This is a genomic window from Natranaeroarchaeum aerophilus, from assembly GCF_023638055.1.
GTDB lineage: Archaea > Halobacteriota > Halobacteria > Halobacteriales > Natronoarchaeaceae > Natranaeroarchaeum > Natranaeroarchaeum aerophilum.
Window position 1 is genome coordinate 1 of sequence record NZ_JAKRVY010000010.1, and the last position, 86,711, is coordinate 86,711.

Sequence of the window (86,711 nt, forward strand, 5' to 3'; positions counted from 1 at the left end):
GTAGGTTCCCTCGTGAAAAACATCCTGCACTCATGCCACCAACTACTGGTGCAATAAGTATCGTTAAAATTACTGATGAGTAAACAGTTACTACGATAGCACCGACCGTGAGTGAAACGAGAAAACCGAGTAGTATCCCAAAAATTGAAGAAAGCACCGTTAGAGTGGGTTCACCTGGTTTAATACCTTCCCAGCCATATGCCATAATATACAATAAAACTCAGAATTAATGTAATTTGTGCAGTGATGTGCATATATTGTCATGCCCCTAGAATAAAGCGAGCCGTTGTGTTGCAGTGATGCTCTATATTGACCGACTTCAGTCCTGTACCGATTGATCGATGATTGCCTCCATAGACAGTCGGAGAATCCGTGAGATTGCTGTCCCGGGCTAGCGTGTATCGAATGAATCGATTACGTCGCTCGTCGAATAGACGTCAACCAGCTCCTGCTCGTCGAAATCGGAATCGTCACTCCAGATGGCCGAATCACAGCCGATCGCACACGTCAGATAAAGTGCGTCGTCAGGGTCGGTATCGCCGATTGCTTCGTCTGCTCTCTCGATAGCCGGATAGAACTCGCTGGCGGGCACAACATCGATGTACTGGAACAGAAGGTCGATGAACTGTGAGACTCGATCTGGTTCCATTCCGGACTTCTCGACGATCAGCTCCTGGTAGTTTTCGATCTCGTCGTGGACGAACGCGGGAGTCAGCAGGTCAGGTTCAAGCGTAACGATGAGCTCCCGCGTTTTCGAATCAGCGATGAGCGCGGAGATGACGACATTGGCGTCGATGACCAGCTTCATTCGTCGTCTCTACGCTGATTCCTCGTCAACGCGCTTGCGCCCACTTTCGTTGATCTTTTGAGCGATTTCTTGCACATCGCTCTCGGTGAGGTCGCTCTCGCTGGTGAGTTCGTCCATCACTTCCAGCGTGTCGACTTTCTCCTGGATAGCCTGCCGGGTGACCTCACTCCAGTTGATTTCCGGGTGGTTTTCCATGCGCTCTTTGAGGTCGTCGTCAACGTTGACGGTGATACTGGGCATATAGACTCCTATGGGAACACAGATTACTGTGTCTTTCGGTGTATCTCAGACCCGCCGGTTTTCGGGGTTGTAATCACCATACAGCGGCGTGTCGGGATGCTGCCCGAACGAAATTCCGGTGCGTTCGTTCGATGGTCGCTCGGGCGTGTGGGTATCACGAGTGTCCGCGTCCGTCCAGGCGTGCCGACCCAGTTCGAGTACCTTTTGCGGTCGTTCTCGGCCGATCGATGACTGATCCCAGCGGAACTGTGACATCCTACAGTGGATCCGAGAGGTACGCCTTCGGAATCGCGTTCCGGGCGGTGACCAGTGGATCGACGACTTGACTGATTTCGAGTCCACCAACGAGGCTGGAGAGCATGTACGCCTCGGTCGTCGAAAGGTCGTGTTCAGTGGCGAGTAGTTCGATCACGTCCCTGTTTGCGAGTTCGCAGGCGGTTTCAATCGTCTCCGCGCTCGCGATCGTCTTCCACGCCTCCGGCGTCTCGACAAGCGGGCGCTCCAGTTGGACATCGGTTTCGACCACGTCGACAGTCAGGTCGATCTCGGTGGCGACCTCGCTACCGGTGCCACACATCTCGCCGTCGGCCATCGCAGCCTTGCAGTCGCCCATCGCAAAGAGTGCACCCTCCTGAAAGACGGGAAAGTACGCAGTGTGTCCGGCTGTCATGTCGGTCGTATCGAGGTTCCCGCCGTGGTCGTGGGGAACGAGTGTGGTGTAGGACTCCTCTGCCGGGGCAACGCCGATCGTCCCGATCACCGGGTCGATCGGGACGTCAATACCCTCGAAGGACAGTCGCCCGTCCTCGATCGGCGTCATCCGGCTTTCGGGCGCTTCGATCCGCGGCTGTCCGTCGAGAAGGCCAAAGCCGTCGATCGTGATGACCCGCCCCGCGGGTTCGACGACGCGAATCTCCTCGATCTCGATTTCGAGCACATCACCTGGGCTTGCACCGTCGACCGCGATCGGTCCCGTAGCGGCGTTGACCTCCTCGGGGATCTCCTCAATAACGTCGGAATCCGCCTGTACGGCACCATCGAGGCTATCCCGTGTTTCGATTGTCAGCTCTGTCCCCGGTTCGACGGTCGCGGTCGGGTCCATCTCCGGTGCAAACTCATAGATCGCACCCTGTTCGTGTGTTACTGACTCGCGTGACATGGTCGATACTGCGGAGCGCAATTACCTAAAACGTATGCCATATCACGGACGGATACCGATCACCGGCCGAGCTCTATCACATCCGCCGCCCGAGCGTCGCGCTGGGCGCGTTCCAGGAGGTCGTCCGGCTCCAGTCGCTGAATCGCGTCGAGAGATCCGTGTGTTTCGGCCTGCTCTGGGGCAAAACGGTTACAACCAGCCGAAATTGTCGCGGTATCAAACGTGTCGATCGCCCGGGCGCGCTCGACGATCTCCTCTTTGTCCACAGTCAGCAGGGGACGGTGAACCGGAAGGTCGACAGACTGGCTCGTCACGCCCATATTTGCGGTCGTCTGGCTCGACTTCTGGCCGATCGCTTCGCCGGTGACGATGCCCACTGCCCCGCCGTCTTTTGCGACGGTTTCCCCGACCTGATACATGTAGCGGCGAAAGGCGAGCATCCGCCCTTCCTCGATAGTCTCGGCGAGGTGAGCGACCGTCTCTCCAGCGTCGACGATTCGGAGGTCAAACGAGTGGTCCGGCGCGTACTTCGCCAGGGTTCGTACCGATTCGATCGCTCGCTCCCGGTGATCGACGCCGCCGTAGTCACCGAGATCGAGATAGACAGGGATGGTCGGAGCCCCACGGCGCATGACCTCGTAGGCGGCGACAGGTGAGTCGATGCCGCCGCTGACCAGCGTAATGAGTGGGTCCTGAGTGCCAATCGGGAGCCCACCCGGACCCTGGCGCTTTTCGATAAATACGAACGCCTCCGCTTTGCGACACTCGACGTAGAACGTCAGGTCGGGGTCGTCGAGGTCGACTTCGGGATCGAACCGCTCGGAGACGGCGTCCCAGATAGCGTTGCCGCCAAACTTGCCGATATCTTCGCTATCGAATGGCGTTGTATTCCCGGCGCGACGAGCCTCGATAGCGAAGCTGCCACCGGTGTAACACGCCGTTGCCGTCCGTACGAGCGCGGATTCGATCGCTGCCCGATCGGCGTCGACGACGAGCGCAGGGCTGGCAGAGACGACACCGAATACGTCGCTTGCAGCCGTTGTCGCCGCTTCGACGTCCTCCTCGGCGACATGGATCAGCGGACGGGTCCATCGGCGCTCGACATCGCCATCGACTCCACGGTCGGCCAGTACAGCCCGGACGTTCTCGACGAGCCGTCGCTCCATGGCGAGTTGCACCTGCCGACTCTTGGTGTTTACCTCGCCGTGACGGAGCAGTACGGTGTCCGCGCCCGGGGGATGCATGCTCCGGAATAGACTACAGCCGAATATACACCCTTTGAAGTCATCCAAACGTGACGGTTCTCGGATTCTTAGGCTCACCAAAACCTTTTTAGATTTAGGCCCGCCTAACAACACTCAATGAGCGCCACGGTCAATCCCGACGAGAGCGAGTCGACGGATAACGAGGTTCCAACTGTCGCAGTCTGTGAGACTACTCCTGGACGCGTTGTCTTTACCGAAGATGGTAACAGCGACGGCTGGATCGCAACTGATCTGACGGTTTCCCTTTCTCGGTAGGACAGCACCACTTCGCCGCTTGCGTGATGTATAGCCAGTGGTGCGACCGCTTCGGAGGCAAGCCGGCCCATCTACCAGTGGATTGACTGTGAGCGAACATTATTTTATGAATCTATAAAACTCTTTTAGAGAGTATGAATCTTTAAGTGTGTAGCCGTCCAACGTGAAGATGTAATGAGCTCACAGAAACACGCCCGTCAGCCCTTCGGAGACATCCACGAGAGCGAAGCCCTTCGGATTCCCGAAGACAAGGCCGAACAACTCGTCGAGGCGCTCAACACCGACCTCGCCGCGACATACGTCCTGTATCACCAGGTCAAAAAGCACCACTGGATCGTCGAAGGTGCGGAGTTCCGCGACCTCCACGTCTACCTCGGCGAAGTCGCGGCCGACCTCGAAGAGGGTGCTGACATCCTCGCAGAACGAGCGCAGGCGCTCGGCGGCGTCCCACTCTCCGGTGGTGCAAACTACGAGGAGCGCGCCCCAGTAACGCCTGAAGACAAGGACGTTTACGACATCCGAACGTCGCTCGAAAACGACCTCGAGATCTTCGGGGACATCACCGAGCAGCTCCGCGAGCACGAACAGCTAGCCCGCAACCTCGGAGACCCCGCCACTGCCGAACTCCTTCGGGGGATCCTGATCGACGTCGAAGAGCACGGCCACCACCTCGAACACTACCTCGAGGACGACACGCTGGTCACTGAGAACTCGATCGAGTAATCGATCCGCTGGTTCGGATCGATCGCCTGTTCTTGGCTTTTTGTATAACCGAAAAACATTACTGACGAACGCACGCAGTCGAACCGTGTACTATGGTGCTGTGTAAGCACCACGGTTCGCCCCCTCTATCGCAAGAGACTATGAACTCCGAGAATACGGTTCTGTGCCTGTCCAGAGACGCCGATGTCGTCGAACGGTTCGCCAGTCCACTTCGCTGGTCGCATCCCCGGATATCCGTCCGTGCGACGACCCGGCTGGACGAAGCGGTTGCCGAGATCAACTCCGGAACTATCGACTGTGTGATTGCCGACCAGATGACGATAGAAACGGAGTCCGAAGTGCTCGGAGCGATCCGGGAGCAGTACCCGTCTGTACCGTTGCTAGTGGTTTCGTCTACCGATCTTGACGGTGACAGCACGGTCTCCGAAGTCGTCGATTTTCTCGACCTTGACGAGGAAAGCGACAAGACAGCCCTCGGCGGGTGGGTTGCAAATGCGGTCGTTCGTGGCTCCGGTTCTGCCGCGCGCCCGGTGGGCACCTCCCCCGAGGACATGGTCCACGACATCAAGCGGCTGCTCGTGGATGCGAGTTCGCCAATGGATATCGAACATGCCGTCTGCAACCAGCTCACTGACGGCGGCAGGTACACATTCGCGTGGGTCGGCGAATACGATGCGGGAGAGCGACAGGTCGTCCCCTGGGTAATGAGCACTGCGCCGGATGGATGGCCAACATCTCGGACGTTCGGCGTCGGCCCGAACGCCCCGGATAACGTACTCAATGAACTCCTCCGGAGACGAAAGTCCCAGATCGTCACTGATATCGACTCCTATCCTGCCAGCCTCCCGTGGCGCTCGGCGGCTCTGGAACAGGACTGTCGCGCCGCTGCGTTCTTCCCGCTGGTCGAGAACGACGACTTGCACGGTGTGCTCGGGGTCTATACCGATTCCAGCGACGGTTTTACCGACATCGAGCTAGACGTCCTCGAAGAGATCGCCGGGACGACCGCCCACGTTCTCGATTCGATTGCTGTCCGGGGGGAGATCGACCAGCAAGAGCGAGTGCTAGAACGATACGAGCGACTGGTCGAAACCGTCGGGGACGGGATGTACGCGCTCGATGCCGGGGGACACTTCATGACGGTCAACAACGGCCTGCTGGAGATGACGGGGTACTCTCGCGAGGGATTGCTCGGCGAACACGTCTCGATACTGCTGGACGACGACGACATCGAACGCCGCCGCAAGACGATCGACCGTCTCGAGGGGACCCACGATCAGGAGAAAGAAGCAATCGAGATCACGATCAACTGCAAGGACGGAACGACCGTTCCCTGCGAGAATCAGATCGCACTATTACCCCGTGGCGACTCTCACCGGGGCACTGTGGGTGTGCTCCGGGATATTACCGAACGTAAAAAGCGCGAACGGGAACTAGAGCGACAGAACGAACGGCTCGAAGCGTTCGCAAGTATCGTCAGCCATGACCTCCGCAATCCCCTCTCCGTTGCCCAGGGCTACGTTGACCTCGCGACAGAGCAGGTCGGCGAACTGGAATCACTCGACAACGTCCGTGCAGGACTTGATCGGATGGAAGATATCATCGGCGACGTACTCGCACTGGCTCGGCACGGACAGACCGTGACCGAGACCGAACAGCTCCAGCTCGACGATGTCGCCAGCGACGCCTGGTCGAACGTCACGACAGAGCAGGCGCGGATCGAAATCGAAACGTCCGAACCGATCGCGGCCGACCGGTCACGACTCCTTCGATCGTTCGAGAACCTGTTCCGGAACAGTATCCAGCACGGGCGAGCGGACGTCACGATCCGTGTCGGCATGCTCTCCGATGTTGGTGGGAGCGTCTCCGGTGATTCCGGTCGATCAGCCGGGTTTTACGTCGAGGACGATGGGCCTGGGATGCCCGAAGAGATCCGAGAGAACGCTTTCGACTCGTCGTTTACGACATCCGACGAGGGGCTCGGAATCGGTCTGTGGGTTGTCAAGGAGGTCGCGTCCGCACACGGCTGGACGGTGAGCGTCGCCGAAAGCGACAGTGGCGGGGCACGCTTCGAGTTCCGGGACGTACGAGCACATCCCGAGTGAGTGCCGGAATCAGCCCCCACAGTTGCATCGTGAAAGCTAGTTCGTCAAAGAACGTGAACTACCCCACCCTACTCAGCCGATGGCACGGTTTCGTTGAGGGTGGGGCTTCCTGTTTCTACGACGCGCTTTACATCCACAACGTCGGAAGACCCCGACGACGTGAACATAGGGAGCGCAGTCTCCACAGGCGTACCTTCGGACTGCCCCAGTCCTAGCTCCTCGAAACCCCGAGAGAGAATATTAATTGCGGCATTTGCGTCTCTATCCATTTCAAAACCACATGCAGGACACGAGTGTTCTCGCACCCAGAGCGGTTTGTCTGATTCGACACCACACGATGCACACTCCTTGGTCGTGCCTGCTGGCTCAACCTCGGCAAAGTGTGTCCCTTCACGCTTGCACTTGTACTCAAGCATCGTGGTGAACGTGTCCCACGATGCCGAAGCAGTGTTTTGACTGTTGCCAGCCGACTCCAGCATCGATTTCACATTCAACTCCTCAACAGTTACCAAATCGTACTCAGTGGCGTAGTAATTCGAGAGTTTATGTAGGACATCATGGCGTTTTCGCCTGACTTGCTGGTGGCACTCGGCTACTTTGAGTCGTTGTTTCTCCCAGTTGTTTGACCCAGTTTGCTTCCGAGAAAGAGACCGCTGTTCGCGCCTGAGACGCTCTTGTTCGTTTCTCAGTCCTAGCGATCCAACAGCACGCCCATCCGTATCGTGGGCGTACTTGAGGATCCCTACGTCGATTCCAACGCAACGGTCAGGGTCTTTCGGTTTTGCTGGCGTCTCTTTTCCTTCGACAGCGAAAGAAGCGTACCACTCGCCAGTACGCTCTTTCTTGATAACGACCTCTTTGACGGTGACATCATCTGGAATTTTACGGTGGTACGTAATTGGAATATCTGCGAGTTTCGAGAGGGAGAGGACAGTCTGGCCGTTCTTCTTGTCGAACTCGAAGCCGGACTGTACATATTTGAAACTCCGAAACTCGTCAGGAGCCTTCCAGTTGAGACTCCCGACGTCATGGCCGTTCTTTTTGAGTGCTGAAAGTGCTTTGATGCTGTCTTCGATTCGCATGACAGCGGCTTGAGACACAGTGGAATATATATCGTTGAGTGCATTCCACCAGTCTTTGAGGTCGGGTAGTTGGTCTCGAACTTGACGCACTCGCTGGTTGAGCGCCCCTGCTGATTTGGGTATTTGCTTGAACTCGTTGAGTGCATGGTTGTAGAGTTGCCGACAGGTATCGCGGTGATAGTCCAGTGTCTCACGCTGGGCTTCAGTCGGATGCAGTCGATACCTGTAGGCGTAGTGCATTGGTTACTCGTTGGGTTCAGATGTTCTGACGATTTTCACGTCTGCACCACGCCAATCTTTGGGAACGAGGATATGTGCACCGTTGCCAGTCGCCTTCACATCACCTTCTAGTACTTCATGGCCTTCGATTTCGTATCTATCTATCACCATAGTTTAAACATTATATCAACATAAAGGTGGCATTTTTTCGACCTGGTAGTGAGAAACAGTTGGTGTTATATAGATGATGACGGCACTGTATCACCGGCCTAATCGCTCGCACCTTGAGGACTGGGGGTAGTGCATATAAACTGCTAAATACGGGACTCGCCTACTTTGTTGTATGTCGACCGGTACCCCACAGGAGGAGAAACACCACGGTGAGGACGTCTGTTCGGTCGTCGACTCGCTCGAACAGATCGGTTCCCAGTGGCGGCTGATCGTTCTCAACGACTTACAGGACGGCGAAAAGCGGTTCAACGAACTCAAACGCTCGACCGGTGCCAGCTCTCGAACGCTCTCCCGAGTGCTCGACGATCTCCAGGAGACGGGCTTCGTGACGCGTCGACTCGAAGAGGACGCCCCTGTCGCGACGTACTACAACCTCACCGAGAAGGGTGCGTCGCTCTGTCCTGTCTTCGACGAGATCGAAGCCTGGGCGGACGAGTGGCTGTAGTCCATCACTGTACTGTCGCGTCCCTGTTTCACTCCCCGTCAGGTGGCTGAATCACGGTTGGGCCATAGTCCCCACAGCCATGACTGTAGATCTCCAGATACGTCCGGTCACGGTCGGACGGTCTGTCTATCGTTTCTCGCGTAATCTCTTCGCTTATCATATACATGTTGACGTGCGTGAGTTCCGTCCCGTGCTCGTCAGCCCACTGCTCGCAGACGTGCTCGGCGAGATAGTGGGGAACATCGTTTCCGTACTGGCCGCCGCGCCGGACGCTGTTCATGTAAAAGCGCTCGCGATAGGTTCCGTGTTGTCGCTGTAGTCGGTCGTACGGGCGGTCGTAGGTTACTTTTCGTGCGTTGTATGCGTCGACGAGATCTCCCTCGGCAGTGCGTGCCGGGAAGACGTAATACCGGTCCTCGGTCCGTGGCTGGGCGAAGATCCCCCAGGCAACCGGCTGGTCAACCCCGGCGCTTTCGGCGACAGTCTCGACGTGCCGGAGCCCCGTGATCCCGTCCAGCCCGTCGACGAGCACGTCATCGATCGTCTCTTCGGTCGGCTGGTGGTCATCAGCTGCAACCGCCGTCCCGATCTGGAACAGAAACGTAATCGAAACCAGCACGATCGTCACGACCACGATACCGATCGTGACGGTGTACACCCCGCTCCGGAGACGCCGTCTCCGGTCGGGCGGGAGGCCGAACCGGTCGAAGTCGCCGATGAGCGGTGATGCCGGAACGAGCGTCGCCAGATCCCGAACAGATGCTACGATCCCGTCGACGTCGACTCGCGCTCGATCGAACAGGGTTCGTACGTGCTGCCAGAAGACCGGTGGGAGAAACAACAACAGTCCAGCGATCGAGACGTATGGGAACGCGCCGATCCGGACCGTCAGCGCAAAGGAAACGTGTCCGGCGACGAACAGGCCCACGAGTGCCAGTCGTCCTCGCCCGACAAGGGCCAGCAGGAGCCACGAGCCGAGCAACATGAGATACCAGACGAAGCCACCGATCCCGAGCAGGGCCGGAACCTCCCGCAGGAGATCCCCCAGCAGGAATGTCACTTCGTCGATGCCGAAGACAAGCGTCGCGGCGGTTCCGCTGACCCACTCCTCGGACAGTGACTTCGTGAGCCCGTTGGTGAAGTAGACATAGACGACCTGTACGAGCACGAGTGCGGTTGCAGCACTCGCCACCGACGCCCGCGGTGTGCGGTCCCGGTGGACGGCATCGATCGACCACCGCTCCCCGAGTGGGAGAAACATCGCCCAGAACAACAGGAAGCGAAACAGCGTATCGGCGTAGCTCAGTACGAGCGGATTGTGATGGTCCAGTGAGACGGCGAAAACGAAAGTGAGCACCGTGGCGAGGCGGGTTTTGTAGCCCACGATCAACTGCAGCGCGATGAGACCCTGAAGGACGAATAGCGCGGCAATCAGCGTCGGATCGGTCGTGAGGTGATAGATCGAGAGCGCGTAGTCCGCCGATAGCTCGCGGGCGAGCGAGCGGGGCACCACGCCGGATTCGGTGTAAAAAAATTCGAAATTGCGGGACCTGAGTAGCAGATCGGCGATAACGAGCAGCCCAGCCAGTATGCGAAACGCCGCGAGCGACCGGCTGTCAACTCGAATACGACGCTCTACGGCAGTCTGTACCCGGGCGAACTGGGAGGGCGAGCCGTCGCGTCCGCGGGACGACATTGATCAACGACACACGGGATCGGATCATATTTGTTACGGAGGCGGGTGTCAGTCGATCCGAACTGGAAGGCTCGACTACAGATCCGCGACGTCTTCGATCGCGTCGGTGAGTTCCTTGATGCTCTCGATGTCGTGTTCGCCCATGTGGCCGATGCGGAACGACTCCTCGCTGAGGTCACCGTAGCCACTGGAGAAGGCCATGTCGTACTGTTCGTTGACCTTGGCCACGGTCTCGGCGACATCGATCCCCTGCGTGTTCTCGATACAGGAGACCGTCTGGGACTCGTATCCCTCTTCGGGGAACATGGCGAAGTGCTCGCGAGCCCACTCGCGGGTGTACTCGGCCATCTCGCGGTGACGCTCGTCGCGGGCTTCGTGGCCTTCATCGAGCATATGTTTCATCTGCTTGCGGTAGGCCAGCATGATCGGGATCGCGGGCGTCGAGTGGGTCTGTCCCTTCCGGTCGTAGTAGTCCAGACAGCGCTGGAAGCCGCCGTACCACGACGCTTCGTCCTTTTCGAGTTCCCGCTCGTAGGCCTCGTCGCTGACAACACAGATCGCAAGTCCCGGCGGCATCGCGAAGGCCTTCTGCGAGGAGGCAAAGAGGACGTCGATGCCGTGTTCGTCGATATCGACGTAGTCACCGCCCAGCGAGGAGACCGCGTCGACGACGAAGTACGTGTCATCGTACTCGTCGACGACGTCGCCGATCTCCTCGATCGGATTCCGGACGCCGGTCGAACTCTCGTTTTTAACGACGGCGACAACGTCGTAGTGCTTGTCGCTGGTTTCGAGCGCCTCGCGGATGTCTTCAGGTTTGACCGCGTTGCCCCACTCGTAATCAATCGTGTCGACGTTCTTGCCCAGTCGCTCGGCAACGTTGGCGTGGCGTTCACTGAAGCTCCCACAGGTCGCCACGAGGATGTTCTCGTCGACCAGATTGAGCGTCGATGCTTCCCAGAACTCCGTCCCCGAGCCGGTGAGGATGATGACGTCGTTGTCGGTGCCGAGGAACTCCTTCGTGTCCTCTACGATGGTCGTGTACAGATCGGTCATCCGATCCATCCGATGGCCGAACATCGGCTGTGCCATCGCGTCGATGACGTCCTCACGCACCTCGGTCGGACCGGGTATGTACAGTTTCTTGTCGGTGTAGTCGTCGCGGTATTCGCGTTTTTCTGTCACAGGAGCCACCTATCTGTATGAGAGTGCCACCCGCGCGGACATGGATGTTATGATCCGCTTCTGTGCATGTGAAATTCGGATCGAGTTCCGATGTTGAGAAAGGAAGCCGCTGTGAACTACCCCACCCTGCTCGCGCTGACGCGCTCGCTGAGGGTGGAGCTTCCTGGTTCCGCGACGCGCTTTTTCACGGACGGTCGGCTTGCGCCGACAGTCCGCGCAGGGAGCGCAGTCTCCGCAGGAGTAGATTTGGAGCGTCCCACTCCTACTCGGTGGTGACGGCGGAATCTGTCTCGACCGTCCTTCTTGTCGGACTCTAAGCCGAGACGATGAGTAGTTGCCATCTCGGTTCCAGCCTTCGGCTGGCACCATTATAAATTCATGGAACAGAGTGCAAGCAACTCTGTGGCGGCGCTGTATCTCCTCCCTACTGCGCTGCTTGTCCGCTACGCGGACTGCGCTGCTCGTTGAGGAAGGGGGGCTTAGCGCCTCAATTCAGCTAACCGATATACCGCAGGTCGTCGTCGCTCGGGACGTTCTGTTGTTGTTCCATCTCCTGGATCTTCCCGATGACTTCCTCCATTTCGTCGGCACGCTCTTCGAGACTGCCGAAGTCGACCTCGAAGCCGAGGACGTCCTGCAGGATTTCCAGAACCGCCTGTGCGCTCTTCGGATCGACGAGATAGCCACTCGTCTCGCCCATCAGACAGGCGGCTTCGTGGCCACGTCGTCCACCGAGGCCGAGCAGCAGGCCGCTCACGCCGACGATACCGCCCGCGGGTTCGGAGTCACGGAACTCGACACCAGCGTCGGTCAGTCGCTCGACGACGTCCTCATTGGATGCCGCGCCGAGCACGTCGTACTCCTCGATCAGTTCGCCGGTCGGAACACCACCGAGTGCGTACACCTCGCTCACGCCGAACTCCTCGGCGATGTCGAGGAACGTGTCAGTGAGTTCGTAGTGGCCCTCGTTGCTCTGTGCCTGATGATCGCCCGAGAGGACGAGGAGATCACGACCCTCCGTCTCGACGGCGTGAAACTCCGCACAGGTGAGCTCTGCGACCCCATCATCACCGACCTCGACCTGTGGCGGGAACTGATCCGAATAGACGCGCCGGACCAGCGTCCCGTCAAGCTCGTCGAGCAGATGCTCGGCCGCGAGCTTCCCGACGTGACCGACCCCCGGAAGCCCCTCGATGAGTACCGGATCCTGTAGCTCGGCGCTCTCGACACGCTCGACATCGACTTCGTTCATACCGCTTACTCGCGGGCGCGTCGCTTAAGTGCGCGTCGGTACTCGCCGTGCGGATCCTCCGGGTTAAAGGGCGCGGGTGCGCTGTTTACCGCGCCGGCCCCGCATTCGGGACAGTTCGAAGAAAGGGTGTACACCGGGCGTTCGTGGGCCTCGCGCCACGCCGAACAGATCCGGATGTCCGATTTCATTACTCGTCGTCGGTGCGGCGTTCGCGATGGAACTCGCCGGTGCCGCCGATCCCCTCGATTGCTTCGATACCGCGGTCGGCACTCGTTTCGAGTTCGCTCTCGGCGGTCTTGTAGTTCGGTGCCTGCACCTTGATGCGGTACTCGGGCGAGCCGACGTAGGTCACTTCGAGGTCGACTTCGTCGGGCACCTCACCGTTTCCTTCGGCGGCTTTCAGCGCCTCTTTGATCGAGTCGACGCCGGTCGGGGTCGGACATTCGAGGTCGACGTAGCCGGTGACGTTGACGTAGGGCACCGAGACGTTCTCGCGAGCCGTCTCGACGAGCGCGTCAAGGTCGTCGTCGTCGAGATCGGTTCCTTCGAGCGCCTCGTGACCGTGGATGGCGGCCTCCTCGAAGCCGTCGTAGAGGCTGCCGAACTCCGCGAGGATCCCGTTGGCGACGCGAGTGTAGGTCTCGTCGTCGACGTCCTCGCCGAAGGCGAGCAGCATCCAGTTATCCGCTTTTTGCTCGTTTTTCCACTCCTGAATCTTCTCGGAGCGCTGGTGGTCGTTGACGTCCTTGATCGAGAGGTCGATCTGCTGGGCATCCTCGTCGACATCAAGGACCTTGCAGACGACCGTCTGTCCCTCGCGGACGTGATCGCGGACGTTCTTGATCCAGCCGGAGGCGACCTCGCTGACGTGTGTCAGGCCGCGTTTGTCGTCGTACTCCTTGAGATCGACGAAGACGCCGAAGTCCTCGATCTCGTCGACCTCGCCGACGACGAGCTCGCCGGACTCTGGCCAGCCGCTAAATTTCATCGTCGATCACCTCGACGCTCACTGCGCCTCGGCAGTACGGTTCTCGACGACGTCGAGGACCTCGCCCTCGAACTCCGCCTTTCCACCGGTGGGCGTGGCGAGCGTGACGCCACAGACCGCACACGAGACCTCCGTGGAGGCCTTGCCGAAGACGACCTGTTCGTTCTCGCAATCCGGACACTTGACTTTGTAGAAATTTCCTGCCATCGTAATCACTCCTGGAACGTCAGGCGACCGGCACGCCAGCCCGGACGGAGGTGGGCTTTGCCGCACTCGCCACAGCGGTATTTGAGGTCTGTCTTCTTGGTGGGCTTGTCGCCACCGGGCACCTTCGAGAACTTGCCGTCGTTCCCGATTCCTTTGTTACGCTTTTCCTGTCGGTCGATCCACTTCATGCCGGTCTGGCGACCGGTACGAACCTTCTCGACTTCGTGTTCGTAGTGCTCGTTGCAGTGCGGGCAGTACGTGTTAAATCGGCGTGGCATTTCCATAGATATCGGCCTCTTGGAGTTTCGTTATCCGCGGGCGCTTAAAACCCGTTTGGTTCGGGACGGCTCACCGCTCGGTCTCGAAGCGCTTAATTGACGGTCGTACGAACGGTTCCGTATGAAGCGTCTCATCATTCGCGGGGATCCCGGGATCCGTCGCAACGCCGTCATCGAGCACGATGGCGAGGAACTGACGCTGTTCCAGATCAACCGCAACGGTGACTGGCACGGCCCCGACGAGGTCCAGCTGTGGTGTGTCGCCGGAACCGAAGACGAGCGCGAGAGCTACGACAAACGCGAGTACATCCCACACTTCCTCGACGTCGACAGACTCGACGCCGGTGAGGTCACCGTCATCGAGCGAGCGGGATAGTTCGGCGTCGAAAATTCGAGCCGGTCTAGTCGCTCTGATGGACCGGGCGATCCGCGAGTCCCTTGAGCAGGTACTCCGCCGAAGCGAGGTTCGTCGCCAGGGCCGTGTCGTGAACGTCACAGATCCGTAGCAGCGCTGAGATGTCCGGTTCGTGGGCCTGCGCGCGTAACGGGTCACGCAGGAAGACGATCCCGTCGAGGATACCCTCGGCGACCTCCGCACCGATCATCATGTCCCCGCCGAGCGGTCCGGACTCCTTACGCTCGACATCAAGGTCAGTTTCTTCCATCAATCGCTTGCCGGTCGTCCCTGTCGCGAGGAGGTCGTACTGCTCCAGCAGTTCCTCGTGTTCCTGTGCGAGGTCGATCATATCTGGTTTCTTATCATCGTGTGCGATCAGCGCTACACGTGTCATACACCTACCTCTCACGGGGAGGGGGTTAGTCGTTTTGCTCGGCAGCCGACGCCGCAGGGAGACGAACGATAACGAGACTCCCTGTTTCGGGCCGCTCGGTATACTGGACTGACCCGCCGAACTCGTCGACGATCCACTGTGTCAGTATCAGCCCGATTCCCTTGCCGTGCCGAAGCTGTGTTGGTGCATCCCGGACTTCCTCGTTGATCATCGACCACTCGTCTTCGGGGATACCAGGACCGGTGTCGGCGATCTCGATCCGCGCAGTATCACCACGGCCGGACACACGAACGTCAACGTGTGGCTGATCGCCCGTGGTATGCTCGATTCCGTTCTCGATTAGCTGTTCGAGGACAATTCCGAGTCGCTCGTCACACTCGGCGACGACCGACTCCTCGATCGCTACGGTCACCGTAGCCGCCGGGTACTCACGCCGGAGCGATCGTGACACCGTTTTCACCACCGGTTCGACATCCAGGGTAGCAGTATCTCTGACCGGGGCGAGAATCAGGTCGACCATCTCCTTTGCTTTTTCACTGGTCGATAGCAGATTATCCGCCGCAGCGTCGATCTGTCCGGCATACTCGATCAGTTCTGGATCAGACACCGAGTCCGCGAGCGTTCCGGCGTAGCCCCGGATCGCGGTCAGGTCGTTTCGAATATTGTGCCGCAGGAGTCGATTGAGAACCCGGAGTAGCTGCTCTCGTTCCTTGAACTCGGTGATATCACGCCCCTCCGGGACCAGAAAGACGACCTCACCACTCTCGTCGGTAATCGGCCTGATCGAAACGTCGATGATGGTATCCTGTCCCTCGGCTCGAACACGGAGCTCGTCCCGGTACCAGTCGCCGGACAGCGCCTGCTCGAAGCCACGGCGAAGCGACCGCTGTGCGTCGTCGGTACAGAGCTCCAGAGCCTCCCACAGCTTCACCCCGATCACCTCGCCCCGGCTCGTGTTAGTGAATTCGAGTCCGGCATCGTTGACCTCGATGAGCGTCCCCCCGGAATCTAGCAGACCCGTGAACTGGTAGGTGTTGTTAAACACCGCCTCGAAGCGTCGCTGCTGTTCCAGCCGACCCGAAATATCACGACCCAGCCCCACGAGTTCCCGCTCTCCCCGATCGCCCTTCGAGAGCGGTGCACTCGTGAATTCGTAGAGGATCTGCTCGCCTGATTTCGTCTTCAGTTGCGCTTTGACCGTCGTTGGGTCTTCGTCTTCGAGGACACTCCGTATTTTCGCCCTGACGGCGTCCCGATCCTCCTTCGCAATGAAATCCTCCGGACGCATCTCTGCAATCTCGTCATCGGAGTAGCCAGTCACACTCCGGAACCGATCGTTCCACCGTGTGAACTGCCCCTCCTCATTCAAGACATAGAGGATATCCGGAAGCGCCTCGAAGATGCTTTTGGTCAGCGCCTTTTCCTCCCGAAGCGACCGCTCGCGTTCACGTCGATCCGTGACGTCCTGAATCGCCCCCCGAACGCGGACCGTCTCACCGTCCTCGACCTGTGGAACACCTCTCGCACGAACCCAGCGCTGTTCGCCGTGATACGTGATAATTCGGAGTTCATGGTCGAACGACTCGCCCTGCACAATGGCACGCTGTACCGCCTCCTGCATCAGCGGCCGATCGTCCTCGTGGTAGAACTCCAGGGCGTCCTCAACAGTCGGTTCGTAGTCCAGGGGAAGGCCGTGGATCCGGTGTACCTGATCGGTCCAGCGGAGGGTTTCGGTACGAGGATCCAGCTCCCACCCGCCTACGTCAGCCATTTCCTGGGTCTGGGCAAACAGATCATTCTGCCGTCGCAGGCGCTGTTCGTACTCCTTGCGCTGGGTTATTTCGACGATGACTCCTTCGAGCGCGACAACGTCGCCGTCCTCGACGATCGGCAGACCACGCTCGAAGACGTGTTTGATCTCACCGCTACTCGTACGGATATCGTAGGTGACGCTGAACTGTGACCGCTCTTCGATTGCGGTCTCGATATCCTCGGTGAGGTTTGTGGACGTGTCTTCCCGAACGAGCTCGCCCCACGTCAGCTCGTGGGCCTCGAATGCTTCCACCGAATACCCGGTGAGTGACTCCACCTGTCCGCGCAAAAACGTCATCTCCCACGGTGGCTGTGGCTCGCACCGGTACGCGAGACCCGGGAGGTTATCGATGAACCGCGTCAGATGTTGTTCCAGTTCATCGGGAGAGTCACTGTCGAACACGATACTCGTCGGAATACGTCACAGGTCAGGTAGTTAAACCCCACGGCGGAGTCGCATGGCTTTTCACTCTCTCCGGGCGATACCAACCCATGAGCGGTGGGGGATCTACTATCGATATACTGCAGGCACGGCTTCGCTCACTGGCATCCGGCGGCCGACTCGTCCGGTTCGCTACTGTCGGCCTCGTCGGTACCACGATCGATTTCGCCGTCCTGATCTCGCTTGTCGAACACTGGGAACTCCCGCTGGAACTCGCCAAGATTATCGCCGTCGAGGCTGCGATCCTCGTCATGTTCGTTCTGAACGACCGCTGGACGTTCTCGCAGTGGGGGAGGGACGGCTACCGGTCGCTGCTGGCACGCCTCGCCACCTCGAACGCCGTTCGTCTCGGCGGACTCACCGTCGCTACTGTCGTGCTCTCCGCACTGGTGCGGGTGTTTGGCGTCCCGTACCTGCTGGCCAACGCCGTGGGTATTGCCTGTGGTTTCGTCGTCAACTTTCTGGCGGAGAGCTACTTTACCTGGAGCGTCCACGAGTGAGGAGAATCCACACAGGGCAGGTGAAACACAACCCTTAACTAGCGGACGGCGGTACGAAGATGTAGCGGGATGGGATAGCCAGGAGATTCCGGCGGGCTCATAACCCGCAGATCGGTAGTTCAAATCTACCTCCCGCTATACTTTTGCCGCGAGCAACTCCGCGAGCGGCAAATATCGAATGGTGTAGATTTGAACTCAAGGACAAGCGAGCCAGTCGAGCGCAGTCCTCATAGTTCAAATCTACCTCCCGCTATACTTTTGCTGCGAGCAATCCCGCGAGCAGCAAATATCGTACGGAGTAGATTTGAAATAGACAACGAGGGAGCACTGCGACCGAAGTTGGCGTAGTTCAAATCTACCTCCCACTTTATTTTCGCCACGAAAGAGCCACCGAATACGAGACCCGACTGTTAACACACTGTCACCAACGATCAACCCCTTTACTACAGTTTTCGAAGCGTACACTACAAATTTTGTAGTAACCTACCCCTCACACCACTCTGTCGACTGTAACCCGGCCTTGCAACCACTCTGCGGCAGCTACAACGTCATCAGCATCCTCGCCGCTCACTTTCAGTCGATTTAGCCCACCAGTGTCCGGATAGCTTCCAACTTGTACATCGAACCGTTCGCGCACGCCCGCGAGAGCGTCGATCATCGAGCCCTCGGGCTGGGGGGTGTACAGCGTCCTCGATGTCACGTCACCGTCGAACTCGTGGGCGACCAGATCGAAGAGCGCCTGCATCTCCGCTGGGACGCCCGGAAAGGCGTAGACGGTCTCTAGCACACAGCCGGGACAGAGTCCTTCGGGGTTGATGATCGCGCGAGCACCGCCAGGGAGCGACGCCCACGCGTCGACGTCAAGATCGAGGTCGTGTTCGGCGACGAGTTCGGGGTTGGCATCGCGGTAGGCCGCGGCGGTTTCGAGGACGTCCTCACGAACTGCCGGATCGACGACCAGATAGCGATCAAACGCGTCGGCGAGGGCGTCCGCAGTGACGTCGTCGTGAGTTCCGCCGAGACCGCCGGTGACTACGACAGCGTCGAACCGGCCGCGCCAGTCGCCGATCGTCCCGGCGATGAGAGTGCGGTCGTCCGGCAGCGTGAGGATCCGGGCGACCGTCGAGCCACGGCCCGTGATCTGTTCGGCGAGCCAGGTAGCGTTCGTGTTCGGCGTGTCGCCTGCCAGCACCTCGTCGCCGACAGTGAGGATCGCGACTTCCATCGGAGGAAAAAGGTGCTCTGTGGACAAAAGCCCACGCTTCGGCCCGAAGAGCAACTAACCAGATACTGTTTCTGAACTAACTATTTCTTTCCAATTGACGAACGGACACTCGGGATGAGACGTTTCGTTGTCGTTCTCGTAGTGCTGGCGGTTGTGGGTAGTCTCGCGGTCGGTCCTGCCGTCGCCACGGCCGAGGAGACCAGGACCGGCGGTACAGTCGTCATCGAGGAAGGGGAGACTGTCGAGGATCTGACCGTCGCCGGTGGAACCGTCGTTATCGACGGGACCGTCGAGGGTGAACTGCAGGTCGTCGGAGGGACCGTAACGATCGACGGCGACGCGGAGAACGTGTCGGTGCTCGGCGGCGATGTCCGAATCACCGGTGACGTAAGTGGCGATCTGCAGGTCATCGGTGGGAACGTCTGGATCGGCGAGACGGCAACCGTCGGTGGATCGCTTTCGATCGCCGCAGGCTCGGTGACGATCGACGGGACGGTTCAGGGAGATGTGGAGGCGGGGTCCGGTACAATCACGCTCGGATCGAGCGCGGTGATCGGCGGCGATCTGACCTACGCTGGCGAACTGGACGTCCAGCCGGGAGCGGAGGTGGAGGGCGAGACGACGCGCGACCCCGGTACGGTGATCGGTCCGGCGGAGTTCCCCGAGGAGCTTGAGTGGGCCATCGCGGCGTACGCGCTGCTGTTGAACATGCTGCTCGGGGCGATACTGCTCGCTCTCGGCCCACGGTTTTCGCTGGCGGTAAGTGATCGGTTCAGGGAGTCCACGCTGTCAAGTGCCGGTGTTGGATTGCTAGCCATCATCGTGGTGCCGGTCCTGCTCGGCCTGCTTGCGTTGAGTATCCTTGGGCTTCCGCTCTCGCTGGTCGGGTTCCTGTTGTTCGCCGTTTTCCTCTGGGTGGCGACAGTCTACGGGAGGTACGCCGTTGGGATGTGGCTGCTTTCGTTTGCGAATATCCGGAGCCGCTGGCTCGGGCTGATCGTCGGATTGCCGCTCGTGGCACTCGTTGCACAAATACCCTATGTCGGGAGTCTGTTCGCGGGGTTAGTCTCACTGATAGGGATCGGGGCGTTGGCACTGGCAGTGAGGGAGCTGAGAACCGATGGGACGGACGTGAGTAGTTGATCAACGGACTATCGGCGCCCGATATCCACGCGCGGATCGAGAAGCGAGTAGGTGAGATCCTGAATAATGCTGCCGACAACCCCAAGCAGAATAACGACCATCGTGTTGCCAAGCACTACAGGAAGGTCACGCTCAGTGAGGGCAATAAAAAACCGCAACCCAAAGCCGTCGATTCCGAACAGCACCTCAATCACGAATACCGAGAGTACCAGCAATGCGACAACTTCAGTAAATAGCATCGAGAAAAGCGGTATCGCAGCGTTCCGGACGATATGCCGTATCACTCGAAGCGGGTGTGCGCCCTTGGCTCTGACCAGTGTAACGAACTCCGCGTTCGTGTATTCCAGTGTATATGCCCGAGAATAGCTGACGTACCCACCGACCAACGCCATCGTAGTGAACAGAACCGGCAACCCGTGGTCGAACAGAAAATCTGGACGATCGATAACGCCCCCCTCAACAAGTGAAACTGCGATCCCCCCAAGCCAGAAACTCGGGAGAGCAAACAGGAGGTACGCCGTCCCACGACCGAGATCCGACAAGGGATGATCGCTCCGGACTCCCGCGTATATCCCGAGTAGACTGCCGATGAGAACCCCCAGAAACACAGCAGGGACGACATACGTCCCTGTACGGAGGACACCGCCCACGACAAACGGAAGAACTGGTTCCCCTGTAGTGAACGAATCGCCCCACTGAAGCGAGATCATGTTTCCCATCCAGTCGATATACTGCTCATGGAGGGGTCGATCATACCCGCGTCCAGCCATGTACTCGTCAATTCGTTGCTGCAGTTCCTCCTCGCTTGTCCCTCCCCAACGCAGCTGACCCTCTAGGCCCTGAGCGACCCAGTCGTCGGTGACGGACATCGCGGCGAAAACCGTCGTCAGAACCATCCACGCGGAAAAGACCCCGACGGCGATTCGTTTCAGGAATAAGCTGAGCAGACTCATATTCTATGCTTGTGTTCTGCAGGTGTCGGTTACCTCCTTGAACGTAGACAGAACATATCGAACCATTCGAAAAGAGCAGTAGTCATGCCAACAAGTGAATGCATAGATAAATAAGTATTCTGGTCACATTGTAGAGGAATAGGCTTATAAATCCTACGACCATTGTCAACTAGAGACACGATGCGCGGCACCGATCGTGATGACCGGTTCGAAAACGTCGACTGGTCGGAGATCACTGCATCAAAGCAGCGGCTTTCAACGGAAAGAGCATTTCTGGTTGTTGGTATACTGGCAGTTTTCGTTGTGTACCTGTCCGATCGGTTCGTCGCGAACGCATATTTGATCGGGACGTGGAATCCCGGGCTCATCGATTGGGCGTTTTTGCTGTCATCTGTCATCGTCGTAGCATACGGCGTAGTGCCGCTTATCAAGCGTCGGCGCGCAGTCCAATCCGAACTTGCGCAGTTGCGATCACGACCGATCGTCTTTGGCGCACTTGGATTTCTCTGTGGCGTTTGTATGCTTGGACTGCTCGGGCCCGGACTCGTGTCGAATCCCGGATTGCGATTTGAGCATGCCTTCCATCCACCTGTTGGGTTTTCAACGGAGATTCCGCGTGTCGAGTGTGTCGGAAGTGTCACAGGTCCGCCGCTGGATAGTAGCTGTCACGGTTCCTGGACGTACCCGCTCGGCACGAACGAACGTGGGTTTGGAATGGGATACCTCTTGATTCGTGGTTCGAGAGTGACAGTATACATACTTGTAATCGCAGTTGCTGCGATTGTCCCACTGGCGGCTGCTATCGGGGCAATCGCCGGGCTTCACGGAGGCATCGTCGACCGGCTACTCATGTCGTACGTCGATCTCCAGCTCTCTATTCCGGCGATCGTCGCATATTTTATTGGGTATACCTATTGGAACCCATCACTGTTGTTGTTAGTGTCAGCGTTCGCAGTGCTCAGTTGGGGCGGAGTGGCACGTCTCGTCAGGAGTGAAGTGCTCCAACGTCGAGAACGCGGACACATTCGTGTTGCACGCAGTCTGGGTGCCTCTAATCGATATATAATAGCTCGCCATATCATTCCGAATATAACGAATACGTTGATTCCGGCCGTATGTCAGCTACTGGCCTTGCTGATCCTATTCGAAGCAGGCATTGCCTTCCTCGGATTCCACCATATCGAGTTGTACTCGTGGGGATCAGTTATCAGTGAATCCGTCAACGCTGAAATAGCGAGTCATCTGCAGACGAGAGCAGAGTATCCCGCGTACAGGATCTGGTGGGTTTCGACGCTACCAGCACTTGCGTTGACAACAACGATACTTTCGCTCAAACTCGTCGGAGATGGACTCAGAGACATTCTGGATCCACGAGGTGGACAATGAAGCGAGAAAACGGAGCAGAAAGTAGGGACGAACGGCCACTACTCACCGTTGAAAATCTTCGAACGACGATTCACACAAAACACAAAACGGTATCTGCCGTAGATGGAATCGACTTTACCGTCGACCGCGGCGAAACGGTCTGTATCGTCGGTGAATCAGGGAGCGGCAAAAGCGTCACATGCGAGTCGCTTACGGGACTTATCAAGCAGCCGCCAGCGGAAATCGTCTCCGGCACTGTGGAGTTTGCAGGTACTGAGATCCTTTCGGCGGATGACGCAACTCGACGGTCACACCGCGGGAGCGATATCGCCCACCTGTTTCAGAACCCCCAGCAGTCGCTTGATCCGGTCTATACTATCGGCGATCAGATCGTCGAGACGATCCGTATCCACGAGCAGGTAGACCGACAAACAGCACGTCTCAGGGGTATCGAACTGCTGCGTCAAGTTGGTATTCCACGAGCAGACAGCCGGATTGATGTCTACCCTCACGAACTCTCCGGCGGGATGGCCCAGCGGGTTGCGCTCGCTATTTCACTTGCCGCAGATCCCACTCTTCTGATTGCTGACGAGCCGACTACTTCTGTGGACGTGACAGTTCAGGCACGATTGATCGAACTCTTTCGCGATCTGACTGACAGCGGAATGGGGTTATTGTTTGTAACACACGACTTGCGGGTAGTTGCTGCGCTCGCAGACCGTGTTCTGGTGATGTTCGGCGGTACCATCGTCGAACGTGGACCCGTCGAGCAGGTCTTTGAGCGTCCAGCCCACCCATACACTCAGGAGTTGTTTCAGAGCTATGGGACCATCGACCATCGAACCTCTCGAACTACGCGTGAGGATATCCCGGCCACAGGCTGTCGATTTCGATCCGAATGCCCCTATGAAATAGAGGCGTGTAGTGAGCGTACACAACCGCCGTCATATCCCGTTGCTGCCGAATCAGACCACGTTGTGTCGTGTGTGTACTACGACGGCGAGCACTCTCCCGCGCCGATACTCGAATCGGGTTCGGCAGTGAATCACCAGACTGACATGAGTAATACCGATGAGTAATCCAGATCACCACACAAAGTCAAACGGAGACGAGCCCCTGATAGTCGTCGAAGACCTCAAGACCCATTACCCGATCACCGAAGGGTGGCTACGACGTGAAACAGGTCGGATCCGTGCCGTGGATGGTGTGAGTTTCACCATCAATCGCGGAGAGGTGTTCGGGTTGGTCGGAGAGTCGGGATGCGGGAAGTCAACGACTGCGGAGTCGATTCTCCGGCTCGAAGAGCCGACCGCTGGAACCGTGCAGTTCGATGGACAAGCAATCACAGAGCTTACTGGCCAAGCGCTCCGTTCGTTTCGTCGACGCGCACAACTCGTCGTGCAAGATCCAAACGAAGCGTTCAGCCCGCGAATGACAATTGGAGAGGCGGTTGCGGAACCGCTTCGTCTCCACGGTATGGATGACGTGAGTCGCCGCCGGCGACTCGTCGAAGATCTGCTCGAACGCGTAGGACTCTCGGGCACTGATGCCGATCGGTATCCACACGAGTTTTCCGGCGGAGAAAAACAGCGTATTTCGATCGCTCGAGCACTGATACTCAACCCGGACCTGATCGTGGCCGACGAACCGACGAGCGCACTGGACAATCGCGTCGAAGCAGACGTACTTTCCCTGTTGGACAATATCCGTCGGGAGTACGGTATCTCGGTGCTGCTCATTAGCCACGATCTCGATATTGTCCGTCGTTTCTGTGATCGCCTCGCGGTAATGTACCTCGGGGAAATCGTCGAGAAGGGACCAGTCGACACGGTACTCGGTTCACCAGCACACCCGTATACCCGCGTATTGCTCGAATCGGTTCCGAGTCTCGACCCGAGCGACCAAACACTTGCCCGACCGCTCACTAACACGGTACCCGACCCATCAGACCCCCCCAAAGGGTGTCGGTTCCACCCTCGCTGCCCAGAGATTATCCCGCCCGAACACGTCACTCTCGACCGGGATTGTTGGCGATCTGTTGCGGAGTTCCACTTCACGCTGCAAATGGGGGAGTTACCAGAGACGGTTACTGAAGGGAACGGTGATGCAGCGGCCGTCCGCAAGGCGTTCGACCTACCGCAGCCGCTGTCCGATGACCGGGCCGAAACGGCAATCGAAACCGCAAGCAACGCAGTTGCCGATGGAAATACGGAACGCGCGAACAGCGTGCTGAAAGAAGCGTTCCCGACTGTTTGCGAACGGGAGGTTCCTCCTGAAAATTCTGTGGACGGCAAGCTGGCAAAATGCCACCTCCACAACGAGGGCTCCGACAACGATCTACTCTGATCTCAAATGAGGGGATCGCCCGGGGTACTGTGAACTCCATCAGTCGTACGACGCTTTCGTATCTCCAACCACATTGAAAACACGAGCGTCCGAAAACAGTTAATTTCCGCCGGAACAATCGTCTGGTATGTCGAGCCGGATTTCTTCACTACAGGACATGATCCTGCGTGAGGAGTATACTGGGGAGAACCGCTGTGTGCCCTGTACAATAGTCAACCTTCTCATCGCTGTGGGTCTCTCGATGATCGCAGGATGGATTCAGGTCGAACTGGGTGTAGCCGTCTTGGTCGGCTCAATACTACTGATATATTTCCGTGGGTATCTCGTCCCGGGAACACCTACATTGACGAAACGATATCTTCCAAACCGGGTCCTGGCGGCTTTCGACAAAGGCCCTGAAAGCCACGATGAGACGGAGTGGGAGACGCTGGAGAAACTCGAAGCCTATCGGGAGAACAGGGTAGATGCAGAATCGTTTCTCCAAGAGATCGGTGCAATCGAACCCTGCAATATGGACACGGAGGTATGTTTTACCTCCAACTTCAACGAACGCCTTTGGGAAGAACTGGACACGCTCAAAACGGAAAACACTGAAACGGACCCCGCGGAAGGGAACAAACAACTCGAGACTGGACTATCCGAGGGTACATTCACCATCGAGATAGAAACGATCAGTGCGATATACGATACCTCACCGTCATCAATCCGTGTCGAAGAGCGAGACTATCCGGCTGTTCGGGCCGGGCGACGGATCCGAAAGTGGCCCTCGGAAGAAGCACTTGCGATTGATGCCGCCCTCTATCGTGCGTTGGAAACGCTGAGTCCCCGTTGGGATCAGGTACCACTGAAACAGCGCGTCGAAATCCTTCGGGAGTTGCGAGGGCTCGTTCGGCAGTGTCCCGGTTGTGGCGGAGCGGTCGGCGCAGACGAGTCTGTTGTGGAATCCTGTTGTGCGACCTACGATGTTGTGGCTGTACAGTGTCTGGATTGTGGGGCACATCTGCTTGAAAAGGACCCGGAAAAGAGCGACGAGGGTGATGGCGGATTCAACCCATAGCTACGGACGAACGATCTTGACAGTCGTCTCGTCGTAAAGTCCCTTATTTTTGGCCCCATCGATATTGATGCCAGCACCTATCGTATGCTCCCCGACCGCTGCTGGTTCCCATTCGGACCGGCTGATTCTGATCATTCCGTCCCACTGCCGATACTGTGTCCGTCGCTCCCCGCGGCTAAACCGGAACCCACGCTCCTCGTCCGGTGGGTTTCCAATCTCGACGTGGGATGCATCGGTTAATCCATCGACCTCCCAGATCCATGGGATCGGTGATCGAACTGGCAGAGTGACAGGAATCGGAAGCTTGTTTTTCATTGTAACTGCAAACGAGATCTGTTCGTCCGTTGTAAACTCGTCCCGCGGCGTGTCGACGGAGACGCTAATCGCCCAGTTTCGTATTCGATGAGGAACGAGCAGCCGACTGAGATAGGTCGAGGGAATGGTCCGCATCGCCTGTGGCTCATCGTTGGTATCCCGTTCGTTGGGCTGGAACGGCTCTTCGTTGTTACGGTCGATCGCCCCTGATTCGTAGATACGCCGCATTAGTCCGTCTCAAGACGTGAAGACGCAAAAATTATTCGGCAAACTCTAGTCGTCCGCGACTGCATCGTCTGCAATCCCTTCGGACTCGTATTCCACGTCGTATAGATGACATGAGATTTCGTGAGAGGGCGTATACTCCATCAGTTCCGGTTCCCGTTGCTCACATGGTGAGACGAATACATCGTCAAGGTAGGTTTTGGCACCATCCAGTCCTTCCGTTTCGAGCCTCTCGATGAGTTCTTGGAACGCCGCTTCAGCGTTCCCGTCACCTACCGGTTCGGGAAGATCGAACTCGCTTCGCACCAGTTGATCAAGCTCATCGGTGTCGAGTTGTGTTGGATCAAGCTCACCGATGTCTTCGTCTTCGGTCTCGCTAAGCGAAAGTATCGCATTCGCAGATTTAGCTCCAAGAGCCCGTTGCTTGAGAGAGGTGAGCGCTCGCCAGACCTCTTGGTCGAGATCGTATTCCGGCGGTTGTATAATGCGCGGGCAACGGGTATGGAATCGACAACCCGATGGAGGATTGATCGGGGACGGCGGCGATCCTGGCAACAGAATCTGATCGCCCTCCCAGAGCGGATCCGGTTCGGGAATTGCAGACAATAGTGCCTCCGTGTACGGGTGGTACGGTGGCGCATACACGTCTTCAGTCGATCCGACCTCGGCAAACTTACCGAGGTACATTACTGCTACCCGGTCCGAGATATGCTCGACGACACTCAGGTCATGGGCGATGAACAGGTACGCCAGATCGAACCGCTCTTGTAAGTCCTCCAGGAGATTGAGGATTTGCGCCTGCACTGATACGTCGAGCGCGCTCACGGGTTCGTCACAAATGATGACATCCGGGTCGACAGCAAGTGCTCGAGCAATACCGATTCGTTGCTTTTGTCCGCCGGAAAACTCGTGGGGGTAGCGGTTCGCGTGGCTCGGGTTCAGTCCGACTTCGTCCAGTAGTTCGTGGATGCGCTCAGTTCGTTCCGCGCCATCCGCGATATTGTGTATTTTCAATGGTTCGCCGATGATATCACCGACAGTCATCCGGGGGTTCAAACTCGAGTACGGATCCTGAAAGATGTACTGGATGTCCTTCCGCATCTCCCTGAGTCTGCCTCGGGAGAGCTGTGTGATATCCTCACCCCGAAACTGCACTTCACCACTATCCGGCTCGACCGTATCGTCATCCTCGCCAGCCGTGTCGAACATCACTTCATCACTATCTGGATCAACCACGTCGTCTTCGTCCTCATCAACCGTGTCGAACAGCACTTCACCACTGTCCGGCTCAACCAGTCGAACCAGGGCCTGTCCAAGCGTCGACTTCCCACAGCCACTCTCGCCGACAACACCGAGTGTTTCACCGGGATATAGCTCGAAACTTACGTCGTCGACTGCTTTAACTTTCTGGGATTTGCCGAGGAGTCCCTCGATGAACCCTTCGCTGGTATCGTAGTATTTTTTCAGATTGTTCACCGTAAGCAGCGGCTCGTCTCTAGTACTCATGGTTAGATTCTACTGGCGTCGTATCTGTTGGTGCACCCGATTCGTCGATGACGACCTCAAATCCGAGTTCAGTTCGTAGATCACCGGAGTAGGCGAGACACGAGGCCGACCGTTCGTTGGGATCAGTGACTATATCTCCTGACTCGGGGTTCAGTAACTGCGGTTCCTTCCGAGCACAGGCCTCTTCTGCGTACGGGCACCGAGGATGGAAGCTACAGCCGGAGGGGAGCTCTACGAGATCAGGCATCGTCCCTGGGATCGTCTGGAGCCGGTCGCTGTCATCACCGATCCGTGGGATCGAACTCATCAGTCCTGCCGTATACGGGTGTTTTGGCTCGTAATACAACTGTTCGACTGATGCCTTCTCGACAGGCTTCCCAGCATACATTACCATTACCCTATCGCACAGTTCTGCGATGACACCGAGATCGTGGGTGATGAACTGGACCGCCGTGTCGAAATCATCCGCAAGCTCGCGGATCAAATCCAGTATCTTTGTTTCGATTGTGACGTCCAGCGCGGTCGTGGGCTCGTCACAGATGAGCAGGTCCGGATCACACGACAGCGACATCGCGATGACTGCTCGTTGTTGCATCCCACCCGAGAACTCGTGTGGATAGTCGGAGTACCGTGTTTCTGCCTCCGGAATCCCGACTCTATCGAGAAGCCGGATCGCTCGTTCTTTGGCTTCCGCCTCGCTATAATCTAGGTGATGTCTAATCGTCTCGGAAATCTGCTCGCCAACCGTATACACCGGGTTGAGTGCGGTCTGAGCGTCCTGAAAGATCATCGCGATATGATTCCCCCGGAGTCGTCTAACGGCACTCTCCGGAGCGAGCATCAACTCCAGATACTGACGATCCCCATCGACGACGATGAAGGCGTCCTCGTCGACGATACCGAGCTCGGTGGCGTAGCCGAATCCCACGATGTCGTCAATCGTGAGATCGTTTTGTCTCGCCATTTCGGTCGGTGATTCGTATCGGGCACCCGTGAGATCAGCGGCAGGTCCGTCAAGCGCCTCGATACGTTCTGCAATCGAGGTCAGGTCGTGATCATGACGGAGTGTTTCGAGATCAATTACGTAGTCGTGCGCTCCCGACAACGTTTCGATACCGTAGTACTCCTGGAAGGATTCGACAATGCTCGAATCCGTGATTTTGATACTGCCGCCCTCTATCTGTCCCGGGTCCTCGATGAGTCGCATCAACGACAGGGCAGTGACGCTTTTTCCAGCCCCGCTCTCTCCGACGACACCGAATTTCTCTCCCCGTTCTACCGTGTAGGAGATGTTGTCTACAGCCGTCACCGTGCCGTCTCCGGTATAAAACCGGACTGTGAGGTTATTGACCTCCAGTAGAGCCATTACTGTGCACCCCCGTGAGTGACACCGCTCTCCTGGGCGTCGAGCGCGTCGTTGATGCCGTCACCGATCATGTTCATCGACATCACGAACAGGAAGATCGCACCACCAGGGAATATTGTTGCGTGCCACGGGATCCGGCCGCCCGGACCCTGAATCAGCGTCTCACGCGTTTGGTCGAGCATAGTACCCCACTCTGCCGAGCCCGGGGGCATACCGAGTCCGAGGAACCCAAGTGCTGCGACGCCGATAACGACTGTTCCGATGTTGAGCGTCGCGACGACGATCACCTCGGACATGGCGTTCGGGAGCACGTGACGTAGTACGACCGAACGGTCGCGCGCACCGAGCGCCTTTGCTGCCTTGACATACTCCATCTCCTTGATTTTGAGCACCTCACCGCGCATGATGCGAGCGTAACCGATCCATCCGGCAAGTGAGAACGCCGCGACGAGCTGCCAGTAGCCGCCACCGAACAGCGTAACGATGATCGCTGCCAGAACGAGACCAGGGAATGCGTACAGCGTGTCGACGATTCGCATCAGCACTTCGTCGACCCAGCCACCGTAGTAGCCGGAGACGCTCCCATAGATCATCCCGAAGATTGCCGTCAGTGCCACTACGACGAAGCCGATCGATATGCTGTAGCGGCCGCCATAGATGACTCTTGAGAACATATCACGGCCGCGACCATCGACGCCAAACCAGTACGCCGCCGACGGCCAGTCGTAATTACTGACCGACGAGTCCACGCTAAGATACAGAATCGTCGTGGGTTCGTGCGGGGCGAGTGCGAACGGTTGCACAGTATATCCGAGTGCGGTGATGGGGCGAGCAAAGATTGCGAGAAGGCTGAGGAACGAAACCACAGCGAGACCGAGCAACGCCGATCGGTTGCGTTTGAACCGACGGAATGCACGAACCCATCGACCCTCTGTCTCAGATGCTGTATCCGGCACCCAGTCGGAGACGGGATCTCGTTCTTCGACCGTCGCAGGATTGAACCCGGCGACTCTGATTCGTCCACGTTGCGTGTGCGTCTGTCTAGTCATATCTGATCCTTGGATCCAAGACCGCGTACAGTATATCTGCGACGAGATTCGCGATGATGATTGCTGTTCCAGTAACCAACGTTACCGCCATTATCATGTCGATTTCGTGACCTTGCAACGCTTCGATGAACTCCCGCCCCAGTCCAGGCCAGTTGAACACGTACTCGACGACGACAGATCCGCTAATGATACTCGCAGTCAGGAGCGCGGCGAGCGTTACAACTGAGATCAGCGAGTTACGCAGGACGTGTTTCAGTACAATCGTTCGTTCCGGCAGTCCTTTCGCCCTGGCGGCTGTAACGTACTCCTTGTTTAGCTCCTCGGCCATCGACGTGCGCATCACGCGCATCAATGCCGCCGCTGAGGCAGTCCCGATAGTGATCCCTGGCAGGATGAGATAGTACAACATATCGGTACTGAGCAGCGGTTGTCGAGATGGCGGAGTGACGGACCACCAATCCAGATAGAGCGCAAATACGAGGATGAGCATCAGCCCGAGCCAGAAGTTGGGAATCGAGATGCCCGAAAGGGCGAAGATCCGGCTGACCGAATCGCCCAGCTGATCCTTGTTGACTGCCGCGTAAATCCCCGACGGAATGGCAATAACGAGAGCAAATACCCAGCCGAAAATGCCGAGCAGGATCGTTTCGGGGAGCCGCATCCAGACGATCGAACCCACATCACGACCCGAACTGTACATCTGACCGAAGTCTCCCACAGCCAGGTTTGCAAGCCAGTTCAGGTACTGTTCGTGGAGTGGATCGTTCAACCCGTAGCGTTCTCGAATCGCGGTCTCCTCCGCCGCAGTGATATCGGGGTTCAACCCCACCATCTGTTGAACGGGATCACCCGGAGTCCAGTGAACGAGGGCGAAAGTAATGACTGATACACCAAACAGTATTGGGAAGACGAGCAACACTCGTTTCGCTATGAATCGTCTGAGGCTCATATTGAAAAATATCTCACGCGAAGATCAGCGAACTGGATCCGCTGTTACGCTTCGAACCAGGCCACGCGCTCGTCGGCTGGCGCGTACAGTGCGTAACTGAGGTAATCCTCATGGAACGGCCACTGTGCCCAGTTCGAGAGGTCGGCTGTGAGAACCGACTCCTGAACGCCAAAGTGGGTGACCGCACTGCCAGCGTACTCTTCCAGATCACGGAAGAGTTCGTCGTATCGCTCACGACGCAGGTCCACGTCCTCGGCAACCTCTGCGCCGTATCGGGCGTTGTCGAGCGCCTCGTCGATCCAGTCCTCACTGATACCTGCCAGGTTACAACACTGGCCGACGTTGCTACTGTGGTGTAGCGCATCACAGAAGCTGTGCGGATTGAATGTACCCGAGAGTCCAACACCGGCAATATGACCGCGTTCACCGTACTCAGGGTCGAGAACGCGACCGAGGTAGGTCGTCCACTCGTACGTCTCGACAGTCGTCTCGAACAGCCCGGTTTCCTGCATCGATTCCGCAATCAGCTCGACCATGGCAACCCGATCGTCGTTGTCGACGTTGGTTTCGAGTTGGACCTCTAGCGGTGCCTCGATACCGTAGTCGTCGAAGACTTCCTGGACCATTTCGGAAGCCTCCTCCGGGTCGTACTCGTTGTAATGACGGACATCGTCTTCGAGAGCCGCTGCATCCGCTGTCCCTGCTCCCTGTGCGAGTTCTGGGATCATCGTGAACGCTGGGCGGGCCCAACCGTCGAAGATGTTCTCGACGATTAGGTCTCTCGGGACCAGTTTGTTGAACGCCTGACGAAGTCGCTGGTCATCCCATGGTTCCACGTTCACGGGTGGCTGAAGATACGTGTATCCACCTGTTTCTACGGCTGTGACAGTAAACTCGTCGTCAGCATCGAAATCGTTGAGCGTGGCCGATGCGAGGCCGGTCGTGACGTCAATCTCGTCGTCCTGAAGCGCACCGGATCGGGTCGCATCGTCGGGGATAATCTCCAGCGAAACCTCGTCGATCACCGGTCCATCGGGGTACGCTTCCGGCCCGTCGAACCAGTCGATTGAATCGACACCCATCTCTTCGACCCAGTAGCTGTCGGACTTCTCGTAGTCGACGTACTGCTCGTCCTCCATCTCGACAAACTCGTAGGGGCCAGTACCGATCGGGTCGTTACCTTGACGAGGATCGAGTTCGCCGTTTGGAAGCTCCGCCTGCTCAACTGTGTACACGTACAGCGGTGGTAGCTCCCGTTCGGCCTCCGCATCCGGAACTTGAGCGTAAATATCAACCGTGTACTCGTCGATCTCCTCGTAGTACAACGTCGAGTCGAAATACTGTGCGTCGACGTCGGACAACTGGATCCGATCGTACGATGCGACGACGTTCTCTGCAGTGACCTCCTCACCGTTGTGGAACTCGACACCTTCTCGGAGGTGATACCGGATGTGCACGCCATACGTACCGTCCTCAACGGCGTCAGCGGCATCCTCGAAGAGCAGCGTTCGTACCTCATCGCCCTCCTCGGGAGCAAGGTCTTGTGGGTGACGGACGACCTCTTGCTGACCATCCGTATCGACGACCCCTTCCTCGCCAGCCGTTATCGTCCGCATGTACGGCTCGTAATCCGTTCCGTCGACCGCGACGTCCTGGGCGTCAACTACCTCCCAGTCCTCGGCGAGCCACGGATAGAGGTTCCCCTCGTTATCGGTCGTCGCTAGCGATTCGAAGATGAGCGACTGTGAGAGCGTGGACGTCGTGTCATTACTATACGGTGGGTCGAACGAGTCAACGTTCGATCCAACGCCGGCTCGAAGATGCCCTCCCTCCTGAAGATCCTCGAGTTCGCCCGGATCCTCGGTCGCCGTTCCGTTTTCATCGCCGTTCTCTTCTCCGTTCTCCTCTTCATCGCCACCAAAGCAACCAGCCAAACCGACGGCTGCTCCTGTGCCGACTATTCCTAGAAGCTTTCGTCGAGTGCTTTCTAGGTTGACTAACTCGCTACCACGAGACATACAACCACATCCACATTCCCTACATAAAAAACTATCGTCGATTGACACTCTTTCTTGGAAATCGGAACAGAGAGACGGATATAACTACAGCAATTAAACCTTTGTTCCGTTATTACCGTTTTTCGCAAGGCCGTCAATCTCGTGCTCTGTTTCAATGTTTCGAAGCATCTCTGCGACTGTCGGCTCAGCAAGGTCGAGTTCAGCGGCGATCGCTTCGTGGTCGTACTCAAAGGTTTTCGCGAGAGTGAACACTTCCGCTTCCATCGTATCGAGATCGGTGTTCGCTGTGAGATCTGCAACGATCTGCTCTTTATCATACCGCCCTTCGACCGTCGTGAGACAGCGCTCAACCTCACGCTCTTCCATATCGAGTTCCGCGGCTACCCTCTCGCGATCGTACACAAGTCCCGAAAAGAGAACGACGACACGAGCCTCCTGTTCTGACAGCTGAGTTCCGTGCTGGATTTTGGCCGAGAGTGTCTGCAGTGACGTAGGTTCCAGTTTGGTAAGAACCAGTCCTTGGCCGTTCGAACTGATATTAGACAGGTCGATTTCCCGCGACTCGACCTCGTTTTCTTTGATCATGCTCCAACCCAACAACTGTTCAGGGATCAAGACGAACTGATCGTCGAGCCGCCCAAACCGCTTGTCGGGTTCGCCAACTGCAGCAGCTACCTCCCCGTATCGCAGCACCTGGTCCTCCCCAAATTCGTGCTCAGTCTGTTCACGTGTGTCCTCAGTCATAGATACTCTCTATATTACGCTTGTACTTCTGATATTCCGAGGCACCTCGTACTAGTTGTGTCATAAATGAATACATGAAACGTGTTGAACTTGATAACGCATAGGTCCTTTGCCGGAGAAGACACTGCGTGGTGAACGAACAATCAGTCGTCCCCGTTCTCGTCGACGATGACAACCTCTCCGTCAACCACGTCGACGTTGATCAGCGTCTTCGCGTCGTACTCGGTGCCTTCGAGCGCGTTCTCGCCGCCTACCTTCTTGATGACGGCAACGACGTCGATGACGTCCGCACCGATGTCTTCGAGCGAGCCGAGGATAGCCTTCAGCGTCCCACCGGTCGAGAGCACGTCGTCGAGCACCAGCACGCGGTCGCCCTCGTAGACGTCGTTGATGTACATCTCGGATTCGGAGTAGCCGGTTTCCTGAAAGAGCGCGACCTCACCGTCGAGCCCGTACTGGCGCTTGCGGATGACAACCAGCGGGATATCGGTCATCAAGGAGACCGCCGTGGAGATGTGGATCCCCATCGCGGCGGGCGTAACGATCTTGTCGACATCTTCGAGATCCGCCTTGCGGATGATCCGAATGACGATCTCCCGGAGGAGTTCGGGTTCGAGCATCGGGACGCCGTCGCTGATGGGGTGGACAAAGTAATGATAGCCGTTTTTTTCGATGATCGGCGCGTCGAGGAGCGACCGCTTCAACTGGTCCATGTTGGGACTACTGCACGCGGCAGGTAAAGATGACGGAAACAGTTCGGTCCGATCGATCGTTCACGGTCGTTTCGACTTTGGCGCGGGGTTTACACCCGTCGAGCACGTACAGAGATGTAATGAGTTCCTCCATAGAACCATCGCACGAACCACCCGACAACCGATCCAAACGAGTACTGATCTGTCCGATCTGTGATCACGAAAGCGCCGTCGACGGCGACTGGTTGAGCGAGCAGCGCCATGGCGCAGAACTCCGGAGCTGTCCCAGTTGTGACGCAGTGATCGAACGCCGACCGTCCTTCGAGCGCACTGAACGTGCGGTCAACGAACATCACTCGGCCGAATCGTAATCCATTGGAGGGCGAGTTTGCGAGAGGCGAGCTCTCTCACACGACTCGTCGACCTCCGCACGCCCGCGGGGTCTTGTATTCTGTGCGGTGTAGACGTCCAGACGCTCGCTCATGCATCCACTGAAGACCACTCGTGGAGTCGACAAACACGGTGTCGAGAGCAATCGCTATTCGGACACCTGATTCGGCGGAGAGAAAAGAGAAACTACTGAATGTGGCCTTCGCGGCGCAGCTGGTCCGCGGCCTGACCGTCGTAGCGCCACTCGATGTTGGCCTTTTCGTCCTGCCAGTCCCATGGCTCGGCGAGGACGACGTCGTCCTCGTTGATCCATGTCCGGTATTTCATGCGCCCGGGAATTCGGCCGAGCCGCTCCTCGCCGTCAGCACAGCGGAGTCGTACGTGGTTGCCACCGAGGTGTTCGGTGACGACTGCAAATACCTCATTGTCGTCGGGCATTCGAAGGTTTCGACGCCCAGATTCTTCGCTCACACCATACCTACGGCCGAACTACGTTTAAAGGATTTGATGCACGTGGTAGCGTGGAACACGACTGACTACTCCCCCACGAACTCGACTTCGTGCGTGGCGAGTGCGGCAGTGCTGTCGGTCGATGAACTGGCCCAGAGCACCTCGACACCGGTACCAGCGATCAGTCCGCGTTCGAAGGACTCGTGTTCGGGGTCATCTGCGACGACGACTTCCCCGTCAGCATCCTCTGCCACGTACAGGGCGCTATCCTCGTCGAGGCCGTCCGCGCTGTTCGCCCAGTCCGAGCCGGTGGCGACGCGTTCACCGTCGACAAAGACGACGATCGTCTCGGGATCGTTGATCGGCTCTCCCGAGAGATCTCCGAGCCTGAGTTGCTGTCCGTCCTGCCCGTACTGTTCGATCTCGAAGCTGGTGTCAGGGGCTTCCTCTGCATTTCCCACGAGATAGAAGGCCATGAAGCCAAAGAGCGTGCCGACGACGATAATCGCGACGACGAGCAGGAGAGTCGCCCTGCGCGGTGGTCGCCACGTCTCTTCGACCGGCGGGGGGTCGGAACGGGACATCTACTGAATCGTAGAACGGAGCGAGGGTAAGGGCTACGGTTGAACGGGGGCGCTCAGATCAGCAAGAGCAGGACGAGCGCGAGCGCGCCCGTCAGTATGAGGATCGACGTCCCCATGCCCGCACGCAAGTAGATGGTCGACGGTCGCTCCTCGGGCGTCTCGCCGACCTTCCCCCCGTCGGCGGATCGTCGGTCCCGTGGCGAGCCGATGTCGATACCCGGGAGCCGACTGGTGGCAATCTCGGCCGTTCGAACGGGATTCGTTCCCATCCAGTAGCAGGCCCTGACGGTCCGAACCGCCGTCCGGTCGACCGCAGCGTATAGCTCGGTCGTCCCGATGACGAGCCCGCGACCGCCATAGAAGACGAGTGGGTTGATGAACCGTTCCATATCGTGGACGTGGCCGATCTTGCTGAGCGGTTTCTTGATGATCACGAAACCGATGACGCTGACGGTCAGCAGCGTCGCGGCGTCGAGCAGGTGCCCCGTGCTATACGGAGTCAGATCGAGCGCCTCGCCGCCGGGGACCAGCCCCGCGAGCGCTCCCCAGAAGACGCCGAAGAACACACATGCCCCGCCGACCGCCAGCATGGCGACTGACTGGCCCGGCCTGGCGTCCCGAACGCTGCCCCCGTACTCGCCGTTGAAGAAGGCGTAGTAACCCAGCTTGATGAACGAGAGGAAGGTGCCGACCGCCCCGATCCAGAGCAGCCAGTAGACGATTTCGTTGCCACCGCCGAAGTAGCCCGGATCGGCGGCGTCCAAGATCATCCCCTTGCTGATGAACCCGTTGAACAGCGGGATCGCCGTGATCGAGAGCGCTCCGAGTCCGAACCCGGCCGCCGTGATCGGCATCTCCCGCCAGAGGCCGCCGAGATGGTAGAGATCCTCCTCCCCGGTCCGGAAGATGATGACGCCGACCGCCATGAACAGCAGTGCCTTGAACAGCACGTTGTTGAAGGCGTGGGCGAGCGCACCGGCCCCACTGATCTCGGGCGTGCCGGCGACCGAGATCAACCCGATTGCGGCGACCATGTAACCGACCTGCGCCATGATGTGATAGGACAGCAGCGCGCGCATATCGTGCTGGAGTAGGGCGAAGACAACGCCGTAAACGGCCATCACACCGCCGAGGTAGGCCAGCCAGAGCGCGCCCTCGGGGAACGCCTGCCAGAGGACGTATGCGCCGGTCTTCGTGGTAAACACTGAGAGGAAGACCGACGCCGCGATGTGTGGGCGCGGGTAGGTGTCGGGCAGCCACGTGTGGAGTCCGATGAACCCACAGTTGACGCCGATCCCCAGTCCCGCGAGCAGGGCCGGAGCTGTGATTCCGCCGAGTGCAGAGAGGCTCGCGGCACCCTCAACTGCGATGCCGCCGTCGATCGCCATCCCGCCGCCCGCCGCGAGATGCCAGACGACAGCAAAGAGGAACAGGCTCCCGCCGATTCCGTGGGCAATAGCGTAGCGGAAGCCCGCACGGACCGCTTCGCCGCCATGATGCCAGACGAGCAGCGTCGACGTGACAGCCATCAGCTCCCAGTAGAAGATCAGCGTCAGCCAGTCACCGGAGAACACGACGCCGAGCGTCGAGGCGACGTACGCGAGCGCGAACGCCGTCATCACCCGCGGTGCGTCGCTACTGTAGGCGTAGACGACCGCAGCGGTCCCGAGGATCCCGATAGCTGTTGCCAGCAACTGCGAACCCGCGTCGATCTGGAAGAAGATCGCTCCATCGAAGCCGAGGAACGACGTGGCGAGATGATCGCCCTTCTCCGCGAACTGTGCAACAACGAGCGCCGACAGGGTCGCCAGCGCGCCGAGCGCGTGGCCGACGGCCCGTGGCAGAACCACCACGAGGAACGCGGCCACGAGCACGAGCGCTGGCGGGTAGAGACTGGTCAGTAGTTCGTTCATAGTGCCACCTCCGCACCGGTTGCGGCTTCCGCAATCACTTCGACCACGTCCAGGAAGACCGCATGATCGGGCACGATCCCGAGTGCGATCGCTCCGGTGACGATCACCGTAATCGGCATCAACATGAGCCACGTGCTCTCGGTCCACGGCTTGTGCCGGACCCAGCCGCCCTCCGGCGGGCCACCGTGGTGGTGATGATCGTCGTCGTGGTGGGCATCGTGGTCTTCGGTGTGGTCATCGTGACCATCGGACGCCCCTGCATCATCCGATCCGACGCCGAACGGGACATCCGCGTCACTTGGGTGTGCATCCACTGCGAGCCCCTCGTCGGCGTCCGTATCGTCCTCTGGCGTCCCGCCGTCAGTCAGGAGCCCCTCCTTCACGTCCCCGACGCGTTTGCCGCCGATCGGGAACTCGACGAGCGGTTTCGCGTCGTGGGCGTCCTCGCTCTCGAAGAAGGCCTGGTAGACGACCGGCCAGAAGTACGCGACGTTGAACACGCCACTGACGACCAGCGCGGCCGCGAAGGCCCACATCGAGGGGTCGGCCGACGCGCCGACGAGCATGTAGAACTTGCTGACGAAGCCAGCGACGAGCGGGATGCCAGCCATCCCGGCTGCAGCGATGGCAAACGCCGAAAGCGTCAGTGGCATCCGTTTCCCGATCCCCGCCATGTCGCTGATGTCGTCGGTGTGGGTCTCGACGTGGATCGCCCCTGCACAGAAAAACAGGGTGAGTTTCATGAACGCGTGGGCGGGGATATGCAGCAGCCCCCCGGCGAGCGCGATCGCCGCGTAGCGCGGGTCTGCCCCCGATCCGAAGGCGATCGCCCCGAGGGCGATCCCCAGGACGATATACGAGAGCTGGCTCACCGTGGAGTAGGCCAGCCGTCGCTTGAGATTGTCCTTGCGGAGCGCGATGACACTCGACGCCAGCAGCGTGAACGCGGCCAGCGCGGCAAGTGCGGTCGCCATCCCGAGAGTGGCGGTGAGTTCGAGCCCGAACACGTCGATCACGACGCGAGCGACCCCGAAGGCTCCGGATTTGACGACTGCGACCGCGTGGAGCAGCCCTGAAACGGGTGTCGGCGCAACCATCGCGTCGGGCAGCCACGAGTGCAGCGGCATGATCGCCGCTTTGACGCCGAAGCCGAGCGCGAGCATCGCAAAGGTGATCTGGGCGAAGATCGGATCCGCCTGCGCCAGCGCGGTTGCGGTCTCGCCGAACGTCACGGTTGCCGCCCCCTGAAGCCCGGTCAGCCAGTAGGTCAACACTGTCCCGCCGAGCACGAGGACGCCGCCGCCGAAGAAAGTGTACGCGAGGTACTTCCGGCCGGCGATGCGGGCCTCCTCGGTCTCGTCGTGGGCGACCAGCGGGTAGGTCGCGACCGAGAGCAGTTCGTAAAAGAGGAAGATCGTGACGAGGTTGCCCGCGAAGGCGATCCCGACTGCCGTCGAGAGGCTCGCCGCGAACGCCGCGAAAAACCGCGTCTGGGCGTGCTCGCCGAGCCCGCGCATGTAGCCCGCGGTGTAGAAGGCGGTGAAGATCCAGAGGAAACTCGCCAGCATAGCGAAGAGCATGCCGAGCGGATCGGCCCGGAGCACGAAGTCGATCCCCGGCAGGAACTGGACGCCGAGTTGCTCTTGCATACTCCAGACGTACTCCTCGCCGTCGAGGATGCCGGGGAGCATACTGGCGATCACGCCGAACTTGGCGAGTGCGGCCAGCACGGACCACGACTCGCGGACGTTCGGATAGCGATACGACGCGACGATCAGCGCCGTCGCGACCGCCGAAATGAGGACGGCAGCGAGCGGCAAGATAGATGGCTGGGGCATTACTGGGTCACCTCCTGGGGACCGGCAAGGAACTGGTCGATAATCGGTTCGAGCACGGCATCGAACGCGCCGCCAGCGAAGCCGAGCGCGATCGTGACCAGCGCCAGCCCGACGACGAGTAGGGTCGCCGCGATCGTCACGCGGGAGCCGACGACGCCCCCGGTGGTAGCCTGGGAAGCCGACTCAGTGCCGCCGTCAGTGGCGGCGTGCTCGCCACCGTCGGCCGCGACTCCGCCCTCGTGGTCGTGTGGCTCGCCGCCGGGATGGTCGAAGTACATCTTCTCCAGCAGGCGCGCGACGTACGCGAGCGTCAGGAGGGTACTGAGGATGATCACCGCGACGACGGGCCAGAGTTCGGACTGGACCGCTCCGACAGCAACGAACCACTTGCCGACGAAGCCGACCGTCGGCGGGACGCCGACCAGCCCGATCCCGAGGATGGCGATCGATCCGGCGAAGAAGGGCCGTCGTCGGGCGAGGTTTGCGTACTCGTCGACGGTTCGTGCGCCGGTACTCAACGCAACGCCGCCGACCGCGAGGAAGGCCCCACCCTTCATTACGCCGTGGCCGACGAGGTGGACGAGCGCGCCGAGCAGGGCGTACCGGGCCGCCGTCTCCGCCCCGATAGAGGGGGCGTAGGCCGCCAGTCCGAACGCAGCGACGATCAGCCCGAACTGCGCGACAGAGGAGTACGCCAGCATCCGCTTGACGTCGCGCTGGATCACCGCGAGTACCGATCCGGCGAGAATGCTGACCGAGCCGATGACCGCGATGAACAGCGCAGCCTCGGGCACGGCCTCGAAGAAGTCCACGGTGTAGACGGTGAACATGACGCGGCCGAGCGCGTACGCGCCGACGGTCGAGACGAGCGCGGAGATCAGCGCCGTGACGCTGTGTGGCGCGGTCGCGTAGGCGTCGGGCTGCCAGGTGTGAAGCGGGTAGATCGCCGCTTTGGTCAGGAGCCCAACGGCGATGAATCCAAAGGAGGCCAGTACGAGCGGGTAGCTGTAGAGCTCGTCGTAGCCCTCGTACATCTCGGCGTTCTGGACGACCTCGGTCTGTCCGGCGAGCGCCTGCGAGAGATCGACCATGTTCAGCGTCCCCGTCGCCACGTAGAGGTAACCGACGCCGATCAGGAACAGGGATGCGCCGACCGTTCCGATCAGCAGGTATTTCAGCGACGCGACAGCGGCATCGGCACGGCGGCTACTGGCAACCAGCGCGTACGTGGCGATCCCCGTGATTTCGAGGAAGACGAACATGTTGAACAGGTCGCCGGTCAGCGCGACGCCCATCAGGCCGCCAACCAGCAGTAAGTACGCACTGTAGAACGCGTTCCCACGGGGTCCGGCCCGCCGCGAGAACACGAGCACGGCAAGCGAGAACGCGGCGATCAGCGAGATCACGAGCAGCGAGTACAGATCGACGACCAGCTCGATCCCGCGTGGTGGAACGAATCCGCCGAGCTGGTGACGGACGGTCCCGTTGCCGATAACCACGACGGCGACCAACCCAGCCAGTACTGTCTCGACGGCTAGCGTGACAGCCGCAATCGACCAGCCGATCCGCTCGCGGAGTAATCCAAGCCCGAGCGGGAGCGTCGCCGCGAGGATCGGGAGGGCGATCAGTAGCGCAGGGATCGCGTCGGCGTTACTCATCGGCACGCACCTCCCGGAGGACGTCCTCACGGAGCGTGCCGTACTCGCTGTAGATCCGGACAATAAGCGCCAGCCCGACCGCCGTGAGACTGACGCCGACGACGATCGCAGTCAGCACGATCACGTGTGGTAGCGGACTGACGTACGTTCCCGTCGCCTCCCCGGCTGGAACGACGGCGGACTGTCCTCCCTCGACGTACGCCGAGGTGACGAAAAACAGAAACGCCGACGTCTGGAACAGGTTGACCCCGATCAGCTTCTTGACGAGGTTCGGGCTGGCGATCATCATGTACAGTCCGATCGCGATGAGGAACACGAACACGATGTACGTGTACCGCGTGGCCAGCAGTTCGAGTGTACTCTCGATCATGCGCGATCACCACCGTCGTAGCCTGCCGCGGTAGCGAAAAACAGACCCATGATGATCCCGGAGACGATGAGCGCGATCCCGCCGATTTCGATGGCTTCCATCCCCCAACTAATCGCATCGCCGGACTCGGCAAAGATCGGGAGTGCCTCGCCGTACAGTTCGTATTCGAGGAACGCGCCACCGAGTGCGATGGTCCCGAGCCCAACGAGGACGAAGAAGGCAGTCCCGCCCGCCGCGAGGCCGACCACGACTTTGTTCTGGAGCCAGCGTCGGGTCGGCTCGATACCGAAGGCAAAGGCGATCATCAGGACGACCGATCCCATGATTGCACCGCCCTGGAACCCGCCACCGGGCGTACTCGCGCCGTGGAACGTCATAAAGAGCGCGTAGGTAAGCGCGAACGGAGCGACGACCTGCACGGTCGACATGATTACCTGACTCTCGACGTACTGTGTCTCGTACTCCTCGTCGGAATCCAGCTTTCGATCTGCACTCATTCCGTGAACACCTCTCGCTGAAGCACGACCAGTACCGCGATCCCGGCGGCGAAGACGACGACCGCCTCGCCGAACGTGTCGAAGCCGCGGTAGGCGGCAAGTACTGCTGTCACCGCGTTGTTGACGCCAGTATCGACGTACGTGTTGTCGATGTAGTACTGGGTCACATCCGGGTTCGCCCACGCGGGCGCGTTCGAATCACCCACAGCGGGGAACGCACTCATCGTCTGCAGGACGACGACCGTGAAGAGACCGACCACCGCCACCGCCGGCCAGTCGATCGACTCGAACGTTTCCTCGTGGGACGGCCGAACCGTCTTTGCGATCGTCAGAAGCAAGAGCAGGGTCGTGACACCGGCACCGATCGCAGCCTCGGTCATGGCGACGTCCGGCGCGCGGAGGAACGTGTAGAACACGGCCATCCCGAGGCTGTAGGCCCCGAAGACGATAATCGCCGCGAGCACGTCCCGGAACAGCGCGGTCGCCAGCGCTGTAAGCAAAACGAAGACGATCAACGTCGCTTCGACGGGGCTAATCATCGGTCGTCACCTCCGTCAGTTCGTCGCCTGGCGTCGGCCGCCAGCTCCTCGTCAGTACGGTCGTCCTCGACTGTCCACGGCGTGATTCCCTCCTCGTCGGCAGCCCGTGCGATGGCGTGAGCCGCCGTCGGGTTCGTCACGAAGATGAAAAACAGCAGGATAACAGTCAGGATCGACGACGTGGTCCACCCGAGTGCGAGCGCGACTGCTGCAAGCGCGAGTCCAGCCCCGAGCGTGTCAGTCTGAGACGCGGTGTGGGTTCGCGAGTAGACATCCGGAAGCCGGATAACGCCAACTGCAGAGACCAGCGTAAAGAACAGCCCACCCACTAATAGCACGATGATCGCACCAAACCGGACGGATTCGATCATATGACACCACCCCGTTCCACGGTGAACTTCGAGATGGCGACCGCCATCAGGAAGTTAAGGAGCGCGTAGATCAGCGCGATATCGAGGAACCACGGCTCGTCGAGCGCGGCCGCAAGCAGCGCAAGGATCACAACGGTGTTCGTCCCGAGGACGTTCACCGCGAGTACGCGATCTTGCATCGTCGGGCCTTTGATCACCCGATAGAGCATCAGTACGGCAAGCAAAACGAAAAGCGCCGCAGCAACGAGGAAGATATCGTTGAGCGTGTCACCGGTAAGGGTCACTCTTCGTCACCTCCGATTACTTCCGCGTCACCACGGTCCCGGGGACTCTCGATACGCATCGCACGACGCCCGAAGAAGACAAACCGAACCGCTCGTTCGAGTGCACCATCAAACAGGTCCTCGCGAGCGTCGGGGATCAGTGTGTGAACTGTCATCTTCTGGCCCTGCACGCGAACGGACAGCGTTCCGGGTGTCAGTGTAATACTATTCGCGAGCGTCGTCACGGGGAGTCCACCCCAGACCGCACCGCGCATGCGCGTCATTTTCGGGTCAATCGGCATCGAGGGGCGCATGATAACGATGGCGATAGCAATATTCGATTTGATGATCTGGACGAGTAGATACGGTACGTACAGACACCACCGGAGCAGTCGCTTTGGCGACTCCCGAAGCGACGGCGAGTTCGAAAACGAGACCTGCGAGAGCGCGACTGTCGTTACAGCCGCTGCGATGACGCCGGTCACGAGATCGAATGTCCCGTAAAACTCGCCGAACTCGAAGATGGGTGCCAGTCCACCGAGCACCTGGTAGAAGAGGAACGACACGACGAACATGCCCGCATACTTGCTTGCTGTCGCAGCGCTGACGAGCGGGAGTTGCATCCGGTCGGGGGTGACGGCTGCCTCATCGACTGTCACCGTTCCGCTCTCTCGAAGCGCCGCCTCCAGTGGCTGTAGCAGCGGTTGCCCGACACCGGGGTCGTACTCCGGGTCGAACACGACCCGATCGATCCCCCGCTCTGTTGCTGCCCGCTCGATTACTCGGGCGTAGTCCGTGGGACTGAACAGGTACTCCTCGGCACCGAGGACCGTCGTCTCGATCCGAAGATCCTCCGGACGGCCCCCGGCGTCCTCGGTCGCCCAGATGCGTGCCCGGTCAAGCAGGGACTCGGCCTCCGATCGCAGCGACTCGCCGGTCGGTCCAGTCACGGCAGCCGCGAGGATATCGACGAAAACGAGTTCGACCGACCCGGAGGGGCCCGCCCTGTCAAACGCCGATTCGACGGCGTATGCGATAGTCTGTCGCAGGGTAGAGGATTCCTCAACGGGAACGAGTACGCGCTGGGTGCTCACGACGGCCACCTCCTGGCCGACTTCGATATTCGTGAACTCTCGGCGATCCGTCCGACGCTTTTTACAATTACGATACTCATGGCTCGGTTCGTTACTCGCAACAAGCGGTATCCGACCGAAAACAATTTCGTTATCCACCGGGCGTCTTCCGAAACAAGCGGAATGACATCCCGTATTTTAAATCATAGATGGGTGGGAAGCAGATTTTATAAACGGTACCGCGACCCATGGCTCATAAAACTGACCGCTCTTACAGTTTACAGCCTGGTGGGGTCCGAAAGCTCTGTCGCGAGGCGCTCTGCAAGGTGCCACGCGAGGTCAGCTTTCGACCCTGTAAAGGACTCCGCACTGTCCGCAGTGACGAACTGTGCCGCGGTCTCGTTTGCCCCCATTACGCTTGCATCGTTGGCGACAACGAACGCGAGACCGACGCGGTCGAGAATTTCGCGAGCCGCCGCTACCATCTCCTCGGTCGAATCCGCCGTCTCCGCTTTGAAGCCGATGATCGGTAACTCCGGTCTGTGCTCTCTGATCGCGTCAATCAGTTTCGGCGTGGGATCGAGATCAAGGGCCAGTTCCTGTCCCGACCGGAGCTTGGTGTCGTGTGGTTCAGGTGTATAATCGCCGACTGCGGCGGCGGCGATCAGTGCATCGGCATCTTCGACTGCACCCTCCGCTGCATCGAGCATTTCGCTCGCGGTTTCGACGGGAACGTACTCCGCGTACGGGACCGGAGAGCCAGCACCGAAGGTCGGATCATCGGGCGTCCCCGACGGGAGGTGTGGTCCCACGACGCCGTGCACGAGCGTGACGTCCGCGCCGAGTACATAACAGGCGCGAGCGACACTTCGTCCGGTTCGCCCGGACGACCGGTTCGTCAGCACTCGAACGGGGTCGATTGGCTCCGCCGTCGCCCCGCTCGTAACGACCACGTGCTCGCCCGCAAGCGGGCGTTCACCCGCACTGCGGGCCACTTCGATAGCGATCGTTTCTTCGTTGGCAATCTTGGCTTTCCCCTCCTCGACACGGGGATCGACGAACTCGACGCCCCACGCCTCGACGCGCTCGATCGCTTCTAACACGCCGGGGTGGTCATACATCGGTTCGTGCATCGCGGGTGCGATCACGACTGGCACGTCGGCACCGATTGCGGTCGTCGCGCACGTCGTTACGGGCGTGTCGTCGATCGCGCCCGCAATCTTCCCGACCGTATTTGCCGTCGCGGGGGCGATCAGAAAGACGTCGGCCCAGCCATCCCGACCACAGAGTTCGACGTGTTCGACGTCACCGGTGATCTCCGTGACGACCGATCGGTCTGTCGCGAACTCGACCGCCCATGGGTGGACGATGCCGCGCGCGCTGGAGGTCATCACGGCTCGAACCGATGCGCCGCGGCGACGGAGCTCGTGGGCTAGCTCAACGGTTTTGACCGCGGCGATGCTTCCGGTCACTCCGAGCGCGACGTTGACGTCCTCTAGCATTCGTTCCGGAGTTCACGCTACGGTCTCTAAACACTATCGTCGGACGGGAGACCAGAGAGACCGATATCTGGACACCACGACGGCTATTCCCATCTCGAAAGCGCCAGCTCGAACGCCTCGGCATCATCAAGTTCGTCAAGCGAGTCTCTCAGCTCATCTCTGAGCAGTTCGAACTGTGACGTCAGTTCGGAAAATTCGTCGCTGTGTTCGAGTTCAGTCTGTGACTTTTCCGCTTCGAGCGCAGCGCGTTTCGACGCGAGACGGAAGAATTCCTGCAGGGAGCTATCGACCGTGGCTCGGTGGAGCAGGTGATCGACCGTTGTGAGCAACTGATCACCGGTAACTGGTTTGAACAGGTACTCGTCGAACTCCATATCAATGATCTCGAAGTCGGGTTCGACCGCAGTCACCATCGCAACCTGGCAGTTCAGCCCCTGCTCGCGGATCCGTTCGAGTACCTGGTCACCGGTTAGCCCGGGCATCCGCCGATCCAGCAGGACGATGTCGACATCATCGTCGAGACTATCCAGTGCTTCGGTGCCGCTGTACGCGACTCTGACGGTGTGGGCGTTGCGCAGTTGCTCGGCGTAGACGCGTGCCACCCGTGGATCGTCGTCGACGACCAGCACACAGCCGTGAGCTTCAGCCATCTACCCGTAGATGTGTCGTCTGTCGTCGTAATAGTTTCGGGCGAGCACGTGCTCATACAACCCCTGAGAACTCAGGTCAGGCCACCCAACGGGAAACGCCGCACAACATTTACCTTGTATCCACCATACTGACGAACGTGGATCGAGTAGAGGTAAGCACAGTCGTCTATCTACCCCCCGAAGAGATCTACGAGTTCCTCGAGGACTTCCCCCGATACGCGGACTACTCCGAGTATCTACAGAAGGTGCGAGCGCATGGCGAAGGCAAGGAAGGAACCCGGTATACACTACGATTTGCCTGGTGGAAGCTGAACTACACGGCTCACTCGGAGGTCACAGACACCGATCCGCCAACCCGGATCGACTGGGAAGTGATCAAGGACATTCACGCGCACGGGTTCTGGCGGATCGACCCGCTCGACGAATCGGAGCGAGAGGGCAAAGACCACGCCTGTCGGGTCCATTTCGTCGTCGAGTTCGATACGGACACGGCACGATCGGGCGCACTCGACTTGCCGCGATTCGTCTCCGTAGGCTGGGCAATAAATAAGGTGAAGCCGCTGATCCTCGAAGAGGCCGAACGGATCGTCGAACGGATCGTCGAAGATCTCGAAGGGGAACGAAGGCCGGTCGAGTTGACGATTCACGACCGCCCGTCCTCAGTGTGACCTATTCGATTTCCTCGCCGTACCCGCCGTACTTCATGAAGAAGTACGCCAGCGCAAGCGTCGAGACCATCGCGCCGATGGTTCCGACCGCGAGGCTCATCGCACTGTCGGGGATCGAGCGGGTCGCTGCACCGCCACCGCCACCACCGCCACCGCCTGCCCCTTCTTCGACCGTAAGCGTCGCATCCATCCCGGCCGCAACGTGGGGCTCACAGACGTACTCGTAGGTGCCCTCTTCCTGGAAGGTGTGTTCGTGCTCGAAGCCGGTATCCTCGATCGGTTCGTGGCCCTCCCACTCCTCGGGACCGCTCTCAACCGCGATGTTGTGCGTATCCGACTCCCAGATGAACTCGACCGTCGTTCCGGGCTCGATCGCCAGATCGTCCGGCTCGAAGACGTTGTTCCCGTCCGGCCCGACGATCACCGTCTCCGTGGCACCGCCTTCGTCACCGTTTTCGGCTGCACCGTTCTCTTCATCGCCGTTTTCTTCTTCACCATTTTCCTCTTCTCCGTTCTCCGTGCCATTCTCCTCTTCGCCATTCTCTTCCTCGCCGTTCTCCTCCTCGCCGTTTTCTTCCTGTGCGCTCACGGTTCCAGCCCCGCCAGCAGCGGCAGCGGCCGATCCGGCAGTCGCCCACATGAACGAGCGCCGAGAGAGATCGCCACGTCCGTCGGTACCTGTCATACTCGACCCTTAGAATTGGGGCGTACTGAATACTTTGGTTCGCGCCCGACGGTCACTGCTCACGCTCGACAACGAATCGGGTGAACTCCGCGAGCATCGACGCTTCCGGTTCCGCAAGGTCGGCGTCAGCAAGCTGGTCCCGCGCCTCGGCAGCGAGCGAGAGTGCGCGCTCGCGTGAGAACTCGATGCTGTCAGTTTGCTGGAGGATATCGATCGCCTCCAGTATCTCCTCGTCGGTGTTCTCCTCTGCATTGAGGATCGTCCGGAGCCGGTCCGCGCGTTCCTCGCTCGCCGTTTCCAGCGCGTGGATCACGAGCAGCGTCTTTTTACCCTCTCGAATGTCGTTACCGAACTCTTTACCGAATTCACCCGCCTCGCCCAGCGAGTTCTCGATATCGAGGATGTCATCGCCGATCTGAAAGGCAACTGACATTAACTCCGCATAGCGAGCGACTGCTTGCTCGCGCTCGTCGGACTGGCCCGTAACGATCGCGGCCAACCGGGCAACGATCCGTCCCAGACAGCCAGTCTTGCACGCACACATCTCCAGATACTGCTCCCGGCTGACCTCGACACCGCCGTCGTTGTGCCAGCAGATATCGGTCCCCTGTCCCAGATGGGTCCGGTTGAGCTCCGCCATCAACATCTCGTAGAGAGCGAGCCTTGTACCGTTATCGAGGTCAGCAGGGTTCTGTGTGATAACTTTCAGCGGCATAAAATACAGCGCGTTTCCAGCGTTGAGCGCCACGTCGGTGCCATAGACGTGGTGCAGTGCCGGATCGCCGCGACGCATCGCGGCCCCGTCCTCGACGTCGTCGACGATGATCGTCCCCGTATGAAGTATTTCGGGGATCGTCGCATAGGGAAGGTACGGTTCGTGGTCCTCACCAAAGCCCCTGACGAGCAACAGAAAGACGATCGCTCGCCATCGTTTTCCCCCGCGATCGAGCAGTTCCCAGACAGGATCTGACAGTGCCCGCTGGAGCGTCTCCGGATCGTACGCGTAGGTCGCCGGACCGAAAAATTCCGTCAGGTACTCCTCGTCGATCCGTCGTGGGATCACCTCCTCGATCGCTTCGTCGACCACCGGCTGCCACTCGGCGAGCGTCTCCCGCATACTCCATCGGTCGCAACCGTACTGTAAAAAGGTTCAGTTACACCGTCGCGACAAATCACGCAGCCTTTTGTGAAGCGTCCCGAAGGCGGAGGTATGGATTGCGGCCACGGTGGCAATGTGATCGGGATCGTCGATCAGGATGGCACCGATGGTCTCGTCGATCGGATCACCGGAGCCGTTCAGGATGCCGGAGGATCACCGATCGTCGGAGCTGTCACGGAGCTGCTGGAAGCCGACCCGGACGGTATCGTTGCTCAGGGCAACTGTACGGTGCTCGATCTCGGCCGGACAGGAACGACTGTCCCGATACTCCCGATCGACGCAGGACCGGGCGTTCGATCAGTTCCGGCTGACTCGCTCGAAAGTGCGATCAGCGAACTTGTTTCAGGGGAGTTCAATACGGTCGAACAGTGTCGATACACCGTAACAGTCGGTGGAACTGACGCCGGTATTGCCGTCTCGGATGCCATGCTCGTTACCGAGGAGCCAGCCCGAATCTCGGAGTACAGCATCCACACGAAGAGCAACCGGGTGACACAGTTCCGCGCTGATGGCGTCGTGGTCGCCACTCCGACCGGCTCGCACGGCTACGCGGCCGCCGCAAGAGGCCCAATGCTCGCTCCAGGAACTGGCGTCGTGGCCGTCCCGATCGCACAGTTCGCGACCGATCGGGACAGTTGGGTCCTCGGCACGGGTGAGCCAGTCACCCTCCGCGTAGAGCGCGACGACGGGCCGGTGGAACTACTCGTCGATGACCGACGATACGGGCACGTTGCGCCCGGTGTAGACGTCACACTGACCCCAGGAGTACCGCTCCAACTCGCAGTGGTCACCGAAAGCGAACCCTACTGGGTCGACGATCAGTAGGACGTATCAAATCAGGTCGATTGACGGGAGTAGATTGGAAAAACTCTAATGGGTTAACCACTGTGTGTGAGATATGGACCCGAATTCGTTGCTCGGCCCGGTAGATCTGCTGTTGCCGTATATAGAGGAGGTGCTACTGGTACTGGTGCTGGTCAATGGACTGACGCGACTCGTCGCCCAGCGACAGTACAAATCACAATACGAGGAAGGGGGAGCCGAGGCAATCGTTCGCCATCCCGTTCATGCGGCCTCGAACGTCCTCCTGTTGCTCGGGACGTTTTATTATCTGACGGTGACTTTCCACGCAGGCGTCCTGCTGACGATCCTCGTGATCGGACTCTTCTTCACGGATTTCTTCGAGTTCGAGGCTCGGCTCGCCGAAGCCCGACGTGAAGCGAAGATAGAACTTCCCAAAGGAGCGCTGGCAGCATGGGGACTCGTCTTCCTCTACGTTTCCTATCGCAGCCTCTTTTTCGTCGTCCAGCCGATCTGGGAGAGCATCGTCTAGGCGTGGTCGTTGGGGGTTTCAGACATTTTCATCCGAGCCGAGCAGTGCCTCCGCGATCCGGGCACAGACGTACGCGACGGCGTTCGTGACGTGGAGACACACGAGGATCAGTAGTCCCCCGATCGGAACCGCAAGTGCCGCCTCGGGGAGAGTGTTGATGGTCCATGCGATCGGTTCGCCGTTGACCGTACCGAACTCGACTCGATGGGGATAATGAAGCGGAGCGGTCGCCATCTGTACGGCACTGACCAGCCCGACGATCAGCACGAGACCGACGATTCCGGTCCAGAGTTTCATCGTCACGAAACTCAGTCCCCGCCACGTCGACGGAGCGTCAACGTAGCGCGTCACTGTCGCGAGTACGCCACTACCAGTTCTGTCAACGTCACCAGCAGGACCTAACGACGTCGACAACAGCGCGTTGGCCAGCCGCCGCTCGAGTTCGGCAAACAACCGGACGAGACCGATCGTCGCTGCCAGCACGGCGACGCCGACAACTACGACGGAAAGCACCAGTCCGAACGTGAGGCCGAAGCCGACAAACAGGTAGTATATCAGTCCGAGTGGAAACGCCAGCAGCAGATACAGCAGATGCCGATACGTCTGGCGCTCAAAGACGAGACCTACGGTTCTGGAGAGCCAGCCACTGCCGGAGGATGTTGAGCTATCGACGGGTGACATACCGTATACGTGTCACCCGTCAGACATAGGTGTTTTCCACGAACTGTGTCGGAGATCAGACTGCCGATCAACGCAAGTCGACGGTGAGAGAAAAGCGACCTAGTTGGCGTTCCGCTCTTCGACTGCCGCGGTCAACTCCTTGTACGCAGGGATGACAACCCAGAACGCTAGCGTTCCGAGGATCATAAACCAGAACATTCCGTCCATCAGCATGATACCCATCGCGTCGAACGTGCTCGGATCCGTCGGGGCAGCCTCGGTAAACTGCGGTCCCTCAAAGCTAGAGGTCCGGTACCAGCCCGCGAGGATCATCCACAGCATGGCGGCGCCACTGAACGTCGCCAGCCCCTTGATGAACTCGTCAGCCATTACCTGTATCTTGGTTGGTGTCGTCTTTAGCGTTTCCCATTGCTTCGGGCTGAAAGCGAGTCGAGAATACGTAGACGACGCCGCCGAAGGCGATCAAACCGATACCAAGCAGTGCAGTGATAACGTTGACATCCTCCGTCTCGGCGGTCGCCTGATCAGTGGCGCTGTCGAGCACCAGAAACCCGCCGACGACGAGTCCGATCGCGATCAACATCGAAAACACCGTCACGACCTTGTAGATCTCCATCGGAACAAGGACATCACGTTGCAGGGACGCGCGGTCGTCCGGCGCGTTCGAGTCGGCCATACCTAGAAGGAGATCCGGAACGAGAAAAGGGTTATCGTGGCGGTCGAAGCCGGTAGTACCGACGGTTCAGGTTGTACATGTACCCCTCCTGCATCGCCTTCAAAACGGAGTAGGTAATCACCCCCGAGACGATCGGCACGATGAACACAAGATCGAACAGTAGCGTTGCGGTCATCATCGGAACGCGCTCGGCGATGATGTTGTCGATTGCAAGCGCGCTCCAGGTGAACGAGTACATGACGCCGGTCATCCCGAGCGCGGCCCAGAACGGCTCCTCTACGGGGCGTCGCGCACTCCCCTTGTTCAGGAACGGGACGAGGAAGATCAGGCCGATGATCGGCGCGTGAACGAGGACGCCGAACGTGTCCGACTGCATCAGGCGCTCGCCGCCCAGAATCGCCAGTTCGGGGTTGAGCGGGTCGGTCTGAAGCAGGCCGAACGACCAGTACAGATACCAGTCGGGCAGGATGACCGCGGGGGTCGTACTCGGGTCCGCCGGATCCCCGAAGTGGGGCGGCATCGTCGCCGACAGGAAGATGATAATCCCGATGAAGAAACTCGTGATCGCCAGATTCCGGATGGTTTCGTGTGGCCATGCCGGGAAGCCGAGCACATCGCGCTCGACGTAGTCCGACTCCTGGCGCAGGTCCTGGTCCTCTCGTCGGGCCCGCTCGAAGTACTCGTAGGTCAGCCGGGAGAGCCCCTGCGTGCGCTCCTTGCGATTGCGCCACGTGGGTGTCTCGTCGTCCGGCGGCACGATGCCTGTTCCGCTTCCGTCCGCTCGTGTCTCTTGATCCTCTGACATTGTTTTAGTGTGGCTCCGCGATCCCCTGCATCCAGACGATTCCGACGTGTAGCGCGATCAGCGCCGTGACGACGAACGGCAGGATGAACACGTGCATAATATACATTCTCATTAACGTCGGTTGGCCCATCTCGAACCCGCCGAAGATGAGCAGCGCCGCCCATTCACCAACAAGCGGCACTGACATCGCCATCTCAACCCCGATCTGCCCGGCCCATAGCGAGAGCTGGTTCCACGGCAGGAGGTAGCCGCTGAAGCCGAACAGGAGCAAGAGGAGGATCAACACGACGCCGATGATCCAGTTGACCTCGCGGGGCTCCTTGTACGCGCCCGTGAAGTAGACGCGCAGCATGTGCAAGAACACGGCGGCAACCATGAACTGGGCCGCCCAGCGGTGGATGCTCCGGAGCATGAACCCGAAGTTTAGCTCGGCCATAATGAACAACATCTGGTTGTACGCGACCGAGGCTTCCTCGCCCGCCGTCGCGGGCGCGTAATAGAAGCCAAGCAGGGCACCTGTTATCGCCAACACGACGTACGCGATGATCGATAACGAACCCAGTGAGTATAACGGATACCAGTACCAGAACTTGTTGTCCAGGTTGTACTGTTCCGTGTGGCTCTTGGGCATCTGCATGTTCATCTTGTAGTACTGGTCTTCCAGTAGCTCAAGATAGTCCACGACCCGAAGTCGCTTGTCGAGCCACATCAGGGTGAACAGATACGTCTTCTCGATCAGCGAGAGCTCCTTGTTGTCAAGCCACTCGCCGTGATCGAACTCGTCTTTCTTTTGCAGACTCATACTAGTTCCCACCCGGTAGGACCGAATCTCCCGGTCGGGGGAGTGCGGTGTACTGTTGCTCGGTGATGCTGTACGGGTCGTACACCGACTGGTGACAGTTGCAGTAGATCATGTTCTCCGCGCCGAACTGTCGGGACTCGCCAAGCACACGGAAGCCGGGGACACAACAGTAGTGCGTACACTGGTTGAGGTTGGCGATGAACCCCTGGTCCGTCGACCCCTCGATCCACTCGTCGTCCTGAGCCGCCTCCTCGACTTCCGGGCTCCGGATGAGAAGTACCGGCAGCCGGTCAGCCGGGGAGAGCCCTTCGGAACGCCAGTTGACCAGCGCGGGTTTCCCGGCACCTGCATCGCCGACGACCGTATCGTAATCGTCGTAGTCAGCGAAGTCGTCGACGTGGACGCGATCGCCGCCCTCCACTTCCTCGTTTTGCCAGTCGATCTGGGTCGCGCCGACGTATCGGAAGTAGTTGTCACGGTCCTCTCGGGGATCCACTGCAGGGCTCGTCTGGGAGCCACAGTACTGGAACCACGTCGTCGAGTAGTTGACGCCACCGATCTCCTGTTCCGCGGTTGCGACATCGTCGGGGCCCTCGGCTTCCTCGACGTCGGGCCAGATTCCGCGCACGTAGCCTTCGTCGTCGACTTCAAGTGGAATCTGTGGCATCCCACGGGGGGCAGGGCCACTGACCAGTTCGTTACCTCTGTACACCGTCGTCCCGCCACCTGCTCCCGTCTGGGACGTCATGGAGTCGACGCTCACCGCAGTGGTGACGCCGATCCCCGAGAGCGCAGCGCTCCCGACGACGCCTTTGACGAAGCGGCGGCGACCGGATTCGACCGGATATTTGTCGCTATCTGGCATGTTTATTTCTTGTAATACGGGTAAACTGCTCGTTTGAACTGCTCGACTGCGCCGTCTCCGAGCTCCTGGCCGTCGGCGTCTTCCTCGTTAATGTAGAGATCCTCCCACTTGCGGCGTCGCTTCTTGACGATCATCACGTCCGGCAGGAACTCCTTGCGATAGAGCGCAAGAATAAAAGCGAGATCGATGAAGATCAGCGCCAGAATCGTGCCAAGGAACATGTTACCGGGGTCGGGATCGGCACCGCGTGCCCAGCCCTCGATGAGCCCGAAGGTGAAGATGCCGACGAAGACGATTTCAATGATCGTCAGCAGAACGATCGCGAGCGCGGCAGCCGTGCTCTCGCGGGGCTGCTCGTAGCGGTGAATGTCGCCGTAGGAACTTCCTGTTGATGACATTGGTCAGTCCTTTTTGTTGGGGTAACTCGTGTTTGCCGATTCGCCGTACTTGAGCACGTAGAACGTGAACACGAAGGTCACGAAGATCGCGGCGAACGTCGCCATACCAATGAAGTGCTTTTGTACGGGGACGCCGATCGCGTGGGGATCGACCTCGGTCGGTCCCTGTGCCGCCGCGCCTCCAGCGTCTTCCGTGACGGTAAGCGTCGCATCCATCCCGGCCGCAACGTGGGGCTCACAGACGTACTCGTAGGTGCCCTCTTCCTGGAAGGTGTGTTCGTGCTCGAAGCCGGTATCCTCGATCGGTTCGTGACCCTCCCACTCGTCGGGCCCGCTCTGGACCGCGATGTTGTGAGTGTCCGACTCCCAGATGAATTCGACCGTCGTGCCCGGCTCGATCGTCAGATCGTCCGGATCGAAGACGTTGTTCCCGTCCGGCCCGACGATCACCGTCTCCGTGGTAGCCTCGTCGCCGTTCTCGGCTGCGCCGTTTGCCTCCTCACCGTTTTCTTCCGCACCGTTCTCCTCCTCGCCGTTCTCCTCGTCGTCCTCCTCCTGCAGCGAAGACACGGCGGAGTACGCATCGCGACCGTCGGCCGCGGCTGTCGTACCGACTGCGCTAACAGCGGCCGCGCCAGCCGACGCGCCGGTGGCCGTCCTCAGAAAGTCCCGCCTGTTCATACACGCAAAGTTCAGGATTGGGTTTGCTTAAACCCACCGATGAATCCGCCAAAGCGAGGGGTTTAATCACCGTTTCGGTTCCGTTCTCGAACCGGCCGCAGTTGTGCATCGGGATCCTCGATCGGCAGGAAATCCGGGCGCTCGCCGTCTTCCAGACCGATCGAACGAAGCCGCCCCCTGTACTCCTCGGACCGGAAGCGATCGGAGAGCCGAGCGTTCGCCACGGTGACGAACAGAAAGAGCGCGATAACACCGAAGGCGAATCCCGCGACACCAGTGATCAGCGCCGTCCCCTGCCCGCCGCTGCCAGTGACTCCGAAGTACAGCGACACACCGATCAGCCCAACAGCAGCGAGCAACTGCGCGCCGGCGATCAACTGGATCATCAGGTTCCCGATCTCGCTGCTCTGTTCGGGCACTTCGTCGGGATGTGGGAGCAGGAAGTCACCCTCCGGTGGGATCTGCGGATCGTACTCCTCCATCGAGCACAGCGCGATACTGGGTTTGACGTCACGAAGAACAGTGCCGGTCCCCTCAACGCCGCCGTCCGGATAGATCAACGCGTAATCCTGATCGGAGTACGCAAGCAGCAGTTCATCGCCTTCGCCCGCATCGACGCGTTCGAGTACGGCAAACACCTCACGTTGTGCGATCCTCGCGAGCAGTTCCTGTTCGACGCGGTCGATCAGCTCCGCGCCCGTGATCCACGAGTCTGCGTCGAACGCCGCCTCCCACTCATCGACCGACATCTCCGCCATGTCGGACGGGCCGAAATCGTCGAAGTCGTACTGGGACTCGATTTCGGCGAGGAGCTCCTCATCGGTCGGCTCGTCGCCGTCAGGGGCCGCGTTGCTGGTGGTGTCCACGTCACTATCGGTCTCGATCTCTTCGGCGTCCGCCGACTCCTGAACGTCGGACCGATCAGCGTCGCCCTCGGTGTCGGGTGACGTCGATGAGTCAGCCATTATCCCGAGTTGGGCCGCCCGAGACATACGTTTTCCGCCATCGATTTCGGACCTTTCGCGCCATTTAACACTCCGTCCTCCCAAGAGCAGACGATGTCGGAGTACGTCGTCGCGACGGTGGCCACGCTGCTCGTGACGCTTAGCTTTCCCCTGTATCTCTACGGTGCGTGGATCATCATCCAGGAAGAAGTCGTCACCTGGAACGTTCTGATGCGCCATCTCAAGTACGTCACCGCGGGGTTGGCACTGACGACCGTCCCGATGCTGACGTGGATGGTGCCAAACGCGTTCAATCAGTTTTCGCCCCTGCTTGCCGTGCATATGTTCTTCGGACTGCAGGCGTACGCACTCTTGCTCGTCGCGTTGACTGGGATCGTCCGGATCTTCCAGGTCAAGCGCCAGCACAACCTCTATCACGATACGAGCGGTGACATCGACATCGGCGAGTTACACGAAAACATGGGTGCGTGGCGATGGCGACTCCGGATCGGCGTCTTCGGCTACGTCGGCTGCTGGATCATCGCCTATCTGCTCGGCCTGTTCCGGTTCGTCCTCCGATTTACATTCCTGTGGTGACGCCGTCAGTTAGCTGTTAAACGGCGGGTCGTCACGGTGTGCGTTCGCGTTCTCCTGCTCTTTGGCGTCCTGTGCGCGCTCCTTTGAGTCCTCGCGTTCCTGTTCCGCTCGTTCCTCTGCTGCGCGCCGACGCGCTTCCTTTTCCTCCTCGGTGAGGTCGTCATCGACCGAGTGGTGCGGTGGTGTCTCACGGCCCTCGTCCCCGCCAGTCTCTGTGCGTCGGTCGGCCGCTGTCTCTTCGTCAGTCATTCTCTCTCCCACCGTGAACTCCCACGCCGAGCCGTAAATGGCTTTGTGGACCTCTCTAGCAGCGGATACGAACGGTTGCGCACCCGTGGGATACCCGTCACCACGCCTCGCCGCTGGCGAGGTCGATGTCGCTGTCCCCCTTCTCCGAGGGACAGATGTCCGCGAGCACGCAGTCGTCACAGTCCGGGTTCCGTGCGGTACAGGTCGCGCGCCCGTGATCGATCAGGAGATGCGTATACTGTTGCCAGACGTCCTCGGGGACGATCTCCATCAGATCCGGCTCGATGGCTTCCGGACGTTTCTCCTCGGTCAGTCCGAGCCGTCGCGAGATGCGCTGAACGTGTGTGTCGACGACGATACCCTCGACGACATCGTGGCCGTGCTGGAGGACGACGTTTGCCGTCTTGCGCCCGACGCCGGAGAGCTCGGTGAGTTCGTCCATCGTATCCGGGACCTCGCCGTCGTGTTTCTCGATGATGTCCCGTGCGGAGCTTTTGATGTAGCCCGCCTTGCTGTTGTAGTACGTGATCGAGTTCAGATCCTCGGCGAGTTCCTCCTCGTCGACGCTCGCGTAGTCCTCTGGCCCGTCGTACTTGGCAAAGAGGTGTTCGGTCTCTTTGTTGACCCGCTCGTCGGTACACTGCGCCGAGAGGATGACGGCGATCAGCAGTTCGAGCCGGTTCGAGTACCGCAACGAGATGGTGCTGTCGGGGTACTCCTCCATGAGGCGGTCGACGACTTCCTCGGCCTGCGCGTCTCGCGGTTCGAGCGGCGTTCCCATGCGTTCGCGTTCGAGCGGAGGGGTTTCAGCGGTTCGGTTTCTCGCCGGTCAGTAACTAGCCCATCACATTATCTGGACTCGCGTCGAACTGCCAGCGTATGACGCCAGCTAACGAGGAGTTCGAGCTCGACGAGGAGTTGTTAAGCGTCTGTCGAACAGCGGTCGGCGACGAGCTCCGGAGTATCACGTACTTCACACACGAGGACGTCGATCAGCTCTACCTGCGGTCGGACCTGGATCCCGACGCAAACCTCGAAGGGTTTGCGGAGCACGAACGACTCGGGTTCCGGTCCCAGGAGGCATACGAGAACACCGAACTCGGCGAGTACGAGGCGACGATTCGGATGTTCGAGTACGGCTATCTCACCCGGGTCGTCCACGACGGACACGGCGTCTGGGTGACGACCGACGACATGTCGATCGATCGCTTCGAGGAGTTAAGCGTCGCAGTGCGGAACGTGCTATCGTCGTTCGAGGCAGTAGACGCCTGAGTCGGCAGGCAGTGACCCTCGTGTTCCTATACTACACTTTTTGTAGTGTTTTACTCCGTGTTTCGAACCGTAATACTACAAGTTTCGAAGTTAGGTAGGGCTTCGAGGTCGAGGGGACGGCGATCCTCGAAGCGGCGTGGCGGGCGAGGACTGACGATCGATGGAAGCCCGTTGGAGTGACCGCAACCGGAGCAGCTTCCAAGCCGAACCTTTATGCGCGTATCACGACGCCATGATGGTATGAAAGCCACCGCGAAGGCACACCCGATCCAGGGGCTGGTGAAGTACCACGGAATGCGAGATGAGCAGTTGCGGCTTCCCTACCACGACAGCATCAGCGTCTGTACCGCGCCGAGTCACACGAAAACGACCGTCGAGTTCGACTTCGAGCGCGAGGAAGACACCTATATCGTCGACGGCGAGGAGCTAGAGGGACGCGCGAAAGAGCGCGTCGACGACGTCGTCGACTACGTCCGGAAGACTTCGGATGCTCCACACGCGGTGTACGGCGTCAAGCTCGAAAGCGAGAACTCCTTCCCGACGAACGTCGGCCTCGGCTCGTCCTCGTCGGGCTTTGCGGCGGCCGCGATGGCGCTGGCAAACGCCGCCGAACTGGAGTGGTCCCGCCCCGAGATCTCGACGATCGCTCGCCGTGGCTCCTCCTCTGCTGCACGCGCGGTGACGGGTGGGTTCTCTCATCTGTACGCCGGACTCAACGACGAGGACTGCCGCTCGGAGCGGATCGAGACCGATCTCGAAGAGGACCTCAGAGTCGTCATCGGGCTCGTTCCATCGTACAAGGAGACCGAACAGGCACACGAGGAAGCCGCCGACAGTCACATGTTCCAGGCCCGACTGGCGCATATCCACGAGCAGATCGCGGAGGCGCGTGATGCGCTTCGAGCGGCCGACTTCGAGCGTACTTTCGAGCTCGCGGAGCACGATTCACTCTCGCTTGCAGCAACGACGATGACAGGTCCCGCCGGGTGGGTCTACTGGCAGCCAGCGACCCTGCGCGTGTTCAACGCCGTCCGGGAGCTCCGCAACGAGGAGGATATCCCGGCGTATTTCTCGACCGATACCGGCGCGAGCGTCTACGTCAACACGACCGACGAGCACGCCGAACAGGTCAAAGAGACCCTCGAAGACTGCGGCGTTACGTCCGCCATCTGGCAGGTCGGCGGTCCCGCCCGGATCCTCGACGAGTCAGAAGCGTTGTTCTGACCCGGCGTTCCGGTTCCCGTCACCGAACGTTCGCAGACAGGCTTTACTATCAGCAATCGATAGGATCGGTATGAACGTGCTCGTTCTCGGCGGCGGCTACGCTGGCGTTGCCCTCACACAGCGCCTCGAAGACAGATTGCCACACGATGTCGATATCCGCCTGATCGACGATACCGGCGAGCATCTGGTCCAGCAGGAGCTCCATCGGGTGATCCGGAAGCCGGAGCTGGCCGAGGAAATCTCGATCCCTCTCGACGACCTCGTCGACCGTGCGACAGTCGAGACGGCCACGGTGACCGGCATCGACGTCGACGCGAAGATCGTCGAACTCGACGGCGAGCGCACCCTGGAGTACGACTATGCTGGGATCGCGCTCGGGGCGGAAACGGCCCACTATGGAATACCCGGACTGGACGCGAACAGCCATCCAGTCAAACGGCTGTCCGACGCACAGATGATCCGGGAGCGTTTTCTGGATATTCTCGACCGGACCGACGGTCGGGTCGTCGTCGGGGGGGCCGGGCTCTCCGGGATTCAGGTCTCGGGAGAGCTGGCTGCGCTGGCCCGAACGGTTGGTGGGGCCGACGGGATCCCCGACCTGCAGCTCCTGGAGATGCGCGACCGGGTCGCCCCGAACTTTCGTGAGTCCTTCTCGACGGCGATCGAACGCGCACTCGACGAGCAAGGAGTCACAGTGCGGACGGGAGCGACGGTTGCCGGTGTCAGCGAGGACACGATTACGCTTGCCAGCGGCGAGGACATCGAGTACGATCTACTCGTCTGGACCGGCGGCCTCCAGGGACCTGACGCCCTCGGCGGGGACCGACCCGACGTCCGAAGCACACTCGAACTTGGGGATGGGACCTTCGTCCTTGGGGATACGGCCCGGGTCGTCGACGACGATGGGGAGACGGTCCCGGCGAGCGCGCAGGCTGCCGTTCGCGAAGCCAACCCGGTTGCGGACAGCATCGCTCGGGCCATCGAGCACGACCGCGGTGGTGGTGGACTGTTCGATCCCCGACCCGAGCGGTTCACCTTCGACTCACCGGGCTGGGTCGTCAGTGTCGGTGACGATGCCGTCGCACAGCTCGGTCCCACGGTTGTCACTGGGCGGGCGGCGGCAACGGCAAAAGCGACGATCGGTGCGTCCTATCTCACGACGATTGGCCGCGTGCGAGAGGCGGTCGATCTCGTCAACAGCGAGCTGGGTCCAGAACGGGAGTGTTAACCCGGGACGCCGTAGGCATCGAACCCGCCGAGTCCGACCATCGACAGGATCACCAGCGTGACGAAAATCGCGAGCCACGCGATCAACGTGATCAGGATGGCGTCGATCCAGCCGCCGGGATAGCGCCGATTGATCAGCCAGAGATACGCGATGAACGCGACCAGTCCGCCGATGAAGGGAACGATGAACTCGACGACTCCCCACAGAATCCCTCCGATCAGCGCCGTGATCAGTGCGTACGAATAATCCTCGACATCGGCGACGACTTTCGCCCCGACGTAGATACCGATACCGCCAATGAACAGACTGACGACGAACGTAATGAGTGAACTAACGACCATACCAGTAATTCTACCTCGCCCTTGTTAAACCCAACATATCCGATAGTAGTTGTCTGAAAGTATATTCACCGGGGGAGGTCGTCACGTACCGCTCCGGGGATCCGAAGCGTGACAGTGGTACCATTCTCCGTCGAAAAGGAGAGATCACCGCCGAGCGCAGTGATTCCCGACTGGACGACCCAGAGCCCGATCCCACTGCCATGCTGGAGGGCGTCCTCGCTCCCGTTCTGCAGTGCGTCGAGCTCCGCCTCCGGAATGCCGGGGCCGGTGTCCGTGATCTCGATACGGATGGAGTCACCATCGTCTCGTACCGGTATCGCGCTAATCCGGACAGACGGATCCTCTATGTGTTCGATCGCGTTGTCCAGCAGGTTACCAAGCACGAGCGCCAGGACGTCCGAATCGGTTCGCACGGAGAGACCCTCCGAGATGTCGACCTCTGGACTCCACACCGAATCGGCACGTTCGTCAACGAGGTCGTCGACGAGAGCACGGAGTTTCGTCGGCTCGCCGTCCGCGACGGTCCCGTCGATCGTCCGGTTCAGTTCACGGGCACGTTCGGCAAGGGCCACCAGGGCTGCGCTCTCATCGACGATCGTCTCCGCGGAATCGGTGACAGATGGATCGGTATCTCGTCCCGCGATCAGTTCGGCGTGACCGCCGATAACCGTGAGATCGTTGCGGAGGTTGTGTCTGAGCACCCTGTTGATCACTGCAAAGCGCTGTTGGCGCTGGCGGAGGTCGGTGATGTCCTGTAGAACAGTCGTATAGCCCAGTGGGGTACCGGCCACGTTCTCGAACGGCGAACTCGTGATCCGGTACTGCCGTCGCTCGCCGTCGATCAGGAGTTCGATGTCCTGTTCCCGATTCCCGAGATCGATCTCCGTCGAGAGGAGTTCGGAAAGGTTTCGCCCGACCAGTCCCCGCGCGCGCTCGCCGAACAACGCTGCGGCGGTCGTATTGAAGTTAATGAGTCGGCCCTCGGTATCGACGGTCAGCACTGGCGTGTCGAGGTCGTCGATAGCCGTCCGTTCACCGATGCGACGAGTCGCTGGCTTGAACTCGAACATTCCCGCACTGAACAGGGCGTAAATGTCGAGCAGCATATGCGGAACCAACAGGAGCGGCAGAAAGCTGTACTGTGGAACCGGGCCGAGCGAAAAGAAGTACGCGACGATACCGACCACGGGAAAGATCGGGGTGAGCAACAGGGCAGCGACCTGCGACTGGAACAGCCGGCCGTAGCTGAGCAGCGTATCGAGCAACAGCAACTGGGCGATACTCAGGAGGATGACGCCGATGGCAAACAGCACGTAAAACATCAGAGTGAGATCGTAGGTTACCGTCGCCGCCCCAGCAACTGGATCGAGTTCGAACCCCATCCAGATCAGTTCGTGATAGCCGTTCGTCAGCGCGACGAGCGTGATGATACCGAAAAAGCCGGTGATAGCGGCTGCGGGGACGGTCCGAAGCACGTACTGTCGGCCGGTGTACACCAGCGCGAACGCGAGCCAGGCAACGCCAAGCCAGAGGGTGCACAGCATCACCACCATCTCCAGAAGCTCACGTAACCACAGCGGGTCGAACACGAACAGCGCGCCGCCGTAGGCGAAACAGATCGCAGTCATCAGCGAGGCAACGCCGATGAACCACGTCCCACCGACCTGATCGCGGTGTTTCGAGACCGCCCAGACGAGAATCAGATTGGCAAACCCACTGGAGAGAGTAACAAGCGCCAACCACGACCACTGCACACTGAGCGACACTACTGTGCAGACAGCGGTGGAGTAGGCAAAACGTTTGGGCTATCGGCGGTCGAACGGGCGCGCGTTCCGGAACGTTTAGCATCCACAGACGGTGAGTACCCACCATGGGCCTGTTCGATTCCCTGTTCCGGTCGAGCGAAGTCCTCGGGATCGCCCGGGAGACGCTGGAGTTCGCCCTGCAGGCGTCCGAACAAACACACCCCGACGAGTACATGGGAATGTTGCGCGGGACGGAAGCCCGGGAGGTCGGTCTCGACCGAGATGGACTCGTCATCACGGACGTGCTCGTGATCCCCGGCACGGAATCGAACAGCGTCAGCGCGACAGTCAAGACGAACATGATCCCGAACGACAACAAGTCGCTCGGCTCGGTCCACTCGCATCCCAACGGCGCGCTGCGCCCGAGCAAGGCCGACCTGGCGACGTTTACCCGGGGCGATGTCCACATCATCATCGGTGCGCCCTATGGACGCACCGACTGGAAGGCGTTCGACTCGGACGGCCAGCCGACCGAGCTAAACGTCCTCGATGTCGACCTGCCCGATGACGATGAGTTCTTCCACTTCGACCAGCACGACATCGACGCCGAACTGCGCGAGGACGAGTTCGACCGGGGGCGACGATGGTGACGACGGTCGTCGCACAGGGCACCTTCGACATCCTCCATCCCGGTCACGTCCACTACCTGCGGGACGCCGCGGCGATGGGTGACGAGCTCGTCGTCATCGTCGCCCGGGGAGAGAACGTTACTCACAAGCAGCCCCCGATCCTCCCCGACTCTCAACGCGTGGCGATGATCGAAGCGCTGGAGCCGGTCGACCGGGCGGTTCTGGGACATCCCGACGATATTTTCAGACCGATCGAGGAGCTCGATCCGGACGTCATCGCCCTGGGTCACGACCAGCACCACGACGACGACGCGATTCAGGCGGAACTGGATCGGCGCGGGATCGACTGTGCGGTCGAACGTGCCTCGGCGCGCGAGCCGGACTCAGAGGAAGAGTTGCTCTCGACCGGTCTGATTATCGAGCGGATACTCGAGGAGCGACGCTGATCTGGCCGGTGTATCAGCAAAGCGAATTGCCTGCAAAAGAGTGCTACGTGGTGCTGTCGTAGGCGTCGGTGAAATCCCACTCACGCCGGAGTAGCTCTTCGACGCCGTGTTCGAGGATTGCTTCGCCGAGAACGGTCGATCGGTAGTACGTGTAGAGACCGTCACTATCCCGTTCCGTACGGACGCGCTTCTCGATCAGACCGACGTCCTGGAGTTTTCCGAGATGATAGTGAAGCGTACTATCGTCGAGATCCATCTTCGAATCGAGCTCCGTCGGAGTCAACTCGTCGGCACGGACCAGCCGGTAGACGATCTCGAAACGGGTCCGATTGCCGATTGCGGCCTGCATCTCGAGATACTCGTCGAGCGAGAGGATGCTCGTTTCCGGGAGCAATTCGCTCGGGTCGTCCGGTGGCTCCCCCGTCGCTCGGCCGTGTCTCGTTCCCATCGTACGTTCGAGTACGCGACCGACATGTTTAGTCTTTATCAAGCCAGTGTTTGCTGAAATCACGGTCTTTTATAAACCAACAGCGTCACTGTCAGGTCATGTCCCAAGAAATAACACGGGACCGGATCAGATCTCGGCTTGGAGCGGTCAAACACGACCGATTTCTCTGTTACCTGATGGGCCCGTACAAATCGTTCAACCTCAATTACGTACTGACGGAGGAACAACGCGAAGAAACGCCGATCGAAGAGCTACCCGGTCCGTTCAGGCGGCTCTTCCGGAACAGGGACGATATCGACGAGGCAAAGGCGCTACTTCGTCGGGTCCAGGGTAGTCTTCGAACGGAGCCGGCGATCAATGCGTTTCTCGCGGTCGACGTCGATATCGATACCGAAACGATAGATGCGGTGACACAGAGTATCGAGTACGCGAGATGTGCAAACGCGACAGCGTTCATCCTGCCGTTTCTGGGCCACAACTTCGGCGTCGGAGAGGAAGCCGGAAGTGTGCTGGAACGCCTCGCCGAAACACACGGAGAGCGAATAGTCTTCGTACGTGAGTCGGACGTGACGAGCGAGATGATACGGTCGGCGCGGCGACGGTGGGACCTCCGTATCGAGACGTACGAGACTGAACGTGAGCTGATCGACGTACTGAGACGGTTCGTCCTCACGACGATGAACCGCGAACGGTTCGGCGATCTGGCCTACAGGTAGCCTTCAGCGTCGAGTCGCTCGACGGCCTCCTCGATCCGCTCCTTGCTGTTTGCGTAGGAGATCCGCGCGTAGCCGGGCGTCCCGAACGCGCTCCCGGGGACAGTGGCGACGTGTGCGTCCTCGATCGCGCCCTCACACCACGCCTGGTCATTGTCATCTACCGGCACCATCATGTAGAAGGCCCCATCGGGTTCGGCGACGTCGACGTTACGCTCGGCGAGCAGGTCGACGAGGAACTCGCGGCGCTCGGCGAACGCCTCGACCATCTCCTCGACCGCCTCATCAGTGTTTTCCAGCGCCTCGATCCCGGCGTGCTGGACGAAGTTGACCGCGGAGGAAACCGAGTGGGAGTGGAGTTTGCCCGCCTGGCCGATCAGCTCCTCGGGAGCGGCGACGTAGCCGAGTCGCCAGCCGGTCATCGAGTAGGCCTTCGAGAAGCCGTTGATCGTGACCGTGCGGTCTTCCATCCCCTCCAGCGTCCCGAGGCTGGTCTGTTCGACGCCGTAGGTGATCTCCTTGTAGATCTCGTCGGAGATGACGGTAAAGTCGTGCTCGACGGCAAGGTCACGGACGCCTTCGAGCGCCGCGTCTGAGTAGACCGCGCCGGTCGGGTTGCCGGGGGAGTTCACGACCATGAGCTCGGTTTCGTCCGAGACGGCCTCGGCGAGGTCGTCGAGGGCCGGTTCGAGCGCGAAGTCGTATTCCGAGGTGTCTACGCGGGTGAGCGAGCCGCCTGCCATCTTTACCATCGCCTCGTAGGAGACCCACGCGGGATCGAGCAAAACGACTTCCTCACCGTCCTCGATCAGCGCCTGAACGGTCTCGTACAGCGCCATCTTCGCGCCGGGTGTCACGATGACGTTCTCGGAGCTATACTGGTCGAGGCCGTCGTCGTGGAGCTTTTCGGCGATGGCGTCTTTCAGTTCGGGGACGCCGTTCGACGGTGCGTAGCCGGTGTGTCCGGCGTCCATCGCGTCTTTGGCCGCCTCGACGATGTTCTCGGGGGTCGGGAAGTCCGGTTCGCCGACGCTCAGATCGACGACGTCCGCGCCCTCGGCTTCGAGTTGGGACGCGAGATCGCTGATCGCAAGCGTCGCGCTCGGTTCGACACGTTCGACTCTATCTGCGAAATCCATGTTATAGGTCCTCCAGTTCGGTTGCGAGATCGATCGCGCTTTCGACCGCTCGTGCACCGTAGTCGGTACGCGCTCGGGCCTCGTCGGCGCTCTGTCCGGGACCAGTAATCCCCATCGCGACCGGCGTATCCCGTTCTAGACTGACCTCGGTGAGCTTCTGGGCCGCCGCGGTGCCGATCACGTCGTCGTGGTCAGTGTCACCGGTGATAATCGCGCCGACGACGGCGACGGCATCGATATCGTCCCGACGTGCCAGTCGGTCAGCGGCCAGCGGCGTATCGTACGCGCCGGGGACTTCGATCTCCGCAGCGATGTCGACCCCCGCCTCCTCGGCGGCAGACCGTGCCGACGCAGCCATCTTGTCGGTGACCGGCGCGTTGAACGTCGCGACCACCAGGCCGAGCGTTACCATATGGTGCGGGTGGTTTCGGCTCCTAAAAGAACTACCGTTCCAGTGTCGGATCGTGGGAACGGGCGATCATCGGAACCAGCCCCGAGTCACCCGAGCAGTTAGTACTGTGGAACCGAAACGGTGGGACGATGGATGTCGAGGCGCTCCAGGCGTACGTCTCCGAGGCAGAACAGCGCATTGCGTCGACCGACTCACTCTCGAAACGAAACACCCAGCTCCGGCTTGTACGACCGTTCCTGACGACGCTGGGCTGGTCGCTCGACGAAATCGTCGCCGAGTACGAGGTTCCGGACTATGGTCCGGTCGACTTCGCACTCCTCGTCGAGGACGCGCCCGAGATTTTCGTTCAGACGTGTGCCTGCAGTACGGATCTCTCAGAACAGGACGCCGAAGCGCTGAGAGGGCTGCTACTCGATACTGGCGTCGACTGGGGGATCCTCACGAACGGGCGACAGTTCGTCTTTGCCGGTGTCGACGACACTGGCGCAGTGGACCGTCGTGGAGCCGAACTGGTCGTGTTACCGGATCGGATGGATGTCGTCGAACGGTACACCGAGGCGGCGGCGTCACGACGAGTCGCGCATCGTCAGGAACGGTTTGCTGTCGCGGCACGGCAGCTGGACAGTGACCGCGAGGCGATACATACGGATCTCACCGAGCGCGTCGTTGCGACGACTGGCGAAGACGTCGCCGGTACGGTCGATGATGCCGTGGACGCGTTTCTCGATCGCCTGTGCGAGACGTTTCGGATGCGCGCCGAGACTGCAAACAGACCGGGCGACGCTGATACGGACAACAGAGAGGCCAGCCACGGGACACGGGGGGATGCTGGTGGACCATCGGAGACAGCTGGGCTCCGGAAACAGCAAGATGGTGAGCGGCAGATAGAGGAGTCGGATTACGGGACGGAGCAAGAAGTCAGGAAAGTATCCGTCGACGAGGTCGACGAACTGGCCACTCCGGATATCGACGTCGATCCCGATCAAACGTTACTCTCGGATATCAAGCGGGACGAACAGTTCGTCGTTCGGTTTTTTGACGGTCGAAGCTCGGTCGGCGCTGTTGGACACCGTAACGCAGCCACCGCGACTCGACTCGCGATCGAATACTTGCTGGAGCAGCGGGCACTCGGAGGCAGTATTACACTGCCATGGGGACCACAGGACGGTCACACCGTGCTCGATCACGAACTCGATGGGCCCTCAGTAGCCCTACAGAACGGGTGGCAACTGGACACGACACGTTCACTGGCGACTGCGCGGGAGACGATCGAGACGCTCGCCGGAAAATCCGGATTGCGAACGATGTTTCAGGGAGATTGGTCGGCAAACGAGTAATCGGTCACAACGCGCCGAAATACAGCAGTAGCATCATCGGAGTCAACATCAGTACAACCCCAAGCAGTGTTTTGATTCCCACGACCTGTGCCACCTTCAGCGATGCACTAAACGCGCCCATATTTACACATCATATCGCATCTTTTTATTTGTTTTGGTATTGGGCAATTTATCTAGTTACAGGATGTATTATAGATATCCGGACGGTTTTTCAATCGTCTGCGTATCTGGATGGAGCGTCAGACAGCGGAGCCGGAAATCGACGGGTGGCGACGATGGGTATTAGCCTCGGGAGCCCCCCTCAAGAGGTATGCACATGCTTCTCGACGGCAAGTGGACGCGGACAGCGTTCAAAGCGACAGACGACTCCGGGGCCTTCCAGCGTCAGAAGACCTCGTTTCGTGAGCACGTCTCCGCGAACTCGGACGCCGAGTTTCCCGCAGAGCCGGGCCGCTACCATCTCTACGTCAGCAAGGCCTGTCCCTGGGCGCACCGAACCCTAATTACGCGAGCGCTCAAGGGGCTCGAAGACGTCGTCTCGGTCGACGTTGTCGACCCGATCCGGATCGTGGATGGGTGGCGATTCAGGCCAGAAAAAGACGACTGCACACCCGATACGGTCAACGGAACCAACTACCTTCGGGACGTCTACACGGCTGCCGACGACAGTTTTACCGGGCGCGTGACAGTCCCGGTGCTCTGGGACACGGAGCGCGAGACAGTCGTCAACAACGAGTCTGCCGAAATTATGCGGATGCTCGACACCGCGTTCCACGATCTCGGCGAGCGTGACGTAGATCTGTATCCCGACGGATACCGTGACGAGGTTGACCGCGTCATGGAGGCAATCTACGACCCGATCAACAACGGCGTCTACCGCGCCGGGTTCGCCAAATCACAGGAAGCCCACGAGGAAGCGACCACGGAGCTATTCGACGCGCTCGATCACTGGGACGACGTGCTGGCCGACCAGCGCTACCTCACTGGCGACGTCCTGACCGAAGCCGACATTGCCATGTTTACCACACTGGTGCGGTTCGACGAAGTGTATCACACCCACTTCAAATGCAACGTCGCCCGGATCTCCGATTACGAGAACCTCTGGGGCTACCTTCGCGAACTCTACCAGCTGCCGGGCGTCGCCGAAACGGTGAACATGGACCACATCAAACAGCACTACTACGTCACCCACGACGATATCAACCCCACTGGACTCGTGCCGGTGGGGCCGGACCCCGACTTCGAGGCACCCCACAATCGCGACGAACTGGCAGGTGGTCCGCCGGACGCGCTGCTGTGAGGTTGACGGAACTCGTTCAGCACCGACCACACGTTTTTGTACAGGTACGCGGCGAAAGAGCACGTGCCGAGGACGAAGCGCCGCCGATATACGCTAGCCGCCACCCTCGTAGCCCTGCTGCTGGTCGGCGGAATCGTCGGTATCACAACCGCATCGGCAGCAAGCGGGCTCGATCCGCACGAACCATCCCACACCGGAAACGCTACCGAGCCCACAGAACCGCGTATCGTCGAACTCTACCCGAGTCCGGTCGCCCACGGCAACGTCGGCGAATTCGTCACGATCGAGTTCCCGACCGAGACCGAGACGGACGGGTGGTCGCTCCACGATGACGGTCGACAAACAGCGCATCTACCGAACGAGCCGATAGAAGGAACTGTCGTATTGAGCCACGATCCGGCGGAAACGCGACAGCACACGAACCATGACGTCTATCCCCTCGACGGACACATACAGTTCGCCGAAGACGGAGAGACGGTGACGCTCAAACGCAACGGAAGCATCGTTGACAGCGTCACTTACGACCGTGCGTCGGAAGCGGAGCTCTGGGAGCGAACGGAAGAAGGAACGGGGGTCTGGTCGCCAATCGAAGCGACCGATATCGCACCGGCAACGACGAACGATACGGAGGCAACCGCGTTCGTGTTGCCGGACGCTCCCGAAACACCGGTCGAGCTGATCGAGCGTGCCGACGAACGAGTCATGCTTGCTGCATACACCTACTCCGACCCACGGGTAACAGACGCGCTAATCGCGGCACACGAACGCGGGGTCGATACCCAGATTGCGGTCGAAGCGTCTCCGGTGGGCGGGACGAGTAACCGCTCGGTCGACCAACTCGACGAACTGACCGCGGCGGGAGTCGACGTGGTCGCGTTCGGTGGTGACCACGCGAGATATCGGTTCCATCACGGGAAGTTTGCGGTCGCCGACGACGAGGCGATCGTCATGACCGAAAACTGGAAACCGTCCGGAGCTGGTGGGCAGGCAAATCGCGGATGGGGCGTCGTTACACACGACGGAGCGAGCGCGGAAGCGATCGCAGACGTCTTTGAGGAAGATCTCAGTGCCAGCGACTCGCTACAGTGGGAGGAGTACGGCGAGACCGTCGAGCCGGTCGAGGAACCAGAGGCGAGAGGAACGTATCCCGCAGAGTTCGACCCCCAGCAGCTCACTGTCGAGGAGGTAACGGTTCTTACAGCGCCGGACAACGCCGAGCCCGAGATCCGGAGAGAAATCGAGGACGCGGATGAGTCCATCCTGCTTACACAGGTCTCGATCGGCGGACAGGATGACCCGCTGCTACAGGAAGCGATTGAGGCCGCACGTCGCGGGGTCGAACTCCGTATTCTCCTCTCCAGCGCGTGGTATACGGACGACGAAAACGCGGAGCTGCGGGAGTGGATCGACGGGATCGCGGATACCGATGATCTCGATATCGACGTCCGACTGGCCGATCCCGGGGGCAGCTACGAAAAGCTCCATACAAAAGGAGTTATTATAGACGAGGAAACGGTCATCGTCGGGAGTATCAACTGGAACACTCACTCATTACGAGAGAACAGGGAGCTTGCGCTGGTACTCGACGGGAACGAGGTTGCGGAATACTATACCCGCGTGTTCAACTCGGACTGGGACGGAATCCGCTGGCGATTGCCGGTTGGACTCGGGGCGGTGCTGGTAGCAGGAACAACCGGCGCAACTGTCACCACACACAGAAGGGTCGAATTCGCGTGACGGGTCTCAAACCGACGATTTCGTGCTGCTAAGCGCTTCGTCGATCTCGGCTTCGGCCATCTTCTCGACGAGCGCGTCGAGTACTTCCTCACGCCGCCCTTTGACGAACTTGATCGAGCCGACGACGAGGTGGCCACCGCCGCTAACGCCGCCGCCGACTATCTCTTCGTCGAGTTCCGTGACCATCCGGGGGATATCCAGTCTAACACCGTCGCTCCGGAGCACGGAGAAGTCAGGACCGTAGCCGATCGTGATTACCGGATCGCCGGTCTCTTCGACCTTGTGGTCGTGAATCGCGCCGGTCGTCTTCCCGGGAGCAGGATACGTAAACCGGTGCGTATCGTTCTCGACGTCGACGCGGTAGAGATGAGCACCGTTGTCGAGTCGCTCGTGCTCGACGTGCGGTAACGCAGCTTCTAGCTGTTCGTCGATCTCGGTCCGGGATTTCTCTGCCAGGAAGTCAACTAACTCGTGGTGGCGCTCCTCGTCCTCACAGCCGACGTTCAGCGCGTCGTTGACGAGATGTCGACCGGAGTCGTAGCGAAGCCAGTGTGCGGCATAGTCCAGCGCCTCGCCAACGTCCTCCAGTTCGTCGGGGTCGTAGCCGACTTCCGCAGCCAGTTCGAGGTACTCGTCCATCGCGTCGGCGGCCGAGCGATCGGAGATGCCAGCGACTGCTGGGACGTGTCGAAGTTCGTCCGTCAGATCAGGGTCGATCATCCGCGCGAGTTCCACACACATCATTCCCGTCGTGATCCGGTAGTCCTCGTCGTAGAGGTACGGATTGACATGCTCGGTCAGGAGCGGTTCGACGGCCTCCGGGTCGGGGTGGTGATGGTCGAGGACGACGATCGGGATGTCGTAGTGTCGCAGCGTCTCGTAGGCTGGCGTGTCCTCTTCGGTGCTCCCGTTGTCCAGCATAAGCAGGAGCGGGAGCTTCTGTCCGTGGCGCTCCCGGTCTTCGAGGGCGAAGTTGAGGTCACGCGTCGCGTCCTCCATCTCGTAGAATGGTGCCTTGCTCGGAAGTCGCTTGAACAGGTGTCGCTTGGCTTCGGGATCCTCATGGACCTCCTCGATGAACCGCTCGAGGGCCAGCTCGACCGGGACACTCGCACACATTCCGTCGCCGTCGGCGTGGTGACGGATTCGGATCGGACGCCCTTCGAGAACGGTACGGCGAAGCAATTTTGCGACCGATTCGAGATCCGGTCGGAGTTTCTCGAACGCCTCCCACTCGATGAGCGGGTCGACGTCTGCAGGGGCTGCACGCTCCTCTACCGCGGCGTCAAGGCGAGCCTCGATCTCCGTCGCCTCCTCGTCGTCTAGAGCAGTCAGGGAGTCGGCTTCGATCTGGATTGCCCCTTCCCGATGCTCGGGGGTTCCGCTCACGCGGACGTAATCGTCGACCGAAACTTCCGGATAGGCACGCACGCCGGCGGATTCGAAGATTGCACAGGGAACGATTCCCGATTCGTCGCGCACGTGAAAGAGGGTCGGACCGCCAGTCTGTTTGATCTGAACGACCTGTCCTGCGAGATAGACCGTACTACCGACGTTGTCCTCTAGCTCCTCGACGGGTGTAATATCGTACTCGTGGGAGACACTTTCGAGTTCGTAGTCGTCAATATCGACAGAGCGGAACGAAACATCACCGTTCTCTCGTACTTCTTCGAGATCGACGACCAGCTGGTCGCCGACCTCGTACTCCCCGTCGAGTTTCGATTCGTGCACGAGTCCGGAGACGAACTCGGACAGGTCGACGAAGACACCGTATTCGACGACGCCGTTGACCGTCGCAAGATACAGACCGTCCTCCGTCACCTCGTCGAGCGTACACTCCGAATCGAGATCGTAGACCACGGGAGACTTCGTGTCACCCGTGCTGGTTGCCTCATCGTCAGTCATCGTTATCGAAGAATGGCAACGACCGTGTAAAACGCTTTGCAACTCGTGTGGACGCTACGGCCCGTCAGAAGACTGTTCGGACCTACTCGAGGACTGTGAACTCGGTTGAGTCCATATCCAGAAACGCAGTTTCATAGCCGTCGTGGCGCGACACGCGGGGATCCGACGTGATGTCGAGTCGGATCGTTTCAATTGTATCGAGGGAATCAGCCGCCAATCCGTAGTGGTAGTCGACATCGTGGTCGAGTGTCGCCGACAGCGGCTCGTCGGAGAAGACCGCATCGCCATCCCGATATCCGGTCGCTGTGATCGACATCTCGGGAAGCGGTATCCGATTGTACGGCGTACGCGGTGAGACGAGGAGATACGGCTGCTCATGGAACCGTGAGTTGGATTCGATGAGACTCACCGCAATATCGGCATCACCGCTGGTCTCGGTCCCCAGCAAACGGCCGGGGAGCGATTCAGGTGCCGGAACGGTCGACATGGGCATTTGCATGTCGTGTCCCTCATGCTCGTCATGCCCATCGTGGTCACCATGATTGTCGTGTTGCATCAACGGAACGGCATCCCGGCGTCCTCTCTCGTCCTCATCGAACTCCTCGAACGAGAGGTCGTAGATGTCATCGACAGCGTACTCGAAGTCGATTTCCACGGTCGTACCGTTCTGGAACAGTCCCTCCAGCTCCCCGACCGGCCGGGCCTCGATCGGTGCTGCCTGAATCTCGGCGGTGTATCCTCCTTCGGTATCGAGTTGGACATTGTCGCCGTAATGAAATCCCATCCGCTGTGAGATCATCGGCCACGGCCGGAACGACGTCTCCAGTGTCCCCTCCGAATACAGGTCCAACTGGAGTTCGGTCGGCAGTACCGTCCCGGTTTCACGATCCCAGACGGTAACCATCAGGTGCATGGCATCCGATTCCTGAACGTCGACGCGGTCCATACCGCTCGAAGTGACGTTGTAGAACCGATGCGGGAACGTGTAGTGAAGCGCAAATCCGTAGTCGCCACTGTGGGCAATGCCGTACGTCGCCATGTCCTCGACACCAGCGGGCATATACACGGCGTCCGGGCGGTCCTCAACAACGGGGACACTCTGCCAGACGGACTCGGTCTCGAAGGTATTCAGACAGCCAGCAAGAACGGCACCACTGATCGCGGCCCCCGATTTCAGTAGCGTCCGCCGATTCATACCTCAGCGAAGGGGGCAGGAACTATTACGACTTCTGGTCCGTATGACGAACGAGGACAGAGTTTCAGTTCCAGTATCTGCGCATGACAGCGATTGGCAAAACCCCGCTGAGCACTACCCCGACAAGCAAGTGTTCGGAAGGTGGGATGTACTCCAGTACCGAGCCGTCGCTGTCATATCGATACGCATCGTCCTCACCAGGATATTCCGCCGGTTCAAACTCCTGCCGCTGAACCGTCACGTCCCCCCCGACTTCACCACGGAACCAGACCTGATCTCGAACGCCTTCATCCTGATTAACACCTTCAGCACTGTATCGGATCTCACCCTCAATCGTGCCATCCGGGTCGTCATCTAGCTCTATCTTGCTCGTGGCGGTTTGCTCACTCATCGGGACGAGCGCTAGCTCTCCGGAGCCGTGAGTTTCCTCCGTATGTACAAATACTTCTCCCCCGTGGCCGTGCGGGGATGGATCCTCGAACGTCACGATAGCCTCCGCGATTCGCTCCCCATCCTCGTTAGTGCCTTCATCCAGATCCACATCCGTAATCCGTTGTGCGGGAATATCTGGGTCAGCAAGGTCGAAATCTTTCTCTATTGCAGCTTCGAGATCCGGGCCAGTTGTAGATACCCTGACCGAATGTGTGTCATTGGTAACATCGTACTTCTGACTAAAATCCCAGGTAGTGCTCCACTTCTCTCCGGGCTCTAATTCAGGTGACGTATTTAGAATATCCTCATCATCGACAAATACGGAGGCCAGTACGATTCCTAATTCATCTCCTGTATTAGAGAGACGGATTGTCCCACACTCCCGTTCCTTATCAATTAAAATAAAATATTCAATATCATCTTCAGTACTTTCCAGCTTCTCAGTATTGCTTGTGCTGTCGTGTACTATTTCACAATCATCTGCTGACGCAATCCCACCAAGTCCAGTTATAAAAACAACTGTTAGGAACATCATCAACAAAATGGCACATGTGAGTTGGCGCATTTCAACACACCCCCTCGTACTCAGAACTACAGTTGGGATCAAGGCTGCTCTCTGGGTCAGTAGCGGCCTCAATCAGTGCCGACTCCGATCGTAGTCCGGAAACCGAAGCATCAACCGAGAACTCATCAATCTTCGATCGCCGCATGGTGCGAGCACTATCCGCGGGTAGCTGTTCGATCATATTACCGGATACTGTACCACTGGTCTCCTGCACACGCGTGGGATCGTCGTAAGAATCTACGGTTTTCGTGTCATGGACTAGCTTCGAGAGTTCCCATGTGGTCGTCTCCGTAGTTGATGCCACTCGGATATCGTGATTCGAGTTAGCCCTCCGATACGCGGATCCAACGTTCGTGGTTTCACCCACCGATACCCAACTGGTCGTCGTATCTTCGGTCTGGTTCTCCGCTACGTACAGATCAACCGTCTCTCGGGCCGTGACAGCGAATTTGTACTCCGTTACTGTAGTAGGTGAGGACACTTGTGGAGGATATTTTGACACTTGGCGTGTTTCGCCAGTATAACGTCCCGACGAGTCGCCCATCGACTCGACCCATTCAGTTTCTCTGGTCGTCCGGGACTCCGTGTCTGTCCCGGCCTCCGTCCAAGCCACCCGTGTCGAAACGAACCCATTGCGTGCCGATTCCCGATTAAATGTTCGGGTCTCAGTTGAATAAGTCGTATCCGTATGTCGTTCTTCGAGTTCGACAGTGTCCGTTTCTGTCGATGAATCGGACACCTGATACCCGGACCGTTCCAATGAGACCCGCTCATTCGGTGATGTTGCAGTCCGTTCACTCATGAATCCCTCGACAGTATATTCGACATCTGCAACCTCGACACTCTTCGGTTCCGGCATGATCCCCTCAATCTCCGGGATTTGGTGTCTCATAGAGCTACCATCCTGACTCGCCGTATTTGAGACTCTCAACCTCGGATACTCACCGTCCGCAAATGAGTCAATCTCGACCGCTACCCGACCGGTATAGTATTTCAGGGCGTCCTGTCGTGCTGCATCATTGGTGTCATCAACAGACGGGTCCGGATCAACAACACGCCAGAATTGAACGGAGCCCTGACCGTTCTCGATCTTGAGCCGCGTATTCAGATCGTATTCCGGAGCGGCTATCTGATATCCTTCCGTTTGAACATCGAACAGGACCTGATCACCCGATGCGTACGGCCCCTCTGAAACCTCAGATACGCTTTCGATTTCCGGAGCATAAAAGTCGTAGAGGTCGAGTTCATAGGATGTCGAATAGCCTTCTCGATCAGTTGCAACCAATGTTGGAACATCGTCAAACTCGATCCCAATCTCGTCAGTACTGTGGTACAGCCGGTCCCGGTCACCGACCCGAAACGAGAGTTCTGAACCATCTGGATCGAACGACCTGCTCGGGTCGACGCGCAATTTGTATCCTCTGTCGTGCGAATCCTGCCCGGGATCAACAATATCGACGTGCACTTCTGGTGGACTGTGCTCAACCCAGAAACTGTCAGTCTGTTCAGTGATAAATGGTGCGTCGATGGTGATTGGGGACTGCCCTGGATCCTCACGAGCCCAAGAAGATTGGACAACAAGTTGATCATGTGCAACGGCATACTCCGAGGAAATATTTTCTAATAATAATACGATCTCATTATGCTCAACCGACAGTTGTTTTTTTACATCATCCGGATCCGCCCCATTCAAATCAATCACCATCTCGTGAACAGCCGTATACCGCTCCTCGTCGATGCGTTCGTGATACGAGTCAACCGGCGTATTAACGAATTCTGCACTAACTAGCTCGGGCCGCCCCTGCTGCGTCGAATCGGTCGCCACCTGCTCACGATCGTCCATGGCTACTGCACGAATGGGCGTTTCAGACCCATCATCAGGCAGCGTTGCTGAAAACGTCTCCTCGTGTTGTGAGCGGTCGGTCCCCTGATCGAGCGTCGTCGATGCTATTTCGTCATCCCCAACATACACTGACACGGTATCCAGAGAACCGAACTCGTCTGCTGCCACTGCAGTTCCGCTGACGTGGTTTCCGTTGCGCTCGACGTCGAGTTCAATTTCGGGGGCAGGATCAGCGATCACTTCGTCCCCATCAGGGAAAGTCGCACGGTGGGACTCCCCATCGAGATCGACCGTAGCGTAGAACTCGTGTATGCCCGGCGCCCACTCCACAGTGGTTTCAGTGCCAGCACCAACCACCTCATCGCCAGCATACCAACGGACAGAATCGGCTGCCACGGCATCGGCTCCAGCAAGTTGATACTCCCCTTCGAGCGGCTGCTCGCCGGTGACCAGCTGATCGCCATCAACGGACACCGATGGCCCGGACTGTGACTCACCCCGAGCGGTAACCACGAGTTCATCCTCACCCACCTGCCCAGTGTCGTCAGTAACTACAAGATTGAGTACGTAATCTCCCGACGAGGAAAACGTCTCGGTCATCCTGAGCTCGTCGTCCGCGTCTTCGTCGGGGGTGACAACGTCCCCATCGAGAAGCCATTCGACGGTATCGATGGAGGTCTGAGGTGCCTCGACAGTTCCGGTATATGATGACTGTTCGCCGACTGTAGGTGTCGTATCTCCGGAGATGGAGACATCGAGCGCCGGTTCGCGCCCGACAGTGACGTACATCGTGTCCGTATCGGTGTTACCACGGTCGTCAGTAACGGTTACTTCGACAGCGTACTCTCCCGTCTGTTCCGGAACGAATTCGGTCCGATCACAGTCAGAACATACTGGTGTCGAGGTCGCTCCGTCAGGTGTTTCGATCACCCACCTGTACTCCTCGATCTCTCCTGCAGGCGACCAGGACCCGGCCCCATCAAGAAAGACTGTCTGTCCGACGTCGGCTTCTTGGTCAAGTCCTGCCTCCGCGAATGGGTCGACATTGTCGCCCGAATTCCCGGCGGCAACATGACCGACTCCACCGCACGCAATCCCGAGCATACAGAGGACAACGACTCCGAGGTATGTATATTTCATTTATTCTTGCAGGATTTAATTCCTGCATAGAATAAAAAGGTGTGGAAGACACTGAACAGTCGTGAGTACAGAGGAAAAGCGAGGTGCCGACAGCTAGTCAGTTCTCACCGGGGAGATCCTGAAACGCGCCAACAAAATCGTTGTGATCGGAAAGGTCGGCGACTGTTTCGTCAACGCTCCCCCGGAGTTCATCGACCTGTTCACAGAGTTCGGTATATTCCTCGCTTGCTTCGAGTTCACGATCCGATTTTTCCGTTTCGAGCAGGGACTTTTTCGAGACAAGTGAGTAGTACCGCTGGATATCAGCCTCGTAGCTCGATCGAGTCTGGACCCGATCGACAACATCGATCAGCTCATCTTTGGAGACTGGCTTGACGAGATAGTCATCGAAGCCCATTTCGATAATATCGAAGTCGGGATCGACAGCAGTTACCATGACGACACGACAATCGAATCCTCGGTCACGTATCTCGTCAAGGACCTCGTCACCGGAGAGACCCGGCATCCGGCGATCGAGGAGTACGATCTTGACCGAGTCTTGCATCTTTTCCAGAGCGTTCTCGCCGTCATACGCCGTTTCGACGTTCCAGTCGGGTTTGAGCCAGGCTGCAAAGAGATCGGCGAGTCGTGATTCGTCGTCTACGACGAGGATGTCAACAGGTTGGTCGGGCATAGTCAATTTTGGTTAGGGGTACGTTCGGTGTTCGTGCACAGTATGGGAATGGCGGTAATGGGTGATAAATGCCGTGGCTGTATGTAGGCTATATTTTATATAAATAAATATATTACTCTTCCGCTTCGGCGTCAGTCCCCACATCGAGGAACCGCTCCACACCATCGTTCTCGATAGTTTCGTAGGCGGTAATCTCGAGCAATGCGAGAGATCCCACCAGAAGCACCATACCGAAGATCGGGAGCGCGATCATAACGACCAGCACGAGCCCACTGAAGAGATACTGAATTGCACTGTACCCGGGTGCATACTTTGCGACTGCAATTCCGTTCAGTGCAGCGTCAATAATGCCCAGATCCTCCGTGGAACGTGACAGAACGTACCCGGTTCGGAACATGAGCAAAACAATTGCCAGGAATGTGTAGAACCCGAACGCAGCACCGACCCAGAAAACGAACGAATCACTGGCAAGCGCCAGTGTAAAGTACACTACTGTGATCGTGACGCTGAGTATAATGAGCCCCGAAAACAAAAGCCCTCGACGAAAGTTAGCCCGTATTTCGCTGAGGAACATCCGGGTAAGTTTTCGGTCGGATATCGAATCCATCTCCGTGCGGTGATGGACCGAGCGGGAGATGGTGATTACTGCCGCAAGGCAGACGGGGCCGATCGTCAGAACAGGAAACATGAACAGCACGCCGAGTAAGCTAACAACTGAGACGATGATGATCTGGTCGTAGACCAGCCGCCCCCACGGCTTGATCGAGCCAAAAAAGTCGAGAGCAGTCACCGGGTCCTGGGAAGCCATCGAACGGTAGTTTTTACCGATCGTTCAAAGAGTCACCGAAACAGCGTTCTACTTTCCTTCGAACTCGGGGTCGCGATCGCTCATGAATGCAGTGACGCCTTCCATCAGATCGTCAGTTGCCATCAGGTGACCGAAGGCCTGTGCTTCGATTTCTAGCCCCGCCTCGGCGTCTTCCCAGCCCTTCTTCATTGCGCGTTTGGTGTAGCGCTGGGCGATCGGTGGTCCGGCAGCGAGATCCGCCGCGAGGTCGTAAGCTTCCTCCCGCAACTCGTCGTTTCCAACAACATCGTTGACGAAGCCATAGTCGGCCATCGTTTCGGGATCGTAGCGTTCGGCGGTGAAGATTATCTCCTTCGCCCGCCCCTCGCCGACGATCTGCTGGAGTCGCTGGGTTCCGCCCCACCCCGGGAGCAGTCCGAGATTGTGTTCCGGCTGCCCGAGCTGTGACCGTTCGCTCGCGACGCGAAGATCAGCACACGTTGCGAGTTCCATCCCCCCACCGAGACAGTAGCCGTCGATTCCGGCGACGACGGGGAGATCACTATCCTCCAGTTTCCCGAAGGTCTGCTGTCCCTTCCGAGAGAGTTCGACTGCTTCGATCGGATCTGCACCGCTTCCGGCCATACTCTGGACGTCCGCACCGGCAGAGAACGCCTTCTCACCCGCACCGACGAGAAGGATTGAACGCACCTCTTCGTCGGCTTCGAGCAGCTCGATTGCTTCGCCGAGTTCGTCGAGCAGCTCCCCGCTGATGGTGTTCATCCGGTGGGGCCGATCGAGCGTTATCGTCCCGACGCGATCGTCGGACGTCTCGATGCTGATCGTGTCAAACTCGTACGAGTCGTCGTCTTCGCCGCCGCCGTGGAACCCGCCCTGCTCGGCAGCCTCGGCGAAGTAGTCTGCGGGTTCGTACCTGGCAGCACTCGTCTCTTCGTACGCGTCTTCGAGTGTCTCGAGCAAGTGGTCGAGACCGACATCGTCAGCGAGCTTTGCCGGGCCATTCGGGAATCCAGCACCGAGCATGACCGCCTCGTCGATGGCATCGGCCTCGGCGACATCGCCACCGATCAGATTCGCGACTTCGTTCGCCATTACTGCAGTCAGGCGATCGCTGACCGACTCACTGACCTGATCGGATGGGACGTCGGCACCGCCGTTCTCGTAGTCGTAGAATCCCTTCCCGGTCTTCTTGCCGAGCTCCTCGTTCTCGACCTTCTCGGCGAGTAGTGGGCAGGGCTCGTACGCCTCCCCGAGCACGTCGTGCATGTATTCGAGGACGTGATAGCTCACGTCGTTGCCGACCTGATCGCCTAGCTCGAAACTACCCATCGGCAGCCCCATGCCGTACTTGGTCGTGCTGTCGACTTCCTCGATCGTCGCTTCGCCCTCGTGGACGAGCCAGCAGGCCTCGTTCATCAGCGGGACGAGAATGCGATTGACGATGAACCCGGGGCTGTCCCTGTGGACCCGTACCGGTGTCTTTCCGAAGTCTTCGGCCAGTTCTTCGATAACGTCGAGCGTCGCCTCGTCGGTGTGTTCGCCGGAGATTACTTCGACTAACTGCATCCGGACCGGTGGGTTGAAAAAGTGCATCCCGCAGAACTGCTCCGGGTTGTCGGTGAACTCGGAGAGGTCGGTGATCGACAGTGATGACGTATTGGTCGCGAAAATCGCCTGGTCTGGGGCGTACTCGGAGGCCTCCGTGTAGACGTCCTCCTTGATCCCCATCTTTTCGGGGACGGCCTCAATGACCACATCGGCATCGGTGACCGACTCTTCGACGTCGACGAGCGGAGTCACACGGTCGAGCGCGGCGTCGGCATCTTCCTGACTGATCTGGTCTTTTTCCGCGAGTTTATTCAGGCTCCACTCGATGTCGTCGTAGCCGCTCTGGACGAACTCTTCGTTGATATCACGGAGCGTTACGTCGTATCCTGCGAGCGCCGCAACTTCGGCGATTCCATGACCCATGTTACCCGCACCCAGAACTGTGATACTGTTGATATCGTCAATCTCCATGAAGAAAACGTCTACATCCAGTAGGTTTAACGTTTCCCTATCGACCCTGATAAACTATCTTTGAGTTCATCTCAGGTTACAAAGATACTTATTGATCACGATAGATGTATCAGCCATGGACTTTGGGCTCTCAGACGAACAGCGAGCGATCCGCGACGAGGTACGGAAGTTCGCAGAAAACGAGGTCGCACCGGTTGCAAAGGAACACGACGTCGAGGAGACGTTCCCGCACGAGGTGATGGACGAAGCCGCAAAGATGGGCCTGACCGGGGCACACATCCCGGTCGAGTACGGCGGGGCAGCCTACACGCCCCTCGAAATGTCGATCATCACCGAGGAGCTGTTCGCCGTCGATCCAGGTATCGGCCTGTGCATCACAAGCGCCGCGTTCGGGGCCGACTCGCTTATGGAATACGGAACCGAGGATCAAAAAGAGCGCTACCTCGAACCGATCGCTGAAGGCGAGGCGATCATGGGTGCAGCGATCAGTGAACCGGATACCGGTTCGGACGTTTCCAGCGTCTCGACGCGCGCCGAAAAGGACGGAGACGAATGGGTGATCAACGGTAACAAGATGTGGATCACTAACGGTACCGTGGGTGACTTCTTCGTCGTCATGTGCAAGACTGACGACGTTGACGACCGTTACTCCGGATTCTCGCAGATTCTTGTCGAGTCCGACCGTGACGGCTTCGAGGCCGACAAGATCACCGGGAAACTCGGCATTCGCTCGTCCGACACGGCCGAGCTGATATTCGACGACGTACGCGTCCCCGAGGAGAACCTCATCGGGACCCGCGGAGCCGGCTTCCTCCAGTTGATGCAGTTCTTCGACGAAACCCGAACCATGGTCGCAGCACAGGGCGTCGGTATCGCCAAGGGAGCCTGCGAGCGCGCCCTTGAGTACGCGCAGGACCGCGAGCAGTTTGGCAAGTCCATCAGCGAGTTCCAGGCAATCCAGCACAAGCTCGCCGATATGCACACGAAAACGGAGGCCGCACGCCAGCTCACCTACAAGTCCGCCTGGAGCGTCACCAACGAGGACGACGACCTCACCGCGCTGGCATCGATGGCAAAGGAGTACTCCTCACGGGTCGCAGTCGACGTCGCCGACGAAGCCGTCCAGATCCACGGCGGCGCAGGCTTTGTCAACGACTTCGACGTCGAACGGCTCTACCGTGACGCCAAGATCACCCAGATCTACGAGGGAACCTCGGAGATCCAGAAGAACATCATCGCGCGCGAACTGCTCGGCAAAGGGTTCTGATCGGCCCGGATCCCCGTTTTCGTGAGAGCTATACCCGAACAGCCCCGGATACGGGATGTGAGCGACCCACTGACAGTTTTGCGTGATGACCCTGTCATGGCGGACCTGATCGACGAGCACGGTCCTGTTCATGTCGAGCCAGCAGAAAATGAGTACCAGCGCCTCGTCGTCTCGATTATCAACCAACAGCTCTCGACCGCTTCCGCGAACGCGGTTAGAGAGCGTGTCGTCTCGCTGTTCGAGGAACCGATCACACCGACTGCGATGCTCGCTGTCGACCAGGACGCGCTGCGCGATGCGGGCGTAAGCCGACAGAAAGTGGAGTACCTGCGCGAGGCTGCCGAAGCGTTCCGTCGCGGGGACTTCACACGATCCGGGCTCAAAGACAGCTCTGACGAAGACATCGTCGCGACACTCACCGAAATCCGGGGCATCGGCGAGTGGACGGCCCGGATGTACCTCATCTTCGTGCTCGGGCGTGAAGACGTCCTGCCACTTGGTGATCTCGCGGTCAGAAATGGAGTCGACGAACTGTACGGCAACGGTGACGGTTCCATGACCCGGACCGAAATGCACGAAATCGCGAACGTCTGGCGTCCGTACCGGAGTTACGGAACGAAGTACGTCTGGCAAGCGTACGAGTCCGACTAGTTACTCTTCGAGTTCGACCTCGTCGTCGTCAGCGTCCGCACGCCGGGAGACGTCGACGTGATAGTGTTCGAGAATATCTCGTCCGAGCAAGAGAGGGTACTCCATATGGCTTCGATCCTCAACGTTTGCGGCAACAGTGTGGCGTCGCCCGCCGACCCCGACGACGATATCGACGATCGGCCTGACTTTCGACCGTTTCGAGCTTCCAGATTTGACCCGCATCTTGCTCTTTATCGGCCCCGCACCGATCTCCGCGGCGAGGCTCGTGTCGATGCTCGTTCGGGTCGCACCTGTGTCCGATTTGGTGTAGACGGTCTTCGAGTCGCTCGTCCCGCTGACCAGCACTTCCTCGGTGTACCCGATCGGGACGATTTCGTGTTCCCTGTGGGACGGCTGTGGTCTGGCGGCGGGTACCGAATCATCGAGCGTCCGGGCAATCGACTCGACGAGATCATCATCGACTGTTCCGCCTGCCCGCTCGACCGCCAGCTTTGCAATGTATGGGGCGGGGCTGGTACCTGTCGCCTCGAAGAAGCCCTTGAACCCCGCTGTGGGATTGACCTCCAGCACGTACCAGCCGTCCGCGCCCTCGATCAGATCGACCCCCGCGTAGTCGAGACCGATCGCATCCGTTGCAGTCCGAACGATCTCGCGTATCTCGCTGGTCAACTGATCGGTCGCGTCTCGAACGTCGCCCCCAAGCGAGACGTTCGTCCGCCAGTCCCCCTCCGGCGCGTAGCGGTGCATCGCGCCGATGATCTCATCGCCGACAACGTAGACCCGCAGATCCCGATGTTTCTCGCCGTCCCGTTCGATCAGATCCTGCAGGAACGCATACCGGTTGCCGACCATCGCGTTGACCGACTCCTCGGGACCGACTTTCCACGTGCCGCCCCCGTGGGTTCCGATCGACGTCTTGTACACTGCCTCCACACCGAACTCCTCCCGTCGTCGTGTGAGCGTATCACTTCCCAGTGCAAGTAACGCGTCGGGGACTGGAACACCTGCATCCGCGAGCGTCGTCGCAGCAGCGAACTTGTGCATCGCCGTCATCGTCGCCTCCGGCGTGTTCAGCATCGGCCGGGTCTCCTTGAAGACGTTCGCAATACCGAGCTCCTCGCAGGGCTGTGGGGTATTTGAGAGCAACAGCCGGTTCGTTACAACGTCGACATCCGGTTCGATCGACACTGCACTCCCGTCGATACTGACAGACGTGTTCTCCGCCCGCAACCACTCGGTCCCGTACCCCAGATCGTCCACGGCGTTGAGAATTGCCTTCGTCTCCTTGCTGTTGTGGAGACTCAATACGCCGACAGTTAGATCATTGTCCATGTCTCAGAGTACGGAAGCCGCATAAAAACGTTATCCGGTATCGCTCCGTCGGCCGAATCCGGGGGCGCCGTTTATATCCTTGTATGGACTGGTATGGGCATGATCAACGGCGACGGAACAGCAGTCGAGCGGTTTGCCGATCCCGCTGAGGAGTCTGGCGACCCGTTCATCTACCCTGACGGGCGCGTCGAGCCCGGAGAACGGGCGTACCTATACCACGAGGTCAGCCAGACGTATCTGGGTGATCCAGTCAACATTCCCGTGACTGTTATCAACGGTCCTAGTGCTGGACCAACAGTGTTTCTCAGTGCGGCCGCCCACGGCGATGAACTCAATGGAATCGCGGTCGTCCGAGAAGTAGCACACGACTGGGATCACTCCAATCTCAACGGCACCCTCGTCTGTCTTCCCGTTCTCAACGTTCCCGGCTTTCTCGCGCAACAACGATATCTACCGATCTACGACCGGGATCTCAATCGGTCGTTTCCCGGAAGCCACACGGGAAGCGGCGGCCGACGCATCGCAGCACGGATTTTCGACCACTTTATCGAGCCCTGTGACCTCGGCCTCGACTTCCACACCTCCACACGAGGCCGAACCAACATGCTCCACGCCCGCGCGGACATGACTGACGAAGATGTCGCACGACTTGCTCGCGCGTTCAGCACGAACGTTATCCTCGACTCGGAAGGACCAGGCGGCACCCTCCGACGCGAAGCGAGTGAAGCCGGTGTACCGACGATTACGGTGGAGATGGGGGAAGCCCACCGGTTCCAGCGGCCCCTGATCAACCGTGCTCTGAACGGCGTCGTCAGCGTACTCGCGGAATACGGTCTCTCCGCAGAGAGTACGGTCCACTGGCCGGGCTGGCGAACGGTCATCAGCGAGGAGAGCGAGAAGACCTGGCTTCGGGCCGATGTGGGCGGTATCGTCGATATGGAACACGAGCGAGGTGCGCTTGTCTACGAAGGCGATCGGGTCTGTACTATCTCGAACCCGTTCAAAACCAGTGCAGAGACCGTCAAAGCCCCCTTTACTGGCATTCTCGTCGGGGTCCTCGAAAACCCGGTCGTGTATCCCGGTAATCCTCTCTGTCACCTCGTTGAGCTAGACGCCGATACGCTTCGCGCAGTCGAACGCCAGCAGCAGTACGATCCGAACCGGGAGTCGTTCCTCTAGGTCCACACCTTTTCAACCGATCACGGGCCAACGCCGGGTCATGGTTGCACCGCCACACGCCACATCGAGGGACCTGCGATGATCCCGACGATTGCGCCGCTCTCACAGGTTATTGACGGGGTCCGTGTTGCAGAAGGGACGACAACAACCTGTGACAACTGTCAGCAACAGCTCGAAGAGGGCCATCCGGTACGCAGTCGGATCGAGCAGCAGTCGCTGGTCGAAGAGTGGACGCCCAGTCGGTTGCACTGTGAACGCTGTGGGCATCAGGAGTCACTCAATACACCCGGAACTGCACTCGTAGCTGGACAGCTCGGTACTGTTCGAGATACGCACACACAATCCTCATGGCTTGTACTCCTCGAACCGGAGCCGATCGGCGTGTATCCTACCTGGCTCTCGCCCGGTTCGAAATGAAAAACGCCCCCATGCACGATGCATGGGGGCGCAGTAT

95 protein-coding genes, 1 tRNA gene and 1 pseudogene are annotated in these 86,711 nt (G+C 59.3%); 30 read left to right on the forward strand and 67 right to left on the reverse strand.

Annotated elements, in window-relative coordinates; all coding sequences use genetic code 11:
• The 6 genes from AArcSt11_RS14495 to AArcSt11_RS14520 all read right to left on the reverse strand — a co-directional run.
• A partial coding sequence (locus AArcSt11_RS14495) for a hypothetical protein (RefSeq protein ID WP_250598131.1) occupies positions 1-205 on the reverse strand: 205 nt, incomplete at its 3' end.
• Between the two features lie 186 nt (positions 206-391).
• Positions 392-808, reverse strand: coding sequence for a PIN domain-containing protein (locus AArcSt11_RS14500; protein ID WP_250598133.1), 417 nt, complete (start codon positions 806-808; stop codon positions 392-394).
• A gap of 9 nt (positions 809-817) precedes the next feature.
• Entirely contained in the window at positions 818-1,048 is a 231-nt protein-coding gene (locus AArcSt11_RS14505; protein ID WP_250598134.1) for a hypothetical protein, read from the reverse strand.
• A 45-nt stretch (positions 1,049-1,093) separates the two neighbouring features.
• On the reverse strand, positions 1,094-1,303 hold the full coding sequence (locus AArcSt11_RS14510) for a hypothetical protein (RefSeq protein ID WP_250598135.1): 210 nt from the start codon (positions 1,301-1,303) through the stop codon (positions 1,094-1,096).
• A gap of 1 nt (position 1,304) precedes the next feature.
• Positions 1,305-2,207, reverse strand: a complete 903-nt coding sequence (locus AArcSt11_RS14515; protein ID WP_250598136.1) for an acetamidase/formamidase family protein — start codon at positions 2,205-2,207, stop codon at positions 1,305-1,307.
• Positions 2,208-2,266: 59 nt separating this feature from the next.
• Positions 2,267-3,451: a tRNA sulfurtransferase gene (locus AArcSt11_RS14520; RefSeq protein WP_250598137.1), complete on the reverse strand. Its 1,185-nt coding sequence runs from the start codon at positions 3,449-3,451 to the stop codon at positions 2,267-2,269.
• 117 nt (positions 3,452-3,568) lie between these two features.
• Between AArcSt11_RS14520 and AArcSt11_RS14525 the strand changes: the two genes are divergently transcribed.
• The 3 genes from AArcSt11_RS14525 (at position 3,569) to AArcSt11_RS14535 (ending at position 6,555) form a co-directional block, all read left to right on the forward strand.
• Entirely contained in the window at positions 3,569-3,727 is a 159-nt protein-coding gene (locus tag AArcSt11_RS14525) for a DUF7331 family protein (RefSeq protein ID WP_250598139.1), read from the forward strand.
• Positions 3,728-3,901: 174 nt separating this feature from the next.
• Positions 3,902-4,450, forward strand: a complete 549-nt coding sequence (gene dpsA / locus AArcSt11_RS14530) for a DNA starvation/stationary phase protection protein DpsA (RefSeq protein WP_250598141.1) — start codon at positions 3,902-3,904, stop codon at positions 4,448-4,450.
• A gap of 140 nt (positions 4,451-4,590) precedes the next feature.
• Positions 4,591-6,555, forward strand: a complete 1,965-nt coding sequence (locus AArcSt11_RS14535; RefSeq protein WP_250598142.1) for a PAS domain S-box protein — start codon at positions 4,591-4,593, stop codon at positions 6,553-6,555.
• A 68-nt stretch (positions 6,556-6,623) separates the two neighbouring features.
• On the opposite strand, the gene AArcSt11_RS14540 is transcribed toward AArcSt11_RS14535, so the two are convergent.
• Positions 6,624-7,877 carry an RNA-guided endonuclease InsQ/TnpB family protein gene (locus AArcSt11_RS14540; protein WP_250598143.1) on the reverse strand — a complete coding sequence of 418 codons (1,254 nt, stop codon included), beginning with the start codon at positions 7,875-7,877 and terminating at the stop codon, positions 6,624-6,626.
• Between the two features lie 3 nt (positions 7,878-7,880).
• Complete coding sequence (locus AArcSt11_RS14545) at positions 7,881-8,021, reverse strand: DUF2080 family transposase-associated protein (protein WP_353617804.1); 141 nt, start codon at positions 8,019-8,021, stop codon at positions 7,881-7,883.
• Between the two features lie 178 nt (positions 8,022-8,199).
• Between AArcSt11_RS14545 and AArcSt11_RS14550 the strand changes: the two genes are divergently transcribed.
• Positions 8,200-8,532 (forward strand): winged helix-turn-helix transcriptional regulator, encoded by a 333-nt coding sequence (locus tag AArcSt11_RS14550; protein ID WP_250598144.1) that lies wholly within the window; start codon positions 8,200-8,202, stop codon positions 8,530-8,532.
• Positions 8,533-8,560: 28 nt separating this feature from the next.
• Here AArcSt11_RS14550 and AArcSt11_RS14555 read toward each other — a convergent pair whose 3' ends face one another.
• The 7 genes from AArcSt11_RS14555 to AArcSt11_RS14585 all read right to left on the reverse strand — a co-directional run bounded on the left by AArcSt11_RS14555 (position 8,561) and on the right by AArcSt11_RS14585 (position 14,144).
• Positions 8,561-10,228 (reverse strand): HTTM domain-containing protein, encoded by a 1,668-nt coding sequence (locus AArcSt11_RS14555; protein WP_250598145.1) that lies wholly within the window; start codon positions 10,226-10,228, stop codon positions 8,561-8,563.
• 75 nt (positions 10,229-10,303) lie between these two features.
• Positions 10,304-11,413, reverse strand: coding sequence for a pyridoxal-phosphate-dependent aminotransferase family protein (locus AArcSt11_RS14560; RefSeq protein ID WP_250598146.1), 1,110 nt, complete (start codon positions 11,411-11,413; stop codon positions 10,304-10,306).
• Positions 11,414-11,909: 496 nt separating this feature from the next.
• The gene (locus AArcSt11_RS14565; protein ID WP_250598147.1) at positions 11,910-12,665 is read right to left on the reverse strand and encodes a proteasome assembly chaperone family protein; all 756 of its coding nucleotides are present in this window, start codon (positions 12,663-12,665) and stop codon (positions 11,910-11,912) included.
• A 5-nt stretch (positions 12,666-12,670) separates the two neighbouring features.
• The gene (locus AArcSt11_RS14570; RefSeq protein WP_250598149.1) at positions 12,671-12,853 is read right to left on the reverse strand and encodes an RNA-protein complex protein Nop10; all 183 of its coding nucleotides are present in this window, start codon (positions 12,851-12,853) and stop codon (positions 12,671-12,673) included.
• Positions 12,853-13,653: a translation initiation factor IF-2 subunit alpha gene (locus AArcSt11_RS14575; protein WP_250598151.1), complete on the reverse strand. Its 801-nt coding sequence runs from the start codon at positions 13,651-13,653 to the stop codon at positions 12,853-12,855. The genes AArcSt11_RS14570 and AArcSt11_RS14575 overlap by 1 nt, the downstream gene beginning before the upstream one ends.
• An 18-nt stretch (positions 13,654-13,671) precedes the next feature.
• Complete coding sequence (locus AArcSt11_RS14580) at positions 13,672-13,860, reverse strand: 30S ribosomal protein S27e (RefSeq protein ID WP_250598153.1); 189 nt, start codon at positions 13,858-13,860, stop codon at positions 13,672-13,674.
• Between the two features lie 5 nt (positions 13,861-13,865).
• Entirely contained in the window at positions 13,866-14,144 is a 279-nt protein-coding gene (locus tag AArcSt11_RS14585) for a 50S ribosomal protein L44e (RefSeq protein ID WP_250598155.1), read from the reverse strand.
• A 115-nt stretch (positions 14,145-14,259) separates the two neighbouring features.
• On the opposite strand from AArcSt11_RS14585, the gene AArcSt11_RS14590 reads away from it, so the two are divergent.
• Entirely contained in the window at positions 14,260-14,514 is a 255-nt protein-coding gene (locus AArcSt11_RS14590; RefSeq protein ID WP_250598157.1) for an HAH_0734 family protein, read from the forward strand.
• A 25-nt stretch (positions 14,515-14,539) separates the two neighbouring features.
• Here AArcSt11_RS14590 and AArcSt11_RS14595 read toward each other — a convergent pair whose 3' ends face one another.
• Together AArcSt11_RS14595 and AArcSt11_RS14600 are read right to left on the reverse strand one after the other, a co-directional pair.
• On the reverse strand, positions 14,540-14,929 hold the full coding sequence (locus tag AArcSt11_RS14595) for a methylglyoxal synthase (RefSeq protein WP_250598159.1): 390 nt from the start codon (positions 14,927-14,929) through the stop codon (positions 14,540-14,542).
• Between the two features lie 25 nt (positions 14,930-14,954).
• The gene (locus tag AArcSt11_RS14600; RefSeq protein ID WP_250598161.1) at positions 14,955-17,144 is read right to left on the reverse strand and encodes a PAS domain-containing protein; all 2,190 of its coding nucleotides are present in this window, start codon (positions 17,142-17,144) and stop codon (positions 14,955-14,957) included.
• Between the two features lie 89 nt (positions 17,145-17,233).
• Between AArcSt11_RS14600 and AArcSt11_RS14605 the strand changes: the two genes are divergently transcribed.
• A complete protein-coding gene (locus tag AArcSt11_RS14605) occupies positions 17,234-17,683 on the forward strand; it encodes a GtrA family protein (RefSeq protein WP_250598162.1) in 450 nt (149 codons plus the stop codon).
• 63 nt (positions 17,684-17,746) lie between these two features.
• Positions 17,747-17,821 (forward strand) — tRNA-Met (locus AArcSt11_RS14610).
• A gap of 352 nt (positions 17,822-18,173) precedes the next feature.
• Here the strand turns inward: AArcSt11_RS14610 and AArcSt11_RS14615 are convergent.
• A complete protein-coding gene (locus tag AArcSt11_RS14615; protein WP_250598163.1) occupies positions 18,174-18,908 on the reverse strand; it encodes a competence/damage-inducible protein A in 735 nt (244 codons plus the stop codon).
• A gap of 114 nt (positions 18,909-19,022) precedes the next feature.
• Between AArcSt11_RS14615 and AArcSt11_RS14620 the strand changes: the two genes are divergently transcribed.
• Positions 19,023-20,051, forward strand: a complete 1,029-nt coding sequence (locus AArcSt11_RS14620) for a bactofilin family protein (RefSeq protein ID WP_250598164.1) — start codon at positions 19,023-19,025, stop codon at positions 20,049-20,051.
• Positions 20,052-20,059: 8 nt separating this feature from the next.
• Here the strand turns inward: AArcSt11_RS14620 and AArcSt11_RS14625 are convergent, their stop codons facing one another.
• A complete protein-coding gene (locus AArcSt11_RS14625; protein ID WP_250598165.1) occupies positions 20,060-21,004 on the reverse strand; it encodes an ABC transporter permease in 945 nt (314 codons plus the stop codon).
• Positions 21,005-21,184: 180 nt separating this feature from the next.
• On the opposite strand from AArcSt11_RS14625, the gene AArcSt11_RS14630 reads away from it, so the two are divergent.
• From AArcSt11_RS14630 to AArcSt11_RS14645, 4 genes are all read left to right on the forward strand, one after another.
• A complete protein-coding gene (locus AArcSt11_RS14630) occupies positions 21,185-22,390 on the forward strand; it encodes an ABC transporter permease (RefSeq protein ID WP_250598166.1) in 1,206 nt (401 codons plus the stop codon).
• Positions 22,387-23,448, forward strand: coding sequence for an ABC transporter ATP-binding protein (locus tag AArcSt11_RS14635; protein WP_250598167.1), 1,062 nt, complete (start codon positions 22,387-22,389; stop codon positions 23,446-23,448). The genes AArcSt11_RS14630 and AArcSt11_RS14635 overlap by 4 nt, the downstream gene beginning before the upstream one ends.
• A complete protein-coding gene (locus tag AArcSt11_RS14640; RefSeq protein ID WP_250598168.1) occupies positions 23,441-24,715 on the forward strand; it encodes an ABC transporter ATP-binding protein in 1,275 nt (424 codons plus the stop codon). Before AArcSt11_RS14635 ends, AArcSt11_RS14640 begins: the two co-directional genes overlap by 8 nt.
• 127 nt (positions 24,716-24,842) lie before the next feature.
• The gene (locus tag AArcSt11_RS14645) at positions 24,843-25,772 is read left to right on the forward strand and encodes a DUF8054 domain-containing protein (RefSeq protein ID WP_250598169.1); all 930 of its coding nucleotides are present in this window, start codon (positions 24,843-24,845) and stop codon (positions 25,770-25,772) included.
• Here the strand turns inward: AArcSt11_RS14645 and AArcSt11_RS14650 are convergent, their stop codons facing one another.
• The 8 genes from AArcSt11_RS14650 to hpt form a co-directional block, all read right to left on the reverse strand.
• Positions 25,773-26,315 (reverse strand): DUF7974 family protein, encoded by a 543-nt coding sequence (locus AArcSt11_RS14650; RefSeq protein WP_250598170.1) that lies wholly within the window; start codon positions 26,313-26,315, stop codon positions 25,773-25,775.
• Positions 26,316-26,360: 45 nt separating this feature from the next.
• On the reverse strand, positions 26,361-27,818 hold the full coding sequence (locus AArcSt11_RS14655; RefSeq protein WP_250598171.1) for an ABC transporter ATP-binding protein: 1,458 nt from the start codon (positions 27,816-27,818) through the stop codon (positions 26,361-26,363).
• Positions 27,808-29,184 (reverse strand): ABC transporter ATP-binding protein, encoded by a 1,377-nt coding sequence (locus AArcSt11_RS14660; protein WP_250598172.1) that lies wholly within the window; start codon positions 29,182-29,184, stop codon positions 27,808-27,810. Before AArcSt11_RS14660 ends, AArcSt11_RS14655 begins: the two co-directional genes overlap by 11 nt.
• Positions 29,184-30,233, reverse strand: coding sequence for an ABC transporter permease (locus tag AArcSt11_RS14665; RefSeq protein ID WP_250598174.1), 1,050 nt, complete (start codon positions 30,231-30,233; stop codon positions 29,184-29,186). The genes AArcSt11_RS14660 and AArcSt11_RS14665 overlap by 1 nt, the downstream gene beginning before the upstream one ends.
• Complete coding sequence (locus AArcSt11_RS14670; RefSeq protein ID WP_250598176.1) at positions 30,226-31,182, reverse strand: ABC transporter permease; 957 nt, start codon at positions 31,180-31,182, stop codon at positions 30,226-30,228. The genes AArcSt11_RS14665 and AArcSt11_RS14670 overlap by 8 nt, the downstream gene beginning before the upstream one ends.
• A 44-nt stretch (positions 31,183-31,226) precedes the next feature.
• Positions 31,227-33,116, reverse strand: coding sequence for an ABC transporter substrate-binding protein (locus AArcSt11_RS14675; protein ID WP_250598178.1), 1,890 nt, complete (start codon positions 33,114-33,116; stop codon positions 31,227-31,229).
• 177 nt (positions 33,117-33,293) lie between these two features.
• On the reverse strand, positions 33,294-33,944 hold the full coding sequence (locus AArcSt11_RS14680) for a hypothetical protein (RefSeq protein ID WP_250598180.1): 651 nt from the start codon (positions 33,942-33,944) through the stop codon (positions 33,294-33,296).
• 143 nt (positions 33,945-34,087) lie between these two features.
• The gene (gene hpt / locus AArcSt11_RS14685; protein ID WP_250598181.1) at positions 34,088-34,657 is read right to left on the reverse strand and encodes a hypoxanthine/guanine phosphoribosyltransferase; all 570 of its coding nucleotides are present in this window, start codon (positions 34,655-34,657) and stop codon (positions 34,088-34,090) included.
• 119 nt (positions 34,658-34,776) lie between these two features.
• On the opposite strand from hpt, the gene AArcSt11_RS14690 reads away from it, so the two are divergent.
• Complete coding sequence (locus tag AArcSt11_RS14690; RefSeq protein ID WP_250598182.1) at positions 34,777-35,007, forward strand: DUF8106 domain-containing protein; 231 nt, start codon at positions 34,777-34,779, stop codon at positions 35,005-35,007.
• A 205-nt stretch (positions 35,008-35,212) separates the two neighbouring features.
• Here the strand turns inward: AArcSt11_RS14690 and AArcSt11_RS14695 are convergent, their stop codons facing one another.
• From AArcSt11_RS14695 to AArcSt11_RS14755, 13 genes are all read right to left on the reverse strand, one after another.
• Positions 35,213-35,497, reverse strand: coding sequence for a translation initiation factor eIF-1A (locus AArcSt11_RS14695; RefSeq protein WP_259372665.1), 285 nt, complete (start codon positions 35,495-35,497; stop codon positions 35,213-35,215).
• A 65-nt stretch (positions 35,498-35,562) separates the two neighbouring features.
• A complete protein-coding gene (locus AArcSt11_RS14700) occupies positions 35,563-36,060 on the reverse strand; it encodes a type IV pilin domain-containing protein (protein ID WP_250598183.1) in 498 nt (165 codons plus the stop codon).
• A gap of 53 nt (positions 36,061-36,113) precedes the next feature.
• Positions 36,114-37,973: a Na(+)/H(+) antiporter subunit D gene (locus AArcSt11_RS14705; protein ID WP_250598184.1), complete on the reverse strand. Its 1,860-nt coding sequence runs from the start codon at positions 37,971-37,973 to the stop codon at positions 36,114-36,116.
• Positions 37,970-39,811: a proton-conducting transporter transmembrane domain-containing protein gene (locus tag AArcSt11_RS14710; protein WP_250598185.1), complete on the reverse strand. Its 1,842-nt coding sequence runs from the start codon at positions 39,809-39,811 to the stop codon at positions 37,970-37,972. The genes AArcSt11_RS14705 and AArcSt11_RS14710 overlap by 4 nt, the downstream gene beginning before the upstream one ends.
• Positions 39,811-41,469, reverse strand: a complete 1,659-nt coding sequence (locus AArcSt11_RS14715; protein ID WP_250598187.1) for a monovalent cation/H+ antiporter subunit D family protein — start codon at positions 41,467-41,469, stop codon at positions 39,811-39,813. Before AArcSt11_RS14715 ends, AArcSt11_RS14710 begins: the two co-directional genes overlap by 1 nt.
• Positions 41,462-41,839: a cation:proton antiporter subunit C gene (locus AArcSt11_RS14720; RefSeq protein WP_250598189.1), complete on the reverse strand. Its 378-nt coding sequence runs from the start codon at positions 41,837-41,839 to the stop codon at positions 41,462-41,464. Before AArcSt11_RS14720 ends, AArcSt11_RS14715 begins: the two co-directional genes overlap by 8 nt.
• A complete protein-coding gene (locus tag AArcSt11_RS14725; protein ID WP_250598191.1) occupies positions 41,836-42,336 on the reverse strand; it encodes an MnhB domain-containing protein in 501 nt (166 codons plus the stop codon). Before AArcSt11_RS14725 ends, AArcSt11_RS14720 begins: the two co-directional genes overlap by 4 nt.
• Complete coding sequence (locus tag AArcSt11_RS14730) at positions 42,333-42,875, reverse strand: DUF4040 domain-containing protein (protein ID WP_250598193.1); 543 nt, start codon at positions 42,873-42,875, stop codon at positions 42,333-42,335. The genes AArcSt11_RS14725 and AArcSt11_RS14730 overlap by 4 nt, the downstream gene beginning before the upstream one ends.
• Entirely contained in the window at positions 42,872-43,246 is a 375-nt protein-coding gene (mnhG, locus tag AArcSt11_RS14735) for a monovalent cation/H(+) antiporter subunit G (RefSeq protein WP_250598195.1), read from the reverse strand. The genes AArcSt11_RS14730 and mnhG overlap by 4 nt, the downstream gene beginning before the upstream one ends.
• The gene (locus AArcSt11_RS14740) at positions 43,243-43,530 is read right to left on the reverse strand and encodes a cation:proton antiporter (protein WP_250598197.1); all 288 of its coding nucleotides are present in this window, start codon (positions 43,528-43,530) and stop codon (positions 43,243-43,245) included. The genes mnhG and AArcSt11_RS14740 overlap by 4 nt, the downstream gene beginning before the upstream one ends.
• Positions 43,527-44,603, reverse strand: a complete 1,077-nt coding sequence (locus tag AArcSt11_RS14745) for a monovalent cation/H+ antiporter subunit E (RefSeq protein WP_250598199.1) — start codon at positions 44,601-44,603, stop codon at positions 43,527-43,529. The genes AArcSt11_RS14740 and AArcSt11_RS14745 overlap by 4 nt, the downstream gene beginning before the upstream one ends.
• Before the next feature lie 257 nt (positions 44,604-44,860).
• The gene (gene coaBC / locus AArcSt11_RS14750; RefSeq protein ID WP_250598201.1) at positions 44,861-46,084 is read right to left on the reverse strand and encodes a bifunctional phosphopantothenoylcysteine decarboxylase/phosphopantothenate--cysteine ligase CoaBC; all 1,224 of its coding nucleotides are present in this window, start codon (positions 46,082-46,084) and stop codon (positions 44,861-44,863) included.
• Between the two features lie 83 nt (positions 46,085-46,167).
• Positions 46,168-46,734, reverse strand: a complete 567-nt coding sequence (locus AArcSt11_RS14755) for a response regulator (protein WP_250598203.1) — start codon at positions 46,732-46,734, stop codon at positions 46,168-46,170.
• Positions 46,735-46,871: 137 nt separating this feature from the next.
• Between AArcSt11_RS14755 and AArcSt11_RS14760 the strand changes: the two genes are divergently transcribed.
• Positions 46,872-47,402: a type II toxin-antitoxin system RatA family toxin gene (locus AArcSt11_RS14760; protein WP_250598204.1), complete on the forward strand. Its 531-nt coding sequence runs from the start codon at positions 46,872-46,874 to the stop codon at positions 47,400-47,402.
• Position 47,403: 1 nt separating this feature from the next.
• On the opposite strand, the gene AArcSt11_RS14765 is transcribed toward AArcSt11_RS14760, so the two are convergent.
• Entirely contained in the window at positions 47,404-48,087 is a 684-nt protein-coding gene (locus AArcSt11_RS14765; protein ID WP_250598205.1) for a plastocyanin/azurin family copper-binding protein, read from the reverse strand.
• Positions 48,088-48,139: 52 nt separating this feature from the next.
• Entirely contained in the window at positions 48,140-49,204 is a 1,065-nt protein-coding gene (locus AArcSt11_RS14770; RefSeq protein WP_250598206.1) for a polyprenyl synthetase family protein, read from the reverse strand.
• 93 nt (positions 49,205-49,297) lie between these two features.
• On the opposite strand from AArcSt11_RS14770, the gene AArcSt11_RS14775 reads away from it, so the two are divergent.
• Positions 49,298-50,071 carry an NAD(+)/NADH kinase gene (locus tag AArcSt11_RS14775; protein ID WP_250598207.1) on the forward strand — a complete coding sequence of 258 codons (774 nt, stop codon included), beginning with the start codon at positions 49,298-49,300 and terminating at the stop codon, positions 50,069-50,071.
• A 73-nt stretch (positions 50,072-50,144) separates the two neighbouring features.
• A complete protein-coding gene (locus AArcSt11_RS14780; protein ID WP_250598208.1) occupies positions 50,145-50,579 on the forward strand; it encodes a DUF7313 family protein in 435 nt (144 codons plus the stop codon).
• A gap of 18 nt (positions 50,580-50,597) precedes the next feature.
• Here AArcSt11_RS14780 and AArcSt11_RS14785 read toward each other — a convergent pair whose 3' ends face one another.
• The 9 genes from AArcSt11_RS14785 to AArcSt11_RS14825 all read right to left on the reverse strand — a co-directional run bounded on the left by AArcSt11_RS14785 (position 50,598) and on the right by AArcSt11_RS14825 (position 56,452).
• Positions 50,598-51,260 (reverse strand): sensor domain-containing protein, encoded by a 663-nt coding sequence (locus AArcSt11_RS14785; RefSeq protein ID WP_250598209.1) that lies wholly within the window; start codon positions 51,258-51,260, stop codon positions 50,598-50,600.
• Positions 51,261-51,359: 99 nt separating this feature from the next.
• The gene (locus tag AArcSt11_RS14790; RefSeq protein ID WP_238477178.1) at positions 51,360-51,629 is read right to left on the reverse strand and encodes a DUF7314 family protein; all 270 of its coding nucleotides are present in this window, start codon (positions 51,627-51,629) and stop codon (positions 51,360-51,362) included.
• Positions 51,622-51,936, reverse strand: coding sequence for a DUF7315 family membrane protein (locus AArcSt11_RS14795; RefSeq protein ID WP_250598211.1), 315 nt, complete (start codon positions 51,934-51,936; stop codon positions 51,622-51,624). The genes AArcSt11_RS14790 and AArcSt11_RS14795 overlap by 8 nt, the downstream gene beginning before the upstream one ends.
• Before the next feature lie 31 nt (positions 51,937-51,967).
• Complete coding sequence (locus tag AArcSt11_RS14800) at positions 51,968-52,741, reverse strand: cytochrome b family protein (protein WP_250598213.1); 774 nt, start codon at positions 52,739-52,741, stop codon at positions 51,968-51,970.
• 4 nt (positions 52,742-52,745) lie between these two features.
• On the reverse strand, positions 52,746-53,543 hold the full coding sequence (locus AArcSt11_RS14805) for a cytochrome b (protein ID WP_250598215.1): 798 nt from the start codon (positions 53,541-53,543) through the stop codon (positions 52,746-52,748).
• A gap of 1 nt (position 53,544) precedes the next feature.
• A complete protein-coding gene (locus AArcSt11_RS14810; RefSeq protein ID WP_250598217.1) occupies positions 53,545-54,408 on the reverse strand; it encodes a ubiquinol-cytochrome c reductase iron-sulfur subunit in 864 nt (287 codons plus the stop codon).
• 2 nt (positions 54,409-54,410) lie between these two features.
• Positions 54,411-54,806, reverse strand: a complete 396-nt coding sequence (locus tag AArcSt11_RS14815; RefSeq protein WP_250598219.1) for a DUF7318 family protein — start codon at positions 54,804-54,806, stop codon at positions 54,411-54,413.
• 3 nt (positions 54,807-54,809) lie between these two features.
• Positions 54,810-55,487 carry a plastocyanin/azurin family copper-binding protein gene (locus AArcSt11_RS14820; protein WP_250598221.1) on the reverse strand — a complete coding sequence of 226 codons (678 nt, stop codon included), beginning with the start codon at positions 55,485-55,487 and terminating at the stop codon, positions 54,810-54,812.
• A 62-nt stretch (positions 55,488-55,549) separates the two neighbouring features.
• On the reverse strand, positions 55,550-56,452 hold the full coding sequence (locus tag AArcSt11_RS14825; RefSeq protein WP_250598223.1) for a DUF7319 domain-containing protein: 903 nt from the start codon (positions 56,450-56,452) through the stop codon (positions 55,550-55,552).
• A gap of 93 nt (positions 56,453-56,545) precedes the next feature.
• Here AArcSt11_RS14825 and AArcSt11_RS14830 point away from each other — a divergent pair, with 93 nt between their 5' ends.
• Positions 56,546-57,028, forward strand: a complete 483-nt coding sequence (locus AArcSt11_RS14830; RefSeq protein ID WP_250598225.1) for a DUF7321 family protein — start codon at positions 56,546-56,548, stop codon at positions 57,026-57,028.
• A 9-nt stretch (positions 57,029-57,037) separates the two neighbouring features.
• Here the strand turns inward: AArcSt11_RS14830 and AArcSt11_RS14835 are convergent, their stop codons facing one another.
• Positions 57,038-57,277: a hypothetical protein gene (locus AArcSt11_RS14835; protein WP_250598227.1), complete on the reverse strand. Its 240-nt coding sequence runs from the start codon at positions 57,275-57,277 to the stop codon at positions 57,038-57,040.
• Between the two features lie 97 nt (positions 57,278-57,374).
• Positions 57,375-58,058: an endonuclease III gene (gene nth, locus AArcSt11_RS14840; RefSeq protein WP_250598229.1), complete on the reverse strand. Its 684-nt coding sequence runs from the start codon at positions 58,056-58,058 to the stop codon at positions 57,375-57,377.
• Positions 58,059-58,156: 98 nt separating this feature from the next.
• Here nth and AArcSt11_RS14845 point away from each other — a divergent pair, with 98 nt between their 5' ends.
• From AArcSt11_RS14845 to AArcSt11_RS14855, 3 genes are all read left to right on the forward strand, one after another.
• Positions 58,157-58,549 carry a DUF7522 family protein gene (locus tag AArcSt11_RS14845; RefSeq protein WP_250598231.1) on the forward strand — a complete coding sequence of 131 codons (393 nt, stop codon included), beginning with the start codon at positions 58,157-58,159 and terminating at the stop codon, positions 58,547-58,549.
• Between the two features lie 240 nt (positions 58,550-58,789).
• On the forward strand, positions 58,790-59,773 hold the full coding sequence (mvaD, locus tag AArcSt11_RS14850; RefSeq protein ID WP_250598233.1) for a phosphomevalonate decarboxylase MvaD: 984 nt from the start codon (positions 58,790-58,792) through the stop codon (positions 59,771-59,773).
• A 70-nt stretch (positions 59,774-59,843) separates the two neighbouring features.
• Entirely contained in the window at positions 59,844-61,001 is a 1,158-nt protein-coding gene (locus tag AArcSt11_RS14855; protein ID WP_250598235.1) for an NAD(P)/FAD-dependent oxidoreductase, read from the forward strand.
• Here AArcSt11_RS14855 and AArcSt11_RS14860 read toward each other — a convergent pair.
• Together AArcSt11_RS14860 and AArcSt11_RS14865 are read right to left on the reverse strand one after the other, a co-directional pair.
• A complete protein-coding gene (locus tag AArcSt11_RS14860; protein WP_250598237.1) occupies positions 60,998-61,342 on the reverse strand; it encodes a hypothetical protein in 345 nt (114 codons plus the stop codon). The genes AArcSt11_RS14855 and AArcSt11_RS14860 overlap by 4 nt on opposite strands.
• 65 nt (positions 61,343-61,407) lie before the next feature.
• Positions 61,408-63,108: a histidine kinase N-terminal 7TM domain-containing protein gene (locus AArcSt11_RS14865; RefSeq protein ID WP_250598239.1), complete on the reverse strand. Its 1,701-nt coding sequence runs from the start codon at positions 63,106-63,108 to the stop codon at positions 61,408-61,410.
• Between the two features lie 104 nt (positions 63,109-63,212).
• Between AArcSt11_RS14865 and AArcSt11_RS14870 the strand changes: the two genes are divergently transcribed.
• Together AArcSt11_RS14870 and AArcSt11_RS14875 are read left to right on the forward strand one after the other, a co-directional pair.
• Entirely contained in the window at positions 63,213-63,737 is a 525-nt protein-coding gene (locus AArcSt11_RS14870) for a Mov34/MPN/PAD-1 family protein (protein WP_250598240.1), read from the forward strand.
• Entirely contained in the window at positions 63,731-64,162 is a 432-nt protein-coding gene (locus tag AArcSt11_RS14875) for an FAD synthase family protein (RefSeq protein ID WP_250598241.1), read from the forward strand. The genes AArcSt11_RS14870 and AArcSt11_RS14875 overlap by 7 nt, the downstream gene beginning before the upstream one ends.
• Positions 64,163-64,205: 43 nt before the next feature.
• Here the strand turns inward: AArcSt11_RS14875 and AArcSt11_RS14880 are convergent, their stop codons facing one another.
• Positions 64,206-64,610: a helix-turn-helix domain-containing protein gene (locus AArcSt11_RS14880; protein ID WP_250598242.1), complete on the reverse strand. Its 405-nt coding sequence runs from the start codon at positions 64,608-64,610 to the stop codon at positions 64,206-64,208.
• Between the two features lie 98 nt (positions 64,611-64,708).
• On the opposite strand from AArcSt11_RS14880, the gene AArcSt11_RS14885 reads away from it, so the two are divergent.
• A complete protein-coding gene (locus AArcSt11_RS14885; RefSeq protein ID WP_250598243.1) occupies positions 64,709-65,326 on the forward strand; it encodes a DUF7509 family protein in 618 nt (205 codons plus the stop codon).
• On the opposite strand, the gene AArcSt11_RS14890 is transcribed toward AArcSt11_RS14885, so the two are convergent.
• Together AArcSt11_RS14890 and ribH are read right to left on the reverse strand one after the other, a co-directional pair.
• Positions 65,317-66,462 (reverse strand): pyridoxal phosphate-dependent aminotransferase, encoded by a 1,146-nt coding sequence (locus AArcSt11_RS14890; RefSeq protein WP_250598244.1) that lies wholly within the window; start codon positions 66,460-66,462, stop codon positions 65,317-65,319. The two genes, AArcSt11_RS14885 and AArcSt11_RS14890, sit on opposite strands and share 10 nt — an antisense overlap.
• Before the next feature lies 1 nt (position 66,463).
• Positions 66,464-66,874 (reverse strand): 6,7-dimethyl-8-ribityllumazine synthase, encoded by a 411-nt coding sequence (ribH, locus tag AArcSt11_RS14895; protein ID WP_250598245.1) that lies wholly within the window; start codon positions 66,872-66,874, stop codon positions 66,464-66,466.
• A 128-nt stretch (positions 66,875-67,002) separates the two neighbouring features.
• Here ribH and AArcSt11_RS14900 point away from each other — a divergent pair, with 128 nt between their 5' ends.
• The 3 genes from AArcSt11_RS14900 (at position 67,003) to AArcSt11_RS16905 (ending at position 71,248) form a co-directional block, all read left to right on the forward strand.
• On the forward strand, positions 67,003-68,211 hold the full coding sequence (locus tag AArcSt11_RS14900; protein ID WP_250598246.1) for a hypothetical protein: 1,209 nt from the start codon (positions 67,003-67,005) through the stop codon (positions 68,209-68,211).
• A 310-nt stretch (positions 68,212-68,521) separates the two neighbouring features.
• Positions 68,522-69,511 carry a glutathione S-transferase family protein gene (locus tag AArcSt11_RS14905; RefSeq protein ID WP_250598247.1) on the forward strand — a complete coding sequence of 330 codons (990 nt, stop codon included), beginning with the start codon at positions 68,522-68,524 and terminating at the stop codon, positions 69,509-69,511.
• Between the two features lie 63 nt (positions 69,512-69,574).
• Positions 69,575-71,248 carry a phospholipase D-like domain-containing protein gene (locus AArcSt11_RS16905; protein ID WP_250598248.1) on the forward strand — a complete coding sequence of 558 codons (1,674 nt, stop codon included), beginning with the start codon at positions 69,575-69,577 and terminating at the stop codon, positions 71,246-71,248.
• A gap of 6 nt (positions 71,249-71,254) precedes the next feature.
• Here the strand turns inward: AArcSt11_RS16905 and han are convergent, their stop codons facing one another.
• The 8 genes and pseudogenes from han to AArcSt11_RS14945 form a co-directional block, all read right to left on the reverse strand.
• The gene (gene han / locus AArcSt11_RS14915) at positions 71,255-73,153 is read right to left on the reverse strand and encodes a Hef-associated nuclease (RefSeq protein WP_250598249.1); all 1,899 of its coding nucleotides are present in this window, start codon (positions 73,151-73,153) and stop codon (positions 71,255-71,257) included.
• An 82-nt stretch (positions 73,154-73,235) separates the two neighbouring features.
• Entirely contained in the window at positions 73,236-74,348 is a 1,113-nt protein-coding gene (locus AArcSt11_RS14920) for a DUF7350 domain-containing protein (protein WP_250598251.1), read from the reverse strand.
• A gap of 64 nt (positions 74,349-74,412) precedes the next feature.
• Complete coding sequence (locus AArcSt11_RS14925; protein WP_250598253.1) at positions 74,413-75,315, reverse strand: hypothetical protein; 903 nt, start codon at positions 75,313-75,315, stop codon at positions 74,413-74,415.
• A gap of 31 nt (positions 75,316-75,346) precedes the next feature.
• Positions 75,347-77,662 (reverse strand): hypothetical protein, encoded by a 2,316-nt coding sequence (locus AArcSt11_RS14930; protein ID WP_250598255.1) that lies wholly within the window; start codon positions 77,660-77,662, stop codon positions 75,347-75,349.
• Between the two features lie 312 nt (positions 77,663-77,974).
• A pseudogene (locus AArcSt11_RS17125) lies at positions 77,975-78,328 on the reverse strand (PKD domain-containing protein); the annotation flags it as partial.
• Positions 78,329-78,425: 97 nt separating this feature from the next.
• Entirely contained in the window at positions 78,426-79,001 is a 576-nt protein-coding gene (locus AArcSt11_RS14935) for a HalX domain-containing protein (protein ID WP_250598257.1), read from the reverse strand.
• Positions 79,002-79,113: 112 nt separating this feature from the next.
• On the reverse strand, positions 79,114-79,809 hold the full coding sequence (locus tag AArcSt11_RS14940) for a hypothetical protein (RefSeq protein ID WP_250598259.1): 696 nt from the start codon (positions 79,807-79,809) through the stop codon (positions 79,114-79,116).
• A gap of 48 nt (positions 79,810-79,857) precedes the next feature.
• Positions 79,858-81,828, reverse strand: coding sequence for a 3-hydroxyacyl-CoA dehydrogenase/enoyl-CoA hydratase family protein (locus AArcSt11_RS14945; RefSeq protein WP_250598260.1), 1,971 nt, complete (start codon positions 81,826-81,828; stop codon positions 79,858-79,860).
• 115 nt (positions 81,829-81,943) lie between these two features.
• Here AArcSt11_RS14945 and AArcSt11_RS14950 point away from each other — a divergent pair, with 115 nt between their 5' ends.
• Both AArcSt11_RS14950 and AArcSt11_RS14955 read left to right on the forward strand, forming a co-directional pair.
• Positions 81,944-83,095, forward strand: coding sequence for an acyl-CoA dehydrogenase family protein (locus AArcSt11_RS14950; RefSeq protein ID WP_250598261.1), 1,152 nt, complete (start codon positions 81,944-81,946; stop codon positions 83,093-83,095).
• A gap of 48 nt (positions 83,096-83,143) precedes the next feature.
• The gene (locus AArcSt11_RS14955; protein WP_353617805.1) at positions 83,144-83,746 is read left to right on the forward strand and encodes a DNA-3-methyladenine glycosylase family protein; all 603 of its coding nucleotides are present in this window, start codon (positions 83,144-83,146) and stop codon (positions 83,744-83,746) included.
• Here the strand turns inward: AArcSt11_RS14955 and AArcSt11_RS14960 are convergent, their stop codons facing one another.
• Entirely contained in the window at positions 83,747-85,078 is a 1,332-nt protein-coding gene (locus tag AArcSt11_RS14960) for a RimK family alpha-L-glutamate ligase (protein ID WP_250598262.1), read from the reverse strand. It lies immediately after the preceding gene.
• A 99-nt stretch (positions 85,079-85,177) separates the two neighbouring features.
• On the opposite strand from AArcSt11_RS14960, the gene AArcSt11_RS14965 reads away from it, so the two are divergent.
• Together AArcSt11_RS14965 and AArcSt11_RS14970 are read left to right on the forward strand one after the other, a co-directional pair.
• Positions 85,178-86,257 carry a succinylglutamate desuccinylase/aspartoacylase family protein gene (locus AArcSt11_RS14965; protein WP_250598263.1) on the forward strand — a complete coding sequence of 360 codons (1,080 nt, stop codon included), beginning with the start codon at positions 85,178-85,180 and terminating at the stop codon, positions 86,255-86,257.
• Between the two features lie 78 nt (positions 86,258-86,335).
• Positions 86,336-86,674, forward strand: coding sequence for a DUF8112 family protein (locus AArcSt11_RS14970; protein WP_250598264.1), 339 nt, complete (start codon positions 86,336-86,338; stop codon positions 86,672-86,674).
• The last annotated feature ends 37 nt before the right edge of the window (positions 86,675-86,711 follow it).

Bases quoted from the DNA above. Each gene is read 5' to 3' on its own strand.
- AArcSt11_RS14500 (WP_250598133.1), bottom strand. From the start codon at position 808: ATGAAGCTGGTCATCGACGCCAATGTCGTCATCTCCGCGCTCATCGCT.
- AArcSt11_RS14505 (WP_250598134.1), bottom strand. From the start codon at position 1,048: ATGCCCAGTATCACCGTCAACGTTGACGACGACCTCAAAGAGCGCATG.
- AArcSt11_RS14510 (WP_250598135.1), bottom strand. From the start codon at position 1,303: ATGTCACAGTTCCGCTGGGATCAGTCATCGATCGGCCGAGAACGACCG.
- AArcSt11_RS14515 (WP_250598136.1), bottom strand. From the start codon at position 2,207: ATGTCACGCGAGTCAGTAACACACGAACAGGGTGCGATCTATGAGTTT.
- AArcSt11_RS14520 (WP_250598137.1), bottom strand. From the start codon at position 3,451: ATGCATCCCCCGGGCGCGGACACCGTACTGCTCCGTCACGGCGAGGTA.
- AArcSt11_RS14525 (WP_250598139.1), top strand. From the start codon at position 3,569: ATGAGCGCCACGGTCAATCCCGACGAGAGCGAGTCGACGGATAACGAG.
- dpsA (WP_250598141.1), top strand. From the start codon at position 3,902: ATGAGCTCACAGAAACACGCCCGTCAGCCCTTCGGAGACATCCACGAG.
- AArcSt11_RS14535 (WP_250598142.1), top strand. From the start codon at position 4,591: ATGAACTCCGAGAATACGGTTCTGTGCCTGTCCAGAGACGCCGATGTC.
- AArcSt11_RS14540 (WP_250598143.1), bottom strand. From the start codon at position 7,877: ATGCACTACGCCTACAGGTATCGACTGCATCCGACTGAAGCCCAGCGT.
- AArcSt11_RS14550 (WP_250598144.1), top strand. From the start codon at position 8,200: ATGTCGACCGGTACCCCACAGGAGGAGAAACACCACGGTGAGGACGTC.
- AArcSt11_RS14555 (WP_250598145.1), bottom strand. From the start codon at position 10,228: ATGTCGTCCCGCGGACGCGACGGCTCGCCCTCCCAGTTCGCCCGGGTA.
- AArcSt11_RS14565 (WP_250598147.1), bottom strand. From the start codon at position 12,665: ATGAACGAAGTCGATGTCGAGCGTGTCGAGAGCGCCGAGCTACAGGAT.
- AArcSt11_RS14570 (WP_250598149.1), bottom strand. From the start codon at position 12,853: ATGAAATCGGACATCCGGATCTGTTCGGCGTGGCGCGAGGCCCACGAA.
- AArcSt11_RS14575 (WP_250598151.1), bottom strand. From the start codon at position 13,653: ATGAAATTTAGCGGCTGGCCAGAGTCCGGCGAGCTCGTCGTCGGCGAG.
- AArcSt11_RS14580 (WP_250598153.1), bottom strand. From the start codon at position 13,860: ATGGCAGGAAATTTCTACAAAGTCAAGTGTCCGGATTGCGAGAACGAA.
- AArcSt11_RS14585 (WP_250598155.1), bottom strand. From the start codon at position 14,144: ATGGAAATGCCACGCCGATTTAACACGTACTGCCCGCACTGCAACGAG.
- AArcSt11_RS14590 (WP_250598157.1), top strand. From the start codon at position 14,260: ATGAAGCGTCTCATCATTCGCGGGGATCCCGGGATCCGTCGCAACGCC.
- AArcSt11_RS14595 (WP_250598159.1), bottom strand. From the start codon at position 14,929: ATGACACGTGTAGCGCTGATCGCACACGATGATAAGAAACCAGATATG.
- AArcSt11_RS14605 (WP_250598162.1), top strand. From the start codon at position 17,234: ATGAGCGGTGGGGGATCTACTATCGATATACTGCAGGCACGGCTTCGC.
- AArcSt11_RS14615 (WP_250598163.1), bottom strand. From the start codon at position 18,908: ATGGAAGTCGCGATCCTCACTGTCGGCGACGAGGTGCTGGCAGGCGAC.
- AArcSt11_RS14620 (WP_250598164.1), top strand. From the start codon at position 19,023: ATGAGACGTTTCGTTGTCGTTCTCGTAGTGCTGGCGGTTGTGGGTAGT.
- AArcSt11_RS14625 (WP_250598165.1), bottom strand. From the start codon at position 21,004: ATGAGTCTGCTCAGCTTATTCCTGAAACGAATCGCCGTCGGGGTCTTT.
- AArcSt11_RS14630 (WP_250598166.1), top strand. From the start codon at position 21,185: ATGCGCGGCACCGATCGTGATGACCGGTTCGAAAACGTCGACTGGTCG.
- AArcSt11_RS14635 (WP_250598167.1), top strand. From the start codon at position 22,387: ATGAAGCGAGAAAACGGAGCAGAAAGTAGGGACGAACGGCCACTACTC.
- AArcSt11_RS14640 (WP_250598168.1), top strand. From the start codon at position 23,441: ATGAGTAATCCAGATCACCACACAAAGTCAAACGGAGACGAGCCCCTG.
- AArcSt11_RS14645 (WP_250598169.1), top strand. From the start codon at position 24,843: ATGTCGAGCCGGATTTCTTCACTACAGGACATGATCCTGCGTGAGGAG.
- AArcSt11_RS14650 (WP_250598170.1), bottom strand. From the start codon at position 26,315: ATGCGGCGTATCTACGAATCAGGGGCGATCGACCGTAACAACGAAGAG.
- AArcSt11_RS14655 (WP_250598171.1), bottom strand. From the start codon at position 27,818: ATGAGTACTAGAGACGAGCCGCTGCTTACGGTGAACAATCTGAAAAAA.
- AArcSt11_RS14660 (WP_250598172.1), bottom strand. From the start codon at position 29,184: ATGGCTCTACTGGAGGTCAATAACCTCACAGTCCGGTTTTATACCGGA.
- AArcSt11_RS14665 (WP_250598174.1), bottom strand. From the start codon at position 30,233: ATGACTAGACAGACGCACACGCAACGTGGACGAATCAGAGTCGCCGGG.
- AArcSt11_RS14670 (WP_250598176.1), bottom strand. From the start codon at position 31,182: ATGAGCCTCAGACGATTCATAGCGAAACGAGTGTTGCTCGTCTTCCCA.
- AArcSt11_RS14680 (WP_250598180.1), bottom strand. From the start codon at position 33,944: ATGACTGAGGACACACGTGAACAGACTGAGCACGAATTTGGGGAGGAC.
- hpt (WP_250598181.1), bottom strand. From the start codon at position 34,657: ATGGACCAGTTGAAGCGGTCGCTCCTCGACGCGCCGATCATCGAAAAA.
- AArcSt11_RS14690 (WP_250598182.1), top strand. From the start codon at position 34,777: ATGAGTTCCTCCATAGAACCATCGCACGAACCACCCGACAACCGATCC.
- AArcSt11_RS14700 (WP_250598183.1), bottom strand. From the start codon at position 36,060: ATGTCCCGTTCCGACCCCCCGCCGGTCGAAGAGACGTGGCGACCACCG.
- AArcSt11_RS14705 (WP_250598184.1), bottom strand. From the start codon at position 37,973: ATGAACGAACTACTGACCAGTCTCTACCCGCCAGCGCTCGTGCTCGTG.
- AArcSt11_RS14710 (WP_250598185.1), bottom strand. From the start codon at position 39,811: ATGCCCCAGCCATCTATCTTGCCGCTCGCTGCCGTCCTCATTTCGGCG.
- AArcSt11_RS14715 (WP_250598187.1), bottom strand. From the start codon at position 41,469: ATGAGTAACGCCGACGCGATCCCTGCGCTACTGATCGCCCTCCCGATC.
- AArcSt11_RS14720 (WP_250598189.1), bottom strand. From the start codon at position 41,839: ATGATCGAGAGTACACTCGAACTGCTGGCCACGCGGTACACGTACATC.
- AArcSt11_RS14725 (WP_250598191.1), bottom strand. From the start codon at position 42,336: ATGAGTGCAGATCGAAAGCTGGATTCCGACGAGGAGTACGAGACACAG.
- AArcSt11_RS14730 (WP_250598193.1), bottom strand. From the start codon at position 42,875: ATGATTAGCCCCGTCGAAGCGACGTTGATCGTCTTCGTTTTGCTTACA.
- mnhG (WP_250598195.1), bottom strand. From the start codon at position 43,246: ATGATCGAATCCGTCCGGTTTGGTGCGATCATCGTGCTATTAGTGGGT.
- coaBC (WP_250598201.1), bottom strand. From the start codon at position 46,084: ATGCTAGAGGACGTCAACGTCGCGCTCGGAGTGACCGGAAGCATCGCC.
- AArcSt11_RS14755 (WP_250598203.1), bottom strand. From the start codon at position 46,734: ATGGCTGAAGCTCACGGCTGTGTGCTGGTCGTCGACGACGATCCACGG.
- AArcSt11_RS14765 (WP_250598205.1), bottom strand. From the start codon at position 48,087: ATGACAGGTACCGACGGACGTGGCGATCTCTCTCGGCGCTCGTTCATG.
- AArcSt11_RS14770 (WP_250598206.1), bottom strand. From the start codon at position 49,204: ATGCGGGAGACGCTCGCCGAGTGGCAGCCGGTGGTCGACGAAGCGATC.
- AArcSt11_RS14775 (WP_250598207.1), top strand. From the start codon at position 49,298: ATGGATTGCGGCCACGGTGGCAATGTGATCGGGATCGTCGATCAGGAT.
- AArcSt11_RS14780 (WP_250598208.1), top strand. From the start codon at position 50,145: ATGGACCCGAATTCGTTGCTCGGCCCGGTAGATCTGCTGTTGCCGTAT.
- AArcSt11_RS14785 (WP_250598209.1), bottom strand. From the start codon at position 51,260: ATGTCACCCGTCGATAGCTCAACATCCTCCGGCAGTGGCTGGCTCTCC.
- AArcSt11_RS14790 (WP_238477178.1), bottom strand. From the start codon at position 51,629: ATGGCTGACGAGTTCATCAAGGGGCTGGCGACGTTCAGTGGCGCCGCC.
- AArcSt11_RS14795 (WP_250598211.1), bottom strand. From the start codon at position 51,936: ATGGCCGACTCGAACGCGCCGGACGACCGCGCGTCCCTGCAACGTGAT.
- AArcSt11_RS14800 (WP_250598213.1), bottom strand. From the start codon at position 52,741: ATGTCAGAGGATCAAGAGACACGAGCGGACGGAAGCGGAACAGGCATC.
- AArcSt11_RS14805 (WP_250598215.1), bottom strand. From the start codon at position 53,543: ATGAGTCTGCAAAAGAAAGACGAGTTCGATCACGGCGAGTGGCTTGAC.
- AArcSt11_RS14810 (WP_250598217.1), bottom strand. From the start codon at position 54,408: ATGCCAGATAGCGACAAATATCCGGTCGAATCCGGTCGCCGCCGCTTC.
- AArcSt11_RS14815 (WP_250598219.1), bottom strand. From the start codon at position 54,806: ATGTCATCAACAGGAAGTTCCTACGGCGACATTCACCGCTACGAGCAG.
- AArcSt11_RS14820 (WP_250598221.1), bottom strand. From the start codon at position 55,487: ATGAACAGGCGGGACTTTCTGAGGACGGCCACCGGCGCGTCGGCTGGC.
- AArcSt11_RS14825 (WP_250598223.1), bottom strand. From the start codon at position 56,452: ATGGCTGACTCATCGACGTCACCCGACACCGAGGGCGACGCTGATCGG.
- AArcSt11_RS14830 (WP_250598225.1), top strand. From the start codon at position 56,546: ATGTCGGAGTACGTCGTCGCGACGGTGGCCACGCTGCTCGTGACGCTT.
- AArcSt11_RS14835 (WP_250598227.1), bottom strand. From the start codon at position 57,277: ATGACTGACGAAGAGACAGCGGCCGACCGACGCACAGAGACTGGCGGG.
- nth (WP_250598229.1), bottom strand. From the start codon at position 58,058: ATGGGAACGCCGCTCGAACCGCGAGACGCGCAGGCCGAGGAAGTCGTC.
- AArcSt11_RS14845 (WP_250598231.1), top strand. From the start codon at position 58,157: ATGACGCCAGCTAACGAGGAGTTCGAGCTCGACGAGGAGTTGTTAAGC.
- mvaD (WP_250598233.1), top strand. From the start codon at position 58,790: ATGAAAGCCACCGCGAAGGCACACCCGATCCAGGGGCTGGTGAAGTAC.
- AArcSt11_RS14855 (WP_250598235.1), top strand. From the start codon at position 59,844: ATGAACGTGCTCGTTCTCGGCGGCGGCTACGCTGGCGTTGCCCTCACA.
- AArcSt11_RS14860 (WP_250598237.1), bottom strand. From the start codon at position 61,342: ATGGTCGTTAGTTCACTCATTACGTTCGTCGTCAGTCTGTTCATTGGC.
- AArcSt11_RS14870 (WP_250598240.1), top strand. From the start codon at position 63,213: ATGGGCCTGTTCGATTCCCTGTTCCGGTCGAGCGAAGTCCTCGGGATC.
- AArcSt11_RS14875 (WP_250598241.1), top strand. From the start codon at position 63,731: ATGGTGACGACGGTCGTCGCACAGGGCACCTTCGACATCCTCCATCCC.
- AArcSt11_RS14880 (WP_250598242.1), bottom strand. From the start codon at position 64,610: ATGGGAACGAGACACGGCCGAGCGACGGGGGAGCCACCGGACGACCCG.
- AArcSt11_RS14885 (WP_250598243.1), top strand. From the start codon at position 64,709: ATGTCCCAAGAAATAACACGGGACCGGATCAGATCTCGGCTTGGAGCG.
- AArcSt11_RS14890 (WP_250598244.1), bottom strand. From the start codon at position 66,462: ATGGATTTCGCAGATAGAGTCGAACGTGTCGAACCGAGCGCGACGCTT.
- ribH (WP_250598245.1), bottom strand. From the start codon at position 66,874: ATGGTAACGCTCGGCCTGGTGGTCGCGACGTTCAACGCGCCGGTCACC.
- AArcSt11_RS14900 (WP_250598246.1), top strand. From the start codon at position 67,003: ATGGATGTCGAGGCGCTCCAGGCGTACGTCTCCGAGGCAGAACAGCGC.
- AArcSt11_RS14905 (WP_250598247.1), top strand. From the start codon at position 68,522: ATGCACATGCTTCTCGACGGCAAGTGGACGCGGACAGCGTTCAAAGCG.
- han (WP_250598249.1), bottom strand. From the start codon at position 73,153: ATGACTGACGATGAGGCAACCAGCACGGGTGACACGAAGTCTCCCGTG.
- AArcSt11_RS14920 (WP_250598251.1), bottom strand. From the start codon at position 74,348: ATGAATCGGCGGACGCTACTGAAATCGGGGGCCGCGATCAGTGGTGCC.
- AArcSt11_RS14925 (WP_250598253.1), bottom strand. From the start codon at position 75,315: ATGATGTTCCTAACAGTTGTTTTTATAACTGGACTTGGTGGGATTGCG.
- AArcSt11_RS14935 (WP_250598257.1), bottom strand. From the start codon at position 79,001: ATGCCCGACCAACCTGTTGACATCCTCGTCGTAGACGACGAATCACGA.
- AArcSt11_RS14940 (WP_250598259.1), bottom strand. From the start codon at position 79,809: ATGGCTTCCCAGGACCCGGTGACTGCTCTCGACTTTTTTGGCTCGATC.
- AArcSt11_RS14945 (WP_250598260.1), bottom strand. From the start codon at position 81,828: ATGGAGATTGACGATATCAACAGTATCACAGTTCTGGGTGCGGGTAAC.
- AArcSt11_RS14950 (WP_250598261.1), top strand. From the start codon at position 81,944: ATGGACTTTGGGCTCTCAGACGAACAGCGAGCGATCCGCGACGAGGTA.
- AArcSt11_RS14960 (WP_250598262.1), bottom strand. From the start codon at position 85,078: ATGGACAATGATCTAACTGTCGGCGTATTGAGTCTCCACAACAGCAAG.
- AArcSt11_RS14965 (WP_250598263.1), top strand. From the start codon at position 85,178: ATGATCAACGGCGACGGAACAGCAGTCGAGCGGTTTGCCGATCCCGCT.
- AArcSt11_RS14970 (WP_250598264.1), top strand. From the start codon at position 86,336: ATGATCCCGACGATTGCGCCGCTCTCACAGGTTATTGACGGGGTCCGT.